The organism is Thermus sp. 2.9 (genome assembly GCF_000794385.1).
GTDB classification, from domain to species: domain Bacteria; phylum Deinococcota; class Deinococci; order Deinococcales; family Thermaceae; genus Thermus; species Thermus thalpophilus.
In genome coordinates this window covers 1-108437 of record NZ_JTJB01000003.1, presented here as the reverse complement: position 1 = coordinate 108437, position 108437 = coordinate 1, and the positions used below count along the sequence as shown (strand labels likewise).

Below are 108437 nucleotides of genomic sequence, written 5' to 3'. Positions count from 1 at the left end.
AAAGGGGCTCGGGCCAGGGCAGGGGCGCACCTCCCTTGGGTTCCCAAGACTCCTCCAGGGGCCAGAACCCTTCGGGCTCCGGCCCCTCGGGCAAAAGCTCCTGGGCCTGGGGAAGCTCCAAAGCGTAAAGCCGCCAGGCCATGCCCCTAGATTACCGGGGCGGGGCGGTAAGGGAGGTACCTGGGCTCCCAGAAGCGGCTTTGCACGAAGGCGAAAAGCTCCTCCAGGGAAAGCCCCTGGATCCGCTCCTCCTCCGCCACCCCCTCCTCCAGGGCCTTCCGCATGACCCGGGCGGCCACGTAGGGGGAAACCTCCCTTAGGTGGCGCACCGGGGGGTAGAGGAGGTCGGGAAAGCGCTCTTGGGTGAAGTCGTAGAGGGCGTAGGCGGCCTCGAGGACCATCCCGTCCGTCACCTCCCGGGCCCGGGAGAGGACGGCTCCCAGGCCGAGCCCGGGGAAGATAAAGGCGTTGTTCCCCTGGCCCACGGGGATGGTCCGGCCCATGTACCCCACGGGGGGGAAGGGACTCCCCGCCGCCACCAAGGCCCTCCCCTCCGTCCAGTAGATAAGGTCATCGGGCAAGGCCTCGCTGGCGGAGGTGGGGTTGGAAAGGGGGAAGATCACGGGGCGGGGGGTGTTTTCCAGCATGGCCCGCGCCACCGGCTCGGTGAAGCTCCCCCCCTGCCCGGAAAGGCCCAAAAGCACCGTGGCCCGAGCGTTTTGAATGGTCTCCAAGAGGTTAGGGTACTCGCCCGCAAAGCGCCAACCATTAAGGCGCTCCCGCTTCTGGGCGAAGGGCCGCTTGTAGGCCTCCATGTTCCGCCCTTCCAGCAAAAGCCCCCGGGAGTCCAGGACCAGGACCCGGGCCTTGGCCTCCGCCTCGCTCAGGCCCTCCCGCTTCATTCCCTCCACCAAGGCCCAGGCCACGCCGATCCCCCCGGCCCCCGCCCCGTAGACCACCACCACCTGATCGGAAAGCCTTTCCCCCTTCATGCGGCAGGCGGAGAGGACCCCGGCAAGGGCCACGGCCCCCGTGCCCTGGATGTCGTCGTTGAAGGAGGGAACCACCTTGCGGTAGCGCTCCAGCACGCTAAAGGCCGCCTCTTTGGCGAAGTCCTCCCACTGGATGAGGGCCTTGGGGTAGCGCTTCTTGACCGCCTCCACGAAGCGGTCCAGGAACTGGTAGTAGGCTTCGCCCCGTAAGCGCTTGTGCCGCACCCCGAGGTATAGGGGGTCATTTAGGAGGTCCTCCCGGTCCGTGCCCACATCCAGCTCCACGGGCAGGGTCTTGTCGGGCCCCACCCCTCCTGCGGCGGTGTAGAGGGTGAGCTTGCCGATGCTGATGGCCATCCCGCCAAAGCCCTGGTCCCCGATGCCCAGGATGGCGGAAGAGTCCGTGGCCACGATGAGGCGCACCTCCTCCAGGGGCACGTTCCCCAAGGCCTCCTCAATGCGGTCAATGTTCTTGGTGCTGGCGGTAAAGCCACGGGGGTAGCGGTAGATGTGGGAAAACTCCCGCACCGCCTCCCCCACGGTGGGGGTGTAGAGGATGGGGAGCATCTCCTCCAGGTGGTCCACCACCAGGGCGTAGAAGAGGACCTCGTTGCGGTCCTGGAGGTGGCGCAGGTAGATGTGCTTGTCCAAAGGAGAGGCGATGAGGCGGTAGCGGCGGTAGACCCTTTCCTTTTGCTCCTCCAGGGTGTTCACGTGGGGAGGCAGAAGGCCCTCTAAGCCCAAAGCGCGCCTTTCCTCCTCGGTGAAGGCGGTGCCCTTGTTGAGGAGGGGAAGCCTTAAGAGCAAAAAGCCCGTGACGTAAGGCTCTAAGTAGCGCTCGCCTTTTTCATCCCGCTTGACGTCGTAATAGCGGCTAACCGCCATGCCCCTATTTTTCCACCTCGCCCGACCAAAAGGGCGAGGCGGGGGCTCCCTAGACGTTGAAGCCGAACATGCGCATCATGCGCTTTCCCTCCTCCGTCATGCGGGCTGGGGTCCAGGGCGGGGTCCAGACGAACTCCACGTTCACCCCCTGCACCCCGGGCAGGCGCATGACCGCCATCTCCGCGTCCGCCTTCACCACGTCCTGGGCGGGGCAACCGATGGCGGTGAGGGTCATGGTGATGTCCACCACGCCGTTCTCGTGGACTTCCACGTCGTAGACGAGGCCCAGGTCCACGATGTTCACCGGGATCTCGGGATCGTAGACCACCTTGAGGGCCTCGAGGACCTGCTCCTTGGTGGGCAGCGTGGCCTCGGTTTCCATGCCCTTCAGTATACCCGGAAAACCCCAGCGCCTTTTGCTATAATGCCCCCTGGTTGGGGAGTAGCCCCAAGCCGGCACCCCGTCAGGACGGGTCTTAGGCCCCGGGGGCCGGGGGCAGGAAGCCCGGGCAAGACCACCGCCTTGCGCGGTGGTCTTTCTTTGTGGAGGTGAGGCATGGAGGCCAGCGTCCTTTCGGTGATCCTCATCCTGGTGGCCCTGGAGGTGATCCTCTCCGCGGACAACGCCCTGATCCTCGGGGTTATGGTGCAGAAACTGCCCGTCCACCTCAGGCGGAAGGCCCTCTTCTACGGCATCCTGGGCGCCTACGTCCTAAGGGGCCTCGCCCTCCTCTTCGCCACCTTGGTCATCAAGCTCTGGTGGGTGCAGGCCCTGGGGGCGGCCTACCTCCTCTTCATCGCCCTCAAGCACTTCCTCAAGCCCGAGGAGGCCCACGCCCCGCCCCCCCTAGAGGTGAGCGCCGCCCACTTCTGGAAGGTGGTGGCCCAGGTGGAGCTCATGGACCTGGCCTTCGCCGTGGACTCGGTGCTGGTGGCCGTGGCCCTCTCCGACAAGCTTTGGGTCATCTACACCGGGGTCTTCCTGGGCATCCTGGCCCTTAGGATGCTGGCGAGCCTGGTGGTCACCCTCCTGGACCGCTACCCCCGGTTCAAGCACCTGGCCTACGTGGTGGTGGGCCTCGCCGGGGTGAAGCTCCTTGTGGGCGGTTGGGACAAGCTGGCCAAGGAGGTCCTCCACCGCCCCGAGCTCGCCCTTGGCTTGGACAAGGGGGCTTTTAGCCTCCTCATCCTGGGCGTCCTCCTTTTGGGAAGCCTGTGGGCCCTACGGAAGCCCGCGGAACGTCCCGCCTGAGATGTGGGCCTACCTCGCTCCTGCCCTTATCCTCTTTTTTGAGGTGGGCTTTCCCTTTGGCCTCTTTGTCCCCGGCGGCGACACCCTCCTCCTCGCCCTGGGGGTGTTGGCGGGGGAAGGGCGGCTTGGCCTTTTTCCCCTCCTTCCCCTCCTCTTCCTGGGGAGCTTCCTGGGCCACGGGGTGGGTTACGCTTTGGGCCGAGCCCTGGGCAAAAGGGTGCGCGGGCGCCTTTCCGAGGTACTGCTCACGCGGGCTGAAGGGCTCCTCCACCGCTACGGCCCCACAGCCCTCCTCCTCGCCCCCTTCCTCCCGGGGGTGCGGACCGCCTTACCCCTCCTTCTAGGAGCCCTAGCCTTCCCCCTTGCCCCCTACTTCCTCTTCGCCGCCCTGGGGAGCCTCCTTTGGACCCATGGCCTGGTGCTTTTCGCCTACTTCCTGGGCCAAAGGGTCTCCCCTTGGCTCCTCTGGCCGGTCCTCCTTCTCCTAGCCCTTCTACCCCTCCTGCGCCGAGGCCGCTAGACGTACTTCTCCCCCCGCACCACGAAGACGTTTTCCACGTAGGCGATCACGGCGTAGTGGGGGAAGTACGCCTCCTGCAGGCGCTCCAGGATCTTCAGGGCCACCTCCTCGCTCACGATGGTCTCCAGGCGGATGTTCTGCCCCTCCCAGTCCACGCTCCGCATCCCGCGGGAACCCTCCCCCCGGGCGGGAACGATGGTGTAGCCCTTGGCCCCAAGCCGCTTGATCTCCTCCACCAGCCTCCTCTCCAAAAGGCTTTCCGCCACGATGGTCAACAGCTTCAAGGGCACCAGGTTCACCGGCCTCACCCCCCGATCGCCTTGGCCAAGGCGTGGTAGATGGGTATCCCCAAGATCAGGTTAAAGGGGAAGGTGACGGCGAGGCTCGCCGTGAGGTACAAACTGGGGTTCGCCTCGGGCAAGGCGATGCGCACGGCGGCGGGGGCGGCGATGTAGCTGGCGCTGGCGCTCATAGCCCCAAGCACCGCAGCACCCCCCACGCTAAGCCCCGCCTTCAGGCCCAGGTAAACCCCCAAAACCCCGTGGAAAAGGGCTAGGCCCACACCAAAGAGGACCAGCCTAAACCCCACCTGGCGCAGCACGGAAAGCCTCGAGGCCGCCACCATCCCCAGGTCCAGGAGGAAAAGGGTGAGAACCCCCTGGTAGGGGTCAACGAAAAAGGATTTGACCCGCTCCATCCCCGCCTCTCCCGAAAGGAGCCCGATCAGAAGCCCCCCCAGCATCAAGACCACGCTCTTTCCGGTCAAAACCTCGTGGAGCGCTTCAGAAAGCCGGCCGCTCTGCCGTTTGCCCAGGAGGAGGGCCACCACGATCCCTGGCACCTCCAACAAGGCCACCAGAGTGGGCATGAAACCCTCCGCAGTGTGCCCCACGGCCTGGACGAAGGTGAGGGCGGCAAGGAAGGTCACGGCGGAAACCGAGCCGTAGTGGGCGGCCAAGGCGGCGGCGTCCTGTCGGCTCACCCCCAGGAAACGCCGGGCAAGGAAATAGGCGGGGAAGGGTCTAAAAAGCCCCAGGGCTAGGGTGAAAAGGGCCGGGAGGAGGACCACGGCCAAAGGGGTGTGGGCGAGCTCTACCCCCCCCTTAAAGCCGATGGCAAAAAGGAGATAAATGGAAATGGCGGTGTAAAGCGCCTCGGGAAAGGCGAGGTCGCTCTTGAGAAGCCGGGCGGCCATTCCCAGAAAGTAGGCCAAAACCATAGGGGAAAGGAAGTTAAGCCTCAGGAGTTCCAAAGCGTCCATACCCCCAAGCTTTACTACGGGAAGAAGGGCTTTTACAATCCGGTACGATGGTGCCTTTGGTAGGTCTCATCATGGGCTCCCGCTCCGACTGGGAAACCCTGCGCCACGCCGCGGAGACCCTGGACGCCTTGGGCATCCCCTACGAGGTGAGGGTGGTCTCCGCCCACCGCACCCCGGACCTCATGGCGGAGTACGCCAAGACCGCCGAGGCCAGGGGCATCCAGGTGATCATCGCCGGGGCCGGGGGGGCGGCCCACCTGCCCGGCATGACCGCGGCCCACACGCCTTTGCCCGTCTTGGGGGTGCCCGTGGAAAGCCAAGCCTTACGGGGCCTAGACTCCCTCCTCTCCATCGTCCAGATGCCCGCGGGCGTCCCCGTGGGCACCCTGGCCATCGGCAGGGCGGGGGCGGTGAACGCCGCCCTTTTGGCCGCCAGCATCCTTGGTCTCAAGGACCCCGAGATGATGGCGCGGCTCAAGGCCTACCGGAAGGCCCAAACCGAGGCGGTCCTGGCCCACCCCGACCCCCGGGAGGAAGGATGAGGGTGGGCGTTTTGGGTGGGGGGCAGCTTGGGCGGATGCTGGCCCTGGCGGGCTACCCCTTGGGGCTTTCCTTCCGCTTCCTGGACCCCTCCCCCGAGGCCTGCGCCGGGCAGGTGGGGGAGCTTTGCGTGGGGGATTTCGCCGATCCCGAAGCCCTTTCCCGCTTCGCCCAGGGTCTGGACCTCGTCACCTACGAGTTTGAAAACGTCCCGGTGGAAGCGGCCCTAAGTCTAGCCGAAAGGCTTCCCGTCCTTCCGCCCCCCAAGGCCCTGGAGGTGGCCCAAGACCGCCTGCGGGAGAAGGCCTTCATGGCGAGCCTCGGCGTCCTCACCCCGCCCTTCCACCCCGTGGACGGGGAGGAGGACCTGGCGGAGGGGCTGAAAAAGGTGGGCCTCCCCGCCCTCCTCAAAACCCGCCGCGGGGGCTACGACGGCAAGGGGCAGGCCCTGGTGCGCACGGAGGAGGAGGCCCAAGGGGCGCTACGGGCCCTGGGGGGCCGGGGGCTTATCCTCGAGGGCCTCGTCCCCTTTGACCGGGAGGTTTCCCTCCTCGCCGTGCGGGGGCGAAACGGGGAGATGGCCTTCTATCCCCTGGTGGAAAACCGCCACCACGGGGGCATCCTTCGCCTCTCCTTAGCCCCCGCCCCCCACCTCACGGAAGCCCTGCAGAAGAAGGCGGAGGCCTACGCCAGGGAAGCCCTCCTCGCCCTGGACTACGTGGGCGTGCTAGCCCTGGAGCTTTTCCAAGTAGGCGAGGAACTCCTCTTCAACGAGATGGCCCCCCGGGTCCACAACTCCGGCCACTGGACCCTGGAGGGCGCGGAAACGAGCCAGTTTGAAAACCACCTGAGGGCCCTCCTGGGCCTCCCCTTGGGGAGCACCGCCCCTAGGGGGTATAGCGCCATGGCGAACCTCATCGGCCACAGGCCCGACTTTGGGGAGGTGCTCCGCCTCCCCTCCGCCCACCTCCACTGGTACGGCAAGGCGGTGCGCCCCGGGCGGAAGGTGGGGCACATCACCTTGAGGCGGGACACCTGGGAGGAGCTCCAAAGCGAGCTCCCCCGCCTCCTAACCCTGGCGGGAAGCCCCAGTATAATCGGGGGCGAAGGAGGCCAGGCATGGACCGCACCAGGCGCCTAAGGGAGGTCATCCGCGCGGCCAAGGCCCACCCCGTTTACCGGGAAAAGCTTAAAGACGTGGACCCCGAGGAGGTTTCCCCCGAGAACCTCTCCGCCTTGCCCCTCACCAGCCGGGAGGAGTGGGTGGCCTACCTCAAGGCAAACCCCACCCCCCCGGAAGGAGCGAGGCTCATGCACCTCACCCCAAGCCCCCTCATGGGCTGGATGCCGGAATACCTCTCGGAGGAGGACCTCCGCTACCAGGCGGAAGCCCTGGCCGCCCATTACCGGCGGCTTGGCCTCGAGGGCAAGCGGGTCTTGGTGGCCTTCAGCTACCACGTCTTCGCCGGGGGGTGGCTTTTCCACGAGGCCTTGGTCCTGGCGGGGAACCTGGTCTTCCCCCACGGCCCCGGGGAGGCGGGGCGCATCGCCGAGCTGAGCCCCCAGTTTGACGTCCTGGTCACCAACCCCTCCTTCGCCCTCAAGGTGGGCCAGGCGGGCGGGCGGTTTCGCCTGCTCCTGGCGGGGGGGGAGCCTTTTACCTCGGTGCCCGGCTTCCGGGAGAAGGTGGAGGCCCTCCTGGGCGGCACAGCCCTGGACGCCTACGGCACCAGCGAACTGGGCATCGTGGCCGGGGAAAACCTGGTCAAGGACGGGCTATGGGAGATCCCCGAGATGGCCGTCCTCGAGGTCCTGGACCCGGAAACCCTAAGGCCCGTGGCCCCGGGGGAAAAGGGGGAGCTGGTGGTCACCGCCCTAAGCCGCACCCTCATGCCCATGGTGCGCTTCCGCACCGGGGACCTGGCCTTGGCCGAGCGCCGGGAAGGGCTTACCGTGCTGCCCCGCGGGGTTTTCGGCCGCACGGACCAGATGGTGAAGGTAAAGGGGGTGAAGCTTTACCCCACGGAGCTCGCCCCCATCCTGGCCGGCTTCGGCCTGGACCCCAAGGGCTTCCAGGTGGTGGTGGAAAGGAAGCTGGAGGGGACGGACAAGCTGGTGCTCCGCCTGAAGGCGGACAAGGTGCCCCCTGGGCTCTACGAGGCCATCCAGAAGGCCACGGGGCTAAGGCTGGACGAGGTGGAGCTGGTGGGCGAGCTGGAGGGGGGCCTGGTGCTGGACCGCCGCTTCTAGCTCGTTAATCTCTTCTCATAACCCCGGGGTATACTTCCCCCAAAGCAACGGGGCCCTTGCGGTATAGTGGGGGCAAACCCTGTGCCTTGCGGAAGGAGGCAAGATGCGGTTTTTCGTGCTGGGGGATGTTTCCGTTGACCTGCTTTTCTTCGTGGAGCGAATACCGGAACCCGGGGAGGAGGTGCCCTCGAGGCGGGCCCTGATGAAGCCCGGGGGGGCCGGGGGCACCCTGGCGGTCCAGCTGGCGAGCTTGGGCCACCGGGTGCACCTGGCGGGCCGGGTGGGCCAAGACCCCTTCGCCGAGCTGGCCTTAAGCCGGGTGCGGGAGGTGGGGGTGGACCTAAAGCACCTCCAGGAAGACCCCGACCACACCACCAGTTCCGTCCTCATCCTGGTGGTGCCGGGTGGGGAACGGGCCATGGTGAGCGCGGAAGGGGCGAGCCGCTACCTGGACCCCGCCCTCTTCAAGCCCCGCCACCTGGACAGCGCCGACGCCGTGGTCCTCTCCGCCTACGCCCTGGTGGGAGGGCCTTCCCGGAGCTACGCCGTGGAGGTCCTGGAGGCAGCGAGGAAGCGGGAGCTTCCCGTCTTCGCCGACCTGGGCACGGGGGCGGTGCGGGCGGCGGGGGCGGAGCTTTTGAAGCACCTGCGGGGCGTCACCTGGCTCCTTATGAACCAGACGGAGCTTTTGGCCCTCACCGGCGCCTCTTCCCTCTCCGAGGGGGTGGCCCGGCTCCGAAGGGAGGGCTTCTCCCACCTGGCCATCAAGGTGGGGGCCATGGGCTCCATCGTGGTGACCCCCGAAGGGGAGGAGCTTTTGGAGCCCTTCCCCATAGAGGACATCGTGGACTCCACCGGGGCCGGGGACGCCTACACCGCCGCCTTCGCCCACGCCATCCTCGAGGGCAGAAGCCCGGTGGAGGCGGGAAGGCTCGCCAACCTGGCGGGGGCCTTGGCCGCCACGGGGCTTGGGGCCCAAGGCCGCCTCATCTCCCTAGAGGACCTCAAAATAGCGGCGGGCTAGGGCCAAAAAGGCGAGGCCCGCCCGCCCGCTTTTTTCCGGGTGGAACTGGGGGGCGAGGAGGTTTTCCTTGGCCAAGAGGGCGGTGAAGGGAGTGCCCTCGTACTCCCCCACCCCGAGGGCGTGGGGGTTCAAGGGGCCGTAGTAGGAGTTGGCGAAGTAGAAGTGGCGGCCCGTGAGCTCGGCGAAAAACCCCCCGAAGTTCAGGGCGTTCCAACCCATCTGGGGCACCCGCCCCCGGGGGAAGCGGCGCACCAGCCCCGGCACCACCCCAAGCCCCCTCACCCCCGGCGCCTCCTCGCTCCCCTCGTAGAGGACCTGCATGCCCACGCAGATGCCGAGGAAGGGAAGCCCCTTTTCCAAATGGGCCAGGACCCTCTCCAGGAAGCCGCTTCGGGCAAAGGCCCCCATCACCTGGCCGAAGTGCCCCTGGCCAGGGAGGACGAGAAGGCTCGCCTCCGGGTGGGCCTTGGGGTCGGCGGAGACCGCCACGGCGAAACCCGCCGCCTCCAGGGCCTTGGCGGCACTCCGCAGGTTTCCCGAGCCGTAGTCAATGAGGATGGCCCGCACTAAAGCACCCCCTTGGTGCTGGGAAGCCCCTCCCCCGTGAGGCGGGTGGCCTTGTGGAGGGCCCGGGCCAGGGCCTTGAAGCTCGCCTCCACCACGTGGTGGACCTCCCGCCCCGCCAAAAGCCGCAGGTGGAGGGTGAGCCGCCCGTGGTTCACCAAGCCCCGCAAAAACTCCCGCAGGTGGTAGTGGTTCACCCGGCCCGCCGTCCCCACCACGGGCCAGGCCTCGGGCCGGTACTCCAGGTGGGGTCGGCCGGATAGGTCCACCACGCAGAGGACCAGGGTCTCGTCCAGGGGGGCGAAGGCCTCCCCGTAGCGCTCTATCCCCCTCCCCTCCCCCAGGGCCTCCTTCAGGGCCATGCCCAGGACGATGCCCACGTCCTCCACCAAGTGGTGGACGTCCACCTCGAGGTCCCCCTTGGCCTCCACCTCCAGGAGGAAGCGCCCGTGCCGCTGGAGCTGGAGGAGCATGTGGTCCAAAAAGGGGAGTCCCGTGGCCACCTGACCCCCCGTGGGCCCGTCCAAGCCCAGGCGCAGGCGCACCCAGGTCTCCGCCGTGGCCCGCTCCACCAAGGCTTCACGCATAGGCCACCCCAAAGGCCGCCCTTAGGAAGGCGTCCATCTCCTCCTTCCGCCCCACCGTCACCCGAAGGCAGCCGGCAAGCCCCGGGTAGCGGTCCTGCCGCCGCACCAAGACCCCTTGGGCGAGGAGGTGGCGGAAGGCCTCCTCGGCGTCCGGGGTCTTGACCAGGAGGAAGTTGGTGTGGCTCGGGTAGGGACGCCAGGTGGGGTGCCGAAGGAGCTCGCCGTAAGTCCTTTCCCGCTCCCGGACCACTCCTTCCACCACCTCCCGGACGTACCCCGGGTTCTCCAAAACCACCTCCAAGATGACCCCGGTGTGGGCGGGAAGGACAAAGGGGGGAAGCACCTCCCGCACCACCCCGGCCACCTGGGGGTGGGCCAAGAGGTAGCCCGCCCGAATCCCCCCCAAGGAGAAGGCCTTGGAAAAGGTGCGCAGGAAGGCCACGTGGGGGTTATCCCGGCCCAAGGGGCTAAAATCCGTGCCGGCGAACTCCCGGTAGGCCTCGTCCACCGCGAGAAGCCCTCCCACCTCCTTAGCCCGTTCCGCCAAGGCCGCCACCGCCCCTTTCGGGAAGAGGGCTCCCGTGGGGGCGTGGGGGTTGGGGAGGAAGAAGACCCCGCCCTGGAAGGCGGCAAGGACCTCCTCCAGGGGCAGGGCGAAACCCTCCCCCAAGGGCACCGCCCGGTAGGGGGTGCCCGCCACCCGGGCGGCGTGGGCGTAGTGGGGGAAGGAGGGGGCAAGGTCCAGCACCTCCTCCGCCGCCAGGCTTAGGGCCAGGATGAGGAGGTTGGAGCCAGGGGCGAGGACGATTCCCTCCTCCGGCCAGTCCAACAGGGCGGCAAGGCGCTTCCTAAGGGTTTCGGCGTGGATTTCCGGGTAGCGGTTCCACGAAAGCCCCTTAAGGCGCCTTAAGGCCTCCTCCTTGAGGGCCTCGGGCAGGTCAAAGGGGCTCTCGTTCTGGTCCAGCTTCACCGGGGCCTCCTCCTTCCTGTAGGGGTAAGGGGCGAGGTCCCGGAGGTGCGCCTTGAAGGCCCGCATGCCCCGAGTATAGCGGTAGACTGGGGGCATGAACCGGGCCAAGGACTGGCTTCTCCAGGCCGAGAAGGACCTGGAGATGGCCGAGATCGCCCGGCAGGCGGGAAGGCACGAGTGGGCCTGTTTCGCCGCCCAACAGGCGGCGGAGAAGGCGGTCAGGGCCCTGCACCTTCACCTGGGCCAGGAAGCCTGGGGGCACGTGGTGGCCCGGCTCCTCCGGGAGCTGCCCTTGCCGGTGCCTGAGGAGTTGGTGGAAAGAGCCCGATACCTGGATGGTCTCTATATTCCCACCCGCTACCCCGACGCCTTCCCCGAAGGCCCCTCCGCGGAGCACTACGGGCCCCTGCAAAGCGAGGAGGCTTTGAACCATGCCCACGCGATCCTTGCGTTCGTCCGTGGTCAGATGGCCTAGGCGAGAGGCGGTGGAGGAGGCCCTCAAGGCCTGGCTCGCCCGCCACCCCATCCCGGGCCTCCTGGCCCTCGGGTATTTCGGCTCCTACGCCCGGGGGGACTACGGCGTGGGGAGCGACCTGGACCTGGTCCTGGTGGTGGAGGAAAGCCCCCTTCCCCCCTACCGCCGCGCCGCCGCCCTGCCCCTGGAGGAGCTCCCCGTGCCCGCGGAGGCCCTGGTCTATACCCTGGCGGAGTGGCAAGCCCTCCCCCAGGGAAGCCCCCGCTTCGCCCAAGCCCTACGGCGGGAAACCCGTTGGCTCCTTCCCCCGCCCTAGCGCCAAAGGGCAACCCGCTCCAGGGGCAAGCGGTGGGAGGGGTAGCCCTCCTCCGCCGGGTAGCCCAAGGGAAGAAGGGCGGGGACGGCCACGTGGGCGGGAAGGCCCAAAAGGGCCTTGACCCTTTCCGGGTCAAAGCCCAGCATGGGCACGCTCCCAAGCCCGTGGGCCTCCAGGAGGAGGAGCAGGTAGCCCAAGAAGATGTAGCTCTGCCCCGCGGCCCAAGCCGCCCGCTCCCCCTCCCCCATCCCGGCAAAGGCGCTTTGAATGGCCCGCTTCTGGGCTTCCCGCCGCTCTCCCTGAACCCCGGGGTGGATCACCTCGTCCAGGCGGGCTAGGGCGTCCTCGAGGTCAGCGTAGACCACCAGGACCACGGGGGCCTCCTCCACCTGGGCCTGGCCGAAGGCTGCCTCCCTAAGGGCCTTCTTGAGGGCGGCGTCCCGCACCACCACCAAACGCCAGGGCTGCAGGTTCCAGGCGGAAGGGGCCCTAAGGGCCGCCTCTAGGACCTCCCGCAACACCCCCTCAGGCACGGGGTCCGGCCGGTAGCGGCGGATGGAGCGGCGCCTTAGGGCCGCGGTCTTGACGTCCAGAACGGGGAGTGTAGCCTCCATACGCCGGGAATAGTACCGGAAGCCTCCCGGGCCTTTTGTGAAGCAAAGCGCCATCAAGGGCGGAAGTGGTCGTACCCCTTCCGCGGCACGGGGACCCCCTGGAGGTAAACCCCCTCTCCCTCCACCACGCGCCCGGCCCGGAAGAGGGGAAGCCCCGCCTCCCTCGCCCGCGCCTCCACCGCCTCCCCTCGCTCGGGGGGAACCACCAAGACCGCCTCAAACTCCTCCCCCCCATAGAGCACGAAGGCCAAGGCCCTTTCCTCGCTCCCCGCCAAGGCCACCACGTCGGGGTAAAGGGGCAAGGCCTCCAGTTCCACCCGCACCCCGAGCTCCGCAAGCTGCCATAGGGTTTCCGCCAGGCCATCGGAGGAGTCCAGGCTTCCCCGCAGAAGCCCCTCCAGGGCCAAGAGGCCCAGCCGGGGCAAGGGGTAGTGGGCCGCCTCCCGGATGGCGGGGAAGGCCTCGAGGCCCACCCCCTGGTAGTGGGCGAAGATGGCCGCCCCAAGCCGCCCCCACCGGTCCCCGGCCAAATACAAGAGGTCCCCCGGCAGGGCCTGGCGGGGAAGGGGGCGCTTCGCCTCGGCGAAGCCCGCCACCACCAAGGCCGCCTCCTCCCCGGCGTTGGTGTCCCCGCCCAGAAGGAAGGCCCCAAGCCGGCCCGCCGCCTCCGCCGCCCCCCGCACCAGGCCCAGGGCGAGCTCCTCCTCCGCCTCAGGGGGCAGGAAAAGCCCCAGGGCGAAGCCCAAGGGCCGCCCCATCTTGCAGAGGAGGTCGGAGGCGGTGGCCGCCACCCCCCGGAAGCCCACCTCAAAGGGCCCCATGCCCCGGAGCGCCACGTCCCGGTAGCGGAAGCCGTCCACCTTGAGGAGAAGGGCCTCCTCCCCGAGCCACACCCCCCCGGCGTCGTCCCCCGGGGGAAGGGGGGCGTCCAAGGGGTAGCCCAAGGGAGCGAGCTTCCGGAGAAGGGCCCTTTCGCCCAGGTCTTTAAGCCGCATAAACCCAGGCTAAGGTATCATGGCGGGGTGTGCCGGGTTGACCTGTGCCTGAGGCCGGCCCCTGGCCCTTTGATCCTGGTGGAGGTCCTGCCTGCGGGGAGCGTCCTCACCCGCCTCTTGGCCCTGGGGGCCAAGGGGGTTTGGGTGGCCCCGGGGCCCAAGGTGGCCCGCCTCCTGGCGGAAAGCCTGGGGAAAAACGCCCTCCTTTTGGGCGAGGTGGAGGGCTTTCCCCCCGAGGGGTTCCACGGGCGGCTTTCCCTCTTGGACCTAGAAAGGACGGAGGTGAAGGGGAAGGAGGCCGTCCTGGTGGCCCCCTCCCTCAACGGGAGCCTCCTGCCGGGGGAGGAGGAGGTGTACCTGGCGGGCTTCCGAAACGCCAAGGCCATCCTGGAGCTGGCCGGTACCCTCAAAAACCCCACCTTGCGCCCCTCCGGGGCCCCCGAGCCCCTCCTCTCCGCGGTGGTGGCCCTGGGCTTTTTGCAAAAGCGCCTTTACCCCGAGGCGCAAAGCCTCGCCACCCTCCTCCTCAAGGCCTTCCCCGATCCCCAGGAGGCCCTCTTCCAAAGCCAGGAGGGGCAGGCCCTCCACAAGGAGGGGCGCACGGAGGAGCTGGCCTGGGCGAGCCTCATCGGGGTGGACCCGGTGGTGCCCCGCCTCACCGAGGTCCGCCTCTTCTCCAAGGAGGCCCACGGCCTCACCCAGGACCGCTACGCGCAGAGGTACGCGGCATGGAACGGCTAACCCTTTTGGGCCTTCCCCTGGACCCCGTGGACATGGGGGAGGCCTTAAGGCGCATCGGGGGCTTCCTGGAGGAGGAAAGAACCCACCAGGTGGTGACCCTAAACCCGGAAATCGCCGTGCGGGCGCAGGAGGACCAGGCCCTGAGGGAAGCCGTCCTCGAGGCCGAGCTCATCACCCCAGACGGGGTGGGCATCCTTTGGGCGGTCAGGCGGCTTCACGGGGTGCGCCTCCCCGAGCGGGTCACGGGGGTGGACCTCACCCTGGCCCTCTTCCGCCGCTTCCCGGGCCTCAGGGTCTACCTCCTGGGGGGAAAGCCCGGGGTGGCGGAGCGGGCGGCGCGGGAGGCGGAAAGGCTCGGGGCAAAGGTGGTGGGCCTTCACCACGGCTACTTCCGGGAGGAGGCCCCCATCGTGGAAGCCATCCAACGGGCGGCCCCCGACCTCCTCTTGGTGGGCATGGGGGAAAGGCAGGAGACCTTCATCCACCGGAACAAGGCGCACCTCAGGGCCAAGGTGGCCATGGGGGTGGGGGGCACCCTGGACGTCCTGGCGGGGGAGGCGAAGCGCCCTCCCCTTTGGGCGCAACGCCTGGGCCTGGAGTGGCTCCTGCGCGTGGGAACCGACCCCAAGCGCTGGCGGCGGGCCCCAAGGCTTCTCCGCTTCGCTTACATGGTCCTCAAGGAAGGGCGCTAGACTAAACCCATGCGGCGGATTCTGGCCTCCCTCCTCCTCCTGGGGCTCGCCCTGGCCCAAGGCCTCGTCCTCCCCTTTGAGGGCCCCAGGGGCTACACCCTGGCCCAAGCCTTCGCCCAAGGGCTGAACGCGCCTCCCCCCACCCTCCTCGCCCTCCTCCTCCCCGACCTCCCCTGGCGGGGAAGCTATGAGCTCGCCGGGGGGCTTTACACCCGGGCCGGGGCCCGGCTCGCCCTCGCCGCCACGGGGGCCGACTGGGTGCTCCTGGGGCGGGAGGAGGAAGGGGGCTTAAGGCTCATCCTCGCCACCCCTAAGGGGGCCCAAGAAGGGCTTTTCCGCACCCCCCAGCTGGCCTGGCTCTGGCTCCAGGGCCAAGGCCTCGCCCCCCGCTTTAGCCCCTTCCCCACCTCCACCCTCTCCGAGGAGCGCCTGCAGGCCCTGGCCCAGGGCCAAGACCCCGACCCCCTGCACCAGTCCGCCCTGGACCTCAAGGAGGGGCGGGGAAGCGGCCTTTTGGAGGGCCTGCTGCCCAAGCGGCTCCTCCTCCTCTGGCAAGGTACCCTCCCCCCCGCCTACGAGGCCTTCCGCCTCCTGGCGGAGGGGAAGCGGGAGGAGGCCCTCAAGCGGGCGGAGGCTTTGACCCAAGGGGACGTCCTGGAAAGGACCGCGGCCCACCTCCTCTTCCGGGCCCTGGAGGATGAGCGCTGGAAGGAAACGGCAAGAAGCCTCGCCCAAGCCTTCCCCGAGCTTCCCTTGGCCTGGGAGGAGGTGAGCTTCGCCGCCTTCGCCGAGGGGAAGGGCGAGGAGGCCAAGGAGGCCCTCCTCCAAGCCCTCAAGCTCCGGCCCGATTACTGGCTCTACTGGACCAACCTGGGCTGGGCCTACTACCTGGCGGGGGACCTGCCCCGGGCCATTTTGGCCTCGGAAAGGGCCCTACAGCTTAGTCCCAACGCCACCGCCCTCTACAACCTGGGGCTTTTCCGGGCCATTTACGGGGACTATTTGGGGGCCAAGGCCGCCTACGACAGGGCCCTTAGGCTAGACGAAGGGGAGGACTTCCCCGAGGCCCTTAAGGACCTCGAGGCCCGCAAAGAACCCCTTGCCCTCTACTTCCGCGCCTACCTGGCGGAGCGGGCGGGGCTCGAGGCCAAACCCCTCTACGAAGCCTTCCTCGCCCAACACCCCAAGCACCCCCTAGGCCCCGCCGCCCGGCGAGCCCTGGCCCAGCTTGGGGAGGGGGGGGCGCGGCTGGAGGTCCTAAGGCTTTCCCTCATCCCCGGGGACGTGGACGCCCGCCCCTTCCGCGCCGGGGAGGCGGTCTTCCCCGAGGTGCGCCTCACGGGAACCCCCTACCTGAAGCGGGACGCCCTGGAAACCCGCCTCTACCGGGAAGGCGCCCTCCTCCAGGAGGAAAAGAAGCCCCTGGGCTTCCCCCCCCTCACCACCGCCTTGGTGGGAAATGCCCCCGCCGTTACCCTCCCGGCCCCTGGACGGTACACCCTCGAGGTCCGCTACGGGGAGGCCACCCTCCTCCTGCCCCTGGAGGCGGGGCCCCCGAGCCTTGCCCGCCGGCTCTACGCCCTGGGCCTGGAAGCGCGGGACCTTTCGGGCCAAGCCCTCCTCACCCCCAAGGAGGCCCTGGGGGAGGAGGGGGAAAGGCTCCTTTTGGAAAGGACGCTCCAGGCGCTTAAAGAAGCCGCCCCCCTCGCCACCTCAAGCCGCCTCACCGCTCCCCTTCCCAAGGGGCCCTATGCGGGGAAGAGCGTGCAGGAGGTGCTGAAGGAGCCGAGCCTCGAGGGGGTGCGGGCTTTCTTTGAGGCGGTCTTGGAAAACCCCGAACTCCTTGCGGAGAACGACGTGGTGAACGCCTTCGTGAACTGGCTCCTTAAGCTGTCAGAAAACGCGCCGTGAAGGCACACAAACGCTAGCCCCCCGGGTTTCCCCGGGGGGCGGTTTTCACGTCCCAGACTTGGTGGAGCCGACGGGACTCGAACCCGTGACCTCCTGAGTGCGATGCGAGTGGAAGCCCCCTCGCAGAGCCGCAAAGATGCGTACTAGACAGCATGGAGATACCTATGGGGGTGGCGTTTTTTTTCCCTTCTGCTACACGTCTGCTACACACCCCAGCCCCCCCTCCGACCCCATTCCCGGCCCATGCTAATGGGGATGAAGACGGACCGGGAGATTAGCACCGCGGCCCAGGCCGCCCATCACCCCGAGGCGCCCCCGGATGAGCGCTATGACGCCCGGGCGCAGGTGGCCAAGGCGGTGGCGGGAAGCGTCCCCCGCCTGGATGCCCAGGCCCTCATCAAAGCCGCCACCTTCCTCCATCGGGTCAACCTCCGATTGGCCGAGCGCCAGGGATGGCCCCGCTCGGGGCAGCACGACCCCTACGGCATCTTCCGCCACAGCGGCTACCTCCAGCGCCCCGCCCCCATCGGCTTCGCCCAGCTCCGGGCCCTCGTGGAGCACGACCCGGTACTCTACGCCATCATCCTCACCCGGGCCCGCCAGGTGAGCCGTCTAGCCCGCCCGGCCCGCTATGACCACGAGCCGGGCTTTCGCCTGCGGTTGCGAGGAGCTAGCGAGCTCACCGCCGTGGACCAAAAGCGCCTCGAGTGGCTGGAGCGCTTCCTCCTCAACTCTGGGGCGGAGTTTGACCCCTTCCGCCGGGAAGCCCTGCGCCGCGATGACCTCATCACCTACCTAAAAAAGGCGGTGATGGACTCCCTCACGATGGACGCCATGCCCGTGGAAATCATTCGCACCCCGTCAGGCCGGGTGCACGTGGACGGGGCCACGGTCTACCTGGCCCCACCGGAAGGCCTTCCCAAAGGCACGCCCCCACCCCCGGGGTGTGAAGGCATGGACCCCGAGGACGTGAAGGCGGTGGAGGCCCAGGACGGGCGGGTGGTCAACTGGTTCGCCCGGGACGAGCTCCTCTACCGGGTGCGCAACCCCCGCCCGGACGTGTGGGGACAGGGCTACGGCATCGCTGAGCCGGAGCTGATGATCCGCATCATCACGGGCTTCCTTAACGTCATCACCTACAACCTCAAGAGCTACGAGGACAACCACATCCCCCAGGGCTTTTTGACCCTCTTTGGGGACTTCCGGGAAGAGGACATAGAGGAGTTCAAGGCGGAGTGGGCCGCTTACGTGGCGGGGGTGAGCAACGCCTGGCGGCTCCCCGTCCTCATCAGCCGCGACCGCGAAGCCGGGGCCCAGTTCACGGCCACGGGGGTCAACCCCTCCGAGATGCACTTCGTCAAGTGGACCAGCTTCCTGGTGGCCATCCAATGCGCCCTCTACGGCATAGATCCGGAGGAGATTGGGTTTGAGTCCTTCTCCTCCCGCACCTCCACCCTGAACGAAGCCTCTATAGAGTCCAAGCTGGTGAGCTCGCGGGACAAGGGCCTCTACCCCCTCCTCCAGCACCTCGAGGCCACCTTCAACACGCTCCTGAGCGCCGTAGACCCCGAGGTGGAGTTCTACTGGACGGGCTTCCAGGACCCCCGGGAGGTGTGGGAGCGGGACCGGCTGGCCTTGACCTACGGGGAGCTACGGCAGCGGCTGGGCCTTCCCACGGGACGGTACCCCCTCCTGGAAGACGCGCCCCTCAACCCGAGCCTCCTCACGGTCTACCTGGAGGCGGCCCGGCCAAACGCCGCCGCAGGCCCCGAAGGCCCCGAGCCCACGGAGGACCACCCCTGGCCCCCGGACGAGGAGGGGGCGGAAGCCCTAGCCCACCTGGCCCAAGCCCTAAAGGAGACCCATGCCTGAGCAGTACCCTGCTTCCGAAACCCTTCTCCCCACCCTGGAGGAGGCCACGTTGGAGGTGGGACGGGACTTTCTCTATCGGGTACATCTGGAGGTCCACCGGGCGATGGGCTTCCCGCCCCTGCCCCGCGGCGCGGTGGAGCGGGCCTACGGGATGCCTATTCCCCACCGCACCCTGGCCAAGGCCCGGCTGACCCCCGAGCGGGCCTGGGAAAAGGCCCTGGCCCGCTTCCGGGAGCTGCGGGCCCGGGGCTATCCCTTGGGCGGGCGGGAGGTGCGGGCCCTGGCCTCCGCCGCGGTGGACCGCTGGTACGCCTTAGGGCTGGTGGAGGACCGGGCGCGGGCCCAGGCCCTGCGCAACTTCCTCGCTGGCTTCCTCCGGGCCCACCCCGCCCTGCCCGAGCGGGCGCCCAAGACCCCGGAGGAGGCCAAGGCGCTCCTCCGGCTACGGGACGCGGAAGCGCGGGCCCTCGAGTGGGCGGTGGAGCACCTAGCGGAACACGTGCAGGCCCTGCGGGAGGCCACGCGGCACGGGGTGGCGGAAGCGCTCATGGGGGCGGTGGGGCGCTATGACTCCCCGGAGGCCGCGGCCCGCCAGCTCCTAGACCGCTTCGGCACCCTCAACCGGGACTGGCGCCGGGTGGCCATCACCGAGGCGGCCCAGGCCCACGCCGCGGGTTTTCTGGCGGCGATGGTGGGGCAGGAGGTGGAGTGGGTGGCGGCCCAGGACGCCTGCCCCTATTGCGCCCGCTACCACGGCCAGCGGTTCATGGTGGTGAGCCCGGACCATCCGAACAAGGACTTCGGACGCCACCTCTGGCCCGGGAAGACCAACGTGGGGCGGTCGTTCCACCCCTATACCGCCACCGGCAAGCGGCGCGGCGAGGGTGAGCTGGCGGGACCCGCCATCCCCGCCCACCCCCATTGCCGCTGCCGCGTGGTGCCGGTGGTGGGCCGGACCGCCTACGAGGACCTCGAGGCCCAACGGCGCATCCGGGCGCTACTCGGCCTGGCCTAAAACGAGGTGAGGCCCGGGCCCTTTCCTAATCACTTCCTCCAGTTGCCGCACCGCGGCCTCTTCCAAGGCGTTGGCTTCGTCCCTGAGCGCAAAAGCCTTCCAAACAAGGTCGCCTATCTCCTGCTGCACATCGAGGGGAGCCCGAGGAACACGGATTTGCGCTAAGTGCTCCACCTCGAGGTGGTCAATCACCCCTCCATAGATTTGCCGCTGTATTTGGATTTGACCGTAGGGAGAAGTCAGAAAGATGTAAAGGTAGCCCGGGTCGCTTAGACCCTCCTTGGCCGCCACCCTAGCTAAGTCATCGCTTCCTGCCCAGCCGTCCCACGCCTGGGTTATCAGGCCCACCTCGCCGATGCTCCCGCTTCGGCTTATCACCACCTCCCCTAACTGCAAACGCGCGGAGTCTAGCTCAGGCGTCCACCTAGCTATGTACCTTGGCTCTAGCACGCGCACGGTGGCAAGGTCGGAGGGACGGATAAAGGGCACGCCTATTTCAGGAGCCACGTAGTGCCGCTTGAACCTAGGGGGAATATGGATAGAAGCTAGGTCCGCAAGGGGAACCAGTTCATATTTTCCCCCCGCTAGCGCCTTCAGGAGGCTCCTGGCTTCGGGAACATGGTAGGAAGCGTCCAGGCGGCCCTCGAGGTCTGAGTGCCCCACAGAGAAGCTTCTTACACCATGAGAGCTGGACAAGTATGACGGCTTTACTTGTTCTGGTGATGGAAGGCCCAGGCGTTGATAAAGACGTCCCCTAGCTTCCTCCAGCAAAGCCTGTCCCTTCTCCCTCTTCGCCAAGGCGGACAAAGCTATCCGGTGAAATCTCCGCCTAAGTACCTTTGCCAGTAGTGGAACAGGCATCGTTCCTATAACGCTTGGATCTATCTCCTTTATCACAGCACCGTACTGAGCGCCTTGGAGGTAGCTAAAACCATACTGGGTCCGCAAGAACAGGTATAGGTAGCCCGGTTCTATTTGTTGCGCATGTACCCGCAAAATATGCTCGGAAACAGCTACCTTGGCCAACGAGCGCCCAGCAAGAACGCTGTAGCCCACAGAGCCTGAGCGTGCAATCAAGATGTCGCACTCCCCTGGGAATAACCCCGGCTCCACAGCTTTTGGATGGAGATATTTCTCCGCTTTGAGGGGCCAGAAGAAAACCTCTCTGGAGCCCAAAAAGGGTACTCCCCCCTCAGATGGGCTGACATACCGACGCTTGAACCGCCCTAGATACGTAAAGCTTGCCAAAGCTTCTAAGGGTTGCCGCGGCCACCTGCTTCGCTCAAGCGCCCAACGGGCCCAAAGGGCCAAGTTGTAGTAGTTGGCGTCTAACCTTTTCTCCCCTTCCCGGAGATAGTAGCTTCCCACACGGAGGTAGGAAAGGCTCATGCTTCCTCCGCTTCCTGCTTCAGCTCACGCCGCAACCAAAGGCTGAACACCTCCGGTACTTCGCTGACCTCGTCGTCCCTTTGCCCTACAAGGGGCTTGCCTTCCTCATCCCGTTTCCAAAGGTCGTTCCCCCGGCGGTCATAGCCCATCGTTTTGGGAACGGCCATAAAGACCTCGTACTCTTCTTCTTTGTACTGCGCCCTTTCCACTTCCTCTTTGGTCTTTTTGCGCAAGACCAAGACACTGGTTTGGGTTCCGGTGCCGCCGAAGGCCACAAAAGTTTCTATGGGAAGGTCCACACTGGCCACCACGATGAACTTTTCCAAAATCCACTCCCGGATGAACTGAAGGCCAGGATTAGACAGAATGCTATCAGGAAGCACGATGGCCAAGACCCCCCCGGGTGCCAGCCATTGGTAGGCCCGCTCTATAAAGAGTTGCTCTGGAGGCAGACCGCTCCGGCTCCTTCCGGGGTCCAAGCCATAGGTGGCAAGCTCGTACTCCTCGAGGATTTCCGGATTGTCCACCTTAAGCCCGGGACCGCTGCCAAAAGGAGGGTTCATGACGATCAGGTCCACACTCCCCGGTGGAAGCTTCTCCTGGACCTCCCTGGGCATCTTGTCAAAGGGTATCAGGCTACCCCCGGGGATGTGGTACACGTTAGAGCTTCCGTCCCCGTGCATCACCAGGTTCATCTGCGCCGCTCGCACAAGCAGGGGGTTAATGTCTAAACCGTAGAGGTTGCGGTTGCATACCTCGCGCAAAACCCCCATGACGTAGGCCTCCCTCACCTCATCGTTCGGGTGCTTGCCCGCTTCCCGGGCCATAAGGTAGTCCCGGAGCTCGTTCATAAAGGCCCGCAAAAAGCCCCCGGTGCCCACAGCGGGGTCCAGGACCTTTATGTTGGTCCAATCCTTTTGGCCCTGGGCGTGATGGATGAGGGTTTCCACCCCCATGCGAACCGCCATGCGGCAAACGTTGTCGGGGGTGAAAAACTCGCCCCGGTCCCCCCGTAGGTTTTCCCGAACAATCTCCTGATAGGCGGCTCCCTTTATATCCGTCCGTGTGCGCAGGAAGGAGTACCGCCTGAGCTCCATGACCGCGTAGGCCAAAACGTCATCGCTGAGCCCAATGCGCTCGTCCTTCTCAAAGATGTAGGGGTACTCCTGCTTGACCCCCTCAAAGAGCTTCTCTATCCGTTTTCGCAGGGCTTCCTTGCCCTTGGCGGTAAACCGCTCCTCAGGGGTGATGTCAAAGTCTAGGGGGTCGGTGGCCCGCTTGTTCCGCTCCTCGTGGACCTTGCAGAAGACCAGCTTCAGAAGCTCGTGGAAAGCCCGCTCCTTGGGCAAGCCTTGGTTGGCATAAATGTAGTTGTGAATGCGCCTCAGCTCCCGTTTTAACCCTTCCGCGGGAATGAGGTCCTGGAAGGTGAGCCGACGTGGAGCGGTTTCGTTGAAGCGAGGAATGTCCGTGCTCTGCTCGAACTCCCGCTTGCCCGCCTTGGTCTTCACCGCAAAGGCAAACCGCTCCCGTCCTACCCAAAGCCCCCATTGCGCGTTGGGGCAGGCCGCCAGGTAGCTTTTGAGCTGTTCAACGCCCCTCTTCTTGTCTTCCGGCTTTACGTCTTCCCGCTTCGCCTCCACCACCACCCGGATGTGCTCTATTTCGTGGGGCTTGCCGTGCTCATATATGACCAAATCGGCACGCTTGCGGGCCCGGCCCATCGGGATGAGGACCTCAATCCCGATGTCCTCTTTGGGGTAGCCGTACTCCTCTACCAGCTTCTTGGCCCACTCCTGCCGTACCAGCTCCTCAGGCGTCTTCTTTCGGGGCTTGCCCGTTATGTAGCAAACGAGGTGCTCTTCGGAAAGGAGGAGGGCCTCTTCCTCACCCGCCTCTGCGGAAGGACCCTCGAGGCCCGCTTCCTCATCCTCTGGCATAAGGGGTTCGTCGGCCATGTGGGAGTATATACCACACCGCCCCCCAAGACCGGCAAGCCTGACCCCGAAGGCCTTCAACCATAAAGGCATGACGCGGTGGCTCGGACTCATCAAAGCCCAGGTCCAGGCCCTCTTTGACCTCGCCCTGCCCCGGCCCAAGGGCGCGCCAAGGCCGGGCCTGGTGCCCCACAAAAAGGTGGTCAAGCGGGGGGACACGGTGTACCAGCAGACCTACAAAAAAAGCAAAAGAAAACACCCGCCCCCGCCAGCACCGCACGCCCAAGAGCGCGCCCCAAGACCCCCCACCCCTCCTGGCCCTCCTGGAGGCCACCAAGCGGCTTAGCCCGCCTGCCCCCGAACGCCCCAAGTCTTCCGACGCCCTCGCCGGCCTTCCCATTCCCAAGGAGGCGGAGGCCGCCCTCCAAGCCTTCCCCCACTACCGCCCCCAGGCCCAGGACGTGCCGCCCCCCCACGAGGCCCGGGAGATGCTGCTGCGAGAAGCCCTAAAGCCCGGGGGCTATATCCTCCACCCCGAAGCGCCGAGTACCCACGCGCACAACCCCACGCCGCTCCTCGAGGCCTGGCGCCTCCACCTGACGCGGGGCGAACGCGCTGTCCCTGCCCTTAAGGAGGAGCTGGCCGCCCGGCTGAAGCGGCTAGCCGCCCTTTGGCCCAAGTACCAGCGGGCCAAGGACAAGCAGCGCCGGTGGGAGCTGGAAAGCCTCATCCACCTCGAGGGCTCAGAGGTGCGCCGGCTGGGGGAGCTTTTTCACCACCTTCAGGTGGTGCAATCCGCCCTTCAGGGGACCACCGCTGAGGAGCTGGCCAAGGAGCTGGACCGGCGCGTGCGGGGCAAACTGGACGAGGCCCGCCAAAACGCGGCGCAACAGGCCCAGCACCTGTGGGCGGAGGTGGCCCCGGACGCGCAGCGCCTCATAGAGCGCCTCATGGGGCCCCGCTACCTGGAGTTCGGGGGGCGGCCCAACGGGCTAATAGACGCCCTGAAGGAGCTGGCCACCCACCACCCGGGCATCTCGCGGGGCAAGAAGGAGCTGCTGCCCCGCCTAGAGCGGCTGGAGCAACAGGCGGAGAAGGTGGCGGGGGCGTGGCGCCGCCTGGAGGGCCGCTCCACCAGCCGGCCCGTGTACGAACCCCGGGTGTGGGCGGACCTCCTCGAGGGCCTGCACGAGCTGGCCTACCTGGCCAGCCCCCGGTACCTGGTGGACGAGCTGGCCGCCCGGCCCAACAAGCCCGGTTGGCTCCAGGCCTGGCTCCGGGTGGCCGCGCCCCACGTGCGGGCCCTACCCCAGACCCTGGCGGAGCGCGCCCCTGAGTTTTTGCGCCTGGGCACGGCCATCAAGGAGCTCGAGCGGGCGGTAGCAACAGCCCGTCAAGCCCCTGTGGGGGACTACGGGGCCATGACGCGGGCCCACATCCTCCTAGACCAGCTTCAGGCCAAAGGCCTGGCCAAGGCCATCCTAGGCCTCCGCGGCCACCTGGCCAAGGCGAAGGTGCGGAACATCCCCGTGAGCCGCCTGAGGTGGGTGGACCGCCCGAAGGAGCGGGAGAAGCTCCCCGCCTCCCACTTCCTGCTTCCCGGGAAGCGGAAGTTTCCGTACAAAAACAAAGACGGCAGCGTGAACTGCCGCCTCGTAAAGGCCGCCATCAGCCGGGCGGCCCAGCACGGCTATAAGAAGGTGGAGGCCGAGGCGCGGCGCCTCCACCAGCGGCACTGCCAGAATGAAGCCTGAAGCGGCCTACCGGGCCATCCTCGAGGCCCTCCGCCTCCCCCCGCCGGAGTTCGCCCCGGAGGAGCTCACGAGCCTGCTCCGCTTTGTGGAGGCCTCCGGCATCCGCCCCGAGGGCCCCGGGGGTGCCCCCTTCAGCCTGGAGGGGCGCCGCTACCTGGCTCCCCTTTACGCCGAGGACCGAGCGCGGCCCTTCCGGAGGCTCGTCATCATGAAGGCGGCCCAGATGGGCCTCACCACCCGCCTCATGTACCGGGCCGCCTGGTGGGCGGCAGACGCCCGGCGCAAGGTGGACGTGGCCCTCTACTTCCCCACGCAAGACGCCGTCTTGGACCTCCACAAAACCCGCTTCCGCCCCATGATGCGCTCCTCCGCCCGCATGATGCGCCTCATCGCGGACGTGGACGCGGTGGAGGTGGTGCGGGTGGGCGCCTCCAACATCCGCTTCCGGGGGATGCGCTCCGGGGTGAGCGTGGACTCCATTCCCGTGGACGTCCTCCTGTTTGACGAGGTGCGGCTGATGGACCTTGCCACCCTTGAGCGCGCCTTCGCGCGGGTGAGCGCCTCCCGCCTGGTGGGGCCCCACGGGGAGCGGGGCCTTATTGAGCTCAACTCCACCGCGGGCTTCCCCGGGGCGGACATTGACTACTACTTCGGGCGCTCCACCCAGAACCATTGGCACACCCGCTGCCCCAACACCCGCTGCCCCAACCACAAGGGCTTCGTCATGGCCTTCGCCTGGCCGGAGTGCGTGGACCCCGAGCGGATGGCCTACCGCTGCCCCAAGTGCGGCGCGGTCATAGAAGACCCCCAGGACGGCTTCTACGCGCCCTTGGGACCCAAAGACGCGGAGTGGGAGGGCTACGCCTTTAACCAAATCCTTTTGGGCCCAAGCCGCCTGCCCGAGCTATGGCGGGCCTACCAGCGCATGGTGGTGGAGGGCAAGAACCCCTCGGAGTTTTACAACGCCTACTTGGGCCTGCCCCACCGCGACCCCAACGCCATCCTGGTCCCCGGGGAGGTGATGGACCGGTGCCGCGGCTTGGACCCCACCCACCGCTGGCCGGCCCCCGGCCCCCACCCCGAGGGGTACTGGACGGCGATGGGCGTGGACCAGCGCGGGGTGGAAAAGCACGTGGTCATCGCCCGCTGGGGCCCCGCGGGGCGGGTGTACCTGGTCCACCTCGAGGTGGTGGAGCAAAGCGGGGAGGAGGCCGCGGCCTACCTGGCCCACCTGGCCCGGACCTGGGCGGTGGACATCGTGGTGGTGGACGCGGAGCCCTCCTACGACCTGGCGGTGAGCCTGGGCCGCCGCCTGCCCCGGGGCATGGTTTGGCTGGCGGACTACGCGCACGACCGGCCCCAGCCCCTGGAGTGGAGCGACCAGCGGGACCGGGAAGCCATCCGCAAAAGCTCCGGCGAGGCCAAGTGGGAGTTTTGGGTCTACCTAGACCGGTACAAGCACCTCCTCCAGGCCCAGATGCTCTTCGTGAACCGCCGGGTGGCCCTGCCGCTGGACTTCGAGGCCAAGGTGCAGGAGCTCCACCGCTATGGGCAGCGGGTGCCGGTGAGCGTGGGCCTCGAGTTCCGGGCGCACTTCGAGAACATCGCCCGCGCCACCATCCCCCGCCGCCGCAAGGACGAGGCGGGCCGGGTGGTGGAGGACGAGCCCCGCTACACCTGGCGGCACCTGGCCCTGGACCCCCACTTCGTGCACGCCTGGGGCTACGCCGTGGCGGGGCTCATGCGCCGGGAGGGGCGGACGGAGGTCCTCCGCCCCACAGAAGCCCGGGCGGAGCTCCCCGCCAGCCAGGCCTCCTTGCCCCAGGCGGTGCGGCCCGCCCGCCTTAGCCAGGGGGCGCCCAAGGGGGCGTGCGCCCAATGCCGCTTCTTCCGCCCCAACCCGGAAGGGGGGCTGGGGCTTTGCGAACACCCGCGGGTGGCGGAGGGCCTGGGGGTGCCCCCACCCGTGCGCACCTCCCCCCGCACCACGGGGTGCCGCCACTTCCGCGGAGCGTAGGGGGAAGGGGTATTTGGGAACCCCTCTAGCTCCCGATGCCCAAAAGCCGGGGCAGGGTGTTCAGGAGGTACCCCAAGACCAGCATGAGGATGGCCCAGAACATGTTCTGGAGCGTGTTGCTCCCCCGCCCCTCCGCGTCCAGCTTGGAGCGGATTTCCCGCACGTCCTGCTTGATTTCGCTCACGTCCTCGGGGAGGCGCTCCAGGCGCTCCAGGCGCCGCTGTACCTCGCTGGTGATGGCGTCCAGCCGGCCCAGCTCCCGGCTCAGGTGCTCCACCGAGTCCAAGCGGGTGCGGGTCTCGCGGAGGAGCACCGAGTGCTCCCGCACCTGGCCCTCCAGCGTTTCTAGGCGTTGGAATAGGCGCTCCTCGTTCACCATGTGAGGCCCACGCTCAAGGAAAACACCCCTTGGCCCAGCTGGAACGCGGCCCACCATTCCTTTCCGCTCAAGAGGAGGGCCAGGTACGGGTAGACCCGGGCCTCCCCCTCCAGGCGCGCCTCGAGGCCCGTCGCCACCCCCACCGGCCCCAGGCGCAGGAGGTCCTGCTCCGCGTAGCAGGCCGCCCGCGGGGGGTAGTCCAGCCGGCAGGCGGCCCGGCCCGAGGCCAGACTAGCGGAGCCGGCCCCGGTCAGAGCCAGCAGGGCCAGCAGGACCAGACGGGCCCGCACCGCTCCCTCCCCCGACCACCTTGCCGAGCTGCTTGACGGCCTCGTAGAGCCCGCTCGCCGAGAGGGCGGCGTAGACGCCGAACAGAACGGCCCCGCCAGGGAAGGGGTACTCGGGGGGAAGCAGGCCGGCGTAGCCGAAGAGGAGGGCCAGGACCAGGCCCAGGACCAGGTTGAGGGCGTAGGTGAGGGGCCCCTTCAGGCCCACCGTGCGCTTGACTCCCTCGGTGATGGCGGCCACCAGGGCGCCCAGGGCCGCGGGTTCGGAGAAGAGCGTCCCGTCCATGTCCCCATCCTCCCTTGGGCTAGGCGTCAGAGCGCGCGTAGAGCTTGTCCCCCACCTGGCGCAGGAGGAGGGGGCCCTGAAGGGCCTCCGCATCCCCCACGAAGAGGCGGGCTGGGGCGTAGAGGGGGCCTTGGGGGAGCAGGTTGGAGCGGTCGCCGAAGGCCAGGGCCCGCCACACCCGGGCCGGGTCCAGGTACTGGGCCCGCACCTGGGCCTCCTGGCTGGGGTACGCCTCGGGGGGGATAGGTAGGCGCGGGAAGTCCAGGTGGAGATGGGCCAGGTAGCGCCCCCCATCCCCCTTGCCGATGCTCCCCAGGTGGTCATTGGCCTCCACCCGGTCCCCCCGGGCCACGGTCAGGTGGTGCAGGTGGGCGTAGCGGGCGTAGAGGGCCTCGAGGGGCTCCCCCAGGCGCTCCGCCCAGAAGTCCTTCACCCAGGGGTCGGCCTCCACCACCACCAGGTTGCCCCAGACCCGGTAGTACCCCGCGGCCACCACCCGCCCAGGGAAGATGGCCTGGACCGGGTAGCCCAGGTCCGAGTCCCCCCCGGTGCGGAGGTTCCAGTCCTCCCCGGTGTGGGGCACGCCAAAGCGGCGCTTATAGTTCGGGTCCAAATACCCGGCGCTCACGTAGAAGGCGCCCTTGGGGCGCACGGGCCAGGCGAACACGGGTCCCATGCCCTGAGTGTGGTTGGGGGGCGGGGTCAGACCCACCCCCCTAGCCGTGGACGCCTCAGAGCATCTGCCCCGCCACCCAGGCCACGTACTCCTGGGCCAGCCTCGCCAGGGCCGCCTGCTCCGCCAAAGCCCGCACGTGGGCCCGCATGGCCGCCTCCGCGTTGGCCGCGGTGAGGGCCCCCGGGGCCAGGCCGGGGGTGTCCGGGCTGTAGGGGCTGCTCCCGTACTGGAAGATGACGCTCCCCTCGGGGGTCATGATCCAGTAGCAAGCCCCCGGCTCCGCCTCCGCCGGGGCGGGGTAGCCGTGGGGCAGGGGGCCGCCCCGCCACACCCCCGCCTGGATGGCCGCCTGGGCCTCGTTCACGTAGGCCTCGAGGTTCTTCCCCTGGAGCCAGGCGGAGGGCTTGAGCTCCGCGGGGAGGGTCAGGGGGTCTATCCCTACGTTCCGAATGGCCGCCGCCAGCACCACGCGCGCTTGGGTCTCGTTCATCCTTCCCTCCTCACGGCCAGTAGACGCGCACGGTATGCACCTCGCTGTTGACAAAGGTGCCGTTCACGTCCACCTTCCTTACGCCTCCAAAAAGGCCCACTTGCCCTTTGGGCAAACGGGCGGCAGCCATGCCGCCCAGTCCATAGCCGGGCATGGGAGCTAAGACAGACGTGGCGTTGGTGTAGGCGTTGTACGCTTCGTTAGCCTGCAAGTAGATGTCGCCCAGCGCAGGGTTGCTTCCTCCTATGACCACCGCCCCCTCGTCCGTCCCCACGGCCGCCGCCGTATAGCGGGCGGTGGGGAGGGAGGAAGGGAGCAGGTAGCTATTGGTGGCCGGGTCGTAGACGTAAATGTAGTCCACCGCGCCCACCCCTGTTATGCCGCCCCCGAACACGCCCGCCTTGTTGCCCGGTAAGGGTGCCCCTGCCGCCGGCGCGGCGTAGCTTTGGGGGAAAGGGGCCACCGCTGCCCAAGTACCCGTCTGGGGATTGTAGAGTTCCGCCGCGGTGAAAGGACCACCGGATACTCGTCCAGCGGCGGCGAAAACTCGCCCATCCTCGAGGGTGGCGAACGCCATTTCCGCCCGCGGCGTTCCCATTTCCCTTCCCGTAGTCCACGCGTTGGTTGCAGGGTCATAAACCTCCACGGGAGCGACCCCTCCATTCTTCCACCCTCCGAAGACCATCAACCGCCCGTTGGGGAGGGTGGCGGCCCCGTGGAAGTATCTGGCGGTGGGCATCCCGGCACGCAAACTCCAGGTGTTCGTCTCAGGGTCATAAACTTGATGGCCGTTGTAGTAAGCGAATCTTCCCGAGGCCAGCATCCCGCCTCCCAAAACCGCCACCTTTCCATCCGCCGTGATGGCAGCGGCAGGCCCGTAAACGGCGGTGGGCATGGCCGTGGGCTTGAAGGCCGGGTCCCCCTCCCCCGCTACGGAGGAGTACCACAGGTCCATCTTCACTTTGGGGGCGCCGAAAACCAGGCAGGGCATCATACCACCCCCATCAGGACCAGGGTGAGGCCTTGCAGGTTGGGGTCCGTGGTGGCTTGGGCCTGGACCTCGAGGACATCCCCCGCCGCCAGGCTCACCGGCCCGCTGAAGCTCACCGTGCCCGTGGTCTGCCCCGCGTTGAGGCTCAGGCTCCCCACCTGGACCCCGTTCCGCTTGACGCTGGCGGTCCAGGCGTTTTGGGGCGCCACCCGGGCGGCCAGGCGGTGGCCGCTTTGGACGATGGTGAAGGCCCTGGGCGCCACAAAGCGGAAGAAGACGCTCCCCCCGGGCACGCCGCCCTGCAGGTAGATGGCCAGGTCATACGGGACGGCGGGAGCGGAACTCTCCAAGGCGTCCACCCGGCTATCCAACGCGTCCACCCGCCCCTTGAGGATGACGTCATTGGTGATGAGAGCCTGGTGTATGGGGTCCCAGGTCTCGGGTTCCGCCGGGTCCGTGCGCTCCAGCTTGCGCACCCGGTCCACGAACGTGCCGTTAGGGTCGCCGATGAGGTCAGCCATTACCACCTCCCACGCGGAAGCGGAACGCCAGCACCCCCCCCGGGGCCAAGGCCTTGGCCCGGAAGGTGGCGTATACCAGAAGCCGGCCCCAGGCGTCCAAGAGGCCGGCCTCGCTCAAGGCCCCCGCCACCTCCTCCCCCCGCACTTCCGCCGCCACCTCCACCACCCCCCCCTCCCGGCGCACGTAGCGCACCGGCTTGCGCAGGACCTCCGCCGCCAAGGCGGTGCGGTTGGGGTCTGGGGGCATGGGGTCATCCGGCCCCCCGCGCGTGCCCCCTGTGCCCACCGCCAGGTACGCGGGCACGGGGGGCGTGGGGGCCTCCCCTGCGGCAAAGGCGGCCAGGACTTCCCGGTACGTGGTGGTGAGCACCGCCACGCTCCTATCCTCCTAGGGGCTAGGGGTCAGAGGGGGTCTTCTCCGGTGGGGACGGGGGCCAGGGTCCAGGAGCCGTCCAGCCGACGCGTCCCGTCCAAGGGCACCACCTGCTGGGAGATGACTTCCCCCACCACGCCAGGCCAGTCCGGGGTCCACTCCACGGTGGCCCGCACGGTGGGGATGTTGCCCGCGGCGCGGAAGCGGTCCACCACCGCCAGCACCGCGGACAGGTCCACCTCCGCCGCCCCCACCTCCACCAGGAAGCGGTTGGCGTGGGGCGGGTGGTAGGCCAGGCCCAAGCGCCAGGTGCCGTCCAGGTTCCACTCCCCGGTCAGAGGGCGGGGCCGGGGGTAGGACCGCCCACCCCCCAGGTCAAAGCTCCCGTCCAGGCGGCAGGCCCCGTTGAGGAGGACGGGATAGGTGGCCCCGCCTCCTAGGGCCCAGGAGCCGTCCAGTTGTCGCGTCCCGTCCAGCCAGACCAGCTCCCCGCTTCCCACCAGGGTGTAGACCCGGGCCCTGAGCCCGGGGAAGGCGGCCTCGAGGGCCCGCTCCAGCGCCTCCTCCGTGGAGCGGGGGTGGCGCACTTCGGCCAGGATGCGGAGGCGGTAGGCGTCGTCGGGCTCATCCGGCAGGCGGCGCACCCCGTACAGCGCCCCGTGCAGGTCCAAATACGGCCCATACGCCTCCTCCAAGCGCAAGAGGGCCGCGGCCCCCTCGGGGTCCGCGCCCTTTAGGGCCCGCTCCCAGGCCGTGAGGAGCGCCCCGTTCACCCCGTCCCGCTTAAACCACGGGGGCAGGAGCCAGGCCACCTAGCTCACCTCCACCACCCCGGGCACCGCCCGGCGGTTGAAGGGCACGGCAACGTCGTCCAAGGGGGTGAGGACGTCCACCTCCTCCACCTCGGGGTGGGACACGGTGAGGGCGGTGATGAGGTTTTCCCGGCTCACCTTCTCCCCCACCCGCAGGCCGTAGAGGTAGCGCCGCACCGCCCCCGCCACCGCCCCCCGGGCCGCCTCGGAGCCGCGGACCTGGGCCCGCACGTCCACGGGCACCGCCTCCACCCGGTGGACCCGCACGTACACCCCCGCGGCCCGCATCCGGTCCACCGCCGCTCCCACCGCGGCCAAAAGCCCGTCCGTGGCGGTGCCAAAGCCGTCATCCACCCAGACCTCCACCACCCCCGGGGAGAGGCACGGGCGGGCCACCGCGTCCAGGACCAACGCCTCCCGGGCCCGCTCCCCGTTGGGCCCCACCGCGGTGAGGGCGGCGGCCTCGAGGGCGTACCGGGTGGCCCGGTGCACCTGGGCGATGTAGAGGGCGAAGCGGCGCTTTTGCTCCTCCAGGGGCTCCTCGTCCTGGCCCCCGGCGGCCGGGACCGGGTTCTCCACCCCCAAGAGCCCGGGCAAGGGAAAGCGGGGGTAGCGGATGGCCCCCGCGGGGGCGTTGCCCGCTTCCCCCGGCTCCACCGCCGCCGCGGGCACGTCCACGTGGGTGGCCCCCGCGGGGATGGCGGCCTCCTCGAGGGTCTCGTACTCCGCCCCATCCGCCCGGGCCACGCGGAAGCCCTGGGGGATGGCGAGGGGCACGGGCTGGGGCGCCCCCCGGGTGAAGCGCAGGAGGGTCTGGGCCCGGGTGGCGGAGCGGGGGGTGAAGCCGAAGGCCTCGAAGACCGCCTGGGGGATGGCCTTCCGCACCGCTTGGTCAAAGCGGAAGGTGAGGTCCTCCACCTGGAAGCCCACCGCCTCGAAGAGGGTGCGGAGGACCGAGCCCGGGGTGGGGTCGGGGCGGATGCCGGAGCGGGCGTAGAAGGTGGCCATCATCTCCCACAACGCCTCGTCCAAGGTCTTGAAGGCGAAGCTCATCGCGGCACCTCCAGGCTAAGGGCGAAGGGGGTTCCAGGGGGCACGGGCTCCACCCAGGCGGTGAGGCGCACGTGCTCCCGGTCCACGAGCTCCCCGGCCAGGGTGAGGCCCGCCACCCGAGGGTCCTGGCGCAGGCAGCGCTCCGCCTCGAGGAGGATGTACCCCAGCTCCGCCTCCCCCGCCGCCTGGCCCACGTACTGCTCCATGAGGTGGCCGTAGGTCTCGGGGTGGGCGGGGAGCTCCCCCAGCCGGGTGAGGAGGCGGCGCTCCAGGGCCGCCCGCAGGTTCTCGAGCCCCTGCACCAGGGCGGGGTTCTGCCCCAAAAAGAGCAGATACCCCCCCTCCAGGGCCAAGTCGCGCCCGTAGGCCTCCGCCTCGGCGTCCAGGGCCGCAAGCCCCGCGGGGGGCTCCGCCGGGCTCCCTGGGTAGAGGAGCCGGTCCCCCGGGCCCAGGACCCGTAGCCCCTGGGCCCGGTAGGGGGTGGGGTCATCCGCCACGTAGGGCGGGTCCAGGCGGTTGAGGCGCACCAGCTCCGTCCAGCGCCGGAAGTCGCCCAGAAGCCGCTGCGCCAGGCGCCGCAGGTCGTCCCCCTGCCGGAGCTCGTACACGGAGAGCCTCACGCCACCACCCCCGGCAGGGCCTGCCTACCCCAGGCGAGCCCCACCCGGAGCCGGGTGAGGGTGGGGGCCACGGGGGTGAGGTGGGCCACGGCCACCCCCGCCAACAGCAGGCCGTAGGGCGTCCCGGGGTCCAGGCGCTCCACCAGGCGCCAAGCCCGGTCCACCAGACCCCGCGCCCGGGCGTACTGGGGCAGGCGGGCCTGGAGCATAGCGTCTAGGGCCGCGCGCAAGCGAGCGGGGTCCTCCACCGCCCCGGCCACGTCCTCCGCCAAGCGGAAGGCGGCCTGGACGAGGTCTTCCCCCTGGGCCAAGGCCGCCTCCAGGCGGGCGAGGAAGCCCTCGAGGGCCTCCCAAAACCCCTGGGCTTCCGGGGCCACCACCGCCGCCAGGGCCTGGGCGGTGGCCGCCTCCTCCTGGGCCTGGGCCACGGCTTGGGCGGTGGCCTCCTGGGCCAAGGCCTCCGCCTCCTCCTCCAAGGCGGCCATGACCCCTTGCGCCCCCTCCGGGGGCACTTCCCCCTGGATCAGGGCCTGGGCCAGGCCCGCGGCCTCCCGCGCTAGGGTCTGGGCCTCCTCCTCGGGGGCGTTGGGCCGAGGGAGGAGGGCCGCCCCCTTGGGGCTTGGCGGCGTGGGCTCCGGGGTGGCCAGGAGGGAGGCCTCGAGGGGGGCGGGCTTCCGGTAGGAGGCGGGCACCACCGAGCCCCCCAGGGCAGCCTGGAGGCGGGCCCCCACCTCATGGGGGGTTTCGGGGAAGAGGGCGGCCTGGAGGCGCTCCTCCGGCCGCGGGGGAACCTGCGCGGCCGGGCGGAGGCCTTTGAGCTCCAAGGTCCAGTAGGGGCGCGTGGGCTCCCGGGCGCTTTGCCGCACCTCCGGGAGGCCCAGGGGCACCACCACCCAATGGAGCCCCCGGTCCCAATCGTCCAGCACCATCTCCGGGAGGGGCTTCTGCTGGGCGGTGCGGCGCTTGCGCTCCTCGAAGTAGTAGAGGACGAAGCGGCGCAGGTCCAAGACCAGGCTCACGGGGTCCAGTTCCCGCCCCTGGAAGCGCTTGGGCCGGGCCCCCGGGGTGCCCTCCAGGCGGAAGCGGGGCGTGCTGGTGCCCAGGGTGTCCCCCGCCACCCCTTTGGGGATCTCGAGGACCTGCACCCGCCCCTCCTGCCCCAGGACGTAGGACTGGGCATAAATCAGGGGGAAGAGCCCATCCCGCCCCACCACGGACTCGGGGCAGGGGGCGAGCTTCCCGCTGGGCTCCACCAGGCGGAGGGCCAGGCGCATACCCTCATCCTGGCGGGGGCGCGGGGTCAGCCCCAGAACACCTTGCCCTGGGAGGGGGTGAGGGTAGCCCCGCAGGCGGCAGCGTCCCCCGCCCGGGCCGCGGGGCGGCCTCCGATGAGGACCTTGGCGCTACCCCCCGCGATGGCGGTGGTGCCGTGGCCCGGCTGGGGGCAGGCGTGGGCGTCCCCCATGCGGGCCGCGGGACGGCCCCCAACCAGGACCTTGGCGTAGCCCGTGAGCACTTGCCCCCCGTGGGAGGAGGGGTCCGTTTGGCGGACGGCCAGCACAGACCAAGCATACAAGGCCCAGGGCATCCGGTCCGGCATAATGGCATAATAGGAAAGGGTCCACGTGTCAGCCACCGACGGCTAAAGCCGTGGGCTTGCCGGTAGGGGGAGATGTTCGAGCCTATTTTCCAGCATGAGGGCCGGCTGACCGCGGCCCAGGCCTGCGGAGCCCGCTCCTTGGAGCGTGTCCCGAAGGAGGCGGGCCTCCCTCCCCCTGAGCGGGAACAGGCGCACCGTGGCCTCCAGCGCCGCCTCCTGTTCGGGGGTGGGCTGGAGGGTACACCGGGGGGCAAGGGTCTGCACGAAGAGCCCCCAAATGCCGGAAAGGAGGTGCGGGCAGTTTCCTGGGTCCAGCTTTATGAAACGAACCTACCCTGAACCAACACCCATTTACCACATCACCCACATAGACAACTTGAAGGGTATTCTCCGTATGGGCAAGCTTCTTGCCCACAACCAAAGCCCCCCTAAGCAACGAAGCATCGCCTACGCGCACATTCAGGAGCGCCGTAACCGAGCCAAAGTGCCCCAACCTCCCGGGGGCGTTCTTCACGACTACGTTCCCTTCTACTTCTGCCCCCGCTCCCCCATGCTTTACGCCATTTACTCTGGCGCCACGGAATACCAGGGAGGGCAAGAACCCATCCTGCACTTGGTTTCCTCGGCTCAAGCGGTGCACAAGGCAGGGCTACCTTTTGTGTTCACTGACCGACATGGGGTCTTGAGCCACGCCAGGTTCTTTCGTCAGCTAGAAGAGCTGGCTCAGCTGGACTGGGAAGCCATCCAAGCCTCCTACTGGGCCGATCCTCCGGAGTTGCGGGAAAAGAAGCAGGCGGAGTTTCTGGTCTACAAGGCTTTCCCGTGGGCCCTAATAGAAGAAATAGCGGTTTACAGCCAAAGGGTTGGGGAAGAGGTTCTTAAAATCCTCAAGCAGTTTCCAGAGGCACGCCGTCCCCGGGTGTGCATCCGGAAGGACTGGTATTATTAGGGTTAGGGATGATCCGCTTTGTGCAAGGCGACCTCCTCCAAGCCCCGGCAGAGGCCTTGGTCAACACGGTGAACACCGTGGGGGTCATGGGAAAGGGGGTGGCTTTGCAGTTCAAGCGCGCCTTCCCTGACAACTACGAAGCTTATGTAAAAGCTTGTGAGCGAGGCGAAGTGCAAATCGGTCGCATCTTTGTTTATGACCGCGGCCTTCTAGCCCGCCCACGCTACATTTTTAACTTCCCCACCAAAAAACACTGGCGCCACCCCTCACGGATGGCGTACGTGGAGGAGGGCCTAAAAGATTTGGTTCGGGTAATCCAAGAGCTCGGGGTACGCTCTGTGGCCCTACCCCCTCTGGGCGCAGGCAACGGGGGTCTCCCCTGGCCCGAGGTGCGCCGGCGCATTCAGGAGGCTTTGGAACCTCTAGAGGACGTAGAAATCCTGGTCTACGAGCCCCAGGCCACTGAGGTCCCTTCCATCACCCCCCTCTCGAACAAACCACGCCTCACCCCACCCCGGGCAGCCCTGCTCAAGCTCTTCGGCCTCTACAAAACCTTGGGGGAAACCTTGGGGCGCCTCGAGGCGCAAAAACTGGCCTACTTCCTACAGGAGGCAGGCCTAAATCTGCGGCTGGATTTTGCCCGCAATCAGTACGGCCCTTACGCCGAACCCCTTAACCACGTATTGGCCCGTCTCGAGGGGCACTACATCCAAGGCTACGGCGACCGGAGCAGTCCCTCCCGCATCCGCCTCCGCGCAAACGCCTTCCAGGAAGCGGTGGCCTACTTGGCCGACCACCCCGAGGCGGACGAAGCCGCAAGCCGGGCTGCGGCCTGGGTAGAAGGCTTTGAAAGCCCGTACGGCTTGGAGCTTCTAGCCACAGTACACTGGGCGGTACGCCGGGAAGGGGCTAGAACATGGCCAACCCTTCAACATATCCTGGCGGAATGGGGCCCCCGCAAAGCCAACATCCCCCAACGGGATTTGCAGGTGGCCCTGTATTACCTGCTACAGCGGGGGGCCCTCCAGCCTGAGGAATGGTCCGATACGGTTGAGCTTCCCAAAGACGCTCCCCAGCCGGCCTAGCCAATCCTGATTAAGGCCCCGTCTATGACCACCTCCCCGGTGGCGGTGAGGCGAAGGTTGCCCTGGGCGGCCAGCTCCACGCTCCCCGGGCCCATCCGGAGGACATGCCCCCCGGCGTGGGCCACCTCCACCAGGCCTGCCTGGTCGTCCAGCGCCACGCGGTGCCCGTGAGCGGTGGTGAGGCGAAGGGCGGGGTTGGGGCGGTCCTCGAGGCGCACCGCATGCCCCCCCGCCGTGCGCACCTCCACGTAGCGCGGCTGCTCCCCCCCTCCCAGGGGCGCTCCCGTAGCGGGGTCCCGGGCCTTTTCGGTGCCATCAAAAAGGCGCACCGCATGGCCCTCCGCCGTGCGCACCTCCAGGGAGCCGTCTGCGCTCAGCCACACCTCCGCCCCCGAGGCGTGCCGGAAGACCAGGTCCAAAGGAGGCTCCTGGTGGGGGGTGTAGGGCACGCGCTGGGAAGCGAAGGCCCGCGTTTTGCGCCGCGCCTTCCGCTCCGTGAGCTTGGCCCGGTAGCCGGCGTTGCTAAAGGAGCCGTCCTTGCGGGTGGTGAGCTTGAGGAAGGTGCCATCGGGCCACACGTGCTCCTCGGTGCCGTCCCCGTGGTAGATGGCGTAGCGGTCCGAGGGCAGGTGGTGCACCTCCGCGTAGGGGTCCCGCGCCCAAAGCTCCTCGGGTACCATCTGGCGCAGGTTGTCGTCCAAAGCCCCCAGCCACACCCCGGCCCGGGGGTCGTTGGCGTAAAAGGCCACCAGGCCGAAGTCCCCCACCTCGGGCATGAGGTAGTGCCCGGCGGAGGGGTGGGCTCGAGGCCGCAAAACCCGCACCCGGTACGCCCGTTGGGGGTCGTCCACGGGGGTGGCGTCCAGGAGGATGACGTCCAGGGTGCCCGCGTAGGGGGGCTGGTCCTCCGGGGTGGGGTCCGGGGCTGAGGGGTGCACCGCTATGACCTGGGCCAGGTGAATGCCGCGCATGTCTTCTCCTAGGGGTGGGGGTGCTTCTGGATGGGCCGCGTGGGGCCCGGGGCGTCCTCCTGCCGGATGACGGGCACCGGCAAGGCCGCATCCTTCAAGGGGTCATGCTCCTTCAACCCCGCCACGAACCAACCCGGGTCCCGGTAGAGGTCCTCGGGCAGGCCGCGGCTCACCTTCAGGGTGGTGGTGCGGGCCCCCGCGGGGCTGAAGGCGTGCCGCACCTCCTCCACGTAGTAGAGGAAAACCGAGGTGGCGTCCCCCAAGCGGTTTTCCACCCGTACCCGCTCCCCGGGGCGGATGTGGGGGGAAAGCCGCAGGGTGAGCTCCGCCCCGGCGTACTCGTCCATGCGGTTGCGCTGCCCCGCCAGCCGCCAGTTAAGCCGGCGGAAAAACTCCGGGGCCGCCTCCTTGGGCGCGTTCGCCCCCCAAAGCCACGTGGCCCAGGTGAGGGGGCGGTAGCCGTAGCGGCGCCAGGAGTCCAGGTTGATGATGGCCGGCGCATAGGTCATCACAAAGGTCTCGTCCAGGGGGAGGGCTCGAGGGTAGACGAAGAAGACGTTGGCCACCTCGCCATCGTCCCAGTCCGCGGTGTGGTCCTGGGCCGGCTCGCTCATGGAGTCCTCCGGGGTGAGGTCGTGGAGGGGGAGGCGGGGCCAGTCCCCCAGGCTGGCCCCGCCCCCGGGTAGGCCGTGGGGGAAGGGGGCCGGGCGCACCACCACCACCGCCCGGGCCCGGTCGGGGCCGAAGGCCTTGCCCAAGCGCTTCTGGCCCCGCAGGAGCCTGAGGCGGTCCTCCGGCAGGATGGCGGTGTAGACCTCGTGCAGGGGGCGCTCGCCAAAGGCTTCCAAAAAGCCCCACAAGGTTCCCTCGTAGTTGGCGAAGATGAGGTCAAAGAGGCCTTCCCCGTCCAGGGTTTCTATGGCGTAGCCCAGGAGGTCCTTCAGGGAGCCGTAGGGCCGGGCCACCTGGGCCACCTCGAGGGCCACTTGGTCCAGGTACGTGGCCAGGGCCTGGTCCAGGCGCACCATCCCCTTCAGCCCCGTGAGGGCCAGACCTTTGAAGAGGCCGTGGAGCGCCCCATAGGCCAGGTAGTAGTTCACCGAGTCGCTCAGCAAAAAGCCCGCCAGGCTGGAGCCAGCCAAGACCGCCACCGCGGTGTACCGCCCCTCCGCCAGGGCCTGGCGCTGGCCGATGGAGCGGATAACCCCCAGCATCACCGTGTGGTACTCCCCCAAGCCCCAGGGGCCCGTTTGCCCGTCCCAGTTCAGAAGCCCCACCTCCACCAGGTCTCCGGTGCGCGCGAGGCCGGTGATGGGCTTGCCCTGGACCCGGAGGGGCAGGGTGAGGCTGAAGCTCCCCACCCCGCTTATGGGGTGCCGGTCGCTATAGGCCAGCACGTGGTCCGAAAGGTCCAAGGGGCCGCCATCGGTGTGCACCACCACGCGGATATGGGACTCGGAAGCCCGCACATCCTTTAGGATGAGGGCCCATGAGGGTCATAGGGGCAAACCGCTTTCTCGCTCAACTCACAATGGCTTAAGATTGCAGCAATATGCTAACCCAAGTTGCTACCTATCCCCTGGATCTGAAAAAATAGTGGCCGCTATGCTTTCCCGTCTCATATATGACCTCCTTAAAAGCGGTCAATCCCTTCAAGGGTATTTATTTGGCGGTGCGGGCTTGGTAGCTATTGTGCTCGCTTTCTTACGCAACCGCTATACCGATCGGGAATCTTCGCCCAAGGAAAAGGAGCCCCCCAATGATCCCTAAACTGCCCATAAAGGTTCTAAGGCTTGGCTACCGGAAGCTCCCCCGGCGAGCGCCTTCGTTGTAGGGGCTGCGGGTCTCCTGCCCGTGCCGCCCCATCTCCTCCTGGACCACCTGCTCAATCCGCTTGCCCACCCGAGCCCCCACCTCAGGGGGCAGGCCGTGGACGTTCACCGTAAGCGTGCCCCCCACCTGGATGCTGCCCGTGGCGGGCTTCTCCTCCTTGGGAGGCGGGGGCGCGGTGAGGCGGGCCAGGGTCTCCCAAAAGGCCTCCTGGTCGGTGATGGCCTTGCCGCCCCGGCGAAGCTCCAGGTGGAGGTGGGCGCCCTTGGCCGCCCCCGTTTCCCCCTCGAGGCCAATCAGGTTCCCAGGGCGCACCGTTTGCCCCGGCTTTACCCGCACCTCTTGCAGGTGAGCCATGAGGACCTCGTGCTCCCCCGCCCTCAGGACCACGTAGTTGCCGTAGCCCCCGGGGTCGTACCCCACCCGGGCCACCTGCCCAGCGAAGGGGGAGCGCACGGGGTCCCCGGGCCCGATGGCGCCGATGCGGAGGTCCACGCCCTGGTGCACCGGGGGAAGCCTGGGGTACTGCTCCCGCAGCGAACGCGCGTAGGGCACCCCCACGCCCAGGGTGATTTGCTGGACATTCAGGCCCCGTAGGACCTGGTTGACCGCGGCGTCCCGGCGGGCCCGGGCCTCGAGACCCTCCACGCTCACGGGGCCCTGGGGCGGTGAGGGCGGTGGGGGCGTTTGGGGGCGGGGGGTAAAGGCCCGGGCTACCCCTTCCGCGAAGTCCACCAGGCCCCCCAGCCAAGGCACCCGCTTCAGGGCGGCGATGGCTGGGCCGAGCACGGGAAGCCCCTCCAGGGGCCCGGGCTCCACCCCCGTGGCCTGCCGGGACCCCTGGAGGAGGGGACCAAACACGGGGTCCTGGGCGATGCCGCCCGCCAGGGCGGCCAGGGTGTTGGAGGCCTCCGCCGCGGAGCGGGCCAGCTCCCGCAGGCCCACGTCCAGGTCCTGCTGGGCCGCGGCCAAGGACTTGAGGCGGCTTATCTCCTCCTCCAGGTACTCCCGCCGGTAGCCCGCCTCGGCCAGCTGCCGGGCCACGCCCCCCGTGGCCACGTCCTCCGGGCGGGCTTCCAGGTAGCGCCTGAGCTCCGCGGGCTGGGCCTGCTGGAGGAAGGCGAAGAGGCTCCCGTAGCGCCCCCGGATGGCGGCGAGCTGCTCGAAGCTCAGTCCCAGGTACTCCGTGGCCAGGAGGTACTCCAGGTCAGGGCGGCCCTGGAAGGCCGCCCCAAGCCCCGCCCCCAGGCGGCGGAGCACCTCGGGGTTGAAGCCCCGGGCCTCCTCCAGCAGAAAGCGCCCGGCCAGGAGGGGGGCGGTCCGCCGCAGGGCCTCGTACTCCCGCGCCTCCGCCCCGGTGAGGCCCAGCTCCCGGGCCGCCGGGAGGCCGATGGCCCGCAGGGTGAGGACCTCGAGGCCCGGCACCCCGGTGCGGGTGAGCCCCTCCACCAGGTTCCCCAGGGCCCGGGCCCCGGCCTCTCCCATGAGGGCCCGGTTTTGCGTCTCGTTCAGGCGGTCCACGAGGGCGGCGTACGCGGCCAGGGTGCGCTCGCTGCCGGTGATGCCTTGGGCCAGGAGGGCCTGGAGGTGGCGCTCCATGCTCTGGAGGGTCTCCGCCGTGCTCACCCCTTCCCGGGTGCCCTCCCGCACCGCGCGGAAGAGGATGCCCGCCAGGCCCTCCGCCTGGCCCGGCAGGACCACCCCCGCCTGGACCCCGGTGCGGAGGAGCCCCGCCACCCGGTCTTCGTCCACCCCCAGGTAGCGGGCCAGGCGAAGCCCGCTCAGGACGTCCTGGAAGAGGCCCTCCACCCGCTCCGCTTGGGTGCGGCCCGCCTCGGGGGCGATGAGGCCGTAGGCCGCGGCGAACCGCCCCGCGTCCCGCGCGGTGTAGAAGAGGGCCTCCAGCTCGGCCCGGGTGGCGAAGGGCCGGCCCCGGGCCACGTCCAGGAAGCCGACCCAGGTGGGGTAGTCCAGGCCCAGGGCGCGGTTGAGCTCCAGGAAGGCCATCGCCTCCTGCCGCCCTTCCCGGGCCATGCCCCCCGCCACCTCCACCGCGCCCACCGCGGCCCCCGCCCCCAGGGCCAGCCAGCCCCAGGGGCCCAGGAAGCGGCTAAGCCGGGCCGCCAAACTCCCCAGGGTCCCGGCTCCCCCCAGGGCCCGGCCCAGGGCCATCTCCCCCACCTCCTCGAGGGCCCCCCGGGCGTCCACCCCCCGCCCTTGGGCCTGGGCCTCTTGCGCCTTTTTGGCCTCCTCCAGGGTAGCCTTGTGCCCCTTCAGGGCCTCCTCTAGGCGGCGAAGCTCCTCGGTGTTGCCCTCGAGGGCCCGCACCTGCTCCAAATAGGCCTCCGCCCCCGCCAGGCCCCGCTCCGCCTGAACCAGCCGCCCCGAGGCGATCTGCGCCGCCAAGGTGGGGAGCATGGCCTCCACCCGGCGCCGCAAGTGCTCCGCCTGCGGGTTCTCCTCGTCCTCCTCCACCCTGGCCTGGGCCCGGCGGGCCAAGAGGAGCTCAGCCCCCAGGCGGCGGATGAGGTGTTCCGGCTCCCCCGCCTGGGCCGCCCGGTAGAGGGCCTGCCCCGCCCGGTCCAGCTCCCCCGCCTCGAGGGCCCGCCGGGCCACGTCCACGTAAAGCTCCCCCTGCCGAGGGGTGAGGGCTTCCAGCTCCAGCCGCTCCACCACCTGGGAAGGAGGGACCTTTTCCTCCACCCGGGGAGGAGGCTCCGCTAACCGCTGAACCGCCGGGGGGCGTTCCTCCAGGAGGCTTGCCGCCTCCTCCACCCGGGGAGGAGGCTCCGCTAACCGCTGAACCGCTTGGGGAAAGCGTTCTCCTAAGCGGTTTGCCGCCTCCTCCACCGCCTCCGCCAGGGCCCGGAACTCCTCCCGCAGCCCCTCGGTGGCGGCCTGGGCCTCTTCCGCCCCCTCCACCTGGAAGGAGCTCCGGATGCGGATGCTGACTTCCTGGTCCACGGCCTACCCCCTTCGGTAGGGGAACGTTCCCCGGGGGCCCCCATACCCCTCGCCCCCGGGAAGGGCGGCCTCCCAGGCCTCCTCCGCCTCCAGCTCCTGGGCGAAGCGGTCTTCCTCCCGCTTCACCACCAGGGGGTCTTGGCGCCCTTGGTAGAGGGCGTGGAGGCGGTTAAGGGCCTGCGCCTCCAGGTTCGTCATCCGCCACGGGTCCATCCCCCCCACCAGGGCCACCGCCGCGTACCACAGCCTGAGCCGGGTCAGGTTCCGCGGCTCCAGCAGGACGGCCTCGAAACGCTTCCCGCCACCGCAGGAAGGCGTCATACACCTCAAGGACCTTCTCCTCGTCCCCGTCCCCGATGAGCCCGGGGGCCAAAAGCGGCTTCCCGTCCGTCCCCCGGGTGTACCAGCCTTCCGGGGCGTTCTTGATGACGTACTCCAGGGTGGCGATGGCCTCGGCGTAGAGGCGGGCCCGTAAGGGGAGGGCCTCGAGGCGCACCGGGGTCGCCCTCCCCCCCGAGGCGATCTCCTGGGCCCGGGAGCCGATCAGGACCTCCTCAAAGGCGGTGGGGTAGCGGAAGGTGATGGGCCCGTTGAGCTTGGGGTTTTTGGCCCCCTGGACCACGTGATGCGGCCCCTCGGGGGCCAGGGCGCCGGGCATGTACTGGGCGGGCTCAGGCGGCTTATACATCTACCCCCCTAGGCCCGGCCCACGGGGGAGCCGCCCCCAGAGCCCTTCTGCTGCACCGCCAAGGCCATGAACTGCACGTTGTGGGCCACCCGCTGGTTGGCGCTCACGTTCACCGTCTGCCCCACGGGCTCCACCCCCAAGGCAATCCAGTAGGTGCCCGTGTCCCGGTCCAAAAACTCGATGGTCATGGCCGGGACCTCCCCCAGCTTCTGGGGGAACTTGTGGAAGACGGCGTGCCCGCCCTGCCGCAGCACAAAGGTCTGGGCGGTGATGCGGTAGGCCCGGCGGTTGTGGTTAATCTCCACCGGGTCAATGCTCCCCACCTCGTAGACGTAATCGGCCCCGGAGTCCACGGAAACCTGGACGTTCTGGAGCCGCCCGATGGCCACGCCATTGGCCTTGAGCACGGCGTGATTCGCGTGGAAGACCGTCTGCTCACGGATGGTCGCCATGCCTCACCTCCTACGCGCTCCGCACGATGCGGGTGGGGGTCAGGAAGGCGGTGAGGGTGATGTAGGCCACCTCCCCCACGGGGTGGGCCTCGAACTCCACCGCCACCAGCTCCACGCCGTCAAAGACCGCGGTGATGTTCTTGTAGGCGGGCTCGGGCTCCCCATCCGGCCCGGTGCCCGTGGTCAGGACGCCCTCGGGGTTGCGCCCGCCCCGCACCTCCTCCGCCAGGGCCGTCTCCACCGCGTTCAGGATGGACTCCACCGTGGTGGCGTCCCCCACCTCGCCCACGAAGCGCTTGGTGTAGAGGCGAAGCTTGCGGGTGAGGTAGTCCCGGATGCTCACCCCCTGGAGCTTGCGGCGCATGGGGTTGGCGTCCTTGCGCCAGGTGGTGAGGCCCTGGACCACCAAAAAGGCCCCGCTTTCCGGGTCCTGGGCGATGGGGACCACCCCCTCCTTGAGGAAGTCCTCGAGGTCGGTCTGGGTGTAGCGGTGGGTGAGCCCCTGGGCGTAGACGGATTTGTTGGTGAGGGGCACCTCGGGACGCACCCCGCACCACATGCCCGCCAGCATGGCCGCCACGTGGTTCGGGCTCAGGTCGTCTATCCGCCCCGTGCGGAGGTTGCGCCGGCGGATGGGCGTGCCCACCACCACCGCCCGTTCGCTTTGGAGCTCCCGGGCCAGGTCCAAGGCAGCTTGCTTTTGCGCCTGGGCGTTGGCCGCCAGGGCCGGTCCCCCGAAGAAGAGGCGCTCGCGCCGTTGCTTGGGGTGGCTCATGTACTCGCAATGGGCCGCGGCCATCGCCTGGACCGCGGGGTCGGTGGAGCCCACCACCACCGCCTGCACGTCCTCCCCCTCCAGGGCCGCCAGGGCCTGCTCGTAGTCCCCTAGGCTCACGGGAGGGCCCTCGTGGCCGCCGCTGAAGTAGAGCCAGCCCCGCCCGGTGGCGCTATCGGTCCCCCCGGTGGCCGCGGCGTCCACCAAACTGGAGCCCGCCAGCCATTGGAGCTGGGCGGAAAGCCCCAGGTTGAGCACCGCCTTGCCATCGGCAAAGGTGAGGGCGCCGTTGGGGAAGCCCCCGGGGTCAAAGAGGTGGTGGCGGTGGAGCACCGTGCCCCCCCAAACGGAGGTGCCGTTTAGGAAGTCCGCCAGCTCCTGGATGGTCTTGATGCCCATCCCTCCGATGCGGATGTCGTGGTTCTCGTAGGGGGCCCCGCCCGTGAGCACCAGGTGCTTTTGGCCCTCGCTGTCCGTGGTGATTTGCGCCGTGGGGGTGCCGCTCCCGTAGTAGCGGAGCTCGAGGGCCGGCCCCAAGGGGGGACTCTGCTCCAGGACCCCGGCCTGGGGGTCCTCCACCCACAGGAGGTGGTAGCCCTCGGGGTGGAGCTCCCGCTTAGCCCGGAAGCCATTGCCGTAGAGCCCAGCGTACTCCGGCTTGGCCGTGAGCCGGAGGTTCCCCAGGTCCAGGCTCGCTGGGACCGCGGCGTTCACCCGGTAGAAGAGGATTTCCCCCGCCCCGGGGACCTCCCGGGAGGGGTCCAGGGCCAGGTCCACCAGCTCGAGGCCCACCCCGCCCTTCAGCTTCTTCGCCGCCTCGGTGCCGGAAGTGATGCGGGTGAAGCCCTTGGGCACGCCGCCCAGCGCGGGGGCGATGACCGCCAGGCGCTTGAAGAGGGGTGGCCTTTGCAAGTTGAAGGCCTCCACCTTGGTCCGGGCGTAGGCGCCCGGCAGAATAATCTGCCTGCCCTCAAAGTAAATGCCCAGCTGCATCCTTCACCTCCTAGTGCCGCACCACCTCGGCCATCATGCGGGTGTAGCGGCTCATCCACTCCTCCGCCGTGGCCCGGTCCGAGCGGTAGCGGAGCTGCATGGCCCGCAGGGCGATGGGGCTCAGGCCCGCTTCCCTGGCCCACTCCTCCAGGGGCATCACCCGGGGCGCGGGCTCAGGGGCGGGGAGGACCTCTTCCCCCTCCGCCGGAGAAGGGGGAACCACTTCCGTTTCCGTCTGGCGCTTCTTCATGTCCTTCATCCTGCCTGGGGACAGGGGTCAGACCTCCTCGGCTAGGCCCTGGAGGAGCGGGCCGTCTGACCCACCGTGGTGTTGCGGGCGGGCGCGAGAAGCGCGGTACACCGGCATGGCCTCATCCTCCTCCCCTCGAGGGGTCAGACCAAACCGGGGGGCCGAAGCCCCCCGGCCAGGCCTTGGGCTAGAAGGGCTTCCAGCGGGCCGCCTTGGGCAGGTAGTTTTTGACCACCCAATGCCGCTGGGGAATGCCCAGTTTGAGGGCGCCGAAGAGGAGCACCGCCCAGGGCACCGTGGCCTTCACCGGGGCCAGGGGGAACTGGAGCATGGGCAAAAGCTGCGTCCAGTCAATGGCCTCGGGGCTGAGGTCCAGGAGGTAGAGGGTGGCGGAGCCGGGGATGTCGTGGTTAAGGTCGCGGAAGACCACGGGCTGGGTGGGGTCCGAGCCCGCGGGGATGCGCTTAACGAGGCGGAGGTCCGCCGGGGTGGGCAGGGTGGCGGGGTCCTTGGTGGAGCGGTAGATGGCGTAGCCCGTCTGGCGGTAGCCCGCGGGGGGCTGGATGGTGAGCTCCGCCCCGCCGCCCGCGGCGATGGTGACGGCCTCGAGGGCGCTCAAGGGACCCTCGCCGCCCTCCCCGATGGCGGCCACGGCGTAGTGGTAGGTGCCGGCCTGGGCCGCCTGGAAGCGGCTGTTGGGGTCAGAGGTGATGGCCTGCGCGCTCAGGGTGGGGGCGGCAGGGGCCTCGGGGGAAAGCCGGCCCCGGGTGCGCACCTCCGCCGGGGTGGTGAGGTGGGCGGCGTCGGGGTCCTCGATCCAGACGTCCTGGGTGGTGATGACGTCCCCGTAGGAGGTGCGGATGGCCCGCACGGGCGCCCCGTAATCCACGGCCCGGGGGTTATCGTCCAGGGCCACGCGCCATTGCGGCTGGAGGTGAAGGTCCAGGTCGTTTTGGACCGCGGGGGAAAGGTACACGTCCGTGATGCGGCCAAAACCGCCATCCGGACCGATGGTGCGCCCAAAGGCCTGGTAAATGGCGGCGTAGAGCTCGTCCACGTTGCTGGAGCCCTTTAGGTCCAGGATGTGGTCCGGGAACTCCTTGGCAAGCCAGGCGCGGATGCCGTCAAACTGCGTGGGCACCACCGCCTCATCCCCCTGGAAGAGGGCCCACTCCAGGCCCCGAAGGAGGCGCAGGGTGGCGTTCACGTTCTCCCGGGCCTTCAGGTCGTCCCCCGTGCCCAAGACGGTGCGCTGCTGCAAGGCGGCCAGGCTAATCTCCGCCCGGGTCATGAGGTACTTCACCCGGAGGATGTTGCGCCGGTACTCGCCCACCGCCCCCCGGATGTCCGAGGTCTCGGAGTGGAAGGCATCCGCGATGTCGCCCCCGGTGCCCACCTGGGTGGCCCACTCGGCCACGGAGCTAAAGGCGGGCACGGGGGTGAGGCGCTTGTAGAGGCGGAAGGTTTCCTCCCGCTCCACCACGCTCCGCAGGGTGGCCTCCAAGGACTCGAGGCGGATGGCGGGCACCCCGCTCAGCCCCGCCTTGAAGTCCAGGGCGTGGGGGTCGCCCGCGGTCTGCACCGCCTTGGCAAAGGCCTGCCAGTCCTCCAGGGTCCGAATGCCGTTGGGGAAGCCGGGAAGCCCCCCGCCGAAGAGGATGTTGGTCAACCCGTCCATCCGCTACCTCCTAGATGAGGCCCAACACCTTGAGCTGGTGCGGGGCGAAACGCTTCCGAACGCCCTCCAGGTCGCCGCGGTTGAGCATGGACTCCAGCACGGCCACGTCGTAGGCGCTGAACGCGTCCTTGGCCGCCACCGCCTTGGCCACCAGCTCCCCCGGGTTGAGCCGGGGCTCCTCCGCGGCCTTGGCCACCCGCCGACCCGACTTGGGGAGCCTGGGGGCGTCCAGGACGCCATAGACGGCCTCCTCCAGCTCCGCCACCCCCTTGGCCACCGCCACGTTCTGCCTGCCCAGCTCCAAGGTGGCGGCCCGGAGGGCCTCGAGGTTCTGGTGGATGCCGTCCAGGGCCCGGACGATGAGGGAGAGCACGGCGCCCAGGGTGGGCTCCGCCTCGTCGTCCTCGTCCTCTTCGTCGTCCTCTTCGTCGTCCTCGTAGCGGGCCTTGGCGGTGGGCTTGTCCTCCTCGTCCTCAAAGTCCATCTCCAGGTCCTGGTCCTCCTCGTCCTCTTGGGCCTCCTGGGCCTTCTTGGCCTTCTTGGCCTTCAGGCGGGCGTAGGCCTCGAGGTCCTCGTCCAGGTCCCGGGCCAGCTCGTCATCCTCTTCCTCCTGGACCGCCTTGGCCAGGAGGCCCTGAATGCGGGCGAACGCGGTCTCCACGTCCTTCTGCCTCATGGCTTCCTCCTCACGCTTTCACCTTGCCCTCCCTTAGGGGTCAGAGCCAAAATCTCCTCTCCCAAGCGCGTGGTGAAGCGCTTGGCGACGCGCTCGGGCACGCCCAGGCGGAGGAAGGCCTTCATCACCCCCTTTAGGCTCCCCTCCACCCGGCCCGTTAGGAGCCCCCGCAGGACTTTGGGGGCGGTCTGGCGGTAGAGGGCCTCGAGGGACTCCCGCCGCAGGGCGGGCACCCCGCTCAGCCCCGCCTTGGCGTCCAGGGCCTGGGGGTCGCCCGCGGTGAGCAGCGCCGCCTGGGTCAGGGCCTTGGCCAGGGTGCGGTAGGGCACCACCGCCACCTGCCCCATCACCCGCACGTCCCCCGCGCCCTCCGCCTTGGCGAACGCCCCCATCGGCTCCAGGCTCACCGGGGGCAAGGCGGGGTTTTGCGCCCGCTGGGCCAGGCCCACGGAGTACCACTCGATGGGCCCCTTGAGCACCCGCACCCGCTTCCCGTCCCGTAGCTCCACCTCCACCGTGGCGTTGGGGGCCAGCTTGCCGAACACGGAGGGGAACCAGCGCATGGGCGGGGTCATCTGGGTGAGGGAGTGCCACACCCGGTCCGCCCACTCCCCGCTGGAGCCGGGCGGGGGTGGGGCCAGGTTGCTGAAGAGCTCCGCCTTAACGAAGATGCTCGGGCCCTGCCGGCGCACCTCCAGGGGCAGGCCGATGACGTACTCCGGGCGCATCCCGGTCCCCGGGGGGTTGCCGAGCCAAGACCAATGGTTGACGTCAATGTTGCCCTGTCGCAGGAAGAGGTCCCGGGAGGCCCAAAGGGCATCCGCGGCGATGTCCTCGCCCTCCCGGTCCACCACGCCCTCCCGGGAGGCCTCGAAGTAGAGGACGCGCCGCGTGCCGGGCTCCGCCCGCACCGCCTGGGGCAGGGGGATGAGAAGGGTGTCCACCCCCTGGGGCAAGGTGAGGAGCTCCATACCCTAGAAGGTGGACCAGCTTAGGGGTCAGAGCCCCCTGACCCCGCGCCCCGTGTAGCGTGCGGGTGGAGGTGAGCATGGACTACCGGGTCAAAGTGGTCGGTGTGCCCAGCGTGCTGGACGCGGTGAAGAAGGGCCAGAGGGTGAAGGTGAACGGCATCCTCTTCGGCTGGAGCGACAAGTTTGGCGCCGTGGTCTCCGAGCCCGTGAGCCTGAAGCAGGTGGAGCCCTTCCGCCAGGTGCCGGGCTACGCGGTGATTGACGCCACCACCGGGGACCTCATCACGCCCCCCGTGGCCGCGGTGCGCCCAACCCCACGGAGGAAACGGGCCTGGGCCCCTCCCCCGCGGAAAAAGACTGGCTCGAGGCCTTCCGCGCCCGCTACCGGAGCATGAGCCCAAGCGCCAAGGCCAGGCTCCCCAAGGAGGAGCTTAAGCGGGCCCTCGAGGCCCTCCAGGTGGTGGCCCCCGAGGAGGCCTCCAAGGAAGACCTGGTGCGCCTTTTGGATGAGGCCCTCTAGCCTATGCCCCTCACGGCCCAGTACCTGCGGGACCGCTTCCTGCGGGGGGTCCCCCTGGAGGACAAGGAGGGCCGGCCGTACCCCGAGGCCCACCTGGAGGAGGCCCTTAAGGCGGCCCAGGCCTGGTTCACCCGGGCCTTCGGCGTCCTCTTCGCCCCCACCCGGGTCGTCCTGGGGGCGGTGCCGCAGGCCCGCCTGCCCGAGGACGGCCTGCCCATCCTCCGGGGGGAAGGGCCGGACTACGAGCCGGACGCCTGGAAGGGGGACCGCTGGAGCATTCTGAAGCTCCCCTACGGCCCCATCCGGGAAGTGCGCTACGTGGCCCTGGGTCTGGGGGGGCAGGCCTTGCCCCCGGTGCTGGAGTTCCCGCGGGAGTGGTGGCAGGTGAGCCGGCGCCGCTACGCCCTCCGCCTCTACCCGGGATGGACCTCGGCGCAGATGGTGCAGCTCAGCGGGGTGTGGACGGGGGTGGTGGCGGGGGGCAGGCGCATCCCCAACGGGTGGCGCATCGCCTACGACGCGGGGTTTGGGGACGTCCTCGAGGAGGAGCCGGACCTGGCCTGGGCGGTGGCGGCCCGGGCCGCCATCCTCCTCCTGCCCACCCTGGCCATGCTCCAGGAAGGAGCGGTGGCCTCGGAGAGCGTGAGCGTGGACGGCCTCAGCCAGAGCCGGAGCTACCCCGTGAGCGCCACCAGCCACCGCCTCTCCCCCTACCAAAGCGCCCTGGAGAAGGAGCTGGAGGCGTTCCTCCGGACCTACTTCTCCATCAAGGGGCCCATCCTCTTCAGCGCATGAGGCACTCCTTTGACGGGTACGCCTTCCACCTGGAGCACTTTGACGAGCTCCTGAACGGGGAGCAGTCCTGGGCCCTCCTCTACCTCCCCGCCCGGGCCTGCCCCTGCCGGGACCGGGCCACGGGGAGCCCCCAACCCACCTGCCCCCGCTGCCGGGGCTACGGCTTCACCTGGGAACCGCCCCCGAGGGTGGAGTGGACCCTCACCTTCCACCGGGGTTCCGCGGCCCGGCCCGAGGCCCTTCCCCGCCACCTCCGCCCGGAGGAGGTGATGGCGGTCTGGGACGAGGAGGGGAGGAGCTACGCCATCGCCCTCGAGGACGGCCAAATCCGCTTCGTGGGGGAGGCCCCGCCGGAAGGCGCCGCCTACCACGTGCGCGTGCGGGCGCCTTTGGTAGCGCGGGGGCACGGGCAGAACCTGGCGGGGCGGAAGGAGGTGGGGGAGTACGGGGAGCTGGACCACCGGGACCTGAGCCTCACCCTCCCCGCCCGTACCCGCCTCCCCGATGGCAGGTATGTGGCCAACCCCGCCTTCTTCGCCGCCTACCCCGACCGCTTCGTCCTCGTGGACGCGCGGGTGCGGGTTTCCCAGGTCCTCCACCGGGGGGAGGAGGAGCACCTCTTATACGCGTACGTCTACCAGGTCCTGGGATGCGAGGCCCTAGACGCCCAGTTCCGCCCCAGCGCCTACGCGCCGGGGGAGGACTTCACCCTCGAGGCGGGCCGGGTGGTCTGGACCCCGGGCCGGGGGCCCCGGATGGGCACCCCCTACACCCTCACGTACATCGCCGCCCCGGAGTTCTACGTCTTCCGGGAGCTGCCCCAGGTGCGGCACCAGGGCGGGCATTCCCTGCCCCGCCGGTTGCACCTCCGCGTCTGGGAGCTCTTCCCCCGCCCCGGCGCGGCCTACGGGAGGTGAGGCATGCGCTACGAGGTCAGCGTCAGCATCGGCTTTCCCAGCCCCTTCGAGCGGGCCATCGCCCTGGCCACCCACCGGCCCGAGGCCCTCTTCCCCAACCAGCTCGCCGCCATCCGGGACCTGGCGGTGGCCGCGCACCGGAAGTGGGTGGGCTACGCCCTGGGGGAACCCCTGCCCTCGGGGGAGCGCGTCCAGCCCCGCACGGGCAACTACGCCCGGAGCATCACCCTGGAAGCGGAGGCGGACCACAGCTACACCCTCAAGGCCAAGGCTCCCTACGCCGCGGCCCTGGAGTGGGGGCGCCCCGCCTACGACCTGCGGGAGGTCCTGAAGCGAAGCCACCAAGCCCGCCGGGCCAAGGCGGGCCACCTCTACATGCACATCCCCTTCCGCCACGGGACCCCGGGGGCGGTGGGCTTCGCCTCGGTGATGCCGGAGGAGGTGTACGCCCGGGCGCGGCGGATGGCCCAAAGCCGCGTCGTGGGCGTGCACCACGAGCCCTCGGTCCACGACCCCAGCGCCTTCGCCCGCCGCTTCCGCTACCAATGGGGGGACCGGCTCACCCTGGGCGACCTCGAGGCCCTGGGGCTGGACACCTCGGACCCCCAGGTACAGCGCCTGGCGGGCCTACACCGCTTCGAGGCCGCCTCCACCCCGAGCGAAAGCCGGAGCGCGTACCTCACCTTCCGCACCCTCTCCGAGAAGAGCCCCCCAGGGAGTTGGGTCATCCCCGAGCACCCCGGCTACCGCATCGCCGGGGCGGTCTACGACTGGCTACGCCAGGTATACCCCGAGGTGATGCGCATCGCCTTAGAGGCGGACGTTAACCGGCTCAAGGCCTTGGCGGGAGGTGGGGCATGAGGGTCTTGCACCTTTTGGCCGAGCCCCGGCCCGAGGGCGGGGCGGTGCGGCTTTTCCTCACCCTGCCCCAGGGCTACCCCTGGGTGCGGGTCCTCCGGGCCCCGGAGGGCACGCCCCTCGCCGGCCCCGAGGACCCCGGGGGCTTTTTGGTCTGGGACGGGCCACCCAGGCCCAGCCGCGCCTATCCCTTCGTGCGGGAACCGCGCCCTTCCCTGCCCGAGGGGGGGGAGGTGTGGGACCTCGAGGCCTTCCCCGCCGCGTTTGGGGAGGAGCGCCGGCCCCTGGAGGGGGGCCGCTGGACTTACCACGTCTGGCCCAAAACCCCGGAGGGCCAGTACGGGGAGCCCGCCACCGCCACGGTGGCGGTGCGGCGGGAGGCGGAGGCCCGCCTGGTCCTGGACGTGAAGCGCGTGCTGTACCAGCGCTTGCGTTTCCACGGGGAGGCCCGGGGGGTCTTTGTGGCCCTCCAAGAGCACGTGCACGAGCAGAAGCCCCTTCCCCAAGCCCTCATCAAGGCCCGCTACGCCCTCGCGGAGCGGGCCTTCGGGGATCGGGACCTCACCGCCACCTTCCGCGCGGTGGCGGAGGTCCTCCTCCTGGCGGAAAGCCCGGGGCAGCGGGATGAGCTGGCCCTCTACTTCACCGCCCGCCTCCTGGCGGACTTCCCCCTCCTAGAGGCCCTAGGGTGGGACGGCCTCACCCTCACCCGCGCGGACCGGATGCTGGACCTGGGAAGCGCGGTCCTCTACGGGGCGGAGATGGCCCTCGAGGGCATCCTGGACGCCTACGCCGCCTACGGCAGGCCCTACCGCATTGGGGACTACACCCTGGAGTGGCGGGTAGGGGTCTGAGGCGACGCCCGGCACTAGCTCAATCCCCTTGCGGGGAAGCATCTCGTGCAACAAAACGCTGGGAGCGGGAGCGTGAGCTGTACCTGGAGTCGCAATCCCCTTGCGGGGAAGCATCTCGTGCAACGCGATTCTCACCGTCCCCCCCGGAGCTGGGCCAAGGCGTCGCAATCCCCTTGCGGGGAAGCATCTCGTGCAACTGTAGGGAGGACGAATGTTTAGAGGCCATAAGTTCTTTCTGTCGTCGCAATCCCCTTGCGGGGAAGCATCTCGTGCAACACGATAGAGGCCGCCATCAGACTGCCGGAGGGCGCGGTCGCAATCCCCTTGCGGGGAAGCATCTCGTGCAACAAGAGTGGGATGAGTTCTGGAAGGCGGTGGAGGCGCTAGGTCGCAATCCCCTTGCGGGGAAGCATCTCGTGCAACCATCCGGGCGTGGCCCTAACCTTTGTCGGGGCCATCAAGTGGTCGCAATCCCCTTGCGGGGAAGCATCTCGTGCAACTTGACGAGTCAAGACAAGCGCAAAATCCGAGGCTTCAAAGGTCGCAATCCCCTTGCGGGGAAGCATCTCGTGCAACTGTACCCCTCTCATAATCCCGTCCTGGACGTTGCTCTTGGAGGGGGGGTTTGTGAGAAAGATGAAGTTTGGAATATGCATAAGCCGTATAAAGGCCGTTTTTGGGGGTTTAGCCCGATGAAAACTTACTTGCGGAAGGGGCGATGAGAAGGTGAAAGCGCATATTCGCCTTCCTCAAGGGCAAAACTGGCTTTCAAGATCCCCTGTCCGACCCTCGGACAAGGCCATTATAGCAGATGAGCGCAACGATGCACTCAGTATATACTTGCGACAGAAAAAACCTTGCGGAGCTCACTACACTATGAGAAAGTGTTAAACGCGCCTTTGCGCCTAAATCTAGGCGAACCGCGGAAGTAGCTATCTCATCCGCAAGTAAGGGCCCATCCCCCAACCCGCCAAATCGCCCCCTTAGGCCCCCGTTCCCTTCAGAACCGGGCTACGCCCTTCTCTACCCCGCCTCATCCCCGGCGTACAGCCGGGCGATGTGCCGCTGGAAGAGGGTGTCCAGGTACTCCGCCTCGAGGCCATCCTCTCGCGCCCCAGGCGCGGGGATGAGGGGAAGCATGGCCTGTAGGCGGCGCTCGTGGTGCGCTTCCAAGCCCCGGGCCGCTTCCCGAATGGCCTCGTCCATCCGCAAGGCGGTGGCGTAGGCGCCCCAGACCTCGGCCCATTTGCGCTGTAGCCGCTTCCGCATCCTTCACCCCCTTCACGCCACCATGCCCTGGAGCTCCCCGCGCTTGGCGCGCTCCAGGGCGATGAGCCGGGCCAGGCCCTGGTCGTCCATGCGCTCCCAGTCCCCCTCGAAGATTTCGTGCAGGAGCCGCTTGCGTTCCAGCCGCTTCACCGCGTCCAGGTCGTACTTGGACTCGGTGATGAGGTGGTGAACCTCCACCGGGTTGGTCTGCCCGACGCGGTCTATGCGGGCGTTGCGCTGGGCGTGGGTGGCGTGGGTCATGGGCAGGTCGTAGTTCACGAGCCAGCGCCCCCGCTGGAGGTTCATGCCCACCGCCCCCGCGTCCGAGGCCACCAGGACGTCCACCTCCCCGTTCTGGAAGGCGTTCCGCTTCCGGGCCTTCTCCTCCGAGGAGTCCGCCCCGGTGATGACCTCCACCCGCGCCCCATCCCGCTTGAGGGCATCGGCGATGAGGTTCACCGCCTCCAGGCTGTGGGCGAAGACCACCCCAGGCAGGCCCTGGGCTAGGCGCTCCTTGGCCAGGCGCCGCAGGTGCTGGAGCTTGGCGTTGTGCTCCGGGGGGGCGGCGTCTATGACCCGGGCCTGGGCGGCGAAGCGCAGCGTGCCCAAAGAGGCGCTAAGCCGCCGGGCGATGGCCTCGTGCTCCTCCGGGGGCGCGGAGGCGAAGGCCTTGGGGCTCAGGACCTCGAGGGCCTCGAGGTCCACCCGCCCTTCCCGGGCCGCGGCCCGGGCCCGCTCATAGGCCTCGTTCACCCGGGCCAGCTCCCGCCGCTGCCACGCCGTGAGGGGAATGGGGGCGTGCCCCCGCTCCGTCTCCATGCCCCAGACGTCCTTGCGCTCCGTGCCCGGGCGGATGGAGGCGGCGAAGACGTAGCGGCCCGCCTCCCGCTTGAAGGCCTCCTGGGCGGCGCGGAGGTTCACCCCGTAGCGGCGCTTGAACTCCCCTTCCCGCCCCTCCCAGCGCTCGGGGTCCAGCTTGCGAAGCCAGTCGTACACCTCCGAGGCGTCGTTCTTGACCGGGGTCCCGGTGGCGGCGATGGCGTAGCCGGACTCCCCCAAGGCGGCGTCCACCACGAGCTGCAAGAAGGCGTCCGGCTTCCCCTCTCGGCCCAGGGCCTGGTGCCCCTCGTCCACGGCCACGTAGTCCAGGAGGTTTTCCATGCCGTTGGCCTTCAGGGTTTCCCGCAGAAGCCGCCTGCGGGCCTCCGGGGTGAGTTGCATGAAGTGGTCCTGGAAGTCCTCGAGGGGCAGGCCGGTGTGGGCCGCCATCAGGCGGAGCATGTCATCCCGGAAGGTCTGGTGCGTGATGACCACCATGTGGGTGTTGGGGTCGCGGTACGCCTCCAGGCGCTCGTGGAAGGGGGCTTCCCGGGCGTGGAAGCGGTAGCGCCCGGGCTCGGTGAAGCGGGCCATCTCCTCCCCGAACTGGTTGCGCACCACGCTGGGCACAATAAAGAGCCCCTTCTTCGCCTTCCCTTCCGCGTGAAGCTCGGTGAAGGTGCCGATTTGGATGAGGGTCTTCCCCGAGCCCATCCCCAGGGCCATGAGGCTTTTGCGGGCGGTCTTGGCGAACTTGATGGCCCGCTGCTGCCGAACGAAGGGGGTGCCCTTCCCCAGGTTGACCCCAGGGATGGGGGTGATGCGCTTGGCGGTGGGGGGGAGGTTGGCCACGTAGGGCAGGAGGGAGGCCAGTTGCCCCTCCAGGCGGCGGCCCAGGGCGTACCGCTCCCGGGTGAGGTCCTCGAGGCGCACCTCTACGCTGTAGCCCGCCCCCGGGGCCAGGCCGAAGAGGGCCCCCTGCTTCTGCTCCAAGGCCCGCCTGAGCTCCAGGGAGCGCTGTAGCTTTTGCCTCACCGCCCCTTCCCCCTCAGCCGCAAACCGCCCCCGGACCCGCTCCCTGAGGGCGGCCATTCTGGCCTGCTCCTCCTGGAGGAGGCGGGCCCGCTCCTCGGGGTCTATGGCGGCCCGGAAGCGCTCCCCGTGCTGGAGGGGCACCTTGCCCAGGCGCAAAGGCTTCCCGGTGAGCCGGGCGTAGCTCTTGGCAAAGCGCTCCGCCAAGCGCCCCCGCATGTGGTCCTGGATGGCCTCATACGCCCGGTCCAGGCCCCGCATCCCCACCACAAACTCCTCCCAGGCGGTGGGGCCAAAATGCTGGGCGAAGATGGCCTCCCGCTTCCGGTTCCACTCCTCCCACTCCGGGGTGATGGACCGGTTGCCAAAAAGGTCTTCCCCGTACTTCGCGGGCTCCGGGCCGAGGGCCTCGAGGGCCTCCCTTAAGGCCTTGGTGTCCCGGCCCGTCTTGGGGTCCACCCCGGCAATCTCGGTGTAGAAGTATTCCCGCAGGGCCCGCTGATCCTCGGGGGTGAGCTCCCCTAGGGGCTTGAAGGCCACCTGGGTGCGGGGGTCTTCCATGAGGGCCAGGTAGAGGGCCTTGCGGGTGTCGGGGTGGTCGGGGTCCACCGCCTGGGAGTGGAAGTCGGCATCCCCGTGGCGGCTGGCGTACTCCCGGGCCATCGCCTCGTAGCGCGCTCGCAGCTCCGGGTCCTTGTCCACGTCTATGAGGGTGCCGTCCTCCCGGGTGGCGGGGAAAAGGGCGTCCAGGGCCCGGGCGTACTCGTCCCATTGGGACTCGGGAACGTAGGTGGCCACGAAGTCCACCGAGCCCACCTCCCGCAGGATGTCAGAGGGCTTCCACCCGTCCGCCAACCGGGAGGCCACGTACTCATAGAGGGCATCCGCCACGTCGCGCCCCTCGGCGAAGCCCGGGGGGGTGGCGAAGGGCTTGGGGCGCTCCGGGTCGTTGTGGAGGTTCTTGGGGTAGCTCACGAAGCCCTTGGGGAGCCAGTTGGGCTCGTCCAGCTCCCCCCGCCGGATGGCCTCGAGGCGGGCCCGCAGGGCCAGCTCCTGGACTGGGGCATCCGGGGCGAGCTTCTGAAGGGCGCTCTCCTTGAGGATGACCGATAGCTCGTTGGTCTCCGGGTGGCGGGACGCCTCGTAGTCCTCCCGGCTAAGCCCCAGGGCCCGAAGGGCCACCAGGACGCTTTCCGTGTCCTTATCCCGGCCAAACCGGATGACCACTTGGTCCCGCTTGGCGCGCAGGGCCAGGTTCAGCGCCGCCCCCATCTCCACCTGGCCCAGGGCCGTGCCCAAGGCCTCGAGGGCCTCCTCCAAATAGGCCTTGCGCTGCTCGTTGAGCTCCTTCGCCAGGGTGAGGCTCAGGGCGTCCTTCACCTCGGGGAGCTCAATGGCCGCCGCCGCGGCCTGGGCGGCCTGGGCCCGCTCCAAGGCCTCTTCCATAAGGCGGGTGGCCTGCTCCTCGTGGTACCGCTTCAGGGCCTCCCGCACCGCCTGGAGCTCCTCCGGGGACAGCCGGGACCGCAGGGCGTAGGCCGCCACCTGGGCCGCCCCGTCTATGCCCAAGGCGTCCACCACCAAGCGGTCCAGGGTGGAAAGCCCCAGGGTGGAGGCCACCACGGCGTTGAGGTGGGCGTAGGCCCCGTGCAGGAGGTGGCCCAGCATCTTCTTCCGCTTTTCCGCGTAGGGGAGGCCCGTGGGGTCGTCCTCCGCTTCCAGGGCGTCAAAGAAGGACTGGGTGAGTTCCATGCGGGCCATCTCCGCCACGTCCTCCTTGAGCTTGGCCAAAAACTCCTCGTCCTCCAGGGCCCGGGCCTCCACGTCAAAGGCGGAGGGGTCCCGGTTTTGCAGGGCGCTGGCGGCCTGGTCCGTGTCGCGGGCGTAGCGGCGGAGGGCGGCCTCGAGGCGCCGCGCCTCTTCCGCCAGCTTTAGGAAGGCCTTCACCGCCTCGGCGTCCTTCTTCACCTCCTCGGGCTTGGGCTTGGCCTCCGCTTGGAGGGGGCCGGGGGAAAGCTCTTTGGCCCAGTAGTGCATCCGTTGCAGGGTGTCCCGGGCCTGGATGACATTCATGGCCCGCTCCGGGTCCATCTGCTCCACGCGCTTCCAAAAGACCTCTTCCTTTTCCCGCTCGAGCGCCTCCTCCGTGGCCCCCTGCTCCTTTGCCATCGCCTTCAGGCTCTTCCTGAAGCCCAGGCCCCCCTTGGGCATGGTGGCTAGGGCCTCCTCCGGGGCGATGGCCGCCCCCTCCCCCAGGACCTGGGCCCTGAGCTCGTGGTCCTGGGCCAGCTCCCGGATGAGGTTCCGCTCCAGGGCGTTCAGGCGGTTCACCAGGGTACGGTGGACCCGGGCCGCCACCATCCCCGCCCCGCCCTTCACCCCGGGGTCCTCCAGGTCGGGGTCCACCTCCGAGGCGAGTTTGGCCTTGAGCCGCTTGGGGTCCAGGTCCTCCGGGCGCTCTATGCCCAGCTCCTCCAGGTCCCAGCCCTCGAGGCCCAGGTCCTGGGCGAGCTGGGCCTGCTGGTAGCGGATGCGGGCCAGCTCCTCCATAAGCTGGGCCTGCTTTTCCTTGGCCCGTTCCTGCCACTCCCGTTCCTCCAGCTTCTGCCGGGCGTACTGGGCGGCGTACTCCGGGTCCTCCGCCGCGCGGCGCAGGGCCGCTTCCTCCTCCTGCCGCCGGCGCTCTTCTTCCTGGCGGCGGCGCTCCTCCCGCTGCCTGCGGCGCTCCTTCGCCGCCTCCTTCCACTCCTCAGGGGAGCGGAGGCGGGTGAGGCGGAGGCCCCGCAGCCCCTCTCCCCCGCTCACCACGTGAGCGGTGCCGTCCTCGTGGATGCGAATGCACACCCGCACGTAGTGTTCGGGGTCATCGGAGGGGTGCAGGGTAATCCAGCGGTGGTGGGGCGGGCTACAGGGGTTGTAGCCCGCCTTGGCCAGGACCAGGGCGTGGGGGTGGACGTACACCTCATGCCGCCCCGGGGGCAACAGCGCACGCCGGGCGTACGCTAGGGCTAGCTCCTCGGCCAGCGTCATGCTCCCCTTTTACCCGGGGCTAGGGGTCAGCCTGAGGCAAGGCCTTCGCCAGCACCCGCTTTTGCAGGTCCTCCAGCACCGCTTCATAGACCTCGGGCTCTAGGCGCTCCACGAGCACCGCCTTGAGCTCGTCCACAAAGCGGAGGAGGTAGGCCAGGGCCTTGGTCTCCGCCCGCTTGGCCTCCGTTTCCGCCCGGGTTTTGACCGCCTGGACCACCCGGAAGGCGTGCTCCGCCAGGCGGTCCAGGTAGCTTTGGGTCTGCTGCATGAGGCGCTCCACCTGGTAGAGGAGGGGGCGGGCCTCCTCCGCACCCGCCTCCTCCAGGCGGGCGAAGAGGCCCTCGAGGCGCCCCTGCCACTCCTCCACCCGCCCCGCCCCGTTCAGGAGGTACCAGACCACCGCCTTTAGCACCGCCACGTCCCGGTCCGTGGCGTCCAGGTCTCCCAACGCCAGGACCTCCTCGTAGAGGGCCCGAAGCGTGGCGGCGTGCCGCTCGGAGTAGAGGCCGTGGACCACGGGGCGGCCCGGGGGCTTACGGGCGCCCTCCGCCACCCGCTTGCGCGTGCCCGCCCCGTGCACGTGGCAGACGGAGTAGCCGCGCACCGCCGGCTGCCGGCATTGCGCCCCGGTGGACTTGGACCGGGCCTGACACCGGGGCCTGCCATCGGGTAGGAAGGGTTCCAGGTTGGGGTTAGGGTCTTTCTTCCTGGCCATGAGGTTTCCTCGAGGGGGGCACGGGCCATGAGGTTTCCAAGGCGATGCGGTCTTCGCACGGGCCCTCGGCCTCGCGCCCGCGCTCCAGGAGGCACCCTTCCAGGGGGTCATAGAGGGCGCACCCGCAGGGGTTGAGCCGGGCCAGGGCTAGCTCCACCGCGTGGTCCCCAAAGACGTGGCGCAACACCCGCTCGGAGACGGCTTCGTCCCGAGCCGGCAGCCCCAGCTCCCGGGCCAGCAGCCGCAGCTCCAGCATGAGGGGCGTGCGGGTCCACGCCCGCCACGGGTAGGCCAAACGGGCCGCCTCCAGGGCGTAGCGGGCGGGCAGCAGGTCCGGCTCATCCAGGAGGCGGAAGCGCCCCACCCACCGCGCGGGGACCACCTGCCCCCGCACCCGGGCTCGGTAGGTGGAGCCGTCCCACTCCACCACGCCCTCGTAGAAGCGCCCGGAAGGGCCCTCGAGGGTAGCCCGGGCGGGCAAGACCATAAACACCACGCCCCAGTCCTTCAGGAGGTGGTAGAGCATCCCCGCCCCCAGGCCCAGCTCGCGCTCCACCTGGACCACGGGGCCCGAACGCCCCAAAAGGGCAAGGAGCAGGAGGGGGCGGTGCTCCTCCCAGAAGAGGGCCGCCTGCCAGGACTCCTCCTCCCCCCTGGGGCGGTGGGCCCGGATGAAGGCCGCCGCCTCCGCGGGGCTCATGTCCTCCGCCGCCCTCTCCACCGCCCGCAGGAGCTCGGGCTGCTCGTGGCGGTTGAGCCACTCATAGTACCGCACACTACTCCCAATGCGCCCGGGCAATCGCGGGCCACAAGGCCTCCGACACCCAGACCTCGTAGTACTCCCCCACCTGCCACAGGTAGAGGTCCCCTGGCGCCACAGGGATGCCCCGGGCCTCCAAATCCGCCCGCACCTCCGCCCGGGCCATGAGGACGGGGGTGGGGTCCAGGGGCACCACGTGCTTCCAGAAGCGCATCCCCTCCAGCTTCACCGCCGCGCCCCCATGCGGGCAGCCAGGCCCAGCGCCACCGCCTCGAGGCCCCGGAAGCGGTACCGGCCCATCACATCCCGGGCCGCGGCCTGGAGCTCCTCCGCGGAGCGCCCCGCCACCAACGCCGCCGCGCGGCGCATGAGCTGGGCCAGGTCGCGCTCCAGCTCCGCCCGCTCCTCAGGGTCTTTGGTGCGGGCCACCGCCTCCTTCAGGCGGGCCACCCCAGCCAGGGCCCCGTGCACGCAGCAGTCGTACGTGGGCCGCCGCAAGGCCGCCGCGCCCCCATGCCCCACGTGCACCTCGTAGCCCCCGCACCAGGGGCACGCACCCAGGTCCCACACCAACGCGTTCTCGCGCAGGCCGAGCTCCGCATACCAGGCATCCATCGCGCGCCTCCTCACGCGTCCAAGGGCATCCGGGCTATCGCCTCCGCCAGCGCCGCCTCATCCCCGGCGATGATGGCGTCCACCAGCGCCCTCATGGGGTCGTCCTCCACCGCTTCCTGGGCTACCCGCACCGGCGTGGGCCGCCGCTGGAGCTGGCGCTCCAGCCAGATGAGGGGGCGGGCCAGGTCGGGGCGGGAGGCTAGGCCCTCGAGGGCCTCCCGCACCGCGGCCACAAACTCCCGGGCGCCCAGCCGCCCGAACTCCCGGGCGATGGGCCCGTGGAGCCAGTCCTGCCAGGCCCGCCAGTCGCGGGCGTGGCGGCGGAGGGCGGCAAAGCGCTCCCAGAGGCCCGCGTCCCTCAGGGCCCGCACCGCCGCGGCCCCGGCCTCGGTGTGGGCCGGGGGCGGGATGCGCTCGGGGCGCGCCGCCGCGGCCCACGCCCGGGCCTCCTCGGGGTCCATGTGATTGGCTTCACGAGCCGCGGGGAAAGCCTCGAGAGCCCCAAAACCCCGCTCACCCCTAACGGGAGGGGTTTGCTCTTCCTCAAACGCTTCTCCCCCAACAACGGCTTCCCGGGTATGGGCCCGCTCGCCGAGATCCGCCCCGTGGGGAGGAGGGGGACTGTAGGGGGTGGTGGGGTTGGGGTGGGAGTGAGGGAAGGTGGGTGGGGTTAGGGGGGTTTGGGGGGGAAGGGGCAGGGCGGAAGGGGGAGAGGGAGGGGTGGGGGGTGAGGGCGGTTTGTGCCCCACCTCCCTGACAGATTGCCCGGGGGTGGGATACAAAGTGTCCTCACCCCCCTGGCACCTTGTACCCGGGGTGGGGTGCGCATCGCCCTCACCCCCCTGGCAAACCGCCACGGGGGTGGGCACCGGGACCAGGCGCAGGCCGTCCGGGTCCCCGTGGCGGCTGTAGACCACCTCGCGCTGGAGGAGGCCCTGGGCCTCGAGGGCCCGAAGCCCCCGCCGCAGCGTGCGGGGGTGGACCCCGAGGGCCTCCGCCAGGGCCTTCAGGTTCACCACGCCCCCCTCCGGGGGCAGGAGGAGGCGGAGGGCGGCGTAGAGGACGCCGTACCTCATACCCCCACCTCCTCCCTGTGGGGAAGCTCCCCCTCCTGGAGGTACGCCCTCACCACCTCGGCCCGGTCGAGCACGGGCACGTCGTCCTCCTCAAACTGGGCCACCAGGCGCTCCAGCTCGGCCACGAGGAGGTCCACCTCCAGGGGCTCGAGGTCCCCGAACGAAGCCACCTCCCGCTCCACCACCAAGGAGGCGAGCTGCCGGGCTTCCTCCTTGCTTAGCCCGAGGGCCTTCAGGAGGCCCCTGATGCGCTCCCGCTTGGGCTTGTCCTCGGACGGGCTCTCCAGCGCCTTTGTGGGCTCCGGCTTGGCCTCGAGGGGTTCTCTGGGCGGGGGCACCTCCTGGGCCATCTCCACCACCTCTTCCGGGGTGTAGACCCCCACCGCTACCCCGGGGTAGACGGTGCGAACGCCTTCCGAGATGACCCGGGCCCGGAGCATGGCCCTGGGGTAGCGGAGCCAGTTGCTCCCCTTGCGCTCCAAAAGCCCGGCCCGCCGGGCGTCCTCAATCGTCCAGGAGAGGCGCACCGTGCCGCCTTGGGGGTGGGAGAAGGTAGCCTCCGCCTTCTGGTCAGAGAGCTCGTGCCACTCCACCCGCCCGCCCGCGGCCAAAAAGCGGGCCAGCATGGCGTCAGCCCGCAGGGCGGGCCTCCCGTCAATCACGTGGTACTCCCGCACCGCTTGGGCGGGGTGGAGCCCTTCAGCCTGGGCCAAGAGCATCAGGGCTACCGCCTCCTCCGGGGACCGCAAGCCGAAGAGCCCGCTTTTGACCATGTAGCGGGCCGCCCGCTCGAGGTCCTCCAAGCTCCACCTAACCGCCAGTTCCGTCCTGTTCATGCTTACCCCTCCTCCGCGGAGTCTTCCTCCAGGAGCCTCCCGAAGTTGTTCTCCACCAAGGCCTGCGCGACCTCCTCGAGGGCCTCCTCCGGGCCCAGGTGCCCGGCCCGGTAGTCCCGGAGGATGGCTGCGACCTCTTCTACCGCGAAACCGGCGTCCCAGGGGCCGCCCCTCACGGCTGCACCTCCACGCCCAGGTCCCCGGCCAGGGACCGGAGGGCCTCGAGGGCGTCCCGCCCGGAGCCATAGCCCACGGTGCGCCCGTCGTAGATGGCCCAGGCCTCCACGCTGTGGCGGCGCTGGGCCACGTCCACCTGGTAGCCCATGCCCTTGAGCCGCTTCCGCACCGCTTCCGCCTGATGCGCCCGCAAACCCATCTCGTGTACGGTGTTCATACGCCTTCCTCCACCAGCAATGGGATGGCGCCCGCCAACCAGCGCCGGGCCCGTTCCCGGTACTCCGGGTGCGCTTCCGCGCCCACCCAGCGCCGCCCTGTCATGAGGGCGGCTACGCCGCTCACCCCGCTTCCCGCGTAGGGGTCCACCACCAAATCCCCGGGCTCGGTGTAGCTGTGCACCGCCCACAGGAGGAAGCTCAAGGGCTTTTGCGTGGGGTGGAGCCGAGGCTCCCCCGCTTCCCCCACGTCCGTGTGGAAGACGGACGTGGGATGGCGGGTGCCCGGGTTCTCCGCCACGTGGGGCGTGCCCCGCCCGTAGTGCCGCCCCGCGGGGGTCCGCCGCCGCAGGCGGTAGGGGGTGCCGGGGCGAAGCTGAGGTTGGTAAAGGTGAGGGCCCCGGTAGAGGACGAAAACGTTCTCGTGGGCCACGAGGGGCCGCCGGTTGGCGTTAAAGGGGTTGGTGGGGCGGGGTTTAGCCCAGATGAGCTCGTAGTAGCTCCACCCCGCCTCCCGGGCCGCCAGGAGCAGGTCCAAGGCGTAGGGGTGGGCGGCGAAGGCCAGGACCACCCCTGCCCCCAGGACCCGCCCCACCTCCTGGAGGAGGCGGGGCGGGTGGGGGGCGTGGTCCCAGGGCAGCTGGGTGGTACCGTACGGGGGGTCCAAGACCACCAGGCGGGCCGAGCCCGCCTCGAGGCGGGCCAGGACCTCAAAGGCGTCCTCGTACAGGGCGAAGGCCTCACCAGGCACGCCCCACCCCCAAATAGACCTGAGCTTGCTCCATGACCTGGGCCAAAGCGGCCTGGTCGCGCCGCTCCCAGGCCCGCACCGCCTCCCGCAAGAGGGCCTCGGGGTTCAGGGCCGCTTGGAAGAGGTTGGGCTGGGCGGCGCCCAGGACCTCCGGGGGCTCCCCGTAGGCGCGGGTGAAGGCCTCCGCCATGAGGCTGTAGCGGCGGAAGGTGGTCTCGAAGTAGCTCCAGAGGTAGGCGAGGACGCGCCGCGCCTGGGCCTTCCGCGTGGGGGCCTGGGGGTCGTTGAGGGGGATGAGGACGTAGCGACCCGTCTCCGGGTCCATGCCCAGGAGGTAGCCGGCGGGAGCCGCCTTCTCCGCGGCCAAGGCCACGGCGTCCCGCATCTGGCGGTCGCCCACTCCCAGGACCCGGGCCAGCTCCTCCCGGGTGAGGCCCTGGGGAGCCTTGGCCAGGGCCCTGAACACCTCCCGCGCCAGCTCCAAATCCGTCATGCCCACCTCCCCTGGGTGCAGGCTGGACAGGGGATGTCGTCCCCGACGCGCCCATCGCCCCCGCACACGGGGCAAGCGGTGGAGGTGTGGAGGACCTCGAGGACGCCCTCCCACCCCCACCGCTCCGCGTGCTGGGCGGCCCTACGAGCGGCCTCCGGGTCATGGGCCTGGATGCGGCGGATGCGGGCGATGAGGCTATGCCGCTCCCACCAGGCCCGGATGGCGCGGCGCTCGAGGTCCTCGTTATGCACGCGCCTGATGATGTCGCCGGGCTCAAGCATTATTCCTCCTTTCCCAAGCCGCCAACCACCCGACAAACGCGGCGGCCACGCCCGTGGTGGCCACGGCCACCGCCACCCACACGTCGTGGGTGGCGTTCCCCCAGAGCCACCCCATGACCAGGGAAAGCAGAACGCCTCTAATCATGGGCTGCCCCCATTTCCGCCGCCAGCGCCCTCGCCTCCGCCTGGAGCCGTAGGCGCTCGCCCCACGCGCGCCAAACGTCCCGCTTCCACGCCCCCGCCCACGCCCGGGGACGTTCCACCCCGGCCACCCGGACGTGGACGGTGCGGGCGCGCTCATCGCGGATGACCTCCACCCGGAGCCCCGCCTGCCGCAGGGCCAGAATGGCCCCGTGGAGGCGGTAGCGCTCCTCAGGGGTGAGCTCGTCCCACGCCAGGTTCGCGCCGCCGTACACGGCGTTCACCAGGCGGGGGTGGGCGGCCTCGAGGTAGGCCTCCATCGCCGCGTACTTCCGCCGGCACTCCGGCCCCACCACGCCGATGCCCGGCACCGCGTAGCCGGACCTCGAGAGGGGCCGCCCGCAAACCGCGCAACGGGGAGCTAGCGCCCGCTGCGCCGCCGAGGTAAACTGAGCGCGTCCCATATGTACCTCCTTCTCTTAGGCCAGGGCCTCCTCCCTGGCCTTCCTCACGGCCTGGTGGCCGTAAAGGACCCGTTCAGCGCCTCCCGCCTCTAGAAACTCCACCAGGGCAGAGTGGGGGATGATGATGCGCCGCCCCACCCGGGCCACCCGGATCTGCCGAGCCCGGATGAGAGCCCTCAGGGTGGTCTCGCCGATGCCCAGCACCCGCGCGGCCTGGGCCACGTTGTAGGCGATGGGGTCAGGCATTGGGGTCCTCCATTGTCATCAGAACTGCTGATAACTCGGCGGCAGAAATGTCCAGAGCCCGAGCTAGTTTTCGTAGCGACTGGACGCGCACCCGCGTCTTCCCGCTTTCCACCATAGACACAAACGAGCGGCTGACCCCGGCCATTCGCGCCACTTCCTGCTGACTCAACCGCTTTTCTGCTCGCTTCACCCTGATGAGGGTAGCCAGGTCCATGCCCATACCCTAGCACGCCCGAGTCAATATGTCAACACTGCTGGCAAAGCGCCTGCTACCCTGACTAATAAGGGGAGGAGGTAGGTATGGGTGCAGATATTTTGGCCCATGAAAAAGCGGCGTCTGCTATACGTAAGCGGATAAAAGAGCTTGGGCTCTCGCAACCAAAGGTGTCGCGGATGGTAGGCAAAAGCGCTTCATGGCTAGCCACTCAGGTGCTCCCCAATCCTGAGGGGGCTTTGCGCTACTTGTGGGCCAAAGAGCCTGAAACCTTTAGGCGCCTCTTAAACGCCCTTCAATGGACCCCTGAAGAGTTCTCCCAGGCCACGGGCATCCGCTTCCCCTCCCCGGTGGTGGACTCCTCCAGTTTTATCCCCACCACGCGCTACCGGATGCCCATCATTGAGGCAGGAGCGGGACCGCCCATGTGGAACGAGAACGCCGAATACATCACCCTGGATCTCCCCGAGCTAAGGGGCAAAGGGGAGCGCGAACTCTTCGCGGTGCGGGTCAAGGGAGACTCTATGGAGCCCACCCTCACCGATGGAGATGTGGTGGTGTTCTGGACTGAGGGAGCGCCAGAACCTGGGCGCGTCGTGGCCGTGCATGTGCATTGGGATGGGGTAGTTATCAAGCGGCTTCAACGCTATAACGGCTCCTGGTACCTTTACTCCGATAACCCCGCCCACCCGCCCCTGCCCCTGGGAGAGCACGACCGCATCTTGGGCGTGGCCGTGAACCTGGTGCGGAGGATTTGATGCCCCGTACAGGCAAGCGCCCTCCTGGCGAGGGCTCCATCTACCAGCGGAAGGACGGTCGGTGGGTGGGTGCCATCACCATCGGCTACAACGAGCGGGGCAACCCCAAACGCGTCCAGGTCTATGGCCGGACCAGGGCTGAGTGGCCAGAAAGCTTGCCGAGCTCCAAGCCCGGCATCATCGGGGGCTCCTGCCCGAGCCCACCCGCCTCACCGTGGCCGATTGGGCCAAGCAGTGGCTGGAGATGAAGGCCAAAGAAGTGCGGCCCAGCACCCTAAACTCCTACCGCTACGAGCTCACCCGCCTGCTTCCATCCCTCAAAAACCCTTCCGCCCACGACCCTCTAGGCCGGATGCGCCTCCAGGCGGTACAGCCCCTGCACGTGCGCCGCTTCCTCACGGAGCTCCAAGGCCGAGCCACCTCGAGGACCGTGCGCTTGGCGCGGACCCTGCTCTTTTCCCTATTTGAGGATGCCCTTCGCCTGGAGATGATTGTGCGCAATCCCGTGGCCCCGGTGCGCCTGAAGTTGCCTCCCAAGCGTCCCCCGGGGCGCACCCTCCAGCCGGAGGAGGCCCGCGCTCTGCTGGCGGCCCTGGACGAGGGGGGAACCCCCATCGCCCTGGCCCTTCGCCTCATGCTCACCTGCGGCCTGCGGCGGGGTGAAGCGATGGGCCTGCAATGGGGGGATGTGGACCTGGAGCGGGGCGTTTTGCACGTGCGCCGGGCGTGGATAAAGGTGAACGGAAAGGGCCAGCTTTCGGAGCCAAAGACGCCGGGAAGCTACCGCACCGTACCCATTCCCCCCACCACCTTGGAGCGCCTGCGGGCGTACCGGGCAACCCTCGAGGGGCTATCGGAGGCCGAAGCGCGGGGCATGTGGCTTTTCCCTGGGCGGGACCCCTCCACCCCTGCCCACCCAGACGCTCCGGACCACTACCTGCGGCGGGTACTGGCCCGGCTTGGGCTCCCCGCCATCCGTGTACACGACCTGCGCCACTCCTACGGCTCCCTCCTCCTGGCCAACGGCGCTCCCGTGGAGGTGGTAGCGGACCGCATGGGCCACGCCAGCCCAACCATCACCTTGGGCATCTACCGGCACCTTTTGGAGGAAGAGCGCATGGGGTGGGTCCTAGACCTAGGCTGAGAGGGGTTCTGCTACACGGCCTGCTGTCAAAGCTTCCCCCCGGGTTTCCCCGGGGGGCGGTTTTCACGTCCCAGACTTGGTGGAGCCGACGGGACTCGAACCCGTGACCTCCTGAGTGCGATTCAGGCGCGCTCCCAGCTGCGCCACGGCCCCACGCGCCCTATATGGTAGCGGGGCAAGAAGGCTTGTCTAGTCCCCTTCCTTGAGGCGCACCTCCACCCGCCCCTTCTTGTCCTTCACGGAAAGCTTAGCCTTGGCCTTGCCCTTGCGGTACTCCGCCTTCCACTCGCCCTTCTTCACCTCGTACTTGGTGCGCACCCAGCCCCGGCGGCGCAGGTCCTCGTCATGGTAGCGGAACACGGCCTCCGCCCGGGAAAAGTTGTAGACCACCACGACCCCCTGGGGCTCCGCCACCCGCTCCACCACCACCGCTTGGGGAAAGAGATCCAAGGTGAGGTTGGCGGTGATCCGGACCTCGAGGGCCACCGCCGGAACCAACAGGAAGGAAAGGACAAGCCACTTCCGCATGCCCTAAGGATACCCCCCTCCCTCCCCTGGTCCATGAGAGCCCGCTAAAGTAGACTTAGAAAGTGGACGAAGTTTGGCGGAAACTGGCCGAGCCCTTTCCCCCCGCCGAGGTGCAGTGGCGCATAGAAGCCCTCTCCAAGGACCGGAAGCGGGCCTTGGTGGTCCCCTACGTGGACGCCCGCACCGTCTTGGACCGCCTGGACCGGGTGGTGGGGCCCGAGGGGTGGCACGATAGCTACGAGGTCCTGGCCGACCAGGAAAGGAACCTAAAGGACGAGCGGGGCGAGCGTAGGGAGCGGCTTTGCGAGGTGAAGTGCCGCCTCACGGTCCTCGGGGTCACCAAGGAGGACGTGGGAGAGGGCGACTCCCTCAAGGCCGCCTTTTCCGACGCCCTCAAGCGGGCGGCGGTGAAGTTCGGGGTGGGGCGCTACCTCTACCGCCTGGAAAAGCAGTGGGTGGACTACGACCCGGAAAAGGGCCGCTTCACCCCGCCCAAGCTCCCGGAACCGGAGGCGGAGCCCGAAGAGGAGAAGCCCGAAGCCCACCGCCTCATTGACCAGCTCCTGGAGCGCCTCAGGGAAAAGGGCCTGGGCAAAGAGGCGGCCAGGATCGTCACCAAATACGGGGGGTACGGCAAGACCCCTGAGGAGACCAAGCGCCTCTACGGGGAACTCCGGGCCTTGCTCAAGGGATGAGGGTCGTCGCCATCGGGGACCTCCACGCCAACTTCCCCGCCTTGTGGCGCATCCTAAAGGCGGAAGGCCTGGCGGACGCTTCCCTAAAGCCCACCCCTGACCTCCGCTTTGGGTCCGCCAAGGTGGTCCTCTTGGGCGACCTGGTCCACCCCAAAACGCCCAGAGATTACGAGCGGCTCACCGGCCTCGCCCCCTTTGACCCGGAAGACCCCTTCCACCTACGCCTGGCGGCCAAGGCGGAGATCCGGGAGCTCTTCCGGCTCAAGACCTTCCAAGAAGCGGCGGGGGGCAACCTGGTCATCCTCCTGGGCAACCACGACGAGGCGGTTCTCAAGGGGGAGCCCATCCTGGGGAACCGGCACCTAAAACACCTGGAGTTCCACCCCGAAAAAGGCGGCCTGCCCCTACCGGAGGCCCTCAAAACCTGGATGGAACGCTTTCCCAAAGAGTGGGTGCTAAGCGGGGTGCACTTCGCCCACGTGGGCCCGGTGCCCTGGCTCCAGGAGTACGATGACCTTTTCTACGCCCAAAGCGAGCCCAAGACCTGGTGGTTCCGCACCCCCGACTACGTGGAGCGCATGGGCTATCGCTATGGCGTCTACGGCCACGTGCCCCTGCGGGAGGGCATCCTCCTGAAAGAACGCTTCGCCCTCATTGACGCCTTGGACCTGGGGGAGTACCTGGAGCTCTTCCCCGAGGAAGACCCCTTGGCCGTCAGGATCAAGCGCCTCTCCTATGCCTAACCCCCTCACCTCCCCCAAAGCGGTGCGGGAGCTTCTGGCCAAGCACGGCCTTTTCGCTGACAAGCGCTTCGGCCAGAACTTCCTGGTTTCCGAGGCCCACCTAAGGCGCATCGTGGAGGCGGCCAAGCCCTTCACAGGGCCCGTCTTTGAAGTGGGGCCGGGGCTTGGCGTCCTCACCCGGGCCCTGGCAGAGGCGGGGGCCGAGGTCACGGCCATAGAGAAGGACATCCGGCTTAAGCCCGTCTTGGAGGAAACCCTACAAGGACTCCCCGTCAGGCTCCTCTTCCAAGACGCCCTTGACTTTCCCTGGGAGAGGGCGCCGGAAGGAAGCCTCCTGGTGGCCAATCTTCCCTACAACATCGCCACCCCCCTGGTCACCCGCCTCCTCCAGACGGGCCGCTTCGCCCGCCTGGTCTTCCTGGTGCAGAAGGAGGTGGCGGAGCGGATGACGGCGGAGCCGGGAAGCCCTGCCTACGGGGTCTTGTCCCTACGGGTGGCCCACCACGCCCGGGCGGAAAGGCTCTTTGACCTGCCCCCGGGAGCCTTCTTCCCCCCGCCCAAGGTCCATAGCAGCCTGGTGCGCCTCACCCCTTTGGGGGTGGCCGACGACCCGGCGCTTTTCCGCCTGGTGGAGGCCGCCTTCGCTAAGCGGAGGAAGACCCTGAAAAACGCCTTGGTGGCGGCGGGGTACCCCAAGGAAAAGGTGGAAAAGGCCCTCGAGGCCCTATGCCTCCCCCCGGAGGTGCGGGGCGAAACCCTGGACTTGGAGCGGTTCCGCCTGCTCCAAGCGTTGCTATACACTTCGGTGTAGCTTTTCCCCGCGCGTGAGGATGGACATTACACCGTTTAATCTACTCTTGGTGTAGCCTATCCCCCTTGTCCCGGCCTCAGGGTGATAAGATGGGCGGGAAATGAGGCGGGGGCGTTTGGGGTTTTGGGTCCCCGCCTCGTGAAGAGATGCACGAAAGGAGGGGACCTTGGCGCCGATCGCGGAGTACGTGAACGTCCTCATCTATCTAGGGGTGGCCCTCTTCATCGGGGTGGCGGCCCTTGGGGTGGGGGCTCTTTTGGGCCCTAAGAAGCCGGGCAGGGCCAAGCTCATGCCCTACGAGTCGGGGAACGACCCCGCCGGGGAGGTGAAGCGCTTTCCCGTCCACTTCTACGTGGTGGCCATGCTCTTCATCCTCTTTGACGTGGAGGTGGCCTTCCTCTGGCCCTACGCCGTGAGCGCCGGAGGGCTTGGGCTTTATGGCTTCCTCGGGGTTTTGGCCTTCACCCTCCTCCTCTTCGTGGGCTTCCTCTACGAGTGGTGGAAGGGGGTGATGCGGTGGCATTGAAGGATTTGTTTGAGAAAGACGTGCAGGAGCTGGAAAGGGAGGGCATTCTCTTCACCACCCTGGAAAAGCTGGTGGCCTGGGGGCGGTCCAACTCCCTTTGGCCCGCCACCTTCGGCCTCGCCTGCTGCGCCATTGAGATGATGGCCTCCACCGACGCCCGCAACGACCTCTCCCGCTTCGGCAGCGAGGTCTTCCGGGCCAGCCCCCGCCAGGCGGACGTGATGATCGTGGCCGGGCGGCTGTCCAAGAAGATGGCCCCGGTGATGCGCCGGGTCTGGGAGCAGATGCCCGACCCCAAATGGGTGATCTCCATGGGCGCCTGCGCCAGCTCCGGGGGGATGTTCAACAACTACGCCATCGTGCAGAACGTGGACTCCGTGGTGCCCGTGGACGTGTACGTCCCCGGCTGCCCCCCGCGGCCCGAGGCCCTCATCTACGCCGTGATGCAACTCCAGAAGAAGGTGCGCGGCCAGGCCTACGACGAAAGGGGCCGGAAGCTTCCGCCCGTGGCCGCCTGGCAGCGGGCAAGGGGGTGAAGCGTGCGGCTTGAGCGTGTCCTGGAAGAAGCCCGGTCCAAGGGGTATGCCGTGGAGGAGAACGGCCTTGGCAACCTCTGGGTGGTCCTGCCCCGGGAGGCCTTCAAGGGGGAGATGGTCCATTACAAGGAGCTGGGCTTCAACTACCTGGCGGACATCGTGGGCCTGGACTACCTGGAGTACCCCGACCCCCGCCCCGAGCGCTTTGCCGTGGTCTACGAGCTGGTTTCCCTGCCGGGGTGGAAGGACGGGGACGGGAGCCGCTTCTTCGCCCGGGTCTACGTGCCGGAGAAGGACCCCAGGCTTCCCACGGTGACCGACCTCTGGGGGAGCGCCAACTTCTTGGAGCGGGAGGTTTACGACATGTTCGGCATCGTCTTTGAGGGGCACCCGGACCTGCGCAAGATCCTCACCCCGGAGGACCTCGAGGGCCATCCCTTGCGCAAGGACTTCCCCCTGGGGGAAACCCCCACCCTCTTCCGCGAGGGGCGCTTCATCGTGCCGAGCGAGTTCCGGGCCGCCATCACCGGCAAAAGCCCCGGCCTCACCCTCTACAAGGGGGGTAGCCGCAAGGGCTACCGGGCCCTTTGGGCCGACCTCACCAAGGCCAAGGAGGTCAAATGAAGGACTACCTGGACCCGGTGGAGACCCTGGAGGAGCCCAAAGAGCTCCGCACCGAGGTCATGACCCTGAACGTGGGCCCGCAACACCCCTCCACCCACGGGGTCTTGCGGGTGGTGGTGACGCTTTCGGGCGAGGAGGTCTTGGACCTCGTCCCCCACATCGGCTACCTCCACACCGGCTTTGAGAAGAACATGGAAAACCGGACGTATACGCAGGTGATCACGTATACGCCCCGGATGGACTACCTCCACTCCTTCGCCCACGACCTGGCCTACGCCCTGGCGGTGGAGAAGCTGGTGGGGGCGGTGGTGCCGCCCAGGGCCCAGACCATCCGCATCATCCTGAACGAGCTCTCCCGCCTGGCGAGCCACCTGGTCTTCCTGGGCACGGGGCTTTTGGACCTCGGGGCCCTCACCCCCTTCTTCTACGCCTTCCGCGAGCGGGAGACCATTTTGGACCTCTTTGAGTGGGTCACGGGCCAGCGCTTCCACCACAACTACATCCGCATCGGCGGGGTCAAGGAGGACCTGCCCGAGGAGTTCGTCCCCGAGCTCAAGAAGTTCCTCGAGGTCATGCCCCACCGCATTGACGAGTACGAGGCCCTCTTTGCCGAAAGCCCCATCTTCTACGAAAGGGCGCGGGGGGTAGGGGTGATTCCCCCGGAGGTTGCCATCAACCTCGGCCTCACCGGGGGGTCCTTGCGGGCGAGCGGGGTGAACTACGACGTGCGCAAGGCCTACCCCTACGCCGGGTACGAGACCTACCAGTTTGACGTGCCCTTGGGGGAACACGGGGACGTGTTTGACCGGATGATCATCCGCATCCGGGAGATGCGGGAGTCGGTGAAGATCATCCGGCAAGCCTTAGAGCGCTTGGAGCCGGGGCCCGTGCGCGACCCCAACCCCCAGATCACCCCGCCCCCCCGCCACCTCCTGGAGACCTCCATGGAGGCGGTGATCTACCACTTCAAGCACTACACCGAGGGCTTCCACCCCCCCAAGGGCGAGGTCTACGTGCCCACGGAGTCGGCCCGGGGGGAGCTCGGCTACTACATCGTCTCCGACGGGGGGAGCATGCCCTACCGGGTGAAGGTGCGGGCGCCGAGCTTCGTCAACCTGCAAAGCCTGCCCTACGCCGCCAAGGGCGAACAGGTGCCGGACATGGTGGCCATCATCGCCAGCCTGGACCCGGTCATGGGGGACGTGGACCGCTAAGGAGGGAAGATGGGGTTCTTTGACGACAAAGAGGACTTCCTAAGGGAAACCTTCGCCAAGTACCCGCCCGAGGGGCGGCGGGCCGCCATCATGCCCCTCCTGAGGCGGGTGCAGCAGGAGGAGGGCTGGATCCGGCCCGAGCGGATAGAGGAGATCGCCCGTCTGGTGGGCACCACCCCCACGGAGGTCATGGGGGTGGCGAGCTTCTACTCCTACTACCAGTTTGTGCCCACCGGCAAGTACCACCTCCAGGTCTGCGCCACGCTAAGCTGCAAGCTCGCCGGGGCAGACGAGCTTTGGGACCACCTCACCGAGGCGCTGGGCATCGGCCCCGGGGAGGTGACCCCGGACGGGCTTTTCAGCGTGCAGAAGGTGGAGTGCCTGGGAAGCTGCCACACCGCCCCCGTGATCCAGGTGAACGACGAGCCCTACGTGGAGTGCGTGACCCGGGCCAGGCTCCAGGCCCTTTTGGAGGGCTTAAGGGCGGGGAAGCGGCTTGAGGAGATCGCGCTTCCCGGCAGGTGCGGCCACCACGTGCACGAGGTGGAGGTATGACCGGGCCCATCGTTTCCGGAAAGGACCCTCGCTTTGAGAGGACCCTCTACGCCCACGTGGGCAAGGAGGGGAGCTGGACTTTGGACTACTACCTGAAGCACGGGGGGTACGAGACGGCCAAGCGGGTCCTCAAGGAAAAGACCCCGGACGAGGTCATAGAGGAGGTGAAGCGCTCGGGGCTTAGGGGCCGGGGCGGGGCGGGCTTCCCCACGGGGCTCAAGTGGAGCTTCATGCCCAAGGACGACGGCAAGCAGCACTACCTCATCTGCAACGCCGACGAGTCCGAGCCGGGGAGCTTCAAGGACCGCTACATCCTCGAGGACGTCCCGCACCTCCTCCTCGAGGGGATGATCCTGGCCGGCTACGCCATCCGGGCCACGGTGGGCTACATCTACGTGCGGGGGGAGTACCGGAAGGCGGCGGACCGCCTCGAGGCCGCCATCCAGGAGGCCAGGGCCCGGGGATACCTGGGGAAAAACCTCTTCGGCACGGACTTTTCCTTTGACGTCCACGTCCACCGGGGGGCGGGGGCCTACATCTGCGGGGAGGAGACCGCCCTCATGAACTCCCTGGAGGGCCTCCGGGCCAACCCCCGCCTCAAGCCCCCCTTCCCGGCGCAGGCGGGGCTTTGGGGAAAGCCCACCACCATCAACAACGTGGAGACCCTGGCCTCCGTGGTGCCCATCCTGGAACGGGGGGCGGACTGGTTCGCCCAGATGGGCACGGAGCAGTCCAAGGGGATGAAGCTCTACCAGATCTCCGGCCCCGTACGGCGGCCTGGGGTCTACGAGCTTCCCATGGGCACCACCTTGCGGGAGCTCATCTACGAGTGGGCGGGGGGGCCTTTGGAGCCCATCCAGGCCCTCATCCCCGGCGGGTCTTCCACCCCGCCCTTGCCCTTCACGGAGGAGGTCCTGGACACCCCCATGAGCTACGAGCACCTGCAGGCCAAGGGCTCCATGCTGGGCACCGGGGGGGTGATCCTCATCCCCGAGCGGGTGAGCATGGTGGACGCCATGTGGAACGTGACCCGCTTCTACGCCCACGAGTCCTGCGGCAAGTGCACCCCCTGCCGCGAGGGGGTGGCGGGGTTCATGGTGAACCTCTTCGCCAAAATCGGCACGGGGGAAGGGGAGGAGCAGGATGTGGAAACCCTGGAAGCCCTCCTCCCCCTCATTGAGGGCCGGAGCTTCTGCCCCTTGGCGGACGCCGCCGTCTGGCCGGTAAAAGGCTCCTTGAAGCACTTCAAGGACCAGTACCTGGCCCTGGCGCGGGAGAAGCGCCCCGTGCCCAGGCCGAGCCTCTGGAGGTGACATGGTCAGGGTCAAGGTCAACGACCGCGTGGTGGAAGTGCCCCCGGGGACGAGCGTCATGGACGCCGTCTTCCACGCCGGGTACGACGTTCCCCTCTTCTGCTCGGAAAAGCACCTCTCCCCCATCGGGGCCTGCCGCATGTGCCTGGTGCGCATCGGCCTGCCCAAGCGGGGCCCCGACGGGAAGCCCCTCTTGAACGAAAAGGGCGAGCCGGAGATCCAGTGGCAACCCAAGCTTGCGGCGAGCTGCGTCACCGCCGTGGCCGAGGGCATGGTGGTGGACACGCTCTCCGAGGTGGTGCGGGAGGCCCAGGCGGGGATGGTGGAGTTCACCCTCCTCAACCACCCCCTGGACTGCCCCACCTGCGACAAGGGCGGGGCCTGCGAGCTCCAGGACCGCACCGTGGAGTACGGGCTTTACGAGAAGTACTACCAGAAAAACCCCCTGGAGCTTCCCGTCTACACCCGCTTTGAGTTCACCCGCCGCCACGAGGACAAGCACCACCCCCTCTCCCCCTTCGTCATCCTGGACCGGGAGCGGTGCATCCACTGCAAGCGGTGCGTGCGCTACTTTGAGGAGATCCCGGGGGACGAGGTCCTGGACTTCATTGAGCGGGGGGTGCACACCTTCATCGGCACCCTGGACTTCGGCCTCCCCTCGGGCTTTTCCGGCAACATCACGGACATCTGCCCCGTGGGCGCCCTTCTGGACCTCACCGCCCGCTTCCGCGCCCGCAACTGGGAGATGGAGGAAACCCCCACCACCTGCGCCCTCTGCCCCGTGGGGTGCGGCATCACCGCGGACACCCGAAGCGGCGAGCTCCTACGGGTCCGGGCCCGGGAGGTCCCCGAGGTCAACGAGATCTGGCTCTGCGACGCCGGCCGCTTCGGCCACGAGTGGGCGGACACCCGCCGCCTCAAGACCCCCATGGTGCGGGAAGGTGGGCGGCTTCGGGAGGCCACCTGGGAGGAGGCCTTCCTCGCCCTAAAGGAGGGCCTGAAGGGGGCTAAGGGGGAGGAGGTGGGGCTTTACCTGGCGGGGGACGCCACCTTGGAGGAGGGCCTCCTGGCCGCCGCCCTGGCGGAGAGCCTCAAAACCCCCCACCTGGACTTCCAGGGCCGCACCGCCGCCCCGGCGAGCCTCTATCCCCCGGCCACCCTGGAAGACCTCCTCCGGGCCGACTTCGCCCTGGTCCTGGGCGACCCCACGGAGGAGGCCCCCATCCTCCACCTGCGCCTCTCCGAGTTCGTGCGGGACCTCAAGCCCCCCTACCGCTTTGCCCACGGCACCCCCTTCGCCGACCTGCAGATCAAGGAGCGGATGCTCCGCCGCACGGACAAGATGGCCCTCTTCGCCCCCTACCGCGCCCCTCTCATGCGCTGGGCGGCCATCCAGGAGGTCCACGCCCCCGGGGAGGAGCGGGAAATCCTCCTCGCCCTCCTGGGGGAGAAGGAGGGAGGCGAGGCGGTGCGGAAGGCCAAGGAGGCCTTTGAGCGGGCGGAGCGCCCCGTGCTCATCCTGGGGGCTGGGGTGCTTCAGGACACGGTGGCGGCGGAAAGGGCCAGGCTCCTCGCCGAGCGCAAGGGGGCCAAGGTCCTGGCCATGACCCCCGCCCCCAATGCCCGGGGCCTCGAGGCCATGGGGGTATGGCCCAAGGAGAAGGGGGCCGCCTGGGACGAGCCGGGGGCCCCTTACGCCTACTACGGCTTTGTCCCCCCCGAGGCGGCCCTAGAGGGAAAGCGCTTCGTGGTGATGCACCTCTCCCACCTCCACCCCCTGGCCGAGCGCCACGCCCACGTGATCCTGCCCGCCCCCACCTTCTACGAGAAGCGGGGCCACATCCTGAACCTGGAAGGCCGCGTCCTTCCCCTCTCCCCCGCCCCCATAGAAAACGGGGAGGCGGAAGGGGCTTTACAGGTCCTGGCCCTCCTGGCGGAGGCTTTGGGGGTGCGGCCGCCCTTCAGGCTCCACCTGGAGGCGGAGCGGGCCCTCAAGGCCAAGAAGGTGCCCGAGGCCATGGGGCTTTACGCCTTCCGCACCAAGGCGCTCAGGCCCAAGGAGGAAACGGGGAACCTCTACCTCCGACCCACCATGTGGAAGGCCTGGCAAAGGGAGGGCAAGGCCAAGGAGGCGGCCTCAGCGGAGCTTTGGGTCCACCCGGAAACGGCCCGCCTCGAGGCCCTGCCCGAAGGCGCCTTGGTGGAGGTGGAAACCCCCTTGGGACGGGAAGGGGCTCGGGTGGTCCACCGCCAAGACGTCCCCAAGGGCCTTTACTACCTCTCCGCCCTGGGCCCCTTCGCCGGCAGGCGCTTCCCGGCCCAGATCCTGGTCCCGGCAGGAGGTGAAGCGTGAACCCTTACCCCCTGGACCCCTACTGGATGGTGGCCCTGAAGGCGCTTTTGGTGGTGGTGGGCCTCCTCACCGCCTTTGCCTTCATGACCTTGATTGAGCGCAGGCTCCTCGCCCGCTTCCAGATCCGCATGGGCCCGAACCGCGTGGGGCCCTCCGGCCTCTTCCAGCCCATCGCCGACGCCATCAAGAGCATCTTCAAAGAGGACCTGGTGGTGGAGCGGGCCGACAAGGTCCTCTTCGTCCTCGCCCCTCTCCTCGGGGTGGTCTTCGCCCTCCTGGCCTTCGGGGCCATCCCCTTCGGCCCCCCGGGGAGCTTCTTCGGCTTCCAGCCTTGGGTGGTGAACCTGGACCTGGGGATCCTCTACCTCTTCGCCGTGAGCGAGATGGCCATCTACGGCATCTTCCTGGCGGGGTGGGCCTCGGGGAGCAAGTATAGCCTCCTGGGTTCCTTGCGCTCCTCCGCAAGCCTCATCTCCTACGAGCTCGGCCTCGGCATCGCCCTTCTCGCCCCGGTCCTCTTGGTGGGTAGCCTCAACCTCAACGACATCGTGAACTGGCAGAAGGAAAACGGCTGGCTCTTCCTCTACGCCTTTCCCGCCTTCTTGGTCTACGCCATCGCCGCCTTGGCCGAGGCCGCCCGCACCCCCTTTGACCTCCCCGAGGCGGAGCAGGAGCTGGTGGGGGGCTACCATACGGAGTACAGCTCCATCAAGTGGGCCCTTTTCCAGATGACGGAGTACATCCACTTCATCACCGCCAGCGCCCTCATCCCCACCCTCTTCCTGGGGGGCTGGACCATGCCCTTTTTCAACGTCCCCTACCTCTGGATGTTCCTCAAGATCGCCTTCTTCCTCTTCCTTTTCATCTGGATCCGGGCCACCTGGTTCCGCCTCCGCTACGACCAGCTTTTGCGCTTCGGCTGGGGGTTCCTGTTCCCCGTGGCCCTGGTCTGGTTCCTCATCACCGCCTTGGTGGTGGCCCTGGGCCTGCCCCGGGTGTACCTCGTCTACCTCTCCGGCCTGAGCTTCCTCGCCCTCCTCGGGGCGACGTTCTATAGCCCCAAGCCCGTCCGCAAAGGAGGTGGCGCATGACCTTAAAAGCCCTAGCGCAAAGCCTCGGCATCACCCTCAAGTACCTCTTCTCCAAGCCGGTGACCGTCCCCTACCCCGACGCCCCCGTGGCCCTCAAGCCCCGCTTCCACGGGCGGCACGTCCTCACCCGGCACCCCAACGGCCTGGAGAAGTGCATCGGCTGCTCCCTCTGCGCCGCCGCCTGCCCCGCCTACGCCATCTACGTGGAGCCCGCGGAGAACGACCCGGAAAACCCCGTTTCCGCCGGGGAGCGCTACGCCAAGGTCTACGAGATCAACATGCTCCGTTGCATCTTCTGCGGGCTCTGCGAGGAGGCCTGCCCCACGGGGGCCATCGTCCTGGGGTACGACTTTGAGATGGCGGACTACCAGTACTCCGACCTCATCTACGGCAAGGAGGACATGCTGGTGGACGTGGTGGGGACCAAACCCCAACGGCGCGAGGCCAAGATGACCGGGAAGGCGGTGAAGCCCGGCTACGTGGTGCCCTACGTGCGGCCCGAGCTGGAGGGCTTCAAGGCCCCCACGGAAGGAGGGAAAAAGTGAGCCCTTGGGAAGCTTTGGCCCTTCTTTTGCTCCTCGCCACCGGGCTCCTGGTGGTGACGCTAAGGAACGCCATCCACGCCGCCTTGGCCCTCATCGCCAACTTTTTGGTCCTGGCCGGGGTGTACGTGGCCCTAGACGCCCGCTTCCTCGGGTTCATCCAGATCATCGTCTACGCCGGGGCCATCGTGGTCCTCTTCCTCTTCGTCATCATGCTCCTCTTCGCCGCCCAGGGGGAGGTGGGCTTTGACCCCTTGGTGCGCTCCAAGCCCCTGGCGGCCCTCCTCTCCCTCGGGGTGGCGGGGGTCCTCCTCTCCGGGCTCTTGGGCCTGAAGCTCGCCTTCTCCCAAGACCTCCAAGGTGGGCTTCCCCAGGCCCTGGGGCCCCTCCTCTACGGTGACTGGCTCCTCGTCCTCCTCGCCGTGGGCTTCCTGCTCATGGCGGCCACGGTGGTGGCGGTGGCCTTGGTGCAGCCGAGCCGCCCCCTGGACGCCCTGCGCCCCGAGGAGCGCAAGGAGGAGGTGCTGCGATGAGTTACCTCTTCGCCTCGGCGCTGCTTTTCGCCCTGGGGGTCTACGGGGTCTTGACCCGCCGGACCGCCATCCTGGTCTTCCTCTCCATTGAGCTCATGCTGAACGCCGCCAACCTCTCCCTCATCGGCTTCGCCCGGGCCCACGGCCTCGAGGGCCAGGTGGCCGCCCTCATGGTCATCGCCATCGCTGCCGCGGAGGTGGCGGTTGGCCTAGGGCTCATCGTGGCCATCTTCCGCCACCGGGAAAGCACCGCGGTGGACGACCTGTCCGAGCTTAGGGGGTAAGCATGGCGCTCCTCACCACCATCCTCCTGCCCCTTCTGGGCTTCGCCCTCCTGGGGCTTTTCGGCAAAAGGATGCGGGAGCCCCTTCCCGGGGTCATCGCCTCCGCCCTGGTCCTCGCCTCCTTCCTCCTCGGGGTGGACCTCCTCCTGGGAGGCGGGGCCCGCTTTGAGGCGGAGTGGCTTCCCGGCATCCCCTTTAGCCTCCTCCTGGACCATCTCTCCGGCTTCATGCTCCTCATCGTCACCGGGGTGGGCTTCCTCATCCACGTCTACGCCATTGGCTACATGGCGGGCGACCCTGGGTATAGCCGCTTCTTCGCCTACTTCAACCTCTTCATCGCCATGATGCTCACCCTGGTCCTGGCGGATAGCTACCCGGTGATGTTCATCGGCTGGGAGGGCGTGGGCCTGGCGAGCTTCCTCCTCATCGGCTTCTGGTACCAGAACGCCCAGTACGCCGACTCCGCCCGCAAGGCCTTCATCGTGAACCGCATCGGCGACCTCGGCTTCCTCCTGGGCATGGCCATCCTCTGGGCCCTTTACGGTACGCTTTCCATTTCCGAGCTCAAGGAGGCCCTGGAAGGCCCCCTCAAGAACCCCTCCCTCCTGGCCCTGGCGGGGCTTTTCCTCTTCCTCGGCGCGGTGGGCAAAAGCGCCCAGGTGCCCCTCATGGTCTGGCTTCCCGACGCCATGGCCGGCCCCACCCCGGTTTCCGCCCTCATCCACGCCGCCACCATGGTGACCGCTGGGGTCTACCTCATCGCCCGGAGCTCCTTCCTCTATGGCGCCCTGCCCGAGGTTTCCTACACCATCGCCGTGGTCGGCCTCCTCACCGCCTTCTACGGGGCCCTTTCCGCCTTTGGGCAGACGGACATCAAGAAAATCGTGGCCTACTCCACCATTAGCCAGTTGGGCTACATGTTCCTGGCGGCCGGGGTGGGGGCTTACTGGGTGGCGCTCTTCCACGTCTTCACCCACGCCTTCTTCAAGGCCCTCCTCTTCCTGGCCTCGGGTAGCGTGATCCACGCCCTGGGCGGGGAGCAGGACGTGCGCAAGATGGGAGGGCTTTGGAAGCACCTGCCCCAAACCCGCTGGCACGGCCTCATCGGGGCCTTGGCCCTAGGTGGGCTTCCCCTTCTCTCCGGCTTCTGGTCCAAGGACGCCATCCTCACCGCCACCCTTACCTACCCCTTCGGCGGGGCGGGCTTCTACGTGGGGGCGCTATTGGTGGCGGTCCTCACCGCCATGTACGCCATGCGCTGGTTCGTCCTGGTCTTCCTGGGCGAGGAGCGGGGCCACCACCACCCCCACGAGGCCCCGCCCGTGATGCTCTGGCCCAACCACCTCCTAGCCTTGGGCTCGGTGCTTGCGGGCTACCTGGCCCTGCCCCACCCCTTGCCCAACCTGCTGGAGCCCTTCTTGAAGCCGGCCTTGGCGGAGGTGGAGGCCCACCACCTCTCCTTGGGAGCGGAGTGGGGGCTCATCGCCCTCTCCGCCCTTGTGGCCCTCCTTGGGCTTTGGCTCGGCTACACCTTCTTCCAACGACAGGCCTTCCCCGCCTGGTACCTGGCCTTTGAGCGGGCGAGCCGGGAGAGCTTCTACGTGGACCAGGCGTACAACGCCCTCCTGGTGAACCCCTTGAAAGCCCTGGCCGAGGCCCTCCTCCAGGGGGACTTGGGCCTCCTTAGGGGTTACTTCGGCCTGGGGGGCGCGGTGCGGGGTCTGGGGCAGAGCGTGGCCCGGCTCCAGGCGGGCTACCTTAGGGTCTACGCCCTCCTCTTCGTCTTGGGCGTGCTGGTCCTCTTGGGGGTGATGCGGTGGTAGTCTTGGCCATTCTTCTACCCATCCTCTTCGGGGCGCTCCTCCTCTTGGGGGCCCCCCGGGCGCTGGGCGTCCTTGGGGCTTTGGCCTCCTTCCTCCTCAACCTGGGGCTCTTTTTGGCCCACCGGGGGAGCGAAACCTTCGCCGTCCAGCTGCCCCTGGTGCCCCAGGCCGGGGTCTACTGGGCCTTCGCCCTGGACGGGCTTTCCGCCCTTTTCTTCCTCACGGTGGGCCTCACGGTGCTCCTCGGGGCCCTGGTGGCCCGGGCGGAAGGCCGCTTCCTGGGCCTCGCCCTCTTCATGGAGGGGCTCCTTTTGGGGCTCTTTGCCGCCCGGGACCTCCTCGTCTTCTACCTCTTCTTTGAGGCGGCCTTGATCCCCGCCCTCCTCATGCTCCTCTTCTACGGGGGGGAGGGGCGGCTTAGGGCCATCTACACCTTCCTCCTCTTCACCCTGGCGGGCTCCTTGCCCATGCTGGCCGCCATCCTGGCGGTGAAGGCCCTGGGGGGAAGCCCCACCTTCCTCCTCGAGGACCTCCTGGCCCACCCGGTGCGGGGCGAGGCCGCCTTCTGGGTCTTCCTCGGCTTCGCCCTGGCCTTCGCCATCAAAACGCCCCTCTTCCCGGTGCACGCCTGGCTTCCCCTCTTCCACCGGGAAAACCACCCCGCAGGCCTGGCGGACGCCATGGGCACCCTGTACAAGGTGGGGGTCTTCGCCTTCTTCCGCTACGCCATCCCCCTGGCCCCCGAAGGCTTTGCCGAGCTCCAGGGGCTTCTCCTCTTCCTGGCGGCCCTTTCCGCGATCTACGGGGCCTGGGTGGCCTTCTCCGCCCCCGACTTCAAAACCCTCCTGGCCTACGCCGGGGTTTCCCACATGGGGGTGGCGGCCTTGGGCGTCTTCTCCGGCACCCCAGAGGGCGCCTTGGGGGGGCTCTACCTTCTTGCGGCAAGCGGCGTCTACACCGGGGGGCTTTTCCTCCTGGCGGGGAGGCTTTACGAGCGGCTTCAGACCTTGGAGATCGGGCGCTACCGGGGCCTCTCCCATAGCGCCCCGGGGCTTGCCGCCTTGGCCCTTTTCCTCTTCCTCGCCATGGTGGGGCTCCCGGGGCTTGCCGGGTTCCCGGGGGAGCTTTTGACCCTCCTTGGGGCCTACAAGGCGAGCCCATGGCTTGCCGGCTTCGCCTTCCTCTCGGTAATCGCCTCCGCCGCCTACGCCCTCACCGCCTTCCAGAAGACCTTCTGGGAAGAGGAGGGGAGGAAGGTGGCCGACCTTAGGGGCGAGGAGTGGCCCTTCGCCGCCTTGGCGGTGCTGGCCCTGGTGGCCTTGGGGGTCTTCCCCGGCTTCTTCCTCCACGGCCTAGAACCCTTGGCGGAGGCCTTCGCCCGCATCCTCGGAGGTGGCGCATGACGCTCTTGGTCCTTGCGGCGGTTTCCGTGGTCCTCACCCTCCTCGGCTTCTTCGTTTCCGTGCCCGCCTTCAAGCGGCTCACCATCCTGGGGCTTTCCCTGGGGCTCCTCGCCCTTTTCGCCACCTGGGGAAGGCCGGAGGCCTTTGGGCCTTACCAGGTGGACGGCGTTTCCCGGGTTTTCACCCTCCTCGCCCTCCTGGGAGCGCTTTGGACGGTGGGGCTGGTGCGCACGCGGCGCTTTGAGTTCTACCTCCTCGTGCTCTACGCCGCCACGGGGATGCACCTCCTCGCCTCCACCAAGCACCTGGTGCTGATGCTGGTGGCCTTGGAAGCCCTCTCCTTGCCCCTTTACGCCCTGGCCACCTGGCGGCGGGGGGCGGGCCTCGAGGCCGCCCTCAAATACTTCCTCCTCGGGGCCTTGGCCGCCGCCTTCTTCCTCTACGGCACCGCCCTCTTCTACGGGGCCACGGGGAGCCTGCTGGCGGGCACCCCGGGGGAAGGCCCCCTCTACGCCCTGGCGGTGGGGCTTTTGTTGGTGGGCCTGGGCTTTAAGGTGGCCCTGGCGCCCTTCCACTTCTGGACCCCCGACGTCTACCAGGGTAGCCCCACCCCGGTGGTGCTCTTCATGGCCACGGGGGTGAAGGCGGCGGCCTTCGCCGCCCTCCTGAGGGTGGTGGCCCCGGCTTCCCTCGAGGCCCTCCCCCTCCTCATCGCCCTCTCCGTCCTCCTGGGGAACCTGGCCGCTTTAAGCCAAAAGGAGGCCAAGCGGCTTCTCGCCTACTCCTCCATCGCCCACGCCGGGTACATGGCCCTCGCCCTTTACACCGGAAACGCCCAGGCCCTCGGCTTCTACCTCCTCACCTACGTCCTGGCCACGGGCCTGGCCTTCGCCGTGCTCTCCGAGGTCTCCCCGGACCAGGTACCCCTAGAAAGCCTCAAGGGCCTCTTCCACAAGGACCCCCTTTTGGGCCTTGGCCTCTTCGTGGCCGCCCTTTCCCTCCTGGGTCTACCCCCCTTGGCGGGGTTCTGGGGCAAGTACCTGGTCTTCACCGAGGCGGCCCGGGCGGGGCAGTGGGGACTACTGGTCCTCGCCCTCCTCACCAGCGCCGTGAGCGCCTACTACTACCTGGGCCTGGCCCTGGCGGTGTTCCAAAAGGGCGAGGCGATGGCCGCCCCCAGGCCCCTCGCCCGGAGCGTGGCCTTCTTGGTGGCCCTTTTCCTCCTCCTCCTGGGCCTCTTCCCGGGAAGCCTCCTCCCAGCCCTGGCGGCGGGCTAGGCCTGCTTCCCCACAAGGGGGGCTTTGGCCCCCCTTGTGCGCTTTTCCCGGCCTAGGTAGAGTGAGGGCAAAGTGGAAGACCCCTTGGCCCCCGAGCTTTTGGAGAAGGACCCCTTGGCCTGGGTGCGGCTCCAGGCCCAAAGCCTGCCCAAGGCCACCCGGGGGGCGTGGCTATTGGGGGTGGCGAGCGGCTTCCTCTGGCCCGAGGCCCCGCCGCCCAAGGACCTCTCCGCCTTTTTCCGACGCATGGAAGGGGCGTGGCGGGAGGCGGAAGCCTACTTTTGGGACACGGGCTTGGACTTCCCGGTCTTGGTGAGCGAGTGGGCGAGGAGCGCCCTCGAGCCCCTCCTCTACCGCAAACGCCGCCCGGGCTACGCCCGCCTGCGCCAGGCCTTCCTCCAGGGAAGCCGCCTAGGGGAAGCCCTAAGGGCCAAAACCCCCTAAAGGATCCGCTTCCCCAAAAGGCTTAAGGCCAAGCCCACCATCATCTCCGCGGTGCGGTTCCGCTCGTCCAGGATGGGGTTCACCTCCACCAGGTCTAAGCTCCTCACCCGCCCCGACTGGGCCAGGATTTCCATGAGGAGGTGGGCCTCCCGGTAGCTAAGCCCTCCCGGCACCGGGGTGCCCACCCCGGGGGCCAGGGTGGGGTCCAGGACATCGGCGTCCAGGGAGACGTGGAGGGGGAGACCTTCCAGGTAGGCGAGGGCCTCCTCGGCGATGCGGGCGACGCCCAGGCGGTCCACCTCGTGCATGGTGTAGACCTTGACCCCCATCTCCTTTAGGAGGCGCTTCTCCCCTGGGTCCAGGCTCCGCACCCCAACGAGGACCACGTCCTTGGGGTCCACCGCCCGGAAGGCCTCCGTGAGCCGGGGGTGGCCGAGCCCGGCCAGCACCGCCAAGGGCATGCCGTGGATGTTCCCCGAGGGACTTGTTTCCGGGGTGTTGAAGTCGGCGTGGGCGTCCACCCAGATCACCCCAATGCGCTTTCGGGCCACTCCGGACACCGAGCCCATGGAAAGGGAGTGGTCCCCGCCCAAGACGATGGGGAAGACCCCCTCGGGCAAGGCGCGAAGCCGCTCCTTTAGCTCCAGGGCCGCTTGGCGGATCTCCTCCAGGTAGGACCCCTTCCGCCCCCTAAGGGTTTCCGCCAAGGGCACCCGGACGTTCCCCAGGTCCTCCACCCCAAAGCCCAAGGCCTCCAGCTCCTCCAGAAGCCGGGCGTAGCGCAGGGCGGAGGGCCCCATGTCCACCCCGCGCCGCCCCGCTCCCAGGTCCATGGGCACCCCGACCACCGCTACCCGCTCCATGGGGGGCATGGTAGCAGAAAGCCCTATGCGTTGCCCGGGAAGTTTATGCCCTAGGAAATCCACCCAAGGCGCGCTATACTTGTAAGGATGGAACAGCGCGAGGTGACCAGCATCAACCTAGCCCGCCTTTTGAAGGAAGGAGGCACGGCCCGGGCCACGGGCGTGGTGCGGGAGGCCTTCCTTGTGGGCGAGGAGCGCTTCCCCTTGGAGGGCGAGGCCACCTGGAAGGTGGCGGTTTCCGCCGTGGGCGGGCCGGAGTACTGGCTTTCCGGGGAGGTGGAGGGAGTGGTCCTCATGGAGTGCCGCCGCTGCCTCAAACCCACCCCCACTCACGTCCACGCCCATTTCCAGCACATGCTCCGCTACCAGGAGGGCCTCAAGGAAGTGGTCTTCCACGAGGAGGAGGAAGACGAGTACTACGCCTTTGGGCTTCCCGACCTGGACCTCCTCCCCTTCCTCACCGAGGCCTTCGTGACGGAGATGCCCTACACCGTCCTCTGCGAGGAGGGGTGCAAGGGGCTTTGCCCGGTGTGCGGGGCCGACCGCAACCTGGTGGACTGCGGCCACGAGGTGGGGCTTTCCCACCCCTTCACTGGGCTTAAGGACCTCCTTCCCGAACTCTAGCGGGTCTGCTATACTACCAGGGGTTTAGCGGGGGCCAAGGCCCCCCACGGAGGATTGGAGATGGCCAAGCACCCGGTACCCAAGAAGAAGACCTCCAAGGCGCGGCGCGACGCCCGCAGGAGCCACCACGCCCTGACCCCCCCGACCCTGGTCCCCTGCCCCGAGTGCAAGGCGATGAAGCCCCCGCACACCGTCTGCCCGGAGTGCGGCTACTACGACGGGCGCAAGGTCCTGGAGGTTTAGATCCCGTTCACGTCCATAGCCCCGGCCTCCCCGGGGCCTCAACTTTTTTCATGGGCGCGGGTATAGTAAGGCCCATGACGGGAGGTCCGGCATGAGCGGCATCCTGGCCTTAGGGGCGTACGCGCCCCAAAGGGTCATGAAAAACGAGGAGTTTGAGGCCTACCTGGACACCTCGGACGAGTGGATCGTCACCCGCACGGGGATCCGGGAGCGGCGCATCGCCGCGGAGGACGAGTACACCTCGGACCTGGCGTTTAAGGCGGTGGAGGACCTCCTCGCCCGCCACCCGGGGGCCCTGGAAGGGGTGGACGGGGTCATCGTGGCCACCAACACCCCGGACGCCCTTTTCCCCGACACCGCCGCCTTGGTCCAGGCCCGCTTCGGCCTGAACGCCTTCGCCTACGACCTCCTGGCGGGCTGCCCGGGGTGGGTCTACGGACTGGCCCAGGCCCACGCCCTGGTGGAGGCGGGCCTGGCCCGCAAGGTTCTGGTGGTGGGGGCCGAGGCCCTTTCCAAGATCCTGGACTGGAACGACCGGGCCACCGCCGTCCTCTTCGGGGACGCCGGGGGAGCGGCGGTGGTGGGGAAGGTGCGGGAGGGCTTCGGCTTTAAATCCTTCGTCCTGGGGGCGGACGGCTCGGGGGCCAAGGAGCTCTTCCACGCCTGCGTGGCCCCCCGGCTTCCCGACGGCACCTCCATGCGGAACCGCCTGTACATGAACGGGCGGGAGGTCTTCAAGTTCGCCGTGCGGGTGATGAACACCGCCACCCTCGAGGCCATAGAAAAGGCCGGCCTCACCCCCGAGGACATCAAGGTCTTCGTCCCGCACCAAGCCAACCTGCGCATCATTGACGCCGCCCGGGAGCGGCTCGGCCTCCCCTGGGAGCGGGTGGTGGTGAACGTGGACCGCTACGGCAACACCTCCACCGCCTCCATCCCCCTGGCCCTGAAGGAGGCGGTGGACGCCGGGCGCATCCGGGAAGGGGACCACGTCCTCTTGGTTTCCTTCGGCGCCGGCCTCACCTGGGCGGCGGCGGTCCTCACTTGGGGAGGTGCCTGATGAAAGCCGCCCTCTTCCCCGGCCAGGGCTCCCATAAGGTGGGGATGGGGAAAGCCCTCTACGAGGCCTTCCCCGAGGCCAAGGAGGTCCTGGACCGGGCCGAGGCGGCGCTGCCGGGCCTCCTCCGGCTCATGTGGGAAGGCCCTGAGGAGGCCCTCACCCTCACGGAAAACCAGCAGCCCGCCCTCCTGGCCGTGGGCTACGCCGCCTACCGCGCCTACCTGGGACAAGGGGGGAAGCCCCCGGCCCTGGCCGCGGGGCACTCCTTGGGGGAGTGGACGGCCCACGTGGCCGCGGGGACCCTGGAGCTGGAGGACGCCCTGAGGCTTGTGCGCCTACGGGGGCGGTACATGCAGGAGGCGGTGCCCAAAGGCCAGGGGGCCATGGCCGCCATCCTGAAGCTTCCCCTGGCGGAGATCCAAGCCGCCCTGGAAGGGCTAGAGGGGGTGGAGATCGCCAACCTCAACGCCCCCGAGCAGACGGTGATCTCGGGGCGGAAGGAAGCGGTGGAGCGGGCGGCGGAAAGGCTTAAGGCCCTCCGGGCCCGCGTGGTCTACTTGCCCGTTTCCGCCCCCTTCCACTCCTCCCTCATGGCCCCCGCCAAGGAGCGGCTCGCCCGGGACCTGGCAGGAATCCCCTTCCGCAAACCCCTTTTCCCCGTTTACTCCAACGTCACCGCAAAGCCGGAGGAGGACCCCGAGGCCATCCGGCACCTCCTCCTGGAGCAGATCACCGCCCCGGTGCGCTGGGTGGAGATCCTAATGGACATGGAAAGGCGGGGCGTGCGGCGCTTTTTGGAGTTCGGGAGCGGGGAGGTCCTGAAGGGCCTCGTAGCCCGCACCCTAGAGGGTGTGGAGGCCCTTTCCGTTACCGATCCGGAAAGCTTAAGGAAGGCTTTGGAGGTGCAGGATGCGTAGAGCGCTCGTCACCGGAGCCAGCCGGGGCATCGGCCGGGCCATCGCCCTTCGCCTGGCCCAGGAGGGCTTTGCCCTGGCCATCCACTACGGGCAAAACCGCGAGAGGGCGGAGGAAGTGGCGGAAGAAGCCCGCCGCTTGGGAAGCCCCTTGGTGGGGATCCTGGGGGCGAACCTCTTGGAGGCGGAGGCGGCCACCGCCCTCGTCCACCAGGCGGCGGAGCTTTTAGGAGGGCTAGACACCCTGGTGAACAACGCCGGCATCACCCGGGACACCCTCCTCGTGCGCATGAAGGACGAGGACTGGGAGCTGGTTTTGGAGGCCAACCTCTCCGCCGTCTTCCGCACCACCCGCGAGGCCATCAAGCTCATGATGAAGGCCCGCTTCGGGCGCATCGTGAACATCACCAGCGTGGTGGGGCTTTTGGGCAACCCGGGCCAGGCCAACTACGTGGCCTCCAAGGCGGGGCTCATCGGCTTCACCCGGGCCGTGGCCAAGGAGTACGCCCAAAGGGGCATCACGGTGAACGCCGTGGCCCCGGGGTTCATTGAGACGGAGATGACGGAAAGGCTCCCCCAAGAGGTGCGGGAAGCCTACCTCAAGCAGATCCCCGCCGGGCGCTTCGGCCGGCCCGAGGACGTGGCCGAGGCGGTGGCCTTCTTGGTGAGCGAAGGGGCGGGCTACATCACCGGCCAGACCCTTTGCGTGGACGGGGGGCTTACCCCCCACTAGGTGGTAAAATCCCCCAGGGAGGTTTTCATGACGGAGCAGGAAATCTTTGAAAAGGTCAAGGCGGTTATCGCGGACAAGCTCCAGGTGGAGCCGGAGAAGATCACCCTCGAGGCCCGCTTCATTGAGGACCTGGGCGCGGACTCCCTGGACACCGTGGAGCTCATCATGGGCCTGGAGGACGAGTTCGGCTTGGAGATTTCCGACGAGGAGGCGGAGAAGATCCGCACCGTGAAGGACGCGGTGGCCTACATCAAGGGCAAGCTAGGGGCTTAAGGGGGGCGCCGGGCGGGTTTTGGGGATTTGGCCCGTCCGGCGCTTTCCTTTTGGCGGTATACTGCGCCCATGCGACGCGTGGTGGTCACCGGCCTCGGGGCCCTTACCCCCATCGGGGTGGGCCAGGAGGCCTTCCACAAAGCCCAACTGGAGGGTAAAAGCGGGGTCCGCACCATCACCCGGTTTGACGCCTCGGCGCTCCCCGTGCGCATCGCCGCCGAGGTGGACGTGGACGCGGAAGCCTACCTGGACAAGAAGGAGATCAAGCGCCTGGACCGCTTCGCCCAGTACGCCCTCATCGCCGCCGAGCTGGCCCTCAAGGACGCCGGGCTGGAACCGGGGACGCTGAACCCCGAGCGGGTGGGCACCTTGGTGGGCACGGGCATCGGGGGCATGGAAACCTGGGAAGCGCAGAGCAAGGTCTTCCTAGAAAGGGGCCCCAACCGCATCAGCCCCTTCTTCATCCCCATGATGATCGCCAACATGGCCTCGGCCCACATCGCCATGCGCTACGGCTTCATGGGGCCTTCCACCACCGCCGTCACCGCCTGCGCTACCGGCTCGGACGCCATCGGCCAGGCCTTCCGCATGATCCAGCTGGGGGAGGCGGACGTGGTCATTGCCGGGGGGACGGAGGCGGCCATCACCCCCATGGCCATCGGGGCCTTCGCCGTGATGCGGGCCCTTTCCACCCGGAACGAGGAGCCCCATAAGGCGAGCCGCCCCTTCACCCTAAGCCGGGACGGGTTCGTCATGGGGGAAGGAGCCGGGGTCCTGGTCCTGGAAGCGTACGAGCACGCCCAAAAGCGGGGAGCCAGGATTTACGCCGAGATCGTGGGCTTCGGCCGGAGCGCTGACGCCCACCACATCACCGAGCCCCACCCCGAAGGGAAGGGGGCCGCCTTGGCCATGAAGCGGGCCCTCGAGGACGCCCAGGTGCCCCCCGAGGCCGTGGGCTACATCAACGCCCACGGCACCTCCACCCCTGTGGGGGATAGGGCGGAGGTGTTAGCCATCAAGCAGGTCTTCGGGGAGCACGCCAAGCGCCTCATGGTTTCCAGCACCAAGAGCATGATCGGCCACCTCCTGGGGGCGGCGGGAGCGGTGGAGGCCATCGCCACGGTGCAGGCGCTTTATCACGGGGTAATCCCCCCCACCCTCAACCTGGAAGACCCCGACCCTGAGCTGGACTTGGACTTCGTCCCCGAGCCTCGGGAAGCAAAGGTGGACTACGCCCTTTCCAACTCCTTCGCCTTTGGCGGCCACAACGCCGTTCTCCTCTTCAAGCGGGTCTAGATGCTCTTCCCCCGGGAAACCCTTCTGGAGCTGGAGGCCGCCCGCCTCGCCCCCTATGCGCAAAAGGCCAGGGACACCCGGGGGCGCATGCACCCCGAGCCCGAGTCCTCCTTCCGCACCCCCTACCAGAAGGACCGGGACCGCATCCTCCACACCACCGCCTTCCGCCGCCTGGAGTACAAGACCCAGGTGCTTCCCGGTTGGGCCGGGGACTACTACCGCACCCGCCTCACCCACACCCTGGAGGTGGCCCAGGTGTCCCGCTCCATCGCCCGCGCCCTAGGCCTCAACGAGGACCTCACCGAGGCCATCGCCCTCTCCCACGACCTGGGCCACCCCCCCTTCGGCCACACGGGAGAAAAGGTCCTGCACGAGCTCATGAAGGACCACGGGGGCTTTGAGCACAACGCCCAGGCCCTGCGCATCCTCACCCACTTGGAGGTGCGCTACCCCGGCTTCCGCGGCCTCAACCTGACCTACGAGGTCCTGGAGGGGATCGCCACCCACGAGGCCGCCTATGTCCCGGGCTTCAAGGAACAGTACCAAGGGCAGGGCACCCTCGAGGCCCAGGTGGTGGACCTCTCCGACGCCATCGCCTACGCCGCCCACGACCTGGACGACGGGCTAAGGGCGGGGCTTTTGCGCCCGGAGGAGCTTCTGGACGTCCCCCTCCTCAAGGCCCTGGCCCAGGAGGAAGGGCTGGACCTCCTGCGGCTTCCCGAGTTGGAGCGGCGGGTTCTGGTGCGGCAACTTTTGGGCTACTTCATCACCGCCGCCATTGAGGCCACCCACGCCCGCCTGGAAAGGGCCCAGGTGCACAGCGCCGAGGCGGTGCGCCACCATCCCAGCCGCCTCGCCACCCTCACGGAGGAGGCGGAAGCGGCGCTCAAAGAGCTAAAGGCTTTCTTGTTTGAGCGCTTCTACCGCCACCCCGAGGTGCTTCGGGAAAGGCTCAAGGCCGAAACCGCCCTGGAAGGGCTTTTCCGCGCCTACACCCGCTACCCGGAAACCCTGCCCAAGGAGGTGCAGGGGCGCATCCTCGAGGAGGGCCTGGAGCGGGCGGTGTGCGACTACATCGCCGGCATGACGGACCGCTACGCCCTGGAAGCTTACCGCCGCCTTTTCCCCTAAGGCGTAGAATGGGTAAGTGAGAACCCTGGACTGGAGTACCCTTTTCGGCGAAAGGGCGGGCCGCATCCAGGCCTCCACCATCCGGGAGCTCCTCAAGCTCACCCAGCGCCCGGGGGTCATCAGCTTCGCCGGGGGGCTTCCCGCCCCCGACCTCTTCCCCAAGGACCTGGCGGCGGAAAAGGTGGCGGCCATCTTGCGGGAAAAGGGGGAGGTGGCCTTGCAGTATGGCCCCACGGAGGGCTACCTTCCCCTTAGGGCCTGGGTGGCGGACTGGCTCGGCCTCAACCCGGAGGAGGTCCTCATCACCACGGGAAGCCAGCAGGCCCTAGACCTCCTGGGCAAGGTCTTCCTGGACGAGGGAAGCCCCCTCCTCCTGGAAGCCCCCAGCTACATGGGGGCCATCCAGGCCTTCCGCCCCTATGGCCCCCGCTTCCTCACCGCGCCCACTGGGGAGGAGGGGCCGGACCTGGAGGCCTTGGAGGAGGTCCTGAAGCGGGAGCGCCCCCGCTTCCTCTACCTCATCCCCTCCTTCCAAAACCCCTCGGGGGGCCTCATGCCCCTTCCCGCCCGCCAGCGCCTCCTGGCCATGGCCATGGAACGGGGCCTGGTGGTGGTGGAGGACGACGCCTACCGGGAGCTCTACTTTGGGGAAAGCAGGCTTCCCAGCCTCTTTGAGCTCGCCCGGCAGGCGGGCTACCCGGGGGTCATTTACCTGGGAAGCTTTTCCAAAATCCTCGCGCCGGGCCTCCGGGTGGCCTTTGCGGCCGGGAACCTCGAGGCCATCCGCAAGCTCACCCAGGCCAAGCAGGGGTCCGACCTCCACACCCCCGTCCTCAACCAGATGCTGGTCCACGCCCTGGTGCAGGAGGGCTTTTCCGAGCGCCTCGCCCTCATCCGCAGGACCTACCGGGAAAAGGCCCTGGCCATGCTTTCCGCCTTGGACCGGGAGATGCCCGAGGGGGTCCGCTACACCCGGCCCCAGGGTGGGATGTTCGTCTGGATGACGCTACCCGAGGGGCTTTCCGCCGAGCGCCTCTTCCAACGGGCCATAGAGGAAAACGTGGCCTTTGTGCCCGGAGGCCCCTTCTTCGCCAACGGGGGCGGGGAGAACACCCTGAGGCTCTCTTACGCCACCATGGACCGAGCGCGCATAGAAGAGGGCGTGCGCCGCCTGGGCAGGGCGCTAAAGGGGCTACTGGCCCTGGCCTAGGAAAAGCAGGGGCTCCCGCTGGCGCAAGGCCCCCACCAAAAGGTCTAAAAAGGCCTCGCCCGCACGGGCCGTTTCCTGGGGGTTTTGCAAAAGCGGCCGTTTCCTTGTATCTATCTCCAAGACCCAATGGGCCTCCACCAGCCCCTGGGCCCAAAGGGGGGGCCGCCTTCGCGCCAAAGCGGCAAGCCCGTCCTTGAAGCGAGCATAGATGGGCAAAAGCTCGTCCCCTTCAGGTTGTCTGTAGACGCCCTTTCGCTTGGTGGGCGCCCCATGGTCCAGGACCACCACGTAGCCCACCACCACCTCGGGGAAAAGCATCTGCACCGAGGAAACCTCCCCCACCAGGTCATCCAAGCGGTTGGGCCAGGAGCCCGAAGGGTTTTTCAAAATGGACTTAAGGGAAAGGAGAAGCCGGGGCTTTTTGGGAAGCGTGGGCCCCATCGGGTAGACCAACCCCAGGTCCCAAGCCTTTTCCCGCGCCAACCCTGGCACCTGGACTTCCGGTTCCAGATAGGGCCAAAGGTGGGAAGGAAGACGCGCGCGCAAGCGCCCCATCAGGTAGTCAGCGAGGCGGTTTTGGCGCCCGCTGTCCTGGGAGGAGGTGTGGATCAGTCCTTCCAGCACCCCCTCCAGCTCACGGGCCAAGTCCTGGGATCCCATCCCAAACCTCCAAGGAGCCCCCGGGAACCTCCTGGGCAAAGCGCCTTTGGGCGAGCTCAGCGTACCGGGGCACCAGCTCCACCCCAAGGGCCCTCCGCCCCCACTTGGCGGCGGCGATGAGGGTGGTGCCGGTGCCGGCGAAGGGGTCTAGCACCACATCCCCCACGAAGCTGAACATGCGCACGAGCCTCTCCGCCAGCTCCAACGGGAAGGGCGCCGGGTGGGCCTTGGTGCTTTCCCCGGGAATGTCGTCCCAGATTTGCCGGAACCAGCGGGCAAAGAGTTCTTTGGGGATGCGGGAGGCCTCCCGCTGCGCCGGGGTGGGCTTGCGGTAGCCCCCGGGCTTCCTTTGCATGAGGATGTATTCCACCTCGGTCTTGATGATGGCCCCGGGCTCGTAGGGCCTGCCCAGGAAGAACCCGGGGCGGTCCGCCTCGAGGGCGGCGTTGGTGTGCTTGTGCCATAGGATGGGGTTGAGGTTGTCAAAGCCCACCTTCCGGCAGCGCACCTGGATGTCGGCGTGGAGGGGGAAGACCAGGTGGCGCCCAAAGCGCCTCCGGGCCACGGCCACATCCCCCACCACGATGACGAGCCGCCCCCCGGGGGCCAGGACCCGGTAAACCTCCCGCCACACCTTGTCCAGCTCGTCCAGGAAGGCTTCGTAGTCCTCCACGTGGCCCAGTTGCCCGGGCATGTCCTCGTAGCGCTTCAGGGTCCAGTAGGGGGGTGAGGTGAGAACCAGGTGCACGGAGGCCTCGGGCAGGCGGGTAAGCACCTCCCGAGCGTCCCCCACGTAGAGACGGGGCTGGCCCGCCTCTTCGGGCAGGCTTTCCGCTACCGGAAAGGCCTGGGAAGCGCTCATTAGGCCCCAGTATACCCTTCCAGGAGAATATCCCCCGGCCACACCCCCCCCACCGCCCCCCATGCCCGCACCATATCGGGGGGCACCGGGGCCACAAACTCCAAGATGCGCCCGGTGCGGGGATGGGGGATCCGGAGCTCGTAGGCGTGCAGGGCCTGGCGGGGGATATGGGGGCTTTTCCTGCCGTAAACCTCATCCCCCAGGATGGGGGCCTTTAGGTGCTTCAGGTGCACCCGGATCTGGTGGGTGCGCCCCGTGTGGGGCCTGGCCTCCACCAAGGCGTGGGGCCCGGCGGTGGCCAAAATCCTAAACTCCGTCTCGGCGTAGCGGGGAGCCACACCCCCCACGTGCATCTTGTGCCGCTCCACCGGGTGGCGCCCGATGGGGGCGATGAGGGTGCCCTCCTTGGGGTGTCCCTCGGTGAGGGCCAGGTAGCGCTTCATCACGAGCCGGTCGCGGAAGGCGCGGGAGAGGGCCTCCACCGCCCCCGGGTGCTTGGCCACCACCAAAACGCCGCTCGTGTCCTTGTCCAGGCGGTGGACGATGCCCGGGCGCACCAGTTCAGGCCGAGCGGGGGGAAGGGCTTCCGGAACCTCCAAATAGCGGCCCAAAAAGGGCGTTCACCACGGTACCCCGTGTAGACCCCAGGGGCGGGGTGGGGTGAGGAAGGCCCGGGGGCTTGTTCAGGACCAGGAAGGTCCTCGTCCTCATAAAGCAGGGGAAGGGGAAAGGTCCTCCGGCACCACCATGGGCCGCTCCTCCGGGGGCTCCACGTGGACCTCTTCCCCCTTCAAGCGGTAGGAGGGTTTTTCCACCACCCGTTCCCCCACCCGCACCCGGCCCTGGGCAATCCAGGCCTGGGCCCGGGCCCGGCTCACCCCGCAGGCCTCGGCCACCGCCTGGTCCAGGCGCACCCCTTCCGCCTGAAAGCGCACCACGGCCTTCATTGTAGGGCTAGAAGCTATGCTCAGGGCCGGGGAAAACCCCCTCCCGCACCTCCTTGGCGTACTGGACAAGGGCTTCTTGGATCAGCTTCCCCGCCTCCAAATAGCGCTTCACGAAGCGGGGCTTGAACTCCCCGTAAAGCCCCACCACGTCGTGGAAGACCAGGACCTGGGCGTCCGTATAGGGCCCAGCCCCGATGCCCACGGTGTGGATGGAAAGCCGCCCCGTGATCTCCTTGGCCAAGAGGGCGGGGACCATCTCCAGCACCACCCCATAGGCCCCCGCCTCCTCCAAGGCCATGGCACCTTTTAGGATGCGCTCCGCCTCCTCGGGCCGCTTGCCCTGGAGCTTATAGCCCCCGAGCTGGCTCGCCGTCTGGGGGGTGAGGCCCACGTGCCCCAAGACCGGAACCCCGGCCCGGGTGAGGCCCCGGACGATCTCCGCCACCTCCTCGCCCCCCTCTAGCTTCACCGCGTCGGCCCCGCCCTCCTTAAGGAGGCGCTCCGCCGCACTCAAGGCCCGGTCCAAGGTGGCGTAGGAGAGGTAGGGGAGGTCCGCCACCAAGAAGGTGTCGGGCGCCCCCCGCCTGGCGGCCTTGGTGTGGTGGAGCATCTCCTCCAGACTCACCGGGACGGTGGAGGGGTAGCCCAGGACCACCATGCCCAAGGAGTCCCCCACCAAAATGGCGTCCACCCCCGCCGCCTCCGCCAGGCGGGCGGTGGGGTAATCGTACGCTGTGAGGTAGACGAGCCGCTTGCCCTTGGCCTCGCGAAACTCCTTCACCGTGCGCCGCACGGGAAAAGGCTATCATGAAAGGGCGTGGAGGTTTACCCGGACTTCGCCCTAAGGCCCAAGACCCTGGACGAGTACATCGGCCAGGAAAGGCTAAAGAAGAAGCTTAGGGTCTACCTCGAGGCCGCCAAGGCCCGGGGGGAACCCCTGGAGCACCTCCTCCTCTTTGGCCCCCCCGGCCTGGGCAAGACCACCCTGGCCCACGTGATCGCCCACGAGCTTGGGGTGAACCTCCGCGTCACCTCGGGGCCCGCCATAGAAAAGCCTGGGGACCTGGCGGCCATCTTGGCCAACTCCCTGGAGGAGGGGGACATCCTCTTCATTGACGAGATCCACCGCCTGAGCCGCCAAGCGGAGGAGCACCTCTACCCGGCCATGGAGGACTTCAAGATGGACATCGTCATCGGCCAGGGGCCGGCGGCGCGGACCATCCGCCTGGAGCTTCCCCGCTTCACCTTGATCGGGGCCACCACCCGCCCCGGCCTCATCACCGCTCCCCTGAGGAGCCGCTTCGGCATCGTGGAGCACCTGGAGTACTACTCCTTGGAAGAGCTCGCCCAAGGGATCCGACGGGACGCCGGGCTCCTGGGGGTGGAGATCACGGAAGAGGCCGCCATGGAGATCGCCAAGCGGAGCCGGGGCACCATGCGCATCGCCAAGCGGCTTTTCCGCCGGGTGCGGGACTTCGCCCAGGTGGCGGGGGAAGGGGTCATCACCCCGGAAAGGGCCAAGGAGGCCCTGGCCGCCTTGGGCCTGGACGAGCTCGGCCTGGAAAAGCGGGACCGGGAGATCCTCGAGGCCCTCATCCTCCGCTTCGGGGGTGGGCCCGTGGGCCTCGCCACCCTGGCCACGGCGGTTTCGGAGGACCCCGGGACCCTGGAGGAGGTGCACGAGCCCTACCTCATCCAGCAGGGCCTCCTCAAGCGCACCCCCCGGGGCCGGGTGGCCACGGAGCGGGCCTACCGCCACCTGGGCTACCCGCCCCCCGCAGAACCCCTCCTCTAGCATGATCCGGGCCACCCTCGAGGAACTGGACCTGGGCGAACTCCTAAAAGCCCTTTCCGCCCAGCGGAAAAGCGCCGTGGTGGCCTTCCAGGGCCGCATCTACGGCCGGGTCCACCTCCTGGGCGGGCGCATCCTCTACGCCCGCACCGAGCCGGGCCCCCACCTGGGGGAGTACCTGGTGCGCCTCGGCCACCTCACCCTGGAGGAAGTGCAGGAGCTCGTGGAGCGCCAGGGCCGGGAAAACCCCGGCACCCCCTTGGGGGCCTTGGCCTTGGAGCTCGGCCTCATCGGGGAGGAGGAGCTAAGGGAGGCCCTGGAGGCCCAGGTCCTGGAGGCCCTGGCCACCCTTTTGGGAGAAAAGGAAGGGGAGGTCCTGGCCGAGCCCCTCACGGAGGGGAGCCAGGTGGCCCTCCCCCACACCCTGGACACGGACGCCGCCCTCATGGAAGCGGCGAGACGCCTGGACGAGTGGCGCCGGGGCCAGGTGGACCCGGACGAGGTCTTTCACCTGGTGGAAGACCCCACCCGCCATCCCCTGCCCCCGGAGGCTTGGGCGGTGTTGGAGCACCTGGACGGGGTGCGGCGGGCCCGGAGCGTGGCCCTCCTTTCTGGCCTGCCGGAGGAGGAGGTCTACCACCTCCTTTTTGAGCTCAAAAGCCGGGGCCTGGTGCGCCCTTCCACCCTCCTGGCGGAAGACCCCTTGGTCTTAGAGGCTGTCGTAAAAGTCCTCCACGGCCAGCTACGCGGCCCTAGCCAGCCGCTTCACCAACAAGCGTAGCATGCCCAGATACACCCAGGCCTCGCTCACCCGAGGGTTAGCTTCGTAGTCCTTGGCAAGCCGCCGATTCCGCCCAAGCCAGGCGAAGGTCCGCTCCACCACCCACCGCTTGGGCAAGGGCTTGAACCCCCTCTCCCGCGGAAGCTCCGGCGCCTCCTCCCCCTCCCGCACCCAGACCCCACGCACCCCCGCGTAGGGACGGGCCACCACCTCAAGCTCCAGCCCCAGGGAAGAAGCGAGCCCCTTGAGGCCCCTGTACCCCCAGTCCACAAAGAGCTTCCGCACCCTTGGCCAAAGGGAGAGGTCCATCCCCAGGAGCAAGGCCTCCCCACCCCGCTTATCGTGCTCGTTGGCCGGGTGCACGAAGGCCTTCAGCAAGCGACCCCCCGTGTCCGTCAAGATTTGGCGCTTTCTCCCCTTGACCTTTTTCGCCCCGTCGTTCCCTCGGGGCCCCCTTTTTCCGTGGTCTTGACGGACTGGCTATCCATCACCAGAGCGCTGGGCGAAGCTTGCCTCCCTTCTCGCTCCCGGTCCTGGCGGGCCAGGGCCTGGACGGCCTTCTCCCAAATGCCTTCCTTCTGCCACTTGCGGAAGTAGTGGTAGACGGTGGACCAGTGGGGCAAGTCATGGGGCATAGCCCGCCACTTGATGCCGTTTTCCAGGACGTAAAGGATGGCGTTAACGATTTCTCTCCTCGGCACCTTGGCGGGTCGGCCGCCGGGCTTGGGGGCTGGGATGAGGGGCTCCAGGAGGGCCCACTCCGCATCGCTGAGGTCGCTGGGGTAAGATCGTCTAGAGCTCATCCCTCAAGAATACCACCCTTTTACGACAGCCTCTTAGTCCTGGCGGAAAGCGGGGGGTCGTGTAAGGAATTATGTGTAGGGGTTTGTGTATAAAAGGGGGGTACCAGGATTAGGAAGGAGGTACCCCGTGGACCAGGATACCTTGCAGGTGATGCTAAGGGAAGCGGTGAGGCAGACGGTGACCGAGGTCTTGCAGATTCTCCTGGACGCCGACCGGGAAGCCTTCTTGCGCCAGCACGGGGGACGCAAGAACGGCTACTACCCCCGCAAGCTGGAGACCGCCTTTGGCCAGGTGAAGCTGGCCATCCCCCGGGATCGGGAAGGGAAATACTATCCCAGCCTCCTTCAACCCTATGCCCGCCGTCAGGTGGACGTGGGGGAGGTGGCCATTGCCCTTTACGCCGCTGGGGTGAGTCAACGCAAAGCGGCGGAGGTGATGAGCCTCTTGCTGGGCCACCGGTACACCCACGAAACCATCAGCGCCATCACCGACCAGGTGCTGGAAGCGGCCGAGGCTTTCCAGAAGCGGCCTTTGCCGGAGGAGATGGCCTTTGTTTACCTGGATGGCTTTTTCTTGAAGGTGCTCAGGGAGGGACTTGGGGTGGAGAGGGCGGCCGTATACGTGGCCCTGGGGGTGACCCCCAAAGGGGAGAGGCAGGTTCTGGGCTTCTGGCTCCTTCCACGGAGAACGCCCATGCCTGGGGGGAGGTGCTGAAGGAGCTTTGGGAAAGGGGGCTAAGGCGGGTGTTGCTGTTGGTCACCGATGGTCTACCTGGGATAGAGGAGGCCATCAGGAGGGTTTATCCCATGGCGGGGTGGCAGCGGTGCGTGGTGCACATGGTGCGCTCTAGCCTGGGGCAGGTGCGTTCCCGGGACAGGGCTCTTTTGGCCCAAGACCTGAAGGGGGTGTACATGGCGGGGAGCCGACAGGAAGCCCTGGGTGCTTTGGAGAGGCTGAGGGAGGCCTGGGGTGCCAGGTACCCTTCCCTGGTGGCCTCCTGGTGGGAGAACTCGGGGGCTCTGCTCCGTTTCCACGATTACCCCCAGGTGCTCTGGCCCTATCTTCGCAGCACTAACCTGATGGAGCGGTTTATTCGGGAAGTGAGGCGTGGGACGAAGGTGCGGGACCACAAGTTTCCCAAGGGAGAGGCGGTGTACAAGCTTTTGTACCTGGAGTCCGAGCGGCAGGAAGGGAGGTGGGCGGAGCGGAGGTTGAAGGGTTTTGCCGAGGTGCAGGAGGTGTTGGAAGGGATGCTTCGGGAGAGGTATGCCCCCCGTACACAGACGCTTACACATAAATCTTGACACGACCAAGCGGGGTGGTGCGGAGGCTTCTTCTTTACCTCCTCGAGGCCCACCGCTTCCGCGTCCTCTTGGCCAAGGACCTGGAGATGGCCCTAAGGCTCCTCAAGGAAAGGCCCAAGGGCGTCATCGTGCAAGGGGAAAAGGCCCTGGAGATGGCCCGCAGGATCCGGTCCCACCCCGAGGGGAAGCTCGCCTCCTTGTACCTGGTGAGCGAAACCCCCCCGGGCCTCCTCTTCCGCCCCTTGCGGGTCCTCCACCTGCCCAAGCCCCTCCGGGCCCAGGAGGTGCTCAGGGCCCTAAGCCCCTTGCGGCGGGGCTAGTTGGGCCGCCGGCCCTGGCGCAGAATGGCCTCGGCCCGCTCCCGGTAGGCCAGGAGGGCCTGGTGCCACTCGTCGGCGGGGTGGACGTGGGGCAGCACCGCCTCGGCGCGGGCCAGGATCTCCTCCGGGAAGCGGTAGCCCAACTGGGCCAAGGTGTCCACCACCATCTCCTGGGCCCCCACCCACTCCCGGCTCCCCTCCTCGGAAAGCTCCGCCGCCTTGCGGTAGTGGGCCAGGGCCTCCTCCAGGTGCATGAGGTCGTAGGCCACGTGGCCCAGGATGAGCTCCCCCGCCGCCTCCGCCCCTTGGGCCATGGCCTCCTTGGCCACGGTTTCCGCCTCCTGGTAGCGCCCCTGGCGGTAGAGGGCCTCCGCCAGGTCCGCCAGGGCCTGGGCCCGGTAGGGGTAGCCCTCCTCCTCCACCAGGGCCCTGAGGTACGCCTCGGCCTCGAGGAAAGCCCCCTGGTCCAAGGCCGCTACCCCCATCTCGTGGAGCACGTAAGGCCGCTCCTCCCCTTGGGCCCTGGCCAGGGCTTCCCGATAAGCCCCCATGGCCTCCTCGTGGCGGCCGAGCCTTTGCAGGATCTGCCCCATGAGGAGGGGGGTGCCGTAGGCCCTGTGGCCGCTTTCCTCCTCCTTCCTCAGGGCCTCCTGCACCTCCTCCAGGGCCCGGTTGGGGTTTTCCAAGAGGAGGTGGGCCCGGGCCAGGAGGTAGTGGCGGGTGGCGGCGTCCTCCACCCCTTCCATCTCCCCCACCTCCTCCTCCGCCTCCTTCAAGGCCACAAGGGCCCGCTCCCCTTCCCCCGCCTCCACCCACATGGCGGCGGCGTCCAGAAGGAGCCAGTAGCGCTCAAGCCCCAGGGCGAGCTCCGCCCCCCGCTCGTAGGCCGTGGCTGCCTCCCGGTGGCGGCCAAGCCGCTCCAGGGCCCTCCCCTTTAGCGCCTCCGCCCGCCAGGCCAAGAAGGCGGGAAGCCCCTCCCTGAGCGTCCCCAAGACCTCTTCAAAGCGGCCCAGGTAAAAGAGGGCCTGGGCCTGGTGGTAAAGGGCCCGGGGGTCCTCCGTGGGGAGGAAGAGGGGGAGAACCTCCCGCTCGCTCCGCCCCTCCAGGGCCAGAAGCTCGGCCAAAAGGGCCCGGTAAAGGGGGTTATACTCCAGCTCCCCGAGCTCATAAGCCTCCTCCAAGGCCCGATGGGCCCGCTCCAGCCCCTCCTCCCCGTAGAGGCTATGCACCTCGGCCAGGAGCAAAAGGGCTTCCTTGGCCTCCTCCTTGGAACCGAAGAGGGCCTTGCGGGTGAGGCGCTCTATGGCGGTGTCGTAGTCCCCCTGGTGCAGGGCCTCGAGGACCCCCCTCATCGCCGCTAGAGGATACCACAGCCTTCAGTCCTCTCACCCGGTAAGGCGCTACCATAGGGCAAGGGAGGTAGATGTTGCCGCAACGCTTGAACCCCTTTACCCTGATCTTTCTGCTCCTCTTAGGCTACCTGGCCTACACCGCCTTCACCGGCCCCCCGGCCCCCACCCTCTCCTACACCGAGTTCCGGGAGCTGGTACGCCAAGGCAAGGTGGCGGAGGTGACCCTGGAGGAAACCCGCATCCTGGGCGCCCTCAAGGAGCCCGAGCGCTTCCCCACCCCGCAAGGGGGCAGCCAGGTGGCCCGCCGCTTCCAGGTGCCCCTGCCCCCCACCCAGGTGGCGGACCCCGATCTCTTACGCTTCCTGGAGGAAAACGGCGTCCGGGTGGTGACCAAGGCCCCTTCCTTCTGGCCCCAGCTCCTCCTCTACGTGGGCCCCACCCTCCTCCTCATCCTCTTCTTCTGGTTCTTCTTCATGCGAGCCCAAGGCGGGGCGGGCCAGGTGATGCAGTTTGGCCAAAGCCGGGCCAAGCTCTACGGCAAAGAGCGCAAGGTCAACACCACCTTCAAGGACGTGGCCGGCCACGAGGAGGCCAAGCGCGAGCTCATGGAGGTGGTGGACTTCCTCAAGAACCCCAAGAAGTACCTGGAGTTGGGGGCGGAGATCCCTAAAGGCGTCCTCCTGGTGGGCCCCCCGGGCACGGGCAAAACCCTTTTGGCCCGGGCGGTGGCGGGGGAGGCGGGGGTGCCCTTCTTCTCCGTTTCCGCCAGCGAGTTCATGGAGATGTTCGTGGGCGTGGGGGCGAGCCGGGTGCGGAGCCTCTTTGAGGACGCCAGGAGAAGCGCCCCCAGCATCATCTTCATTGACGAGCTGGACTCCATCGGCGCAAGCGGGAGCGGGCATCGGGGGCGGCCACGACGAACGGGAGCAGACCCTAAACCAAATCCTTTCGGAGATGGACGGGTTTGAGAAGGACACCTCCGTCATCGTCCTCGCCGCCACCAACCGCCCCGACATCCTGGACCCCGCCCTGTTGCGCCCGGGGCGCTTTGACCGCCAGGTGGTGGTGGGACTTCCCTCTTTGGAGGAACGGAAGGACATCCTCCTCGTCCACATGCGGGGCAAACCCATCGCCGAGGACGTGGACGCCTTGGAGCTCGCCCACCTCACCCCCGGCTTCTCCGGGGCCGACCTCAAGAACCTGGTGAACGAGGCCGCCCTCCTGGCCGCCCGGGACGGGGAAAAGAAAATCCGCAAGGACCACTTCCTCAAGGCCCTGGACAAGATTGTCCTCGGCCTGGAGCGCCCCGCCCTCAAGCTCTCCCCCGAGGAAAAGCGGGCCGTGGCCTACCACGAAGCGGGCCACGCCGTGGTGGGGGAGGTCCTGCCCCACGCCGACAAGACGGAAAAGGTGTCCATCGTGCCCCGGGGCATGGCCCTGGGGGCCCGGTGGAGCAAGCCGGAAGAGCGGGTTTTGGTCTCCCGGGAACACCTCATGGACGAGCTTTCCGTCCTCATGGCGGGCCGGGTGGCGGAGGAGCTCTTCACCGGCACCGTGACCACCGGGGCCCAGGACGACTTCAAGCGGGCCACTCAGCTCGCCAAGCGCATGGTCCTGGACTGGGGCATGGGGGAGCACTTTAGGAACATCGCCTGGGGGTCGGACTCCGGCCCTATCTTCCTGGGGGAGGAGATCGCCAAGAAAAAGGACCACTCCGAGGAAACCGCCCGCCTCATTGACCAGGACATCCGGAAGATCCTGGACGAGGCCTACGCCCGGGCCCGGGAGGTGCTTTTGGCCCACGCCGAGGCCATGCACCGCCTGGCGGAGGAGCTCCTCCGGGAGGAGACCATCCCCGGGGAAAGGGTGCGGGCCATCCTGCGGGAAACTCAGGCGGTGCAGCGGGCGGAGGAGGGCTAGCAAAGCCCGGGCAAGGCGGCCTCGGCCTCCTTCCGCTCCGCCTCCTTCCGCCCCTGGTCCCAGCCCAGGAGGCTTGCCATGAGCTCCACCACCCGGGGCAGGGCCTCCTTCGCCTTCTCCTGGTCCAAAAGCCCAAGGCCCATCCGCCGCACCAAAACGTCCAGGGGCTTCCAGGCCAGCTCCTCCCGCACGGCGTAGACCACCTCCCCCTCCAGGTGGGGAAGCCCGGGCACAAGGGGCCTATCCCCCAAGGCCGCCACCCTCCCCGCCTCCTTCCCGTAGGTGTGGTAGAGGTACTCCCCCACCTCGGAAGGAAGGTCCAAGGCGGGCTTGGGCCCCGCCCCCCATAGGGGCGTGGCGTGGGAGGTGGAGGCGGGAAGCCCCAGGCTCAGGTCCCGGTCCAGGCGGTCCAAGAGGTCCTTGGCCATGAGGCGGAAGGTGGTCCACTTGCCCCCGGTGAGGGTGTAGAGCCCCCGCTCCTCCGCGATGAGGTGGTCCCGCACCAAAAGCCGGGTCTCCCCCCGCCCCACCAGGGGCCGGAGCCCGGACCAGACCGCCCGGATGTGGGGGGAGAGGTCCCCCAGGTAGGGCCGCACCTCCTCCAGGAGGTAGGCCACCTCCTCCTCCCGGGGGAGGGGGCAAGAAGTGGCCTCGGCGGGGAGGTCGGTGGTGCCGAGGAGGGCCTTGCCCCGGTAGGGCAGGAGGAAAAGCACCCGGCCGTCCCTCGTCTTGGGCAGGAGGAGGCCCATCCGCAAGGGGTAGTCCAGGACCAGGTGGGCCCCGGAGGAGGGGGTGAGGAGGGGGGGGAGGTCAGGGTCCAGGAGGTGGCGGGTGCGGTCGGTGAGGGGGCCGGTGGCGTTCACCACCGCCCTGGCGTAGACCTCCACCTCCTTCCCCGTGAGGCGGTCCCGCACCACCGCCCCCGCCACCCTTCCCCCTTGGAGGAGGAAGGCGGTGGCCTCGGCGTGGTTCAGGGCAGTGGCCCCCCGGTGGAGGGCGGAGAGGAGGAGGGCGAGGGTGAGGCGGTGGTCCAAAAACTGCCCGTCCCAGTAGAGGATGCCCCCCAGGGTCTTGGGCAGCTGGGGGAAGTGGGCCGCCACCGCCTGGGGGGGGAGGTAGCGGGTGGGGCCGAGGCGTCTTCGCCCCGAAAGGAGGTCGTAGAGCATGAGGCCCGTCCCGTAGTAGGGGAGTTCCAGGGGGCGGAAGAGGGGGGTGAGGAGGGGGAGGGGGTGGGCCAGGTGGGGAGCCAGGTCCATCACCACCCGGCGCTCGTGGAGGGCGTCCATTACCAGCTTGAGCTGCCGCCGGTCCAGGCGCTTAAGGGCCAGCTCCAGGTAGCGCACGCCCCCGTGGAGGAGTTTGGTGGAGCGGGAGCTCGTCCCCGCGCCGAAGTCCCTCGCCTCCACCAAGGCGGCCTTGAGGCCCCTCAAGGTGGCCTCCCAGAGGACCCCCGCCCCCGTGGCCCCGCCCCCCAGGATGAGGAGGTCCAGGGGTTCCTTAAGCCCTTCCCAAAGCGCCTCCCGTTCCCAGGGCATCACCCCTCCCCCGCCCAGCCCAGGGCCCGCTCCACCGCCTTCCGCCAAAGGCGGTAACGCCGCGCCCGTTCCCCCTCCGGCATCCGGGGGAGGAAGCGGGCCTCCTCCCGCCACAGGGCGGGGAGGTCCTCAAGGGCAAGCGCCCCCGACCCCATCCCCGCGGCGAAGGCCGCCCCCAAGGCGGTGGTCTCCGTGGTCTTGGGCCGGAGCACCGGCGCCCCCAGGAGGTCCGCCTGGATGGCCAGGAAGGCGTCGCTCTGCGCCATGCCCCCGTCCGCCTTCAGGGCCTTGAGGGGAAGCCCCGCCGCCCCCGCCATGGCCAGGGCCACGTCCCGCACGGAGAAGGCCACCCCCTCCAGGGCCGCCCGCGCCAGGTGGGCCCGTCCCGTGCCCCGGGTGAGCCCCAGGATGGCCCCCCGGGCGTAGGGGTCCCAGTAGGGGGCCCCCAGCCCCGTGAAGGCGGGGACGAAGTAGACGCCCCCCGTGTCCGCCACCTCCTCGGCCAGCCGTCCCGCCTCGGCGCTCTCCCCCAGGAGGCCCACCTCCTGAAGCCATCCCAGCGCCGCCCCCGCCACGAAGACGCTCCCCTCCAGGGCGTAGGTGGCCCGCCCCCGGAGGTGCCAGGCCAGGGTGGTGAGAAGGCCCCCCTCGGCGAACACCGGCCGCTCCCCCGTGTTCAGGAGGAGGAAGGCCCCGGTGCCATAGGTGCACTTCCCCTCCCCCGCCCCCAAAGCCGCCTGCCCCAAGAGGGCCGCCTGTTGGTCCCCCAAAACCCCTCGGATGGGCAAGGGGGCCCCAAGGAGTTCCGGAAGGGTGGTCCCAAAGTCCCCGTCCGAGGGGCGCACCTCGGGGAGAAGGGCTCTTGGGATCTCCAAGGCGGCGAGAAGCTCCTCGTCCCAGGTGAGGCTCTGGAGGTTGAAAAGCAGGGTGCGGCTGGCGTTGGTGGGGTCGGTGGCGTGGACCTTGCCCCCCGTGAGGTGCCAGAGGAGCCAGGTGTCCACGGTCCCGAAGCACACCTCCCCCCGCTCCGCCCGCCCCCTTAGCCCTGGGACGTTCTCCAAAAGCCATAGGAGTTTGCTGGCGGAGAAGTAGGGGTCCAAAAGGAGCCCGGTGCGGGACCGGAAGAGCCCCTCTAGTCCCCGCTCCCTCAGGGCCTCGCAAAGAGGAGCCGTGCGGCGGTCCTGCCAGACGATGGCGTTATGGAGGGGCCGCCCCGTATCCCTTTCCCACACCAAGGTGGTCTCCCGCTGGTTGGCGATGCCCAGGGCCAACACCTCCCGGGCCTCCACCCCCGCCCGCCGCAGCACCTCCCTGGCCGCCCACAGGGTGGTCTCCCAGATCTCCAGGGGGTCGTGCTCCACCCAGCCCGGCCTGGGGTAGAGCTGGGCAAAGGCCCGCTGGGCCACCGCAACGGGCCTCCCCTCCAAAGTGAAGAGAATGGCCCGGCAGGACGTGGTGCCTTGGTCTAGGGCTAAAAGATAGCTCATAACACCTCCCTAAGCCGCCGCGCCGTGTCCTCGGGCAGGGCGTCCACCACGAAGGTCCCCGCCCCAAGCTCCGTTCCCGCCAAAAACTTGAGCTTGTCCCGGGTGCGCTTTGGAGGGTAGAACTCCACGTGGAAATGGAAGGTGCGCTCCTCCCCCAAGGGCGCGGCGTGGAAGACCATCACGTAGGGAAAGGGCTCGCCAAAGAGGGCGTCGTAGCGGGCCACCACCCGGCCCAAAAGCCGGGCGAAGGCCGCCATCTCCCCTTCCCCAAAGGTCCAGGGGCCTGGGTGCCGCTCCCGGGGGGCCACCCAGACCTCGTAGGGGTAGCGGGCGAAGGGGGGCACGAAGGCCAGGAAGCCCTCCTCCTCGTCCACCCGGTAGGCCTCGAGGCGGGGCATAAGCTCCTGGAGCACAGGCCGCTCGCGGAAGGCCGCGCTTTCCCGCTCTAGAAGGGGGGGCACGAAGGGGTAGGCGTAGATCTGCCCGTGGGGGTGGTGCAGGGTCACCCCCACCGCCTCCCCCCGGTTCTCAAAGGGCATGACGAAGCGCACCCCGGGAAGGCTATAGAGGGCCTGGTACCGCTCCCGCCACACCCAGGCCAAAAGGAGCCTCTCCTCCTCGCTAAGCGTGCCCAGGCTCCCCGTGTGGGCGGGGGTGTAGACCACCACCTCGCACCGGCCCCGGGCGGCTTCCGCCGCCACGGGAAGGCCGGAAGGAGGGGACGGAGGGGAGGAAACCAGGGCGGGGAAGCGGTTCTCAAAGACCGCCACCTGGAAGCGGGTAAAGGGGATCTCCGTGGGGAAGGCCCCTTCCCGGCTGGGGCACAAGGGGCAGTGCTCCTTTGGGGGAAGGAAGGTGCGCTCCTGGCGGTGGGCGGCGTAGACCACCCACTCCCCCCGCAAGGGGTGGTAGCGGAGGTGGGGGGCGGGCGCCAGGGCCTCCTCCCCTTCCGGCAAAGGGGCCTCCTCCCAAGGGGTAAGCCCGTAGAGGATGAGCTCCCGGCCGTCCCGCTTCCGGTGGTGGCGCCTATAAAAGAAAGGCATCTCAAAACTTGCACTCATCCACTTCCCCTCAAGGATATGCAACCGGGGGTATTGAAAAGGGCTGT

116 protein-coding genes, 1 tRNA gene, 5 pseudogenes and 1 CRISPR repeat array (1 of these 123 running past the window's edge) are annotated in these 108437 nt (G+C 68.5%); of the genes and pseudogenes, 57 read left to right on the top strand and 65 right to left on the bottom strand.

Annotated features, from left to right (window positions below):
* The 3 genes in view from QT17_RS02130 to QT17_RS02120 are tightly spaced (at most 49 nt apart) and all read right to left on the bottom strand, a layout consistent with a single transcriptional unit that may run on beyond the window.
* A protein-coding gene (locus QT17_RS02130) for a DNA double-strand break repair nuclease NurA (protein WP_039455752.1) crosses the window boundary here: on the bottom strand, window positions 1–142 show its beginning. The gene continues 737 nt to the left of window position 1, outside the view; the window shows 142 of its 879 coding nt (coding positions 1–142); the start codon lies at window positions 140–142; the stop codon falls past the left edge of the window.
* 4 nt (window positions 143–146) lie between these two features.
* A complete protein-coding gene (locus QT17_RS02125) occupies window positions 147–1877 on the bottom strand; it encodes an NAD-dependent malic enzyme (RefSeq protein ID WP_039455750.1) in 1731 nt (576 codons plus the stop codon).
* 49 nt (window positions 1878–1926) lie between these two features.
* Window positions 1927–2259, bottom strand: a complete 333-nt coding sequence (locus tag QT17_RS02120; RefSeq protein WP_039455748.1) for a metal-sulfur cluster assembly factor — start codon at window positions 2257–2259, stop codon at window positions 1927–1929.
* A gap of 174 nt (window positions 2260–2433) precedes the next feature.
* On the opposite strand from QT17_RS02120, the gene QT17_RS02115 reads away from it, so the two are divergent.
* Both QT17_RS02115 and QT17_RS02110 read left to right on the top strand, forming a co-directional pair.
* Window positions 2434–3129, top strand: coding sequence for a membrane protein (locus QT17_RS02115; RefSeq protein WP_039455746.1), 696 nt, complete (start codon window positions 2434–2436; stop codon window positions 3127–3129).
* 1 nt (window position 3130) lies between these two features.
* Entirely contained in the window at window positions 3131–3649 is a 519-nt protein-coding gene (locus tag QT17_RS02110) for a DedA family protein (protein ID WP_039455744.1), read from the top strand.
* On the opposite strand, the gene QT17_RS02105 is transcribed toward QT17_RS02110, so the two are convergent.
* Window positions 3646–3948, bottom strand: coding sequence for a hypothetical protein (locus QT17_RS02105; RefSeq protein WP_039455742.1), 303 nt, complete (start codon window positions 3946–3948; stop codon window positions 3646–3648). The genes QT17_RS02110 and QT17_RS02105 overlap by 4 nt on opposite strands.
* Window positions 3949–3953: 5 nt before the next feature.
* The gene (locus tag QT17_RS02100) at window positions 3954–4910 is read right to left on the bottom strand and encodes a sodium-dependent bicarbonate transport family permease (protein WP_039455741.1); all 957 of its coding nucleotides are present in this window, start codon (window positions 4908–4910) and stop codon (window positions 3954–3956) included.
* A gap of 47 nt (window positions 4911–4957) precedes the next feature.
* Between QT17_RS02100 and purE the strand changes: the two genes are divergently transcribed.
* From purE to QT17_RS02080, 4 genes are all read left to right on the top strand, one after another.
* A complete protein-coding gene (purE, locus tag QT17_RS02095; RefSeq protein ID WP_039455739.1) occupies window positions 4958–5452 on the top strand; it encodes a 5-(carboxyamino)imidazole ribonucleotide mutase in 495 nt (164 codons plus the stop codon).
* Complete coding sequence (locus QT17_RS02090) at window positions 5449–6591, top strand: 5-(carboxyamino)imidazole ribonucleotide synthase (RefSeq protein WP_052155142.1); 1143 nt, start codon at window positions 5449–5451, stop codon at window positions 6589–6591. Before purE ends, QT17_RS02090 begins: the two co-directional genes overlap by 4 nt.
* Window positions 6570–7700, top strand: coding sequence for a phenylacetate--CoA ligase family protein (locus tag QT17_RS02085; RefSeq protein WP_039455737.1), 1131 nt, complete (start codon window positions 6570–6572; stop codon window positions 7698–7700). Before QT17_RS02090 ends, QT17_RS02085 begins: the two co-directional genes overlap by 22 nt.
* Window positions 7701–7803: 103 nt before the next feature.
* Entirely contained in the window at window positions 7804–8724 is a 921-nt protein-coding gene (locus QT17_RS02080) for a carbohydrate kinase family protein (RefSeq protein ID WP_039455735.1), read from the top strand.
* Here the strand turns inward: QT17_RS02080 and hisH are convergent.
* The 3 genes from hisH to QT17_RS02065 are packed head-to-tail and all read right to left on the bottom strand — an operon-like array spanning window position 8695 to window position 10911.
* Window positions 8695–9291: an imidazole glycerol phosphate synthase subunit HisH gene (hisH, locus tag QT17_RS02075; protein WP_039455733.1), complete on the bottom strand. Its 597-nt coding sequence runs from the start codon at window positions 9289–9291 to the stop codon at window positions 8695–8697. The two genes, QT17_RS02080 and hisH, sit on opposite strands and share 30 nt — an antisense overlap.
* Complete coding sequence (gene hisB / locus QT17_RS02070; RefSeq protein WP_039455731.1) at window positions 9291–9875, bottom strand: imidazoleglycerol-phosphate dehydratase HisB; 585 nt, start codon at window positions 9873–9875, stop codon at window positions 9291–9293. The genes hisH and hisB overlap by 1 nt, the downstream gene beginning before the upstream one ends.
* Entirely contained in the window at window positions 9868–10911 is a 1044-nt protein-coding gene (locus QT17_RS02065; protein ID WP_039455729.1) for a histidinol-phosphate transaminase, read from the bottom strand. The genes hisB and QT17_RS02065 overlap by 8 nt, the downstream gene beginning before the upstream one ends.
* Window positions 10912–10939: 28 nt before the next feature.
* Between QT17_RS02065 and QT17_RS02060 the strand changes: the two genes are divergently transcribed.
* Both QT17_RS02060 and QT17_RS02055 read left to right on the top strand, forming a co-directional pair.
* A complete protein-coding gene (locus QT17_RS02060; protein ID WP_039455727.1) occupies window positions 10940–11320 on the top strand; it encodes a HEPN domain-containing protein in 381 nt (126 codons plus the stop codon).
* Window positions 11277–11636 (top strand): nucleotidyltransferase domain-containing protein, encoded by a 360-nt coding sequence (locus tag QT17_RS02055; protein WP_039455725.1) that lies wholly within the window; start codon window positions 11277–11279, stop codon window positions 11634–11636. The genes QT17_RS02060 and QT17_RS02055 overlap by 44 nt, the downstream gene beginning before the upstream one ends.
* On the opposite strand, the gene QT17_RS02050 is transcribed toward QT17_RS02055, so the two are convergent.
* Together QT17_RS02050 and QT17_RS02045 are read right to left on the bottom strand one after the other, a co-directional pair.
* On the bottom strand, window positions 11633–12250 hold the full coding sequence (locus tag QT17_RS02050; protein WP_039455723.1) for a nitroreductase family protein: 618 nt from the start codon (window positions 12248–12250) through the stop codon (window positions 11633–11635). The genes QT17_RS02055 and QT17_RS02050 overlap by 4 nt on opposite strands.
* 53 nt (window positions 12251–12303) lie before the next feature.
* Complete coding sequence (locus QT17_RS02045; protein WP_039455720.1) at window positions 12304–13245, bottom strand: thiamine-monophosphate kinase; 942 nt, start codon at window positions 13243–13245, stop codon at window positions 12304–12306.
* A gap of 27 nt (window positions 13246–13272) precedes the next feature.
* Here QT17_RS02045 and QT17_RS02040 point away from each other — a divergent pair, with 27 nt between their 5' ends.
* The 5 genes from QT17_RS02040 (at window position 13273) to QT17_RS02020 (ending at window position 19476) form a co-directional block, all read left to right on the top strand.
* Window positions 13273–13986, top strand: a complete 714-nt coding sequence (locus QT17_RS02040; protein WP_039455718.1) for a 2-phosphosulfolactate phosphatase — start codon at window positions 13273–13275, stop codon at window positions 13984–13986.
* The gene (locus QT17_RS02035; RefSeq protein WP_039455716.1) at window positions 13974–14678 is read left to right on the top strand and encodes a WecB/TagA/CpsF family glycosyltransferase; all 705 of its coding nucleotides are present in this window, start codon (window positions 13974–13976) and stop codon (window positions 14676–14678) included. Before QT17_RS02040 ends, QT17_RS02035 begins: the two co-directional genes overlap by 13 nt.
* 9 nt (window positions 14679–14687) lie before the next feature.
* On the top strand, window positions 14688–16589 hold the full coding sequence (locus QT17_RS02030; RefSeq protein ID WP_039455714.1) for a hypothetical protein: 1902 nt from the start codon (window positions 14688–14690) through the stop codon (window positions 16587–16589).
* A 255-nt stretch (window positions 16590–16844) separates the two neighbouring features.
* Entirely contained in the window at window positions 16845–18461 is a 1617-nt protein-coding gene (locus QT17_RS02025) for a phage portal protein (RefSeq protein WP_039455712.1), read from the top strand.
* On the top strand, window positions 18454–19476 hold the full coding sequence (locus QT17_RS02020; RefSeq protein ID WP_039455710.1) for a hypothetical protein: 1023 nt from the start codon (window positions 18454–18456) through the stop codon (window positions 19474–19476). Before QT17_RS02025 ends, QT17_RS02020 begins: the two co-directional genes overlap by 8 nt.
* On the opposite strand, the gene QT17_RS13190 is transcribed toward QT17_RS02020, so the two are convergent.
* Window positions 19459–20865: a restriction endonuclease subunit S gene (locus QT17_RS13190; protein WP_081995751.1), complete on the bottom strand. Its 1407-nt coding sequence runs from the start codon at window positions 20863–20865 to the stop codon at window positions 19459–19461. The genes QT17_RS02020 and QT17_RS13190 overlap by 18 nt on opposite strands.
* Complete coding sequence (locus QT17_RS02010) at window positions 20862–22823, bottom strand: N-6 DNA methylase (RefSeq protein WP_052155141.1); 1962 nt, start codon at window positions 22821–22823, stop codon at window positions 20862–20864. Before QT17_RS02010 ends, QT17_RS13190 begins: the two co-directional genes overlap by 4 nt.
* A gap of 467 nt (window positions 22824–23290) precedes the next feature.
* On the opposite strand from QT17_RS02010, the gene QT17_RS13590 reads away from it, so the two are divergent.
* Both QT17_RS13590 and QT17_RS02000 read left to right on the top strand, forming a co-directional pair.
* On the top strand, window positions 23291–24556 hold the full coding sequence (locus QT17_RS13590; RefSeq protein ID WP_152607310.1) for a hypothetical protein: 1266 nt from the start codon (window positions 23291–23293) through the stop codon (window positions 24554–24556).
* Window positions 24546–26573, top strand: coding sequence for a phage terminase large subunit family protein (locus QT17_RS02000; RefSeq protein WP_039455706.1), 2028 nt, complete (start codon window positions 24546–24548; stop codon window positions 26571–26573). The genes QT17_RS13590 and QT17_RS02000 overlap by 11 nt, the downstream gene beginning before the upstream one ends.
* Window positions 26574–26598: 25 nt before the next feature.
* On the opposite strand, the gene QT17_RS01995 is transcribed toward QT17_RS02000, so the two are convergent.
* Genes QT17_RS01995 through QT17_RS01935 form a run of 13 tightly spaced genes read right to left on the bottom strand, consistent with a single transcriptional unit; the run spans window position 26599 to window position 34622 of the window.
* Window positions 26599–26952, bottom strand: a complete 354-nt coding sequence (locus tag QT17_RS01995; protein WP_039455704.1) for a hypothetical protein — start codon at window positions 26950–26952, stop codon at window positions 26599–26601.
* A complete protein-coding gene (locus QT17_RS01990) occupies window positions 26946–27242 on the bottom strand; it encodes a hypothetical protein (RefSeq protein WP_039455702.1) in 297 nt (98 codons plus the stop codon). The genes QT17_RS01995 and QT17_RS01990 overlap by 7 nt, the downstream gene beginning before the upstream one ends.
* Window positions 27184–27525 (bottom strand): hypothetical protein, encoded by a 342-nt coding sequence (locus QT17_RS01985; RefSeq protein WP_039455700.1) that lies wholly within the window; start codon window positions 27523–27525, stop codon window positions 27184–27186. The genes QT17_RS01990 and QT17_RS01985 overlap by 59 nt, the downstream gene beginning before the upstream one ends.
* A 19-nt stretch (window positions 27526–27544) precedes the next feature.
* On the bottom strand, window positions 27545–28201 hold the full coding sequence (locus QT17_RS13010) for a M23 family metallopeptidase (protein ID WP_052155140.1): 657 nt from the start codon (window positions 28199–28201) through the stop codon (window positions 27545–27547).
* Between the two features lie 55 nt (window positions 28202–28256).
* Entirely contained in the window at window positions 28257–28691 is a 435-nt protein-coding gene (locus tag QT17_RS01975) for a hypothetical protein (RefSeq protein WP_039455698.1), read from the bottom strand.
* A gap of 10 nt (window positions 28692–28701) precedes the next feature.
* Window positions 28702–29685: a kelch repeat-containing protein gene (locus QT17_RS01970; protein ID WP_039455696.1), complete on the bottom strand. Its 984-nt coding sequence runs from the start codon at window positions 29683–29685 to the stop codon at window positions 28702–28704.
* Window positions 29682–30203 (bottom strand): hypothetical protein, encoded by a 522-nt coding sequence (locus QT17_RS01965; RefSeq protein WP_039455694.1) that lies wholly within the window; start codon window positions 30201–30203, stop codon window positions 29682–29684. The genes QT17_RS01970 and QT17_RS01965 overlap by 4 nt, the downstream gene beginning before the upstream one ends.
* Complete coding sequence (locus QT17_RS13795) at window positions 30196–30579, bottom strand: hypothetical protein (RefSeq protein WP_039455692.1); 384 nt, start codon at window positions 30577–30579, stop codon at window positions 30196–30198. The genes QT17_RS01965 and QT17_RS13795 overlap by 8 nt, the downstream gene beginning before the upstream one ends.
* Before the next feature lie 26 nt (window positions 30580–30605).
* Complete coding sequence (locus tag QT17_RS01955) at window positions 30606–31388, bottom strand: hypothetical protein (protein ID WP_039455690.1); 783 nt, start codon at window positions 31386–31388, stop codon at window positions 30606–30608.
* On the bottom strand, window positions 31389–32441 hold the full coding sequence (locus tag QT17_RS01950) for a baseplate J/gp47 family protein (protein ID WP_039455688.1): 1053 nt from the start codon (window positions 32439–32441) through the stop codon (window positions 31389–31391).
* Window positions 32438–33061 (bottom strand): hypothetical protein, encoded by a 624-nt coding sequence (locus QT17_RS01945; protein ID WP_039455685.1) that lies wholly within the window; start codon window positions 33059–33061, stop codon window positions 32438–32440. Before QT17_RS01945 ends, QT17_RS01950 begins: the two co-directional genes overlap by 4 nt.
* Window positions 33058–34335: a hypothetical protein gene (locus QT17_RS14805; RefSeq protein ID WP_039455683.1), complete on the bottom strand. Its 1278-nt coding sequence runs from the start codon at window positions 34333–34335 to the stop codon at window positions 33058–33060. Before QT17_RS14805 ends, QT17_RS01945 begins: the two co-directional genes overlap by 4 nt.
* A 26-nt stretch (window positions 34336–34361) precedes the next feature.
* A complete protein-coding gene (locus QT17_RS01935) occupies window positions 34362–34622 on the bottom strand; it encodes a PAAR domain-containing protein (RefSeq protein WP_039455681.1) in 261 nt (86 codons plus the stop codon).
* 358 nt (window positions 34623–34980) lie between these two features.
* On the opposite strand from QT17_RS01935, the gene QT17_RS01925 reads away from it, so the two are divergent.
* Both QT17_RS01925 and QT17_RS01920 read left to right on the top strand, forming a co-directional pair.
* Window positions 34981–35610, top strand: a complete 630-nt coding sequence (locus tag QT17_RS01925) for a DUF4433 domain-containing protein (RefSeq protein WP_039455677.1) — start codon at window positions 34981–34983, stop codon at window positions 35608–35610.
* Window positions 35611–35618: 8 nt separating this feature from the next.
* Window positions 35619–36695 carry a macro domain-containing protein gene (locus tag QT17_RS01920; RefSeq protein WP_039455675.1) on the top strand — a complete coding sequence of 359 codons (1077 nt, stop codon included), beginning with the start codon at window positions 35619–35621 and terminating at the stop codon, window positions 36693–36695.
* On the opposite strand, the gene QT17_RS13005 is transcribed toward QT17_RS01920, so the two are convergent.
* The 11 genes from QT17_RS13005 to QT17_RS01865 form a co-directional block, all read right to left on the bottom strand.
* Window positions 36692–37666: a phage baseplate assembly protein V gene (locus QT17_RS13005; RefSeq protein WP_052155138.1), complete on the bottom strand. Its 975-nt coding sequence runs from the start codon at window positions 37664–37666 to the stop codon at window positions 36692–36694. The genes QT17_RS01920 and QT17_RS13005 overlap by 4 nt on opposite strands.
* An 8-nt stretch (window positions 37667–37674) precedes the next feature.
* Window positions 37675–39135, bottom strand: coding sequence for a hypothetical protein (locus QT17_RS14800; RefSeq protein ID WP_039455673.1), 1461 nt, complete (start codon window positions 39133–39135; stop codon window positions 37675–37677).
* A gap of 328 nt (window positions 39136–39463) precedes the next feature.
* Window positions 39464–42460 carry a peptidoglycan DD-metalloendopeptidase family protein gene (locus QT17_RS14795; RefSeq protein ID WP_052155137.1) on the bottom strand — a complete coding sequence of 999 codons (2997 nt, stop codon included), beginning with the start codon at window positions 42458–42460 and terminating at the stop codon, window positions 39464–39466.
* 3 nt (window positions 42461–42463) lie between these two features.
* Entirely contained in the window at window positions 42464–42673 is a 210-nt protein-coding gene (locus QT17_RS01900) for a hypothetical protein (protein WP_152607308.1), read from the bottom strand.
* The gene (locus QT17_RS01895; RefSeq protein ID WP_039455671.1) at window positions 42630–43148 is read right to left on the bottom strand and encodes a hypothetical protein; all 519 of its coding nucleotides are present in this window, start codon (window positions 43146–43148) and stop codon (window positions 42630–42632) included. The genes QT17_RS01900 and QT17_RS01895 overlap by 44 nt, the downstream gene beginning before the upstream one ends.
* An 8-nt stretch (window positions 43149–43156) precedes the next feature.
* Window positions 43157–43600, bottom strand: a complete 444-nt coding sequence (locus QT17_RS01890; protein ID WP_039455670.1) for a hypothetical protein — start codon at window positions 43598–43600, stop codon at window positions 43157–43159.
* 10 nt (window positions 43601–43610) lie between these two features.
* Window positions 43611–45368, bottom strand: coding sequence for a phage tail sheath subtilisin-like domain-containing protein (locus QT17_RS01885; protein ID WP_039455668.1), 1758 nt, complete (start codon window positions 45366–45368; stop codon window positions 43611–43613).
* A 10-nt stretch (window positions 45369–45378) separates the two neighbouring features.
* Window positions 45379–45618, bottom strand: coding sequence for a hypothetical protein (locus tag QT17_RS01880; protein ID WP_152607307.1), 240 nt, complete (start codon window positions 45616–45618; stop codon window positions 45379–45381).
* Between the two features lie 187 nt (window positions 45619–45805).
* A complete protein-coding gene (locus QT17_RS01875; protein WP_039455665.1) occupies window positions 45806–47296 on the bottom strand; it encodes a hypothetical protein in 1491 nt (496 codons plus the stop codon).
* A gap of 10 nt (window positions 47297–47306) precedes the next feature.
* Window positions 47307–47972, bottom strand: a complete 666-nt coding sequence (locus QT17_RS12995; protein ID WP_052155136.1) for a hypothetical protein — start codon at window positions 47970–47972, stop codon at window positions 47307–47309.
* Window positions 47969–48943 carry a hypothetical protein gene (locus tag QT17_RS01865; RefSeq protein WP_039455663.1) on the bottom strand — a complete coding sequence of 325 codons (975 nt, stop codon included), beginning with the start codon at window positions 48941–48943 and terminating at the stop codon, window positions 47969–47971. The genes QT17_RS12995 and QT17_RS01865 overlap by 4 nt, the downstream gene beginning before the upstream one ends.
* A gap of 77 nt (window positions 48944–49020) precedes the next feature.
* Here QT17_RS01865 and QT17_RS01860 point away from each other — a divergent pair, with 77 nt between their 5' ends.
* From QT17_RS01860 to QT17_RS01840, 6 genes are read left to right on the top strand one after another with little or no spacing between them, the layout of a single operon-like run.
* Window positions 49021–49338: a hypothetical protein gene (locus QT17_RS01860; protein ID WP_152607306.1), complete on the top strand. Its 318-nt coding sequence runs from the start codon at window positions 49021–49023 to the stop codon at window positions 49336–49338.
* The gene (locus QT17_RS14680; protein ID WP_255347407.1) at window positions 49335–49463 is read left to right on the top strand and encodes a hypothetical protein; all 129 of its coding nucleotides are present in this window, start codon (window positions 49335–49337) and stop codon (window positions 49461–49463) included. The genes QT17_RS01860 and QT17_RS14680 overlap by 4 nt, the downstream gene beginning before the upstream one ends.
* A 3-nt stretch (window positions 49464–49466) precedes the next feature.
* Entirely contained in the window at window positions 49467–50258 is a 792-nt protein-coding gene (locus tag QT17_RS13570) for a hypothetical protein (protein ID WP_039455659.1), read from the top strand.
* Window positions 50255–51175 (top strand): hypothetical protein, encoded by a 921-nt coding sequence (locus tag QT17_RS01850; protein WP_039455657.1) that lies wholly within the window; start codon window positions 50255–50257, stop codon window positions 51173–51175. The genes QT17_RS13570 and QT17_RS01850 overlap by 4 nt, the downstream gene beginning before the upstream one ends.
* A gap of 3 nt (window positions 51176–51178) precedes the next feature.
* Window positions 51179–52036 carry a hypothetical protein gene (locus QT17_RS01845; RefSeq protein WP_039455655.1) on the top strand — a complete coding sequence of 286 codons (858 nt, stop codon included), beginning with the start codon at window positions 51179–51181 and terminating at the stop codon, window positions 52034–52036.
* A complete protein-coding gene (locus QT17_RS01840; RefSeq protein ID WP_039455653.1) occupies window positions 52033–52887 on the top strand; it encodes a hypothetical protein in 855 nt (284 codons plus the stop codon). The genes QT17_RS01845 and QT17_RS01840 overlap by 4 nt, the downstream gene beginning before the upstream one ends.
* Before the next feature lie 16 nt (window positions 52888–52903).
* A CRISPR array of direct repeats spans window positions 52904–53463; the repeat unit is 36 nt; unit sequence GTCGCAATCCCCTTGCGGGGAAGCATCTCGTGCAAC.
* 447 nt (window positions 53464–53910) lie between these two features.
* Here QT17_RS01840 and QT17_RS01835 read toward each other — a convergent pair.
* Genes QT17_RS01835 through QT17_RS14950 form a run of 17 tightly spaced genes read right to left on the bottom strand, consistent with a single transcriptional unit; the run spans window position 53911 to window position 66021 of the window.
* The gene (locus QT17_RS01835) at window positions 53911–54156 is read right to left on the bottom strand and encodes a hypothetical protein (RefSeq protein WP_039455651.1); all 246 of its coding nucleotides are present in this window, start codon (window positions 54154–54156) and stop codon (window positions 53911–53913) included.
* Between the two features lie 12 nt (window positions 54157–54168).
* On the bottom strand, window positions 54169–59037 hold the full coding sequence (locus QT17_RS14675) for a helicase-related protein (RefSeq protein ID WP_039455649.1): 4869 nt from the start codon (window positions 59035–59037) through the stop codon (window positions 54169–54171).
* Window positions 59038–59056: 19 nt separating this feature from the next.
* A complete protein-coding gene (locus QT17_RS01825; RefSeq protein ID WP_152607304.1) occupies window positions 59057–59752 on the bottom strand; it encodes a hypothetical protein in 696 nt (231 codons plus the stop codon).
* A complete protein-coding gene (locus tag QT17_RS13565; protein WP_039455645.1) occupies window positions 59730–60527 on the bottom strand; it encodes a hypothetical protein in 798 nt (265 codons plus the stop codon). The genes QT17_RS01825 and QT17_RS13565 overlap by 23 nt, the downstream gene beginning before the upstream one ends.
* A 1-nt stretch (window position 60528) precedes the next feature.
* Complete coding sequence (locus tag QT17_RS13785; protein ID WP_153802417.1) at window positions 60529–60726, bottom strand: hypothetical protein; 198 nt, start codon at window positions 60724–60726, stop codon at window positions 60529–60531.
* Between the two features lie 11 nt (window positions 60727–60737).
* On the bottom strand, window positions 60738–61127 hold the full coding sequence (locus QT17_RS13780; RefSeq protein ID WP_039455641.1) for a hypothetical protein: 390 nt from the start codon (window positions 61125–61127) through the stop codon (window positions 60738–60740).
* 11 nt (window positions 61128–61138) lie between these two features.
* The gene (locus QT17_RS14670) at window positions 61139–62203 is read right to left on the bottom strand and encodes a DeoR family transcriptional regulator (RefSeq protein ID WP_039455639.1); all 1065 of its coding nucleotides are present in this window, start codon (window positions 62201–62203) and stop codon (window positions 61139–61141) included.
* A complete protein-coding gene (locus QT17_RS01800) occupies window positions 62200–63039 on the bottom strand; it encodes a hypothetical protein (protein WP_039455637.1) in 840 nt (279 codons plus the stop codon). Before QT17_RS01800 ends, QT17_RS14670 begins: the two co-directional genes overlap by 4 nt.
* A gap of 2 nt (window positions 63040–63041) precedes the next feature.
* Window positions 63042–63215 carry a hypothetical protein gene (locus QT17_RS13775; protein ID WP_153802416.1) on the bottom strand — a complete coding sequence of 58 codons (174 nt, stop codon included), beginning with the start codon at window positions 63213–63215 and terminating at the stop codon, window positions 63042–63044.
* Window positions 63212–63433: a hypothetical protein gene (locus QT17_RS01795; RefSeq protein ID WP_039455635.1), complete on the bottom strand. Its 222-nt coding sequence runs from the start codon at window positions 63431–63433 to the stop codon at window positions 63212–63214. Before QT17_RS01795 ends, QT17_RS13775 begins: the two co-directional genes overlap by 4 nt.
* Window positions 63430–64182 carry a site-specific DNA-methyltransferase gene (locus tag QT17_RS01790; RefSeq protein ID WP_052155135.1) on the bottom strand — a complete coding sequence of 251 codons (753 nt, stop codon included), beginning with the start codon at window positions 64180–64182 and terminating at the stop codon, window positions 63430–63432. Before QT17_RS01790 ends, QT17_RS01795 begins: the two co-directional genes overlap by 4 nt.
* Window positions 64172–64675, bottom strand: coding sequence for a hypothetical protein (locus QT17_RS01785; RefSeq protein WP_039455632.1), 504 nt, complete (start codon window positions 64673–64675; stop codon window positions 64172–64174). Before QT17_RS01785 ends, QT17_RS01790 begins: the two co-directional genes overlap by 11 nt.
* Complete coding sequence (locus tag QT17_RS01780) at window positions 64672–64956, bottom strand: hypothetical protein (RefSeq protein WP_039455630.1); 285 nt, start codon at window positions 64954–64956, stop codon at window positions 64672–64674. The genes QT17_RS01785 and QT17_RS01780 overlap by 4 nt, the downstream gene beginning before the upstream one ends.
* A complete protein-coding gene (locus QT17_RS13770) occupies window positions 64949–65101 on the bottom strand; it encodes a hypothetical protein (RefSeq protein ID WP_153802415.1) in 153 nt (50 codons plus the stop codon). Before QT17_RS13770 ends, QT17_RS01780 begins: the two co-directional genes overlap by 8 nt.
* Window positions 65094–65561 (bottom strand): hypothetical protein, encoded by a 468-nt coding sequence (locus QT17_RS13550; RefSeq protein WP_152607303.1) that lies wholly within the window; start codon window positions 65559–65561, stop codon window positions 65094–65096. Before QT17_RS13550 ends, QT17_RS13770 begins: the two co-directional genes overlap by 8 nt.
* A gap of 15 nt (window positions 65562–65576) precedes the next feature.
* The gene (locus QT17_RS01770; protein WP_039455626.1) at window positions 65577–65807 is read right to left on the bottom strand and encodes a helix-turn-helix domain-containing protein; all 231 of its coding nucleotides are present in this window, start codon (window positions 65805–65807) and stop codon (window positions 65577–65579) included.
* Window positions 65800–66021 (bottom strand): helix-turn-helix domain-containing protein, encoded by a 222-nt coding sequence (locus QT17_RS14950; protein ID WP_047753581.1) that lies wholly within the window; start codon window positions 66019–66021, stop codon window positions 65800–65802. Before QT17_RS14950 ends, QT17_RS01770 begins: the two co-directional genes overlap by 8 nt.
* 239 nt (window positions 66022–66260) lie before the next feature.
* On the opposite strand from QT17_RS14950, the gene QT17_RS01760 reads away from it, so the two are divergent.
* Together QT17_RS01760 and QT17_RS01755 are read left to right on the top strand one after the other, a co-directional pair.
* A complete protein-coding gene (locus QT17_RS01760) occupies window positions 66261–66779 on the top strand; it encodes a S24 family peptidase (protein WP_235283682.1) in 519 nt (172 codons plus the stop codon).
* Between the two features lie 142 nt (window positions 66780–66921).
* Window positions 66922–67923: a site-specific integrase gene (locus QT17_RS01755; protein WP_235283680.1), complete on the top strand. Its 1002-nt coding sequence runs from the start codon at window positions 66922–66924 to the stop codon at window positions 67921–67923.
* Between the two features lie 77 nt (window positions 67924–68000).
* Here QT17_RS01755 and QT17_RS01750 read toward each other — a convergent pair.
* Both QT17_RS01750 and QT17_RS01745 read right to left on the bottom strand, forming a co-directional pair.
* Window positions 68001–68076: transfer RNA gene (locus QT17_RS01750), tRNA-Ala, on the bottom strand.
* 36 nt (window positions 68077–68112) lie between these two features.
* On the bottom strand, window positions 68113–68451 hold the full coding sequence (locus QT17_RS01745; protein ID WP_039455621.1) for a hypothetical protein: 339 nt from the start codon (window positions 68449–68451) through the stop codon (window positions 68113–68115).
* A 62-nt stretch (window positions 68452–68513) separates the two neighbouring features.
* Between QT17_RS01745 and QT17_RS01740 the strand changes: the two genes are divergently transcribed.
* The 18 genes from QT17_RS01740 (at window position 68514) to QT17_RS01655 (ending at window position 85218) form a co-directional block, all read left to right on the top strand.
* Window positions 68514–69146, top strand: coding sequence for a Rad52/Rad22 family DNA repair protein (locus tag QT17_RS01740; protein ID WP_039455620.1), 633 nt, complete (start codon window positions 68514–68516; stop codon window positions 69144–69146).
* Window positions 69143–69889, top strand: a complete 747-nt coding sequence (locus QT17_RS01735; protein ID WP_039455614.1) for a metallophosphoesterase — start codon at window positions 69143–69145, stop codon at window positions 69887–69889. The genes QT17_RS01740 and QT17_RS01735 overlap by 4 nt, the downstream gene beginning before the upstream one ends.
* Window positions 69882–70700, top strand: coding sequence for a 16S rRNA (adenine(1518)-N(6)/adenine(1519)-N(6))-dimethyltransferase RsmA (gene rsmA / locus QT17_RS01730; RefSeq protein ID WP_039455612.1), 819 nt, complete (start codon window positions 69882–69884; stop codon window positions 70698–70700). Before QT17_RS01735 ends, rsmA begins: the two co-directional genes overlap by 8 nt.
* Window positions 70701–70866: 166 nt before the next feature.
* Window positions 70867–71226: an NADH-quinone oxidoreductase subunit A gene (locus tag QT17_RS01725; protein WP_039455610.1), complete on the top strand. Its 360-nt coding sequence runs from the start codon at window positions 70867–70869 to the stop codon at window positions 71224–71226.
* The gene (locus QT17_RS01720; protein ID WP_039455609.1) at window positions 71217–71762 is read left to right on the top strand and encodes an NADH-quinone oxidoreductase subunit B family protein; all 546 of its coding nucleotides are present in this window, start codon (window positions 71217–71219) and stop codon (window positions 71760–71762) included. Before QT17_RS01725 ends, QT17_RS01720 begins: the two co-directional genes overlap by 10 nt.
* Before the next feature lie 3 nt (window positions 71763–71765).
* Window positions 71766–72386 carry an NADH-quinone oxidoreductase subunit C gene (locus QT17_RS01715; RefSeq protein ID WP_039455607.1) on the top strand — a complete coding sequence of 207 codons (621 nt, stop codon included), beginning with the start codon at window positions 71766–71768 and terminating at the stop codon, window positions 72384–72386.
* A complete protein-coding gene (gene nuoD / locus QT17_RS01710; protein WP_039455599.1) occupies window positions 72383–73600 on the top strand; it encodes an NADH dehydrogenase (quinone) subunit D in 1218 nt (405 codons plus the stop codon). The genes QT17_RS01715 and nuoD overlap by 4 nt, the downstream gene beginning before the upstream one ends.
* Window positions 73601–73609: 9 nt before the next feature.
* The gene (gene nuoE, locus QT17_RS01705) at window positions 73610–74155 is read left to right on the top strand and encodes an NADH-quinone oxidoreductase subunit NuoE (protein ID WP_039455598.1); all 546 of its coding nucleotides are present in this window, start codon (window positions 73610–73612) and stop codon (window positions 74153–74155) included.
* Complete coding sequence (gene nuoF, locus QT17_RS01700; RefSeq protein ID WP_039455597.1) at window positions 74152–75468, top strand: NADH-quinone oxidoreductase subunit NuoF; 1317 nt, start codon at window positions 74152–74154, stop codon at window positions 75466–75468. The genes nuoE and nuoF overlap by 4 nt, the downstream gene beginning before the upstream one ends.
* A gap of 1 nt (window position 75469) precedes the next feature.
* Window positions 75470–77821 carry an NADH-quinone oxidoreductase subunit NuoG gene (nuoG, locus tag QT17_RS01695; RefSeq protein ID WP_039455595.1) on the top strand — a complete coding sequence of 784 codons (2352 nt, stop codon included), beginning with the start codon at window positions 75470–75472 and terminating at the stop codon, window positions 77819–77821.
* Between the two features lie 26 nt (window positions 77822–77847).
* On the top strand, window positions 77848–78912 hold the full coding sequence (gene nuoH / locus QT17_RS01690; protein ID WP_039456188.1) for an NADH-quinone oxidoreductase subunit NuoH: 1065 nt from the start codon (window positions 77848–77850) through the stop codon (window positions 78910–78912).
* Complete coding sequence (gene nuoI / locus QT17_RS01685; RefSeq protein ID WP_039455593.1) at window positions 78909–79457, top strand: NADH-quinone oxidoreductase subunit NuoI; 549 nt, start codon at window positions 78909–78911, stop codon at window positions 79455–79457. The genes nuoH and nuoI overlap by 4 nt, the downstream gene beginning before the upstream one ends.
* A complete protein-coding gene (locus tag QT17_RS01680) occupies window positions 79454–79987 on the top strand; it encodes an NADH-quinone oxidoreductase subunit J (protein WP_039455592.1) in 534 nt (177 codons plus the stop codon). The genes nuoI and QT17_RS01680 overlap by 4 nt, the downstream gene beginning before the upstream one ends.
* Window positions 79984–80271, top strand: a complete 288-nt coding sequence (gene nuoK / locus QT17_RS01675; protein WP_039455591.1) for an NADH-quinone oxidoreductase subunit NuoK — start codon at window positions 79984–79986, stop codon at window positions 80269–80271. The genes QT17_RS01680 and nuoK overlap by 4 nt, the downstream gene beginning before the upstream one ends.
* A gap of 2 nt (window positions 80272–80273) precedes the next feature.
* Complete coding sequence (gene nuoL, locus QT17_RS01670) at window positions 80274–82094, top strand: NADH-quinone oxidoreductase subunit L (protein WP_039455589.1); 1821 nt, start codon at window positions 80274–80276, stop codon at window positions 82092–82094.
* Window positions 82088–83497, top strand: coding sequence for a NuoM family protein (locus QT17_RS01665; RefSeq protein ID WP_039455588.1), 1410 nt, complete (start codon window positions 82088–82090; stop codon window positions 83495–83497). The genes nuoL and QT17_RS01665 overlap by 7 nt, the downstream gene beginning before the upstream one ends.
* Window positions 83494–84774 carry an NADH-quinone oxidoreductase subunit N gene (locus QT17_RS01660; protein ID WP_039455586.1) on the top strand — a complete coding sequence of 427 codons (1281 nt, stop codon included), beginning with the start codon at window positions 83494–83496 and terminating at the stop codon, window positions 84772–84774. The genes QT17_RS01665 and QT17_RS01660 overlap by 4 nt, the downstream gene beginning before the upstream one ends.
* A 72-nt stretch (window positions 84775–84846) precedes the next feature.
* Entirely contained in the window at window positions 84847–85218 is a 372-nt protein-coding gene (locus QT17_RS01655; RefSeq protein ID WP_039455584.1) for a hypothetical protein, read from the top strand.
* Here the strand turns inward: QT17_RS01655 and rocF are convergent.
* A complete protein-coding gene (rocF, locus tag QT17_RS01650) occupies window positions 85215–86090 on the bottom strand; it encodes an arginase (protein WP_200883373.1) in 876 nt (291 codons plus the stop codon). The two genes, QT17_RS01655 and rocF, sit on opposite strands and share 4 nt — an antisense overlap.
* A 78-nt stretch (window positions 86091–86168) precedes the next feature.
* Here rocF and QT17_RS01645 point away from each other — a divergent pair, with 78 nt between their 5' ends.
* The 9 genes from QT17_RS01645 to lysN all read left to right on the top strand — a co-directional run bounded on the left by QT17_RS01645 (window position 86169) and on the right by lysN (window position 93565).
* Window positions 86169–86705, top strand: coding sequence for a DUF177 domain-containing protein (locus QT17_RS01645; protein WP_039455580.1), 537 nt, complete (start codon window positions 86169–86171; stop codon window positions 86703–86705).
* 60 nt (window positions 86706–86765) lie between these two features.
* The gene (rpmF, locus tag QT17_RS01640; protein WP_015716502.1) at window positions 86766–86948 is read left to right on the top strand and encodes a 50S ribosomal protein L32; all 183 of its coding nucleotides are present in this window, start codon (window positions 86766–86768) and stop codon (window positions 86946–86948) included.
* 91 nt (window positions 86949–87039) lie between these two features.
* Window positions 87040–88008 (top strand): beta-ketoacyl-ACP synthase III, encoded by a 969-nt coding sequence (locus QT17_RS01635; protein ID WP_039455577.1) that lies wholly within the window; start codon window positions 87040–87042, stop codon window positions 88006–88008.
* Window positions 88008–88925, top strand: a complete 918-nt coding sequence (gene fabD / locus QT17_RS01630) for an ACP S-malonyltransferase (protein WP_039455576.1) — start codon at window positions 88008–88010, stop codon at window positions 88923–88925. Before QT17_RS01635 ends, fabD begins: the two co-directional genes overlap by 1 nt.
* Window positions 88918–89655, top strand: coding sequence for a 3-oxoacyl-[acyl-carrier-protein] reductase (fabG, locus tag QT17_RS01625; protein ID WP_039455574.1), 738 nt, complete (start codon window positions 88918–88920; stop codon window positions 89653–89655). The genes fabD and fabG overlap by 8 nt, the downstream gene beginning before the upstream one ends.
* Before the next feature lie 27 nt (window positions 89656–89682).
* Entirely contained in the window at window positions 89683–89928 is a 246-nt protein-coding gene (gene acpP / locus QT17_RS01620) for an acyl carrier protein (protein WP_039455572.1), read from the top strand.
* 69 nt (window positions 89929–89997) lie between these two features.
* Window positions 89998–91224 (top strand): beta-ketoacyl-ACP synthase II, encoded by a 1227-nt coding sequence (fabF, locus tag QT17_RS01615; protein ID WP_039455570.1) that lies wholly within the window; start codon window positions 89998–90000, stop codon window positions 91222–91224.
* Window positions 91225–92355 carry a deoxyguanosinetriphosphate triphosphohydrolase gene (locus QT17_RS01610; protein WP_039455568.1) on the top strand — a complete coding sequence of 377 codons (1131 nt, stop codon included), beginning with the start codon at window positions 91225–91227 and terminating at the stop codon, window positions 92353–92355.
* A 16-nt stretch (window positions 92356–92371) separates the two neighbouring features.
* Entirely contained in the window at window positions 92372–93565 is a 1194-nt protein-coding gene (gene lysN / locus QT17_RS01605) for a 2-aminoadipate transaminase (RefSeq protein WP_039455567.1), read from the top strand.
* On the opposite strand, the gene QT17_RS01600 is transcribed toward lysN, so the two are convergent.
* The 4 genes and pseudogenes from QT17_RS01600 to panB all read right to left on the bottom strand — a co-directional run bounded on the left by QT17_RS01600 (window position 93548) and on the right by panB (window position 96827).
* Window positions 93548–94225: a hypothetical protein gene (locus QT17_RS01600; RefSeq protein ID WP_039455566.1), complete on the bottom strand. Its 678-nt coding sequence runs from the start codon at window positions 94223–94225 to the stop codon at window positions 93548–93550. The genes lysN and QT17_RS01600 overlap by 18 nt on opposite strands.
* Window positions 94200–95087, bottom strand: coding sequence for a site-specific DNA-methyltransferase (locus tag QT17_RS01595; RefSeq protein ID WP_052155134.1), 888 nt, complete (start codon window positions 95085–95087; stop codon window positions 94200–94202). The genes QT17_RS01600 and QT17_RS01595 overlap by 26 nt, the downstream gene beginning before the upstream one ends.
* Window positions 95087–96034: pseudogene (locus QT17_RS01590) on the bottom strand (RluA family pseudouridine synthase). The gene QT17_RS01595 and the pseudogene QT17_RS01590 overlap by 1 nt, the downstream one beginning before the upstream one ends.
* A 7-nt stretch (window positions 96035–96041) precedes the next feature.
* On the bottom strand, window positions 96042–96827 hold the full coding sequence (gene panB / locus QT17_RS01585) for a 3-methyl-2-oxobutanoate hydroxymethyltransferase (protein WP_039455564.1): 786 nt from the start codon (window positions 96825–96827) through the stop codon (window positions 96042–96044).
* Between the two features lie 24 nt (window positions 96828–96851).
* Between panB and ruvB the strand changes: the two genes are divergently transcribed.
* The gene (gene ruvB, locus QT17_RS01580; RefSeq protein ID WP_039455563.1) at window positions 96852–97829 is read left to right on the top strand and encodes a Holliday junction branch migration DNA helicase RuvB; all 978 of its coding nucleotides are present in this window, start codon (window positions 96852–96854) and stop codon (window positions 97827–97829) included.
* A 1-nt stretch (window position 97830) separates the two neighbouring features.
* Window positions 97831–98538: pseudogene (locus QT17_RS01575) on the top strand (DUF4388 domain-containing protein); the annotation flags it as partial.
* A gap of 30 nt (window positions 98539–98568) precedes the next feature.
* Here QT17_RS01575 and QT17_RS13545 read toward each other — a convergent pair.
* Window positions 98569–99410 (bottom strand): IS5 family transposase gene (locus tag QT17_RS13545; protein WP_244346638.1). Its coding sequence is split into 2 segments (ribosomal slippage): window positions 98569–99047 and window positions 99047–99410, totalling 843 coding nucleotides; the frame shifts between segments, so codons are not numbered across the junction.
* A 151-nt stretch (window positions 99411–99561) separates the two neighbouring features.
* Between QT17_RS13545 and QT17_RS01560 the strand changes: the two are divergent.
* Both QT17_RS01560 and QT17_RS01555 read left to right on the top strand, forming a co-directional pair.
* Window positions 99562–100715: pseudogene (locus QT17_RS01560) on the top strand (IS256 family transposase).
* A gap of 8 nt (window positions 100716–100723) precedes the next feature.
* Window positions 100724–101035: pseudogene (locus tag QT17_RS01555) on the top strand (hypothetical protein); the annotation flags it as partial.
* Here QT17_RS01555 and QT17_RS01550 read toward each other — a convergent pair.
* The gene (locus QT17_RS01550; protein WP_039455560.1) at window positions 101032–102387 is read right to left on the bottom strand and encodes a tetratricopeptide repeat protein; all 1356 of its coding nucleotides are present in this window, start codon (window positions 102385–102387) and stop codon (window positions 101032–101034) included. The pseudogene QT17_RS01555 and the gene QT17_RS01550 overlap by 4 nt on opposite strands.
* Window positions 102388–102461: 74 nt before the next feature.
* On the opposite strand from QT17_RS01550, the pseudogene ftsH reads away from it, so the two are divergent.
* Window positions 102462–104307 (top strand): annotated as a pseudogene (gene ftsH / locus QT17_RS01545) (ATP-dependent zinc metalloprotease FtsH).
* Here the strand turns inward: ftsH and QT17_RS01540 are convergent.
* The 3 genes from QT17_RS01540 to galT are packed head-to-tail and all read right to left on the bottom strand — an operon-like array spanning window position 104304 to window position 108372.
* Window positions 104304–105842, bottom strand: a complete 1539-nt coding sequence (locus QT17_RS01540; RefSeq protein ID WP_039455558.1) for an FAD-dependent oxidoreductase — start codon at window positions 105840–105842, stop codon at window positions 104304–104306. The pseudogene ftsH and the gene QT17_RS01540 overlap by 4 nt on opposite strands.
* Window positions 105842–107329, bottom strand: coding sequence for a glycerol kinase GlpK (gene glpK, locus QT17_RS01535; protein ID WP_039455557.1), 1488 nt, complete (start codon window positions 107327–107329; stop codon window positions 105842–105844). The genes QT17_RS01540 and glpK overlap by 1 nt, the downstream gene beginning before the upstream one ends.
* On the bottom strand, window positions 107326–108372 hold the full coding sequence (galT, locus tag QT17_RS01530) for a galactose-1-phosphate uridylyltransferase (protein ID WP_039455555.1): 1047 nt from the start codon (window positions 108370–108372) through the stop codon (window positions 107326–107328). The genes glpK and galT overlap by 4 nt, the downstream gene beginning before the upstream one ends.
* Window positions 108373–108437: the final 65 nt, after the last annotated feature.

Bases quoted from the DNA above. Each gene is read 5' to 3' on its own strand.
- QT17_RS02125 (WP_039455750.1), bottom strand. From the start codon at position 1,877: ATGGCGGTTAGCCGCTATTACGACGTCAAGCGGGATGAAAAAGGCGAG.
- QT17_RS02120 (WP_039455748.1), bottom strand. From the start codon at position 2,259: ATGGAAACCGAGGCCACGCTGCCCACCAAGGAGCAGGTCCTCGAGGCC.
- QT17_RS02115 (WP_039455746.1), top strand. From the start codon at position 2,434: ATGGAGGCCAGCGTCCTTTCGGTGATCCTCATCCTGGTGGCCCTGGAG.
- QT17_RS02110 (WP_039455744.1), top strand. From the start codon at position 3,131: ATGTGGGCCTACCTCGCTCCTGCCCTTATCCTCTTTTTTGAGGTGGGC.
- QT17_RS02100 (WP_039455741.1), bottom strand. From the start codon at position 4,910: ATGGACGCTTTGGAACTCCTGAGGCTTAACTTCCTTTCCCCTATGGTT.
- purE (WP_039455739.1), top strand. From the start codon at position 4,958: ATGGTGCCTTTGGTAGGTCTCATCATGGGCTCCCGCTCCGACTGGGAA.
- QT17_RS02090 (WP_052155142.1), top strand. From the start codon at position 5,449: ATGAGGGTGGGCGTTTTGGGTGGGGGGCAGCTTGGGCGGATGCTGGCC.
- QT17_RS02085 (WP_039455737.1), top strand. From the start codon at position 6,570: ATGGACCGCACCAGGCGCCTAAGGGAGGTCATCCGCGCGGCCAAGGCC.
- QT17_RS02080 (WP_039455735.1), top strand. From the start codon at position 7,804: ATGCGGTTTTTCGTGCTGGGGGATGTTTCCGTTGACCTGCTTTTCTTC.
- hisB (WP_039455731.1), bottom strand. From the start codon at position 9,875: ATGCGTGAAGCCTTGGTGGAGCGGGCCACGGCGGAGACCTGGGTGCGC.
- QT17_RS02065 (WP_039455729.1), bottom strand. From the start codon at position 10,911: ATGCGGGCCTTCAAGGCGCACCTCCGGGACCTCGCCCCTTACCCCTAC.
- QT17_RS02060 (WP_039455727.1), top strand. From the start codon at position 10,940: ATGAACCGGGCCAAGGACTGGCTTCTCCAGGCCGAGAAGGACCTGGAG.
- QT17_RS02055 (WP_039455725.1), top strand. From the start codon at position 11,277: ATGCCCACGCGATCCTTGCGTTCGTCCGTGGTCAGATGGCCTAGGCGA.
- QT17_RS02050 (WP_039455723.1), bottom strand. From the start codon at position 12,250: ATGGAGGCTACACTCCCCGTTCTGGACGTCAAGACCGCGGCCCTAAGG.
- QT17_RS02045 (WP_039455720.1), bottom strand. From the start codon at position 13,245: ATGCGGCTTAAAGACCTGGGCGAAAGGGCCCTTCTCCGGAAGCTCGCT.
- QT17_RS02035 (WP_039455716.1), top strand. From the start codon at position 13,974: ATGGAACGGCTAACCCTTTTGGGCCTTCCCCTGGACCCCGTGGACATG.
- QT17_RS02030 (WP_039455714.1), top strand. From the start codon at position 14,688: ATGCGGCGGATTCTGGCCTCCCTCCTCCTCCTGGGGCTCGCCCTGGCC.
- QT17_RS02025 (WP_039455712.1), top strand. From the start codon at position 16,845: ATGAAGACGGACCGGGAGATTAGCACCGCGGCCCAGGCCGCCCATCAC.
- QT17_RS02020 (WP_039455710.1), top strand. From the start codon at position 18,454: ATGCCTGAGCAGTACCCTGCTTCCGAAACCCTTCTCCCCACCCTGGAG.
- QT17_RS13190 (WP_081995751.1), bottom strand. From the start codon at position 20,865: ATGAGCCTTTCCTACCTCCGTGTGGGAAGCTACTATCTCCGGGAAGGG.
- QT17_RS02010 (WP_052155141.1), bottom strand. From the start codon at position 22,823: ATGGCCGACGAACCCCTTATGCCAGAGGATGAGGAAGCGGGCCTCGAG.
- QT17_RS13590 (WP_152607310.1), top strand. From the start codon at position 23,291: ATGCTGCTGCGAGAAGCCCTAAAGCCCGGGGGCTATATCCTCCACCCC.
- QT17_RS02000 (WP_039455706.1), top strand. From the start codon at position 24,546: ATGAAGCCTGAAGCGGCCTACCGGGCCATCCTCGAGGCCCTCCGCCTC.
- QT17_RS01995 (WP_039455704.1), bottom strand. From the start codon at position 26,952: ATGGTGAACGAGGAGCGCCTATTCCAACGCCTAGAAACGCTGGAGGGC.
- QT17_RS01985 (WP_039455700.1), bottom strand. From the start codon at position 27,525: ATGGACGGGACGCTCTTCTCCGAACCCGCGGCCCTGGGCGCCCTGGTG.
- QT17_RS13010 (WP_052155140.1), bottom strand. From the start codon at position 28,201: ATGGGACCCGTGTTCGCCTGGCCCGTGCGCCCCAAGGGCGCCTTCTAC.
- QT17_RS01975 (WP_039455698.1), bottom strand. From the start codon at position 28,691: ATGAACGAGACCCAAGCGCGCGTGGTGCTGGCGGCGGCCATTCGGAAC.
- QT17_RS01970 (WP_039455696.1), bottom strand. From the start codon at position 29,685: ATGATGCCCTGCCTGGTTTTCGGCGCCCCCAAAGTGAAGATGGACCTG.
- QT17_RS01965 (WP_039455694.1), bottom strand. From the start codon at position 30,203: ATGGCTGACCTCATCGGCGACCCTAACGGCACGTTCGTGGACCGGGTG.
- QT17_RS01950 (WP_039455688.1), bottom strand. From the start codon at position 32,441: ATGAGCTTCGCCTTCAAGACCTTGGACGAGGCGTTGTGGGAGATGATG.
- QT17_RS14805 (WP_039455683.1), bottom strand. From the start codon at position 34,335: ATGCGCCTGGCCCTCCGCCTGGTGGAGCCCAGCGGGAAGCTCGCCCCC.
- QT17_RS01925 (WP_039455677.1), top strand. From the start codon at position 34,981: ATGAAACGAACCTACCCTGAACCAACACCCATTTACCACATCACCCAC.
- QT17_RS01920 (WP_039455675.1), top strand. From the start codon at position 35,619: ATGATCCGCTTTGTGCAAGGCGACCTCCTCCAAGCCCCGGCAGAGGCC.
- QT17_RS13005 (WP_052155138.1), bottom strand. From the start codon at position 37,666: ATGCGCGGCATTCACCTGGCCCAGGTCATAGCGGTGCACCCCTCAGCC.
- QT17_RS01900 (WP_152607308.1), bottom strand. From the start codon at position 42,673: ATGGACCCGTGGCGGATGACGAACCTGGAGGCGCAGGCCCTTAACCGC.
- QT17_RS01895 (WP_039455671.1), bottom strand. From the start codon at position 43,148: ATGTATAAGCCGCCTGAGCCCGCCCAGTACATGCCCGGCGCCCTGGCC.
- QT17_RS01890 (WP_039455670.1), bottom strand. From the start codon at position 43,600: ATGGCGACCATCCGTGAGCAGACGGTCTTCCACGCGAATCACGCCGTG.
- QT17_RS01885 (WP_039455668.1), bottom strand. From the start codon at position 45,368: ATGCAGCTGGGCATTTACTTTGAGGGCAGGCAGATTATTCTGCCGGGC.
- QT17_RS01880 (WP_152607307.1), bottom strand. From the start codon at position 45,618: ATGAAGAAGCGCCAGACGGAAACGGAAGTGGTTCCCCCTTCTCCGGCG.
- QT17_RS01875 (WP_039455665.1), bottom strand. From the start codon at position 47,296: ATGGACGGGTTGACCAACATCCTCTTCGGCGGGGGGCTTCCCGGCTTC.
- QT17_RS12995 (WP_052155136.1), bottom strand. From the start codon at position 47,972: ATGAGGCAGAAGGACGTGGAGACCGCGTTCGCCCGCATTCAGGGCCTC.
- QT17_RS01865 (WP_039455663.1), bottom strand. From the start codon at position 48,943: ATGGAGCTCCTCACCTTGCCCCAGGGGGTGGACACCCTTCTCATCCCC.
- QT17_RS01860 (WP_152607306.1), top strand. From the start codon at position 49,021: ATGGACTACCGGGTCAAAGTGGTCGGTGTGCCCAGCGTGCTGGACGCG.
- QT17_RS14680 (WP_255347407.1), top strand. From the start codon at position 49,335: ATGAGCCCAAGCGCCAAGGCCAGGCTCCCCAAGGAGGAGCTTAAGCGG.
- QT17_RS13570 (WP_039455659.1), top strand. From the start codon at position 49,467: ATGCCCCTCACGGCCCAGTACCTGCGGGACCGCTTCCTGCGGGGGGTC.
- QT17_RS01850 (WP_039455657.1), top strand. From the start codon at position 50,255: ATGAGGCACTCCTTTGACGGGTACGCCTTCCACCTGGAGCACTTTGAC.
- QT17_RS01845 (WP_039455655.1), top strand. From the start codon at position 51,179: ATGCGCTACGAGGTCAGCGTCAGCATCGGCTTTCCCAGCCCCTTCGAG.
- QT17_RS01840 (WP_039455653.1), top strand. From the start codon at position 52,033: ATGAGGGTCTTGCACCTTTTGGCCGAGCCCCGGCCCGAGGGCGGGGCG.
- QT17_RS01835 (WP_039455651.1), bottom strand. From the start codon at position 54,156: ATGCGGAAGCGGCTACAGCGCAAATGGGCCGAGGTCTGGGGCGCCTAC.
- QT17_RS14675 (WP_039455649.1), bottom strand. From the start codon at position 59,037: ATGACGCTGGCCGAGGAGCTAGCCCTAGCGTACGCCCGGCGTGCGCTG.
- QT17_RS01825 (WP_152607304.1), bottom strand. From the start codon at position 59,752: ATGGCCAGGAAGAAAGACCCTAACCCCAACCTGGAACCCTTCCTACCC.
- QT17_RS13785 (WP_153802417.1), bottom strand. From the start codon at position 60,726: ATGCGCTTCTGGAAGCACGTGGTGCCCCTGGACCCCACCCCCGTCCTC.
- QT17_RS13780 (WP_039455641.1), bottom strand. From the start codon at position 61,127: ATGGATGCCTGGTATGCGGAGCTCGGCCTGCGCGAGAACGCGTTGGTG.
- QT17_RS14670 (WP_039455639.1), bottom strand. From the start codon at position 62,203: ATGAGGTACGGCGTCCTCTACGCCGCCCTCCGCCTCCTCCTGCCCCCG.
- QT17_RS01800 (WP_039455637.1), bottom strand. From the start codon at position 63,039: ATGAACAGGACGGAACTGGCGGTTAGGTGGAGCTTGGAGGACCTCGAG.
- QT17_RS01795 (WP_039455635.1), bottom strand. From the start codon at position 63,433: ATGAACACCGTACACGAGATGGGTTTGCGGGCGCATCAGGCGGAAGCG.
- QT17_RS01785 (WP_039455632.1), bottom strand. From the start codon at position 64,675: ATGACGGATTTGGAGCTGGCGCGGGAGGTGTTCAGGGCCCTGGCCAAG.
- QT17_RS01780 (WP_039455630.1), bottom strand. From the start codon at position 64,956: ATGCTTGAGCCCGGCGACATCATCAGGCGCGTGCATAACGAGGACCTC.
- QT17_RS13770 (WP_153802415.1), bottom strand. From the start codon at position 65,101: ATGATTAGAGGCGTTCTGCTTTCCCTGGTCATGGGGTGGCTCTGGGGG.
- QT17_RS13550 (WP_152607303.1), bottom strand. From the start codon at position 65,561: ATGGGACGCGCTCAGTTTACCTCGGCGGCGCAGCGGGCGCTAGCTCCC.
- QT17_RS01770 (WP_039455626.1), bottom strand. From the start codon at position 65,807: ATGCCTGACCCCATCGCCTACAACGTGGCCCAGGCCGCGCGGGTGCTG.
- QT17_RS14950 (WP_047753581.1), bottom strand. From the start codon at position 66,021: ATGGACCTGGCTACCCTCATCAGGGTGAAGCGAGCAGAAAAGCGGTTG.
- QT17_RS01745 (WP_039455621.1), bottom strand. From the start codon at position 68,451: ATGCGGAAGTGGCTTGTCCTTTCCTTCCTGTTGGTTCCGGCGGTGGCC.
- QT17_RS01735 (WP_039455614.1), top strand. From the start codon at position 69,143: ATGAGGGTCGTCGCCATCGGGGACCTCCACGCCAACTTCCCCGCCTTG.
- rsmA (WP_039455612.1), top strand. From the start codon at position 69,882: ATGCCTAACCCCCTCACCTCCCCCAAAGCGGTGCGGGAGCTTCTGGCC.
- nuoD (WP_039455599.1), top strand. From the start codon at position 72,383: ATGAAGGACTACCTGGACCCGGTGGAGACCCTGGAGGAGCCCAAAGAG.
- nuoE (WP_039455598.1), top strand. From the start codon at position 73,610: ATGGGGTTCTTTGACGACAAAGAGGACTTCCTAAGGGAAACCTTCGCC.
- nuoF (WP_039455597.1), top strand. From the start codon at position 74,152: ATGACCGGGCCCATCGTTTCCGGAAAGGACCCTCGCTTTGAGAGGACC.
- nuoG (WP_039455595.1), top strand. From the start codon at position 75,470: ATGGTCAGGGTCAAGGTCAACGACCGCGTGGTGGAAGTGCCCCCGGGG.
- nuoH (WP_039456188.1), top strand. From the start codon at position 77,848: ATGGTGGCCCTGAAGGCGCTTTTGGTGGTGGTGGGCCTCCTCACCGCC.
- nuoI (WP_039455593.1), top strand. From the start codon at position 78,909: ATGACCTTAAAAGCCCTAGCGCAAAGCCTCGGCATCACCCTCAAGTAC.
- nuoK (WP_039455591.1), top strand. From the start codon at position 79,984: ATGAGTTACCTCTTCGCCTCGGCGCTGCTTTTCGCCCTGGGGGTCTAC.
- nuoL (WP_039455589.1), top strand. From the start codon at position 80,274: ATGGCGCTCCTCACCACCATCCTCCTGCCCCTTCTGGGCTTCGCCCTC.
- QT17_RS01660 (WP_039455586.1), top strand. From the start codon at position 83,494: ATGACGCTCTTGGTCCTTGCGGCGGTTTCCGTGGTCCTCACCCTCCTC.
- rocF (WP_200883373.1), bottom strand. From the start codon at position 86,090: ATGCCCCCCATGGAGCGGGTAGCGGTGGTCGGGGTGCCCATGGACCTG.
- QT17_RS01645 (WP_039455580.1), top strand. From the start codon at position 86,169: ATGGAACAGCGCGAGGTGACCAGCATCAACCTAGCCCGCCTTTTGAAG.
- rpmF (WP_015716502.1), top strand. From the start codon at position 86,766: ATGGCCAAGCACCCGGTACCCAAGAAGAAGACCTCCAAGGCGCGGCGC.
- QT17_RS01635 (WP_039455577.1), top strand. From the start codon at position 87,040: ATGAGCGGCATCCTGGCCTTAGGGGCGTACGCGCCCCAAAGGGTCATG.
- fabD (WP_039455576.1), top strand. From the start codon at position 88,008: ATGAAAGCCGCCCTCTTCCCCGGCCAGGGCTCCCATAAGGTGGGGATG.
- fabG (WP_039455574.1), top strand. From the start codon at position 88,918: ATGCGTAGAGCGCTCGTCACCGGAGCCAGCCGGGGCATCGGCCGGGCC.
- acpP (WP_039455572.1), top strand. From the start codon at position 89,683: ATGACGGAGCAGGAAATCTTTGAAAAGGTCAAGGCGGTTATCGCGGAC.
- fabF (WP_039455570.1), top strand. From the start codon at position 89,998: ATGCGACGCGTGGTGGTCACCGGCCTCGGGGCCCTTACCCCCATCGGG.
- QT17_RS01610 (WP_039455568.1), top strand. From the start codon at position 91,225: ATGCTCTTCCCCCGGGAAACCCTTCTGGAGCTGGAGGCCGCCCGCCTC.
- QT17_RS01600 (WP_039455566.1), bottom strand. From the start codon at position 94,225: ATGGGATCCCAGGACTTGGCCCGTGAGCTGGAGGGGGTGCTGGAAGGA.
- QT17_RS01595 (WP_052155134.1), bottom strand. From the start codon at position 95,087: ATGAGCGCTTCCCAGGCCTTTCCGGTAGCGGAAAGCCTGCCCGAAGAG.
- QT17_RS01550 (WP_039455560.1), bottom strand. From the start codon at position 102,387: ATGAGGGGGGTCCTCGAGGCCCTGCACCAGGGGGACTACGACACCGCC.
- QT17_RS01540 (WP_039455558.1), bottom strand. From the start codon at position 105,842: ATGCCCTGGGAACGGGAGGCGCTTTGGGAAGGGCTTAAGGAACCCCTG.
- glpK (WP_039455557.1), bottom strand. From the start codon at position 107,329: ATGAGCTATCTTTTAGCCCTAGACCAAGGCACCACGTCCTGCCGGGCC.
- galT (WP_039455555.1), bottom strand. From the start codon at position 108,372: ATGCCTTTCTTTTATAGGCGCCACCACCGGAAGCGGGACGGCCGGGAG.